Here is an 83040-nt window from a genome sequence, read left to right as displayed (position 1 = left end):
ATCACACGGCGTACCCGTCACCTTGCCCGAAGAAGCTCATTCGCGCATCCGGATTCGGTTGATCCTCCTGAATCACTTGAAGGTACTGGATGGATCGATTACGAGTCAATCGGGGCCACTCAAGTCGGGTCTCGAAGGATACAGGTCTACATCGCGAATCGGACTGATGACCCGATCATGATCACGGACATCGGGCTTCAAGTCGAGCATGCACCTACTTCGGCTCGTACCGTATTCGTAGATCCCGCCGGCGACAGTATAGCGCCGAGCGTGCTGAGCTTCGACCTCGATGAGGACCATCCAGTTGCGCGACAGTGTGAGACAAAAGATTCCTTCTTCGAAGCCTACAAGGTTGAGATCGCGCCGCGGACGGTTGAGGCCTTCGAGATTGGAATCGAGAGCGGATCCTGCTGGTGCGAGGTTCGATTGGATATCGAGTATTGGCACCAGGATCAGTGGGCCACCGAGACGTACCCTCCTGCGGACCGTGATCCTGTCTCGGTGGTTTCACGGGCTGCGATCACTGGGGTCGAACAGGTCCACTACGGCTACCAATTCTCGAATGATGGAACCACTTATCATTGTGATGGAATGAGTCTCATCAAATGTAGCAATTCATTCGGATTCGGATTCTGAATATAGGCAGGTGGGTGGCACTGCGCCAACGACTACAGGCTCGTCGGAGTCTGTACATCGGGTTCGGGCTGTGGGCTAGAGGTAGCCCCAGCAGATGGTGAAGGAGAGTTCGGGGAAGTCGGGGACCTCTTCGTAGGCCCAGCCCCAGCCGTTGCACCAGCTTTCGCCGTCGACCAGTTCGTTGGTGCGGCCGGTGACGTAGACGTTGCCGTCGCCGCAGTCGGACACGAACTCGAAGTAGGTGTAGTCGCCGTTCATCGACATGCAGTCGTCGATCTCGGCGTATCCGGCGTCGCCGCTGGCGTAGATCATCTGGAGGCAGAGCGTCACGTCGAGATACGACTCGGTCGTGGAGTAGCCGAGACCGTATATGTAGTAGGTCGAATCGGTGCACGCGCTGGTGCTGGATTCGCCTTCGAGGCGTTCGATGACCCTGAACGCGCCGTCCTGGCAGTCGATGACGTTCCACGGGCTGTCCGGGGTGGAGGATCCGTAGACGCATTCGTCGAGCTGGGCGTGATAGGCGTCGTCGCCCGCGATCGCGGTGTAGCTCAGGCACAGCACGCGGTCGGCCGCGGTCGAGGTGACCGCGGAGTTGACGGCGTCGACGTTGTCGCAGGACGACAAGTCGTTTGTGCCCTCGATGATGTCGATCGCCTCGAAGGTCCCGGCCCCGCAGCTGGTCGGTTCCAGGTCCGGGGTGGTCTCGTCGCCGTAGTCGTAGAAGCAGTCGCCGATCACGGCGTCCGCGATCGGGTCCTCCACGGCGGGCTCGGTCGGATCGGACGCGTCGGAACCGGAGGTGCCGCCCGAGTCCTCGGAGTCGTCGGAGCTGCTGCTCGTGGTGGCGGTGTCCGAGTCGCCGGAGCGGTCCGGGAGGATGACGAGAGCGGCCACCACGAGGCCGATCACCATCACCACGCCGAGACCGATCCCGATCCACGCGCCGACCGGCATCCCCGAGCGCTGCGGCATCACCGGCGGGTACTGCGGCGGCATCCCAGGGGCGCCGCCCGGGTAGGGGGCCTGACCGGGCGGGGGCGCGCCGGGCGGCGGGTACCCGATGTTGTGGGTCGTGTCCGGGCCCGGGGTGTATCCCGTGCCGGGAGTCGGATTCGGGCCGGGACCGGCGGGATACCCGGGGCTCTGGCCGGGCACGTAGCCCGGGCCGGGGTTCGGGGGTGTGCCGTTCGGGCCCGGGCCGTAATGCGGGGGGACGCCCGCGTTGGGATCGTGGGACGAATAGGGGTCCATGATGCGATTCTGGCAGGTCGGCGCAACCGCGTCTCTCAGAGCGGGATCGGGCTCGGTACAGACCGGCTGGGACGGATCCGGGAAGCGGGCGGGACGGATCGGGGACCGGGCTCCATACCTTTCGAGTCGACACGACGGCCCAGGAAGGGAACCCAGCAATGACACAGCCCCCGGTCGAAGACTCAAGGGAACAGGCCCGAAAACTGACCATCGGAGGCGCGCTCTGCCTCCTCGGCCCGATCGTGCTCGCCATGATCCTCTCGGCGGCCGAGGCCCCGATCGACCCCAAGTTCACCGCCCCGGTCTTCGGCGCGGTCATGATCGCCGGAGCCGGAATGCTCGGGAAGGCGAGGGTGGTCCGCAAGCAGGCCGAGCAGCCCCCGCAGTAGCCCGAAACCCGACCGCGTCGGCCCCGCCCACTTCGCCGAATCACGGGGGCGGGGATCTACGTTTTCGGAGACCAGGCGGCCCATCCGTCCGGCAGTCTCCGCAGCCGTCTCCTCGCGGCCTTGAAGCGCTCCGCCGAGACGGCTCGGGCCGAAGTCTCGCCGCGCTGGGAGCCGCTGCCGTCGACGGACTCGAGCGAGCTGCCGTATCGCGATCCGAAGCCCGGTCGGCACCATTCGGCGAAGCCGCCCGCGACCACGGTCAGGACCAGCCGCTCCAGCTCGTCCGCCGGCTCGCGCCAATCCTCGTCGCAGGCGTCGCATCCGCACGAGGGGAAGCCCTGCTCGTGCAGCAACCCGGCACGGATCGACACGCTGGGGAAGTCCGTGAACACGAACGTCAGCGGCGCCTGGTCCGGCCCGCTCGGTGTCAAGCGGATCGACCTGAGGGCGCCTTCGGGTGCGGGCACGTCCTCGCTCCGGGCGTCGTAGTCCGCGGTCAGATGCCGGACGAGCGCTTCGGCAATCTGATGGAGCGGGGCGAACCGCTCCGGGTGCGAGACGCGGGAATACGAGTCCTCGGGCGGATCGCCGTTCCGCCACCGACGGCCGTACGGGATGACCTGGCCGTCCGCGTCGCGGAACGCGGATGCCCCAATAGGCGGACGGATGTAGGCGGCCACCCGCCGAGCCTATGCGATCGACGCCGAAGTGGACACCGTTGACCGCTCCGAAGACGCACTCGGCGGTGCGGTCGACGTCCCGTTCGAAGAGCAGGCGGGTGACGTCGCGCAGCAGGCCGGAGAGGCCGTCGAAGGCGCGGGCGAGGTCGGTCAGAATGTCGAGGATCAGGCGCAGGGCGCCGTCGAGGACTTCAAGAACGACAACGGGCTCTGACCTCGAGCCCGATCACGCGAGGACCGATGCGGGCGGCCCGGATGGGCCCCCGCATCGGTCGCTGACCTGCCCGTGACCGCCGGTGCGCGGCCAAGCCGTCTCAGCCCTTCACGCAGACGACCTGGCGGAGCCGCGCGACGATCTCGACCAGGTCGGACTGGGCGGCCATGACCTGCTCGATGTCCTTGTAGGCGGCCGGGATCTCGTCGACCACGCCCGCGTCCTTGCGGCACTCGACCCCTTCGGTCTGGGCCGCCAGGTCCTTGGCGGAGAACTTCCGCTTGGCCGCCGAGCGGCTCATCCTCCGGCCGGCCCCGTGCGAGGCCGACTCGAACGCGGCCGCGTTGCCGAGCCCGCGGACGATGAAGCTCGAGGCGCCCATCGAACCGGGGATGATCCCCATGTCGCCCTCGCCGGCGCGGATCGCGCCCTTGCGGGTGACCAGGAGATCCTGGCCGTCATGGTGCTCCTCGGCCACGTAGTTGTGGTGGACCGAGATCTCGGGGTCGAACCGGATCTTCCGGAACCGCTTCTGGACGGCCTTGCGCAGCAACGCCATCATGACCGCCCGGTTGCGCCGGGCGTAGTCCTGGGCCCAGAACAGGTCCCGCCGGTACGCCTGCATCTGCGGGGTGTCGGCCACGAAGACCGCGAGGTTCGGGTCGGGCAGGTCAGCGTTGTGCGGCAGGTCCTTCGCGCGCTCGATGTGGTGCTGTGCCAGGGCGTTGCCGACGTACCGGGAACCGGAGTGCAGCATCAGCCAGACCTCGTCGTCATCCGATAGACAGATTTCGATGAAGTGGTTGCCCCCGCCGAGGGTGCCCAGCTGCTTCATGGCCTTGGCCTCGACCCGGCGCGCCACCGGCCCGGCCAGGTCGCCGAACCCGGACCAGAACTCGTGCCAGCCGTGCAGGCCGGTCTTCAGGCTCTTGACGTCGACCGAGCTCTTGTGCATGGCGTGCCCGACCGGGATGGCCGCCTCGATGTCCGAGCGGAGCCGCCCCAGATCGTCGGGCAGGTCCGAGGCGGTCAGCGAGGTCCGCTGCGCGGTCATCCCGCAGCCGATGTCGACGCCGACGGCGGCCGGGGAGACCGCACCGCGCATGGCGATGACCGATCCGACGGTGGCCCCGATCCCGTAATGGACGTCGGGCATGACGGCCACACCGTGGACCCACGGGAGCTTCGCGATGTTGTAAAGCTGCTGCCGCGTCTGCGGCTCGACCGAATCCGCATCGCCCCAGAGGCGGATCGGAGCGGCCTTGGAGTCGAGATGGGTGAATGGCATGACGGCACTCCTTCCGAGCGAAAACATTGGGGGACAACGGGCCTCGTCGCGACATCCATCATGCGGGACGCGCGCTCCGCGGGCAACGCATTAAACGAGGAGCGGAGGCGTCCACCGGCACGCCCCACGCCAAGACTCGGTGGCCGTGTCTCAGCCCTCTAGTCCGAGCTCTTGAACTTTCCGACCTTCACGTAGCGCGAGCCTCGGAGTGCGGGACCGCGCTTGGCGCGCAGGACCATCCCGTCTTCGCCCGCCGACCAGGAGGGCGGCGTCGGCCAGCGTCGCATGAGGGCGTTGCGGAGTTCGCGGCCGCGCGCGTTGGCGATGCCGCTGCCGAGCAGGGCGGCGGCGAACAGGCCCACCGAGGCGAACAGTGTGACCAGTGATTCGGTGCGGTAGACCGCGAAGAAGTCCTCTGAGCCCAACCCCTTGCCCTGGCCGACCAGGTACGCGGATATGCCGAACACCAGACCGCCACCGGACATCGCCGCGCCGACGAGCGCCAGCGGATGCATGTGCCGCCGCGCGTGATAGGCCAGCACCTTCTCGTGCGGGCGACCGGACCGCGGGTCGGCCAGCCTCTCGCGCAGGTCGGCGCGTTCGGACCGGCGTTGCCTCCAGTCGAGCAGCACACCGACGGCCGCGAGGAGCACGGCCAGGGGGAACAGGACCGCGAAGATCCAGAAACCCACGGCGAGAACGCTCTCGATGGGCGACGAGTAGGTGACGTCGTCGCACTCGTAGTGCCCTCTTCCCGGAACGCTCGCGCAGCGCATCGACAGCGACGCTTGCAGCGCGACGAAACTCAGGACGGCGGGAACGGACGCGCCGTACATGAACCGCTCGGCGATCGAGAGCCCGAACCGCTTCTTCTCGCGTCCCGTTCTTCGGTTCGCCGGCCGCCAGGCCTGGACTTCGTCGTTCGCGCTCCAATGCGCGGCGATCCGGGCCTGCCGCCGTTCATGGGCCGGAGTGAGCCATTTGGGGCCGGCCAGGGCGACCAGAGCCATGATCGCGGCGTAGCCGACGGCGATCAACATGAACGGCAGGGCCTCGGGCTCGCCCCCGAAGAGCGCTATGCCGAGCCCGAGCACCCCGAGCAGACCGACCACGGCGGCGTTCCCCAACCCGAAGTAGGTGAGCTGCTTCGCCGGTTCACGGGTGACGGACTCGACCTGCTCGGGTGAGGGCACGTCGTAGCGGGACGCGTCCCGCTCGGCGGCTTCGACGAGCGCCTTGGAGGTGGTCACCTCCCGCAGATGGCTCGCCACCGCGAACATGGCCCACACGGCCACCGCGAGCAGCATCAAGACGCCGATGCCCATACGGAAGAGGTCGTCGACGGCGTTCGTGAGACCCGGGTCGCCGAGCATGTCCTCTTCGACGAGGAGGCCCACGCACAGGATGAGCACGAAGGAGCACCCCAGGCCGATCAGGAACGCCAGCAGGGCGCGAACGCACGCGCGCGCCACCTCACCGCCCAGCCCGACCGGGTATTCATGCCAATGCCAGGGGTTCGACCTGCTCCTGTCGTCGCTCATCGAGGGGCTCCTTCAGTTGAAATGATCTTCGCTGGATCGTACGAACGCGCTGCCACCGACGTCGCCGCGGGCCTGGGGCGAGGCCGCGCCGCCCGCGGCGGGACAGGATGCGGAATCCATCTCGTGGGCAGCGATGAATCTGCCAGGCTCGGGGAGTCTCGACTTCGTGACCACCATGATCGGCAGTGAAAGGGAAACCGCATGAGCCAGCTTCTCAGGGTCCAGAACTTCGGCGTCTCGCGAGACGGCTTCGGAGCCGGCGAGGGGCAGTCGCTCGAGCGGCCGTTCGGCCACGCCGACCCCGGAAACATGTTCTCCTGGGCCGGCGCCACCGCAAGCTGGCCCAATCGCACGGATCCCGGCGGGAGCCGCGGCCTCGACGACTACTTCACCCGCGACTTCACCAACAACATCGGCGCGGAAATCATGGGCCGCAACAAGTTCAGTCCCCAACGCGGCCCCTGGGAGAACCACGACTGGCAGGGCTGGTGGGGCGACGAGCCGCCGTTCCACACCCCGGTGTTCGTCATGACCCACTACCCGCGGCCCTCGTTCACGCTCTCGGACACCACGTTCCACTTCACCGGCGGCGAACCCGCCGAAGTCCTCGCACAGGCCCGAGAGGCCGCCGAGGGCAAGGACGTCCGGCTCGGCGGTGGGGCCACCGTGATCCGGGAGTTCCTCGATGCCGACCTGGTCGACACCATGCACGTGGCCGTCTCGGAGGTCGAACTCGGCTCCGGGGCGCGGCTCTGGGAGTCGCCGGAAGAGCTGACCGACCGGTTCCACCTCGAAGTCGTTCCCAGCCCGAGCGGCGTGACGCACCACCTGTTCTGGCGGAAGTGACACCGGTCGAGGGCGCCGAACCCGCGGCCTTGTCGCCGGTGCGGCAATTACAGAGGGGACCTGCTGACCGTCCTCGGGGTCGCCACCGGCGGGTCGAAGCGTCCTCGCCGGGTCCCGCCCCCGCCGACGCGCACGGTTCCGGGGGCGAGATGCCTTGCTCGCGGCCCAGGCCGGCTTCCTCTCACACGTATGCCTCGAAGCGGTCGCGTGCTTGAGCGGCCAACGCCTCGACGAGGCCGACCGCTTCCGACGGTTCGAATGCGGCGGGTTTGGCATCCAGCGCGACGGTGACGCTCAAGCGGCCGGCCGCCGAGAACAGACTGAGGCTCTGCACCGACTCCCTCGAGAACACCTTGGTGAAGCCGGTGTGGTCGCCGTTGTCGAAGTCCTCGATCGTCGTTCCGGAGCCCGCCTCCGAGACTTCGCGGGCTCGCTCGAGTGAGTTCGCAGGTCCGTCGTCGTCTGCCGAGGCAATGACGGTGATGGTGAGAGCCAGGCCGGAGTCCGCGGTGTAGTCGCAGTTGAGTTGGCCCCTGTCGAGGTCGTCCCAGAGTCCCGCTCTCGAGGATTCGACCGAGATCGCGGAGGAATTCGCGATCTCGGCGAGGTCGAAGTCTTCGCAGGTGGCCTTCGCGAAGTCGGCCTCGGCGTTCGGGGAGTCGCCGCGGCTGAGTTGGAAGACCAGGTAGACGGCCGCCAGGGCGACCAGGCCCAGTCCGACGGCCAGGACGGCGAGGAACCGCCTCTGGGATCGGACCGCTGGTCGCGGCTGGGTCAAGGGGGGAGTCACGGTTTCTCTCCTGGGACTGGTTCTAGCGCGCCGGGTCGAGGTGCCGAGTTGTGACTAGAGGGATTCGACCAAGGACGACACTACCTGGCAAACGCTGTCCGTACAGGTCGATGGCGGCGGCATCACCCCTGCTCACGGCGATCCGTGCGAGATCCGTGCAGGAATCGTGTGGTCTTCGGCAATGATCGGAACCGCGATCCTCAAGATCGCGACCGAAGCATGGGCCGGGATCAAGACAATCTCCTTCACGGCCCAGTAGCCAGCCGGGAGCCCGCTCCTCCCAGCGGGCCGCTCCGGCCCGGATGGGTACGAACATCCGGGCCGGGGTCCCGTCCGCCGGAAGCGGCAGCGCCTCCGCGTCGGTCAGTGATTTCCATCCCCGCAGACCGCCAGCCCCGGCGACTGCGATCACCTGAGCACAAGGAGCTCCATGTCCACTCTCAAGTCCAACGCGCTGCGCGCCGCGGCCACGTTCGGCATCGCGGCCGGATTCCTGGCGGCCTCCGCCGGAACCGCCCAGGCGCAGCACATCGTCGCCAACGCGGACATCGGCATCCCGGAGAACATCGCGCCCGGCGCGAACACGATCCTGGTCAGTTTGACCCCCACCGGCGACGAGACCGTCCAGAACCCGTTCGTGTCCCTCACGCCGGACAACTACAACATCCTCGACTTCAACCCGGGCGAGGACGAACGCTGCACCGACGACGGCGGCTCGCAGGTGGTGTGCACCATCGACGGCCCGCTGCCGGCCGAAGGGGCGACCTTCGAGATCGAAGTCGCCGTCCCCGAAGACGCGAACGAGGAGACCGACCTCGGATTCTCCCTGGCCTTCTACGCCGACGACGTGGAGCCGGCCACCGCGCACACGGGTCTGATCCTCGGCTCGACGGCGCTCGACCCCGACAACGAGCCGCCCAGCTCCGGCGGCGGTGGCGGCGACGACCTCCCCATCGGGGAGGAGCCCACGGAAACGCCGGACGAGGAGTCCACCGACGAGGAGTCGGAGCCGGAGACCACCGATGACGCGCAGACCGACGACAACGCCGACGAGCAGCTCCCGACCACGGGTGCCGACAGCGGCATCCTGATCGGCGCCGCGGGCGCCGTCGCCGTCTTCGGCATCGGTGCGCTCCTACTGGCTCGCCGCAGGAGGACCGGGAACTCCTGGTCCTGACGGCCTCCCAAGGGGAAACGGCCCGCCTCGCCGACCGGCGAGGCGGGCCGTCGTCGTCGTGCCGGGTCAGGCGGCCTCGTCGATCTCCTCCATGGTGAAGTAATCGCTCTCGACCAGGACCTGCTCCCAGTTCGACCCGTCGACCTGCACCGGTTCGAGCAGGTAGGCCGGGACGAACTTGAAGCCGTTGTCGTATGAGCCGCGGTCGTTGATCTCCGGTTCCCGGCCCTCGGTGAGGTCGGTCAGCATGCGCATCGTGGCCTCGGCGAGCTCGCGGGTGTCCTTGAACACGGTCTGGGCCTGGCCGGTCCCGTCCCTGATGTCCTTGACCGACTCGACGTTGGCGTCCTGGCCGGTGACCACCGGGAACGAGTCCGAGCCCGGGTCGAAGCCGTGGTCCACCAGCACCTCCACGATCGCGCGGCTGAACAGGTCCGCGGGTGAGAGCACCGCGTCGAGATCATGTTCGGGGTAGAACTCGTCGAGCAGATCCTCCATGCGGTCCACCGAGTTCTCGAGCACCCAGCCGTCGATCGCGGTCGTGGACTGCTCGGTCTGGCCCGAGCGGATCCGCACCTTGCCGTCGTAGATGAAACGTTCAAGTGTGTCCACGCTGCCGAGGAAGAACAGTTCGGCATTGTTGTCCTCGGGATCGCCCGAGAACAGCTCGACATGGAACGGGCCCGTTTCGTTCGAGATGTCGAGACTCTCGATGATGTGCTCCGCCTGCAGCACTCCGACCTGGTAATTGTCGAACGAGAGATAGTAGTCCACATCGGGGGTGTCCCGGATCAGACGGTCGTAGGCGATGATCGTGACGCCCTGGTCCTTGGCGTCGGCCAGGACCGGTCCGAGCGAGGAGCTGTCGATAGCGGCGATGACGAGGAACTCGACCCCGTCGCGGATCATCGACTCGATCTGGGAGATCTGTGTATCGACGTCCTCCTCGCCGTATTCGAGCTTGGGCTCGGGCATGCCGGCGTCCTTTATCAACCGCTCGAGATGGTTGCCTTCGATTTCCCAGCGTCCCGTGATGCCGGGCAGGGCGATGCCGACGAACCCGGCGAGGTCTGCGGAATCCCCGTCCGCTGAGCATCCCGCGAGCGAGAGTGCGGCCGTGCCCGCTGAGCCCGCCAGCAGGCGGCGGCGACTGAGTTGCATTGGGGTGTGTACTCCTTCGTACCTAGAGGGGGCGACGAAGCTCCCGGAAAAATACGCGAACCATGCTAAGCAGCGACTGCAAACGCAGAAGAAATGAATAACTCAAAGCAATCGAAAGCACTTGATTCACCTGGATGAAACGTTACTCCCGCCCGGCGGGGATCCCGCCGCGGCGGCCCCGGTTCGACGCGTAATTGGGGCGGCCGACGCCGTCAGACGGTCGCAATGACCGCTCGTCGCCCCTTGACCGCGGCAGGCCGCCCCATCCCAGGGAGGCCCCTCGATTGTGCAGGGGCCCTTCACAAGTTCTGCACGGATCGCGCACGAGCACCCGCCTCGCGCCCCCCACCTCCACGGGGGCGGCCCCGGCCGCGGCCGACATGTCGGCGATCTCATTACGATGGACAGCGAGGAGCGGCAAGGGAGGGACCGATGACGGCAGAGGACGAGGTGCACGCGGTCTCGGCGGCGCTCGATGCGGCACTCGTCGGCAACGACGCCTCGACGATCAGCGGCTTCTTCGCCCACGACTGGATCCATGTCGGGCCCGACGGGATCACCCCGAAGGCGGCTCTCATCGGCTGGATCGCCTCGGGGCGGCTGGCGCACCACAGCATGGAGACCGCGGGGGTTCCTCATATGGTGAGCACCGGTGACACCGTGCTGGTCACGGCGCGCAGGATGAGCACGGGAACGTGGGACGGCGTCCCGTACTCGGCCGATGAATGGATCACCGACGTCTATGTCCGCGCCGAAGAAAACTGGCGGTGCGCCCTCAGCCAGAAGACGACCGCGGACGGAGACCGTCCTGCCCGGTCGTGAAGGCTCCCGGCGGCCCCGGCCGGGTCGAACACGGCCGGAGCCCGGTCGGTGCTCCGGCCGCGGCTGTTCCGGCTAAGCGTCCGAAGAGATCCATTCCGGGTTCTCGGCGGCCCATTCGTCGAGGGTGTCGTCCTGGACCGCCTGCCACAGGGACGCGGCGTCGGTCTCCTCTTCGGTGCCGGGGTGGATCATCTCTATGGCATTGCCGTCGGGGTCGTAGTCGGAGCTGGCCGGGACGCGGATCGAGGTGATCGAGCCGGGATCGATGTCGCGCAGGTTCACCACCAGGTCGGTCATCGACAGCCCGTCGGGCAGGTGGACGGTCACCTTGTCGCCGAAGCCCTCCAGGAGCTCGGTGATCTTCGTCGGGTCGGTCAAGAAGCCCTGGTCCTTCGCCTCGACCAGGAGCGACCTGATCGCCTGCTGCTGGAAGTTCTGGCGCGCGTAGTCGCCGTAGAGGCCCTTGTCGTAGTCGATCTGGTCGTAGAACTGGTAGCGCTGGCGGACCATGTCCAGGGCCGCGTCCTTGTCGTAGGAGTGGCAGCCCTCTTCGAAGACGCGGTCGGTGTGGTGGGACTCGAAGGTCTTCCACGAGCAGATCTCCACCTCGCCGACCACGTCGACCATGTCGATGAAGCCCTCGAAGTTCGCGGTCGCGCCCATGTGGAACTTGACGCCGGTCAGGTCGTAGATCGTCTCGACCACGTTGGAACGGGTCTCGTCCCAGTCGTCGCTGATCGAGGCGGCGTGGTTCAGCTTGGTGGTGCACGGATCGTCGCCCCAGCCGGGGCCGCAGTCGGGGATGTCCACGTACAGGTCGCGCGGCAGCGAGATCATCGACGCCTCGGTCAGGTCCTCGTTGATGTGGACCATGATCATCGTGTCCGAGCGCTTGGAGCCGCCCTGCTCGTCGACGCCGAGCACCAGGATGTCCAGCGGCCCGGTCAGGTTCTCGACGTCGTCGACCTCGGCCTGGTGCTCCTCGTCGATGATGTACTCGTTCTCGATCGCGTGGTCCGCGGTGTAGGACGCGTACTGGGCCGCCGCCGCGGCGCCGCCGGCGACGACCATGGTCAGTCCCCCGGCGTACAGCATCATGTGCGCCCACCAGGGCGCGTGGCCCTTAGTAGTCATCCGGAATACAACCTCTCAAATGGAGCGGGTCACGTCCTTCGAAGACGCCCCGCGGCACCGCTGAGGTTGCAACGACGGATCATTCGCCGGTGTCGTCGGCCGCCTCGGTCTCCTCGGCGCCGGTCCCGCCGCTCTCGCCGTCGGTCGCGGGCGTCGAGCAGTCGGGCTTGGTGTCGCCGCTGGTCCACTCGGGGTACTCGCAGATCCACTCCTCCAGCGTGTCGTCCTGGATCGCCTGGTAGAGCGCGTCGGCCGCGATCTGCTCCTCGCCTTCATGTGTCACCACGTACGAGGTCCCGTTGATGTCCTGGGCCGAGGACGGCACGCCGATCGAGATCATCTCGTTGGGGTCGATGTCGGCCATCTGTGTGATCATGTCGGTCAGCGAGTACTCGCCCAGGTCGAGCGTGAGCGACTGCCCGAAGCTGTTGAGCAGGTCGACCGCCTTGGTCGGGTCCTTGTGGTAGCCCTGGGCCTTGGCCTCGATCAACAGTTGCTTGATGGCATGCTGCTGCATCTTCTGGCGGCCGAAGTCGCCCCAGGTGCCGTTCTCGTAGTCCTCGTCCCAGTCCCACACGTACCGCTGGCGGACGATGTCGAGCGCCGCGTCCTTGTCGTATCGCGCGCACTCGCCCGGGTAGGTGATGTCGGTGTGGATCGAGGTGATCTCGTGCCACGGGCACAGCTCGATGGTGCCCAGCTCGTCGATCAGGTCGAGGAAGCCCTCGAAGTTCGCGATCGCGCCGCCGTCGAACTGGACGCCGGTCAGGTGCGTGACCGTCTCGGCGGTGTTCTGGAACGCCTCGCCCCAGTCCTCGTGCGAGGCGAACGCCTCGGTGAGCTTGGTCTCACAGGCCGGGTTGCAGCTGGGGATCTCGACCAGCAGGTCGCGCGGCAGCGAGATGAGGCTGACCTGGGTGAGATCCTCGTTGACGTGCACGATGATGTCGGCGTCGGTGCGGGCCACGCCCTCGGCGCCGACGCGCTCGTCGGTGCCCAGCACCAGGAAGTTCAGCGGGCCCTCGATCTTGTCGCCGTCCGAGTCGACGCGCTGGTCGCCCAGCAGGTTCTCCTGCTGGACGGAGTCGTTGACCAGGTTGACGCTCAACTGGGTGGCGACCGCGGCGCCTCCGGAGACGACCATCACCATCGCACCGCTGATCACCATGGCCTTCGCCCACCACGGGGACCTGGCCTTGGCCGCGTGTCTGACCGGATCGCTCACTATCACTTCTCCCGAAGTCGGCGCATGGCTCGCGAACGTCGCCATGGGGGTTATGGACGGGGTCTCACCCAAGTACACGCCTTCAAGCACAGGTGAGGTTGCATCACAGCACCCTAGAAGATACCCGCTGCCGCTCCGAGCGAACCCAGGCTCGTCCCCGAGCCGCTGTCGGAGTTCCTGTACATCAGGTACAGGACGCCCGCGGCCACGATGAGCCCGACCAGGACCGCGAACGCGATCTTCCACACGCTCCAGGGCCGCTCGCCGGTGACCCTGCCGGTCTGCCCGCTGACCAGGACCTGCCAGGGCTTGCCGGCGAACAGGTACACCACCAGCCAGACCGGCAGGAGCAGCAGCTTGTACTTGATGTTCGAGTACCGGGTGTCGATGGAGTGGATGCGCTGCTCGTCGCCGCCGATGTCGCGCTTGACATCGCGGCGGATGACCTTGTCCATCTTGAGTTTGGCCTGCGACAGCCCCACCTCGGGCTCGACGTCGTAGCGCTGGGTGCGGTGCCCGGCCAGGAACTCCGGCTGGTACGCCGCGGCCTTCTGGGTCGGCCAGTCCTCGGCCAGGTCCTCCAGGTGCTTGTTCGAGACGTGCGTGGTGGCCGGGACCACCACGTCGTCGAACGAGCGCGAGACCGCGCCCTTGGCCGGATGCCAGCGGGTGCGCCGCTGCCGGTTGCCGTTGGAGTCCTCCACGTAGTAGTGCTCGCCGCGCTGGCCGGTGTAGCGCGAGCGCGTGTCGGCGTCCCAGGTCCAGTGCGGCAGGTACGAGGAGGCCAGCTGCTCGGCCTCGGAGACCCGCTTGAACTTGTTGGGGGCGAACCAGCGGCTCTTGACCCAGGTGCGCAGCGCGCTCTTGGCGCCGGCGCGGTCGACCTGGAACGGCAGCACGCCCTCCGGCGGCACCAGGTCGGGGTTGAACTGGTCGACCACCACGGGCGCGCCGCAGAACTCGCAGTGCTCCGACCAGGAGTCGGACTCGGTGTGGGCCCCGCACTGGGTGCACACGAAGAGGTTCGGCGGGACCGCCTCGCGCGGGCGGCGCGGCTTGGCGGCCAGCGCCTCCCAGTCGCGGTCGACCACGCGCTTGGCCTCGAGCTGGATGTGCTGCTCGGTGCCGCAGTACGGGCAGGTCAGCGCCGTCGAACCGGGGGAGAACTCGAGCTGGGCGCCGCAGGTGTTGCAGGGGTAGGTCTGGTGGCCGGCTGAGGTCTGTTCGGACACAGGGGGACTCCTATTGCGGGGGCAGGGGCGGCGGCGTGGAGGCGAACACGCCCGCCAGTTCGGGGATCTGGCCGGCCGGCAGCCAGCCCTCCTGGCCGCTCTTCCAGGCCAGGGTCTCTCGGGTGAGCTCTCCGGAGGCGGCCTTGGCGCGCAGGGCGGCCTCGTCGAACGGCCCGGCCTGCTGGCCGCCCACGCCCAGGTACCACGCCGCGGCGTCGGGCAGCGGCGGCGGACCGGCCGGGGCCGCGCCCGGCTGCGCCTGCTGCCCGGACAGGTTCTGGGCCATCTGGTTGCCCATCGCCAGCCCGGCGCCCAGGCCGAGCCCGTCGGACGCGCCGCCGCCGTGCTTCGCCGACTCCTCCAGGGCGTTCGCCGCCTGGTACTGGGTGTAGGCGCCCAGGTCGCCGACCACGCCGATCGAAGTGCGCTTGTCGAGGGCCTCCTCGACCTCCTTGGGCATCGAGATGTTCGTCAGGGTGAACGAGGGCACGTCCAGGCCCAGCTCGGACAGCTGGCCCGCCACCGCGCTGCGCAGGCGCTCGCCGATCTGCTCCTGGTGGACGGCCATGTCCAGCACCGGTATCCCGGCCGAGGCGATGGCCGGCGCGAACGCGGCCACGACCTTCTCCCGCAGCCACGTGTCGATCTCGTCGGTCCGGAACTGCTGGTCGGTCCCGGCCGACTCGCGCAGCAGCTTGGCCGGGTCGATCACGCGCACGCTGTACATGCCGAACGCGCGGATCCGCACCGGGCCGAACTCGGGGTCGCGGACCATCACCGGGTTCTTCGTTCCCCATTTGAAGTCGGTGAACTGGCGGGTGTTGACGAAGTACACCTCGGCCTTGAACGGCGAGTCGAAGCCGTACTTCCAGCCCTTGAGGGTCGACAGGATCGGCATGTTCCGCGTCTCGAGGGTGTAGGTGCCGGGGCCGAACACGTCGGCCAGCTGCCCCTCGTTGACGAACACCGCCGACTGGGACTCGCGCACCACCAGCTGGGCGCCCATTTTGATCTCGTTGTCGTGGCGCGGGAACCGCCATACGATCGTGTCCCGCGAGTCATCGAGCCACTCGATGATGTCGACGAATTCGCCGCGCAGGCCGTCGAACAAGCCCATAAAGCCGATTCCCCTCTACCCGGATGCCTTTCCGATCACTGTAACGCTCCGGCGCACGCACCTGGGTCCTCGCCATAGCCGGACCGCAAACCGCTTCGGGCCCAACGCCCCACCGGAATCGGGGCCCACGTGAAAACGATAGCCACCACTGGATATCTCCCCGGCGGGGTGGCAGGATAGGGCTGTGACGCCACGGAGGGAGACCACACCTGCGCGTGATTATGCCGAGGAGTACCGGCGGCTCCGCGCCCTGGTGGGGTCGGGACGAGTCGCCGAGGCCGTCGACGTCGCCACCACCATCGCCTACAACGCCCCCACCGCGCAGCGGCGCGCCCAGGCATGGCTGTTCATCCTCCAGGGCCAGATCGACCAGCGCTCCATCGCCGACATCCCCACCACCCTCGACCAGGCCGACTCGGCCGTCCGCCGCTGCCGCGACTACCGCCTCACCGGCGAGTACCACGCCCTGGCCGCCTGGTACCACCACCACCACGTCAAGAGCCTCCACTTCACCGCCCAGCACCTGGTGCTCGCCTCGCGCGCCCTCAGATCCATGAACGAGGCCAGCCAGGCCGCCGTCGACGCCTGGTACGACCTGGCCGTGGTCATGAGCAACTGCGGCTACCAGCAGCAGGCCACTGAGGCCCTCGACCAGTGCCACATGCTCGCCGACCGCATCGGCGTCCCCCGATCATCGGTCGAGGGCGTCGAGATCCGGGTCCGCGAGGCGCTCCTGGCCTACTACACCGGCGACCCACACGCCTGCATCGGCATGCTCCAACGCGAGGTCAGACGCGTCAAACCCCACCTGCACGACCTCGACACCCGCGAGATGGAGTGGATCCACTACGCGCTCGGGCGCCTCAGCCTGCTCGGTTTCGGCGAACGCTGGTCCGTCGAGCACTACCTGCCCTCGGTGACCTCCTCGGCCGAGGCGCTCGACCTGCGCGCCCTCGCCCGCGCCTCGCGCCTGATCGCCCAGGGCCGGGGGCCGGAGGCGATGCGGACCCTCGAGGAGCGCGAGATCGGCGACGAGACCATCGGCGTCATGGAGCCCGAGCACCTGCGGTCGCTGGCGCTGGTGGCGACCGGCGACCACGCCGAGTCGATCCTGGCCGCCCATCAGACCACCTATGCGCTCTACAAGCAGATCAACGAGTTCCACACGATCTACCTCGACTCGGCCGCGGCCCTGGTCGACCACGACCAGCTGCGCCGCGCCGCCGCCGGCTGGGCCGACCGGGCCAACACCGACGACCTGACCGGCCTGCCGAACCGGCGCAAGCTCGACGCGTTCCTGGCCGAGGTCGGCGGCGAGGGCATGATCGCCGTGCTCGACCTCGACGGCTTCAAGGCCGTCAACGACACCCACGGCCACCAGGCCGGCGACGCGATCCTCCAGCGCGTGGCCGCGCTGCTGTCGAGCGTGACCCGCTCGGGGGACCTGCTCGCCCGCACCGGCGGCGACGAGTTCATCATCGTCCTGCCCGGGGCCAGCGAGTTCGACGCCGACGCCGTGTCCGAGCGCATCCGGGTGGCCGTGGCCTCGGAGAACTGGGAGTACTCGGTGCCGGGCACACCCGTCGACGTGTCGATCGGGTGGGCCCGGCTGGTGCCCGGCGGCAACCCCGCGCAGACGCTGTGGGCCGCCGACCAGGCGATGTATCAGATGAAACGGTCTCGCAAGTCCTACTTAACGGCCGTCTCCTCGGTGCCTTCGGCGGGCTCGTCGCGGTAGTTCCCGATCCACTCGCGCTCGGGCCTGCGGCCGAGGTTGCCGAAGACGATCGCGGCGAGCAGGGCCAGACCGAAGCCCGGCAGCATCGAGTACACGTCGCCCCATGAGGCGATCGACTCGTTCCCGATGCCCGCCCAGTCGATGTTCTCCCACACCAGCACGACGGTCGCGCCGGTGACCATGCCGGCCAGGGCGCCCGCCCAGGTCATGCGCGACCAGTACAGCGACAGGATCACGATCGGGCCGAACGCCGAACCGAAGCCGGCCCAGGCGTAGGCGACGATGTCGAGCACCGATCCGCCGCGCAGCGCCAGGTAGTAGGCGATGATCGCGACCAGGACGACGGCGATGCGGCCGACCCAGACCAGTTCCTTGTCGGAGGCCTGCCGCTTGAAGTAGCGGCGGTAGAAGTCCTCGGTGACGGCGGTCGAGGCGACCAGGAGCTGGGAGTCGGCGGTCGACATGACCGCGGCGAGCACCGCGGCCAGGATGAGGCCGGCGACCCACGGGTTGAACAGGTCCTGGACCAGGACCAGGAACACCGTCTCGGAGTTGGCCAGCGGCTCGTCGAGGTAGGCGACCCCGGCCAGGCCGATGAACACCGCGGCGGCGAGGGTGACCAGCACCCAGCCGGTGCCGATGCGTCGGGCGGTGGCCACGTGCGCGGCCGAGCGGATGCCCATGAAGCGGGCGAGGATGTGCGGCTGGCCGAAGTAGCCCAGGCCCCAGGCGAGGAGCCCGGCGATGGCCACGAAGCTCAGCGAGGAGCCGGTGGCCCAGCCCTCTCCGGCGGTGAAGGCGGCCTCGTCGATCCAGTTGAGCAGGTTCGGGCTGGTGGCCTCGACGCCGTCGAACAGCGGGGTGAAGCCGCCGATGGAGAGGACGACCGCGATCGGGACGACCACCATGGCCAGGAACATCAGGGTGCCCTGGATGAAGTCGGTGAACGACACTGCCAGGAAGCCGCCGAGGAAGGTGTAGACGACGATGACGATCACGGCCACGGTGATCGCGATGTCGGGCTCGACGCCGAAGATGGTCTCGAACAGCAGGCCGCCGGCGACCAGGCCGGAGGCGACGTAAAGGGTGAAGAACACGCCGATGATGAGCGCCGAGACGATCCGCAGCAGGTTGGTGCGGTCCTCGAAGCGGGACTCGAAATAGGCCGAGAGGCTGATCGAGTTGTGGGCGCGCTCGGTGTAGGTGCGCAGGCGCGGGGCGACGAAGAGCCAGTTCAGGTAGGTGCCGGCGGCCAGGCCGATGGCGATCCACGCCTCGCCGATGCCGGCGGCGTAGACCGCGCCGGGCAGGCCCATGAGCAGCCAGCCGGACATGTCCGAGGCCTGGGCCGAGAGGGCGGCGGTGGGGGCGTTGAGGGAGCGTCCGCCGAGCGCGAAGTCCGAGAGCGTCTTGGTGCGCCGGTAGACCCAGACACCGATCAGGACCATGACGAGGAGATAGGCAATGAATGTGGAGATGATCGGACCAGATAGATCGACCATGTCTGAACCTCACAATCGAAGGTTTATGGGCAATGACGCGAATCATACAGTGGCTTGGATTGCATTTGAACCCCTGTTTATACGTCTCGTCTGGTCCTAGCCGCCGATCGATGTCCATTCGTTGCGGGTTCGTGGCCGATTCGGTGCGCCGAGTGCGGGCGGTGCGGACCCCTCCGACACTTTGATGCTAGAGCAATATCCCCTGCTGGGGAAGGGTTCCGAGGTGGCGGGCGTGCTACGATTGGTCAATCGTCCAAGGCGATCGACCAAGGAGTGTGCATGGCCGGACAGACCTCCGCCGACCGGGGCCGCGAAGCGAGAGCGAAGCTGCTCGCGGCCGCCAGGGAACTGATCGGGGAACTCGGCTGGGGAGCGGTGAGCACCCGCGTCCTCGCCGAGCGCGCGGGCGTGCGGCCCGGACTGGTCCACTACCACTTCGAATCGCTCCAGGCCCTGCTGCGCCGGGCCGTGGTAGACCAGATGGCGGAGGTGCTCGGCCCTGCCACCGCGGCCCTGGAGGCGGCGGACGACCCGGGCTCGGCCGTCGAGGCGATGCTGGCCGAGCTCGACCGCTACTCCGGAACCGACCCGGCCTCCCTGCTGTTCATCGAGGCATACCTGGCCGGGACCAGAGACCCCGAACTGCACGACCAGATCGCGGCCGTCCTGCGCGGCTTCCGCGCCGCCTTCGCCGAGGTGCTGCGGCGGTCCGGCCACCGCGACCCGGACGGCGCCGCGGCCCTCGTCGCCGCGGCCTTCGACGGGATCGTGCTGCACAAGGGCCTCGACCCCGACCTGAGCGCCGCCCGGCTCGCGCCGCTGGTCCGCGCCATCGCCGAACCGAACCACGAAACGAAGGGAACACGCGAATGAAGGCCGTTGTCTGCGGAGCGGGAATCACCGGACTCGCCCTGTCCGGGCGCCTGCGCCATCACGACTGGGAGGTCACCGTCGTCGACCACGCGCCGGGGCCGCGCACCCAGGGCTACATGATCGACTTCTTCGGCCCCGGCTACGAGGCCGCGGCCGCGATGGGGCTCGATGAGAAGCTGCGCGAGTTCGCCAGCCCCACAGAGAAGTTCAGCTACGTCGACGAACGCGGCCGCGAGCGGGTGAGCGTCGGCTACGACCTGTTCTCCGAGGCCCTCGACGGCGAGATGGTCAGCATCATGCGCCCCGACCTGGAACGGCTGCTTCGCGAACGGGTCGCCGACAGGGTCGAGCTGCGCTACGGGACCACCGTGGAGAGCATCGACGAATCCGGGGAGGGCCACGGAGGCAAGGCGGTCCTGTCCGACGGCAGCGTGGTCGAGGCCGACCTGATCGTCGGCGCCGACGGCATCCACTCCCGCATCCGCGAGCTGGCCTTCGGGCCCGAGCGCGACTGCCTGCGCTTCCTGGGGATGCACACCGCCGCCTACGTCTTCGAGGACGCCGAGGTCTTCGAGCGGGTGAAGGGACGGTTCGTGCTCACCGAGACGCTCGACCGGCAGATGGGCTTCTACGGGCTCGGAGAGGGCAGAGTCGCGGTCTTCGCCGTGCACCGGGTCGCCGACCCGGCGCTGCCGGACGATCCGCGCCAGACGCTGTGCCGCGACTACGCCGGAATGGGGGACCTCGCCGAGAGGGCGCTGGAGAAGTGCCCGCCGGACTCGGAGATCTACTACGACCAGGTCGCGCAGATCGTGACGCCGGAATGGACGCGAGGACCGGTCGCGCTGGTCGGGGACGCGGCCTACGCGGTGTCACTGGTCGCCGGGCAAGGGGCCTCGCTGGGCATGGCCGGCGCGTACCTGCTGGCCGAACGCCTCGCCGCAGGCGAGCCCGGATCCGCCGACCCCGGTGCGGCGGTGCCCGCGGCGCTGGCCGACTGGGAGGCGCGGATGCGCCCGATCGCCGAGCACCGCCAAGAGGCCGCGCGCGACCGCGTGACCGAGTGGTTCCTGCCGAGGACGAAGACGCGGCTGGTGCTGCGCCGGTGGGGTTTCAGGGCGATGAACCTCCCGGGCCTCAAGCGGATCATGGTCGGCCCGCTGTTCCCGAAGGACCACGACAAGGTCACCGACCTGGCGGTGCGCTGACCGGACCGGGAGGTCCCAGGACCAACCGACCGGGCGCGCTAGTCGGGCGCCTCGCCGATCGCCTCGGACACCGCCTCGGCGGCCAGCGCCCGCACCACGTCCGCCGACGCCTCCACCGCGCCGGTCGCCGCGGCCACGAACGCGTCGCCGTCCATGCGCGTGTGCACCGGGCTGACCGCCCTGGCCAGGCCGTCGTGCGCCCCCTGCGCCACCAGGCAGCACTCGACCTTCGTCAGCCGCGCGTTCGTCGCCACCACGCCGATCGTGGTGTTCCGCCCGAACGCCACCGGGAAGCCCTCCGGCCGCAGCAGGTCGCGGTCGAGCCGACCCGGCTCCCCGAAGGCGTTCACCGCCGCGACCGCGCTCACCGTCAAGTCGCCGGACCGCAGCGTCGCCGACCGCAGCCCCGAGGGCAGCGAGACGCCCCTCCACTGCCCGACCGTCGCCCCGCGCCCGGCGCCGACCGGCCCGGTGGCCTCGGTCACCCCGTCCGAACGGGCCGACTCGCAGGCCGCGTAGCCCTCCTCGGGGCCCGGCACGACCCCGCTCCCGTCCAGGTCGTACAGGCCCAGCGTCGGCACGATCGGCACCACCCCGCCGGGCGTGGCCACGCCCTGTCCGCGCTCGGCCAGCCATCGCATCACCCCGTCGGCGGCGGCCAGACCGAACGCCGAACCGCCGGTCAGCAGCACCGCGTCGATGCCCGCGTTGCTGCGCAGCGGGTCCAGCAGCTCGATCTCGCGGCTGGCCGGGGCGCCCCCGCGCACCTCCCCGGACGCCGGCGTGGGCCCGTCGAACAGCAGCGCCGTGCACCCGGTCCGCTCGCCGGTCCAGTGGCCGACCCGGATCCCCAAGTCCCTCATGCCGACACACTACCGCCACCTGCGCGTAACGAGCCGGTATAGATAGATAACCGAACGGTAACTTAGATCTCTATGGACAGTGGTGCGGGATACATGTGACGCACGCAAAAACCCTGGATTTTACGCTTGCCCACCCCATAGCATTGATGACGAAGCCGGGAGCTGAGCGAAGAAGCGGCAATCCCGTTCGAACCCCGCTCCCGGTCCGATGCTCAGGCATCGGCCCGCCGCCGTCGACAAAGGCGTCATCGACGAGCGGTTCATCCCCGAGAAAATCCACTATCCGGCACACCCGCCGGGAAGGAACGATCATGCACGAATTCATGGGTGCTTACCTCGCAGTCGACGCCGCCAACACCGCCGCCACCTCGGCGCTCCCGAACGCTCCGGTCGTCGACGACGGCCGCGCGAACAAGCCTTACGTCGTCGGCGCCACCGCCAGCGACAAGGTCCGGTTCTCGACCGCCGGCGTCCTCCGCCGCGTGGCCAACCGGGTCGAGCGCCGCGCCCTGACCCGCGCCGCCTAACGGGGGCGACGGTGCCAGGGCACCCAGAAGGTGTCAGGCCAAAGACTGCAAACTCAAAACACACACGGACGCGCTGAGCCGCACGGCCAGTGCGTTTCGTCTTGCCCGACCGGAGGACCCGCACGGACGCGTCGGCGCCGCAACGCGATGACACGCTGGTACATCGAATACCGGATTCCGCTGCGCTGACACTTAGCTTGGGAGACATGGTCACCCATCAGCATGAGATCCCGATCCGCCTCTTCCAGAAGCGGCCGGAACTGGCGGCGGAGCTGCTCGTCAAGACAGTCGGTGCGGCCCTGCCCGCGTATTCGAGTGTCGAATCCGAGTCGGAGGCGCTGACGGACAACGATCCGATCGAGCTCAACTGCGACAACGTGGCGTTGTTCCGTGACCAGTTCGGCAAGGCGGTCTTCTCGATTATCACCGAGATCCAGCGCGGCCGCGACGACGACAAGCTCTGAGGAATACATGAGCCTGACGTATGAGCAGTATCTTGAGAGCCCGGCAGGCCAACTCGAACTCAAAGGTGAGCGTCGCGGAGAGATCAAGTCACTGCTGAAGCTGCTCGACCTGCGGGGAATCGAGGTCTCGGACAGTGCAAGGGAGCAGATCGAGGGATGCACCGATGAGGATACGGTCGACCGCTGGTTCTCGCGGGCCGTGAATGCCTCCAGCGTCGAAGAGATCTTCGACTGACAGACGTACGCAGGGAGGGGACCGGCGAAGCCGGTCCCCTCCCTGCGTCTCGAATCAGATCAGGCGTGCCAGCCTGGGATCGGGTAGGACTTGCAGAATTCTCGGATCTCGGCGGCGATGGTGTCGAGTTCCGATTCCTTCTCGGCCTTGGCCGCGGCGATGACGCGGTCGATCCAGGCCGCGATGCGGTCCATGTCGGGCTCGGTCATGCCGCGGGTGGTCACCGCGGCGGTGCCGATGCGCAGGCCCGACGGGTCGAACGGCTTGCGGGTGTCGTAGGGGACGGCGTTGAAGTTCAGCTCGATCCCGGCCGCGTCCAGGGCCTTGGCCGCGGGCTTGCCGCCGATCTCCTTCCGGGTCAGGTCGGCGAGGATCAGGTGGTTGTCGGTGCCGCCGCTGACCAGGTCGAAGCCGCGCTCGGACAGGGCCTCGGCCAGGGCCTTCGCGTTCTTGACGATCTGGGCCGCATAGCCGGAGAACGACTCCTGCGCGGCCTCGCGGAGGGCGACCGCGATCGCCGCGGTGGTGTGGTTGTGCGGGCCCCCCTGGAGTCCGGGGAAGACGGCCTTGTCGATGGCCTTGGCGTGCGCGGCGTCGCACATGACCATCGCGCCCCTCGGGCCGCGCAGCGTCTTGTGCGTGGTGGTCGAGACGACGTCGGCGTGCCCGACCGGGGTCGGGTGCGCGCCGCCGGCGACCAGGCCGGCGATGTGGGCGATGTCGGCCAGCAGGACCGCGTCGACCTCGCGGGCGATGGCCGCGAAGCCCTCGAAGTCGATCGTGCGGGGGATGGCGGTGCCGCCGCAGATCATCATCTTCGGGCGCTCGGCGCGGGCGAGCTCGGCGACCTCGTCGAGGTCGACCCGGCCGGTGTCCTTGCGGACCCGGTAGGGCACCGAGTTGAACCACTTGCCGGTGGCCGAGACGGTGTGCCCGTGGGTCAGGTGGCCGCCCATGTCCAGGGCCATGCCCATGACGGTGTCGCCGGGCTTGAGGAAGGCCATGTAGACGGCCAGGTTCGCGGGCGAGCCCGAGTAGGGCTGCACGTTGGCGTGGTCGGCGCCGAACAGCTCCTTGGCGCGGGCGATCGCCAGCTCCTCGACCTGGTCGATGTACTGCTGGCCCTCGTAGTAGCGCCTGCCGGCGTACCCCTCGGAGTACTTGTTGGTCAGGATGGACCCGGTCGCCTCCATGACCGCTTCGGAGACGTAGTTCTCGGAGGCGATGAGGCGGATCTTCTCCGACTCCCGCCGTCCCTCCTCCTCGATGAGCCGCTCGATCTCGGGGTCGGCGGCGGCGAGGTCAGCGGTCAATGCCTCATAGGCGTCGGTCATGCGAATGCTCCTTGTCGAACGGCATGATCAGCACGGCGACCGGGCAGGTGGCCTGATGGACTGAGCATAACCGCCCGGCCGGGCCCGAATCGACCGCGTTTGGGCCCGCTGAGAGCTGCGCCAAGTCGCGGCTCGGCGGGCCCGCGCGTGCCGTATGTGACTGGATCAGGCACGCGAGACTCCATTGCGTACACGAAGTACGGTGCGATGTATGTCACCTAGAACCGCTGCCAAGGTCATGGGCGTCGGCTTCGCGGTAGCCGCGACCGCCGCGCTCGCCCAGCTCGGCCTGGCCTACGGATTCGGCCTGCTGTCCTGGGCCGACGCAGCCCCCGACTCCGCCTCTTCCGTCATCGACTACCGCGAGCACGCCAACCAGGCGTGGGTCGCCTGGTTCTCCGCGGCCTCCTGCGTGGTCGGCGGCCTCGCCTCCGGCGTCTTCGGCTCGCGCAGCGAGGCCGCCGAGTCCCCGCTCGTCCGCCTCGGCGCGGTCCTGGCCTCGGCCGTCGGCGGTTTCGCCGCGGGGCCGCTGGTCGCCGTGTCCGCCGAGCAGGGCGCCGCCTTCGCGTCCTTCCCGTCCGACCCGCTGCTGGCCTCCGGCGTCGGCGCGGCCGTCGGACTGGTCCTGACCCTCATCGGCCTGGCCTCGCGTGCGGTCGCGGTCAACGTCGGCGCCTCGGTCGCACTGATCTGGGTCCTGGCGATCCTGGCCGTGTTCGTCGAGGTCGGCGAGCCGACCACCCCGGTCGTGCAACTGGCCGTCTGGGGCTCATGGGCCGGTCCCGATTCGGCGCTGGGGCAGCGCGGGCTCTCGATAGCCGTGCCGTACCTGATCGGCTCGGCCCTCATCGGCGCGATCGTCGCCGCCATGGCCCGCCGCGTCCCCATCTCCAACTCCGGTTACCGGATCGCCGCCGCCTCCGGCATCGCCGGGCCCCTCATCGTCACCGTCGCCCACCTGGTCGCCGGGCCCAGCCGCGTCGACAACCCCGAGTCGATGGCCGTCGTCCAGCTCGGCCCCTACGCCGCGATCGCCGGAATCCTCGGCTCCCTGATCGTGGCCGCCGTCCCCCGCTCCGGCGGGCAGATCGACGACTCGGCCGCTCCGGCGTCCCCCGAACCGGAGACCGAGCGGAAGGACTCGACCGGGATCGAGACCGCGCCGGGCTGGACCGTCCCGGCCGCCCCCGAATCGGCCTTCTCCGACTCCCGCTCGGGCGAGACTGAGCAAATTCACGGCTCCGCAGGCGTCGCCGAGACCAAGTCGATGCCCGGCGGGCCCGACGAGGCCGCCCCCGCCGAGTCCGACCCCGACGTGGACTGGGTCCAGGACCTCAAACCGGTCGGCGGCGGCACGCTCACCGCCGACCCCGAGGCCGACCGAGGGACCGAGGACAAGACCGCCGAGGCCAAACCCAAGCGGCGCACCAAGAAGACGACCAAGCGCGCCCGCCGCAGGAAGCTCGAGACCCCCGCCGAGGAGACCCCCGAGCAGGAGGACTAACGGTTCAGACCTCCCACTCGTGGACCGGTCTGCCGTCGGCCGCCTGCGCCGCGTAGTCGAGGGCCATCGCCCGCAGTGCGTCGGACCGCTCCATGCGATGGCGGTGCTCGGCCACCCGCACCCTGGCCACCTGCCAGGACGAGCCGTTGACCCCGCGGCGGCACCGCTGCTCGACCACGCCGAGGAACCGGTCGGCGTCGCGGCCGCCCACGCCCATCGACGAGAGCCCTTCGGACGCCAGCGGCAGCAGCTCCTCGAGCACCAGCCGTCGGGCCGGAATCCGGCCCAGGCCCGGCCAGAACTGGTCGGCGTGGATGCCGTGCCGGGCCGCGTTCTCGAAGTTCGCCGTCGCCTGCGCGAAGTCCAGCCCGGCCGTCAGCTCCTCGGCCCGTTCGGCGAAGTAGCTGACCAGCCCGTAGAACAGCGCCATGTTCGCGCAGATGTCGACCGCGGTCGGCCCTGCCGGCAGGACCCGGTTCTCCACCCGCAGGTGCGGGCGGCCCGAGCGGATGTCGTAGACCGGCCGGTTCCACCGGTAGATGCTGCCGTTGTGGAATCGCAGCTCCCGCAGGTTCGGCACGCCGCCGTCGGCGACGACCTGGAGCGGGTCCTCGGGGTCGCAAAGCGGTAATAGCGGCGCGAAGTGCTTGTAGTTCTCGTTGAACAGGTCAAGGACGCTGTCGATCCAGCGCGCGCCGAACCAGGCCCGCGGCAGCGCCCCGGCGGCCCGCTCGGCCGCCGCGCGCGTGTCGGTGCCCTGCTCGAACAGCACGATCCGGGTCTCGGCCCACAGCTGCCGCCCGAACAGGTAGGGCGAGTTCGCGCCCACCGCCAGTTGGACGCCGGCGATGGCCTGCGCGGCGTTCCAGTAGCGGGCGAAGGACTCCGGAGCGAGCTGGAGGTGGAACTGGACGGAGGTGTTGGCCGACTCCGGGGCGATGTTGGCGCACGAGTAGCGGACCGACTCGGCGCCGCTGATGTCGATGAGGAGGTCCTCGCCGCGGGCGGCCATGATCCCGTCGTTGAGCACCCGGTAGCGCTCGGCGCGCGAGAGCATCTCGATGTCGATGTGTTCGGTGAAGAGGGTGGGAATGGTGCCGATGGGGCAGACGTAGGTCCCGGCCTTCTCGGCGGCCTCCCGGACTTCCTCTAGCGCCGCGGCCAGGTCGGACTCGTACCAGGAGAGCCCGGCCCCGTCGAGCAGCCGGGGCGGCAGGTTCAGCTCGAGATTGTGCGCGCCCAGCTCGTGCTGGGCACTGTAGAGGGCCTCCTCGTCCCCAGTGGTGTGCAGGTACTGCAGGACGGCCTCGCTGGCGAAGGCCGGATCCCCGTTGTGCTCCAACAGGTCCAGCTCCAATTCGATGCCGGTGAGGGGACGCTCGCCGTCCAGCCTCCGATCGGCCAGCAGCTGCGCGAGGGCATCGCGTCCGGCTTGGAGCTTGGCTCGGTAGGCGGTCTGATCCCAGTGGCGCAGAGCGGAACCGCTGACCTCGTCGCCCATATTCTCCTCCCCAGGAATCGATGGGTCACCCAGGAATCGATTTGGTTCATCAACCTTAAGACGCTAGGTAGCCTCACAGCTACCCGAGGAGACGGGTAAACGTCCCAGATCGAGTGGTTCACACGCATATTAGGGATCAGTCACCGACAGTGGTGTCGGAAGGTTGACACAACCCGGTCCGCCGCCGCGACGGTGAGTGCACTTCCAGGCAATGAGTAGTATCGGCGCGTGACCGAACAGCGCGCCCCCATAACCGGCCCGGCGGATTTCCTCGCCGTCAAACGCGGTGGCGGCATGATCACCATGCTGAGCCAGCGCGGAGCATCCTACTTCTCCTACCTCGCATGGCGCGCGGGTCTCAAGCCCAGCCACCTGACCCTGATCGACCTGCTCCTCGGCGTGGCCGCCTCGGCCGCGGTGATCGCCTACATCCCGGTCGCCCGCGACGGCGCACCCTGGTGGCCGGTGGCTTCGGCCGTCCTCGTCGCCTGGCACGTCGCCTACATGCTCGACTGCTCCGACGGGCAGCTCGCACGTGCGACAGGGCAGGGATCGGAAGCCGGCGCGAGGACCGACATCCTCTCCGACGTGGCCATCCAGTCCTCGGTGGTCGCCGTCGTCGTCGCCGTGACCGACGCCTACACCCCGGCCGTCCCCGCCTGGGCCGGCGCGGTCTTCGCGGGCCTGTGGATGACCAACCTCGTGACCTCCGTGATGGCCAAAGAGGACGACGGAGTATCCCTGGTGAAATCCGACAACATCGTCATCCGGCTGGTCAAGCTCGTCCGCGACTACGGATTCGTCATCACCGTCATCGGCCTGGCCCTGCTCTGGCCCGAGGCGATGGTCGTCGTCATGCTCGGATTCGGAGCGGTCAACGCGCTCTTCCTCTCGGCCTCCATAGCCGCCAACGCCCGCCGCTCACTCGGCTAGGACCTCTTCGTAGATGTCGATCAGCCGCCGCAGGACCACTTCGGGGGAGAAGACCTTCTCGTACCGCTCGCGCGCGTAGTCCGCGTAGCGCTCGACCAGGTCGTGGACCTCCCCGAACGCCGCGGCGAGCGCCCGCGGCTCGGGTGCGGCGCCGTGGCCTGCCGGCCTGGCGGTGTCCAGGCCCGCGATGAACGGCCCGCCGCCGATATCGGTGACGACCAGCGCGCGCCCCGCCGCGAGCGCCTCGATGCCCGAGGTCGGCAGGATGTCCCGCCAGATCGAGGGGATCACCACCGCCGCCGACGCCGCCAGGGCCGCGTCCCGCGCCGCCGGGTCGAGCTGTCCCAGGTACTCGACGCCGTCCGCTTCGGCGGCCCGCTCCACCAGCGGCCGCAGCGGACCGTCGCCGGCGATGCGCAGCGGCACGTTCACCTTCGCCTCGCGCCACGCCTCCAGCAGCAGCTCCACGCCCTTCTCCGGCACCAGGCGGGCCGCGAACAGGAAGCCCTCGCCGAGCGGCATCGGCCCCGGGTCCGCCACCGCGTTCGGCTTGACCCTGATGCGGTCGGCCTCGATCCCGATGCCCCGCAGGTAGTCGGCCATCGCGTCGGTCAGCGCGACGAAGCGGTCCACGGTCCGCCACGTTCCCTGGTGGACCCCCAGCGTGAGTGCCATCACCGCGCTCTGCGCGCGCGAGCCCCGGTAGCAGGAGTGCAGCACCCCCGGCGCGTTCCACCGCTTCCCGTGGCAGTCGGTGCAGTCGTGGCCGTCCCTGAAGTAGAGCCCGTTGACGCAGTCGTGCCGGTAATTGTGGATGGTCTGCACCACCTTCACCCCGTGCCGGTGCGCGGTCCGCACCACCGACGGCGACAGCAGCGGGTACGGGTTGTGCAGATGCAGCAGGTCCGGGCGCTCGCGCTCGATCAGCGCGGCCAGGTCCCGCTGCGCGGCGGCCGCGTGGATCGGCGAGACGGCCAGCGCCGCCTTGCGGTGGGCCGGAAGGGAGGCGATCTCGTCCGAGGACCGCAGGAAGGGCACCACCTCGACCCCTGCCTCGCGCAGCGCCCCGATCTCGTAGTCCACGATCGTGTTCTCGCCCGAAGGCTGCGCCGAGGAGTACCGGTTGTGTGCGATGACGATCTTCACAGGATTTCCCTCACACAGTCTCCGGGTGGCGCGCACGGCTTTCAGTTCGGCCGAAGATACCTCAATCAGGGAATAGGTGTAGGTTGTCGGGTACTGTGTCGGCGGGCCCCCCGGTAGAGGTCCCGAAGCCTGATCTCCCCCGCGGACACCTACCTCCACCATAAGCTGACGACCGCAGGGATTTGCAGTGGCGACAAGCCTGGAACGTCCAGCAAATGATCTCCACGGAAGTGGGGGTGCTCCGATCGAACGGACGGGGACTCGTGTGACCGGTGCCGGTGCCAGCAGGAAAGGCGATCCGAAGCTCGTCACCAACGGGGTCACCCGTTCGGCTTGGCGACGCCTCGCCCGGGTCTCGCGCTGGCACCGCGCCTACCGGGCCGCGCTCGTCGGCGTCGACTTCATCGCCGCGTTCATCGCCTCGGTGATCGCGGTCAACCTCACCCCTCACGCGAACGCCGGGTTCGACCACGGCACCGAGATGGTCCTCTACCGCTACATCGTCTGGCTGCTGCTGCCGCTGGCCTGGGTCGCGGTGCTGTGGGCCAACGGCGGCTACGACCGCCGCTACTTCGGGACCGGCAACGACGAGTTCAAGCGCGTCGTCCGCGCCTCGATGTTCATGCTCGCGCTCGTCTCGTTCCTGGCCCTGACGTTCAAGGCCGACGTCTCGCGTGCGGCCGTGGCGGTCATCCTGCTGTCGGCGGCCCTGCTCATCGCCGGCAGCCGCTACGCCGCCCGCCTGGCCCTGCACAAGGCCCGCTCCTTCGGCCGCGCCGTCCAGCGGGTCATGCTCATCGGCTCCTACCCCGAGACGATGGACGTCTACCGCACTGTCCGCCGCAACAGCGCCGCCGGGCTGGTGCCGGTCGGCATCTACGTCACCGAGGGCGCCTCCTCGGTCCGCGACCTCGACACGCCCGTGCCGGTCTTCGCCGGGACCGACGTGGTCACCTGCGCCGAGCAGATCAAGGCCGACACGCTCGCCGTCTGCGGCACCGCCTCGACCGAGAAGGCCGACCTGCGCCGCCTGGCCTGGCAGCTCGAGGGCACCGGCCGCGACCTCATCGTCGCCCCGCAGCTGACCGACATCGCCGGCCCCCGCGTGCACATCCGGCCGGTCGAGGGATTGCCGCTGCTGTTCGTCGAGGAGCCCAAGATCTCCGGCATCGGCTGGCTGATCAAGAACATCCTCGACTCCACCTGCTCGGTGATCGGCCTGATCCTCCTGTCGCCGGTGTTCGCGGCCATCGCCATCGCCATCAAGCTCGACAGCCCCGGCCCGGTGTTCTTCCGCCAGGCCCGCGTCGGCCGCGACGGCGAGACCTTCCGCTGCTGGAAGTTCCGCACCATGTACATCGACGCCGAGGAGCGCCAGGCCGCGCTCATGATGCACAACGAGTCCGACGGCCTGCTGTTCAAGATGAAGGACGACCCGCGCATCACCCGCGTGGGCCGGTTCCTGAGAAGGACGTCACTCGACGAGTTCGCCCAGCTCATCAACGTGGTCCGGGGTGAGATGAGCCTCGTGGGGCCGCGCCCGCTCCCGGCCGAGAACGGCGACTTCCTCGGCGACGTCCGCCGCCGCCTGCTCGTCCGGCCCGGCATCACCGGCCTCTGGCAGGTCTCGGGCCGCTCCGACCTGTCGTGGGACGACGCGGTCCGCCTCGATCTCTACTACGTCGACAACTGGTCTCTGACCACCGACCTGCAAATTCTTTTCCGCACGGTCGCTGTAGTGTTGCGGCGAAAAGGCGCTTACTGAGGCATTACGTCCCGGTGAACGAGCGCTGAACGCTGATAGTCTGGGGAGTTGATGACTACTTACGGAACAGGCAGTCGAATCCTCGTCACGGGTGGCGCGGGCCTGGTGGGCTCCCACCTGGTCGACGCGCTCCTCGAACGCGGCTGCGCCGTGACGGCCGTCGACAACTTCTCCACCGGCTCGGCGGCGAACCTGGCCGCCCACCCCCGCCTGACCGTCGTCGAGGCCGACGTGACCGAGGGCCTCCCGGTCGGCGACGAGCCGTTCGACGCCGTCCTGCACTTCGCGTGCCCGGCCAGCCCCGTGGACTTCGCCACCCTCCCGGTCGAGATCCTCCGGGTCGACTCGGTCGGCACCCTGCACGCCCTGGACCGCGCCCTGGCCGACGGCGCCCGGTTCCTGATGGCCTCCACCTCCGAGGTCTACGGCGACCCGCAGGTCCACCCCCAGCCCGAGACCTACTGGGGCAACGTCAACCCCATCGGCATCCGCTCCTGCTACGACGAGGCCAAGCGCTTCTCCGAGGCCGCCGTCGCCGCCTACCACCGGCACAAGGGCCTGGACGCGGCCATCGTCCGGATCTTCAACACCTACGGGCCCCGCATGCGGCCCGACGACGGGCGCTTCGTCCCCACCTTCATCAGCCAGGCCCTGGCCGGGGAGCCCCTGACCGTCCACGGCGACGGCTCCCAGACCAGGTCCCTGTGCTACATCGACGACCTGGTGCGGGGCCTGGTCCTGATGCTGGAGTCGGGCGAGTACGGCCCGGTCAACCTCGGCACCGAGTACGAGCTGACCGTCCGCGAGACCGCCGAGCTGGTCATCCGCCTCACCGGCTCGTCCTCGGCCATCGAGTACACCGACCGGCCCGACGACGACCCCGAGCGCCGCCGCCCCGACCTGAGCGCCGCCCGCGAGCTGCTCGGCTACGAGCCCCAGGTCCACTACGAGGCCGGCCTCAAGGCCACCATCGACTACTTCGTCGCGGGGCCCCAGGGCTCCGACGCCACCGCCGGTCGTGGACGGCCGCGCGGTGCGGTCGTCGCTTAAGCTAGCGACATGACCTATTCCGGTTCCAACTACCGGGGCGCGGCCTCGGTGCCCCCCTCCGGCGGCCCGCAGGACGCCCGCGTGGCGGAGGCGGCCTCGGGCCCGACCCGCCGTGGCCTGATCGGCTCGGCCGTCGGCCTGGTCGCCTCGCTTGCCGCGGCCGGCGGGGGCGTGGCGTTGTGGACGACCACCCGGAACGCCAACGAGAACCTCGACCGTCCCTTCGACCTCGAGGGCATCCCCGAGGACGGGCGCCCCGACAAGCTCAACGGGGCGATGAACCTCCTCATCATCGGCTCGGACGCTCGCTCCGACGACCAGGAGAACGCCCGGTCGGACACCTCGATCCTCATGCACGTCAACGAGGACGGCACCGAGGCCTACGGCATCTCGATCCCGCGCGACCTGTACGTGTACATCCCCGAGTTCTCCGACGCCGAGTTCTACCCCGAATACACCGGCGCGAAGGACAAGTTCAACTCGGCCTACGCCTGGGGCGGGACCCCGCTGACGGTGATGACCGTCGAGGAGCTCAGCGGCACGCGCGTCGACCACGTCGTGGAGATCGACTTCCCGGGCCTGGTCAAGGTCGTCGACGCCCTCGGCGGGGTCGAGATGGACATCGAGTGGGCCGACGCGCCCGACTACTACGACGAGTCGGGCGTGACCTCCATCCACGAGCCCTACCGCTTCTTCCCGGCCGGGCCCAACACGCTCACCGGCGAGGAGGCCCTCGACTACGTCCGCCAGCGGTACCAGTGGGTCCGCGGCGACTTCGCCCGCATGCAGCACCAGCAGGAGCTCATCAAGGCCATCATGGACTCGGCCACCAGCTCCGGGGTGCTCACCTCGCAGTCGACGCTGCGGGCGTTCATCGAGTCGGTCTCCGGCGCGGTCAAGGTCGACACCGAGTTCAACGTGGTCGAGACCGGCATCGGGCTGATCGGCCTGCGCAGCGACGACATCGAGTTCGTGACCACGCCGAACCTCGGCGCCGGCTCCTCGCCGGTCGGGTCGGCGGTCTTCTACTACGAGGACGAGGACAACAACGTCCCCAATGCCGAGGCGGCGGCCCTGTGGGAGGCCGTGCGCGAGGACCGCGTGGGCCGGTGGATGGACGACCAGGCCGAGGAAGAGGACTCCGAAGAGGGGGAGTAGCTGCCGTCCACAGGAGTATGAAAATCACTCGTGTGGTTGGTGTGCTTGATGATTCGCCGCGCACCGCGTGTGACTGAAGGGGCCTTCGGTGCCGATCCCGCACTCGGGCAGCGCGATCACCGGTCGTACCATGGTCGGAACGAACCTTCGACGAAGAGGTGGTCCGATGAGCGAAGAATCCTCCGTCTTGTCCGGTGAAGACCCGGCGTACAAGCCCGAATTCGACATCTCCAAACCCACCATCGCCCGCATCTACGACGCGATCCTCGGCGGCAAGGACAACTTCGCCGCCGACCGAGAGGGCGCCGACGCCTACATGAAGTACGTGCCCAGCTCGCGCGAGGTCGCCCTCGACAACCGCGCGGGCCTGTCCAAGGGCGTGCGGTATATGGCGGAACAGGGCATTGACCAGTTCCTCGACGTCGGCGCGGGGCTGCCGACGATGGAGAACACCCACGAGGTGGCCCAGGCGGTGAATCCGAACGCGAAGGTCGTCTACGTCGACAACGACCCGATCGTCCTCGCGCACGGACGCGCCCTGCTGGCGACGAAGGAGTCGACCACCATCGTCACGGCCGACCTGCGCGAACCCGAGTCCATCCTGAACGACGCCGAAGTCAAGCGCATGATCGACTTCTCCCGTCCTGTCGGGTTGATGGTCGTGGGACTGTTCATGCACTTCCACGACGACGAGCGCCCCGGCGACTGGGTCAAGACCCTGCTGGACGCCTGCCCCAGCGGGTCCTATCTGTTCATGACCGACTTCGCCGACACCGGCGAGCCCCAGCAGGCGGCGATCGAGAAGGCCGGCCTCGAGAGCCTCGGCAACGGGTGGGTCCGCAAGCCCGAGAAGATCAAGGAGCACTTCCACGGTCTACCGTTGGTCGAGCCCGGCCTCGACTGGGTCTCGCGCTGGTTCCCCGGCGAGCCGGACCGCGAGGTCCCGGCGGCCGAGGACCTCGAACCGCACCTGCGGATCATGATGGCCGGCATCGGCTACAAAGAGTAAGCCCCGGAATCGGACACGGCGCGCGGCCCGGGCCGCGCGCCTTCTTCGTGCCCGCTCAGTAGCGCTGGTCGATGATCTCGCGCAGGATGCCGGGCGTCTCGTCGGGCCGGGCGGCCTGGATGCACAGGTGCTCCATGGCGCCCTGGTAGGAGTCGAGCTCGTCCTCGCGGTCGAGGTACAGGCCGCTGGTGAGGTGCTCGAGGTAGATGATGTCGCTGATCTCGTCGTCGGCGAACCGCAGCCAGGTGAACGCGCCGCCCGCACCCGAGTGCTCCCCGGAGGAGAAGGGCATGATCTGGATCTTCACGTTCGGCAGCTGCGAGAACTCGATCAGCGCCTCCAACTGGGCGCGCATCACCTTCCGCCCGCCGAAGGGCCGGTGCAGGGCGGCCTCGTCGATGACCGCCCACAGGCTGACCGGGTTCTCCTTGGTCAGCAGCTTCTGCCGGGAGATGCGCACGTTCACCCGGTCGTCGATCTCCTGGAGCGGGATCCGGCCGTAGCCGATCATGAAGACCGCCCTGGCGTACTCCGGGGTCTGGAGCAGACCGGGGATGAACTGGACCTCGTAGGTGCGGATCAGCGAGGCCGCGTCCTCGAGGTCCAGATAGGCGCTGAACCAGTTCGGCAGGGCCTCGCCGTAGCGGTGCCACCATCCGGGCTTGTTGGCGTCCTTGCACAGGTTCAGCAGCCGCTCGATCTCGGCGTCGTCCTCGATGCCGTACATCCGCAGCAGGTCTTCGACGTCGCGGAGCTTGAACCGGACCTTGCCCAGCTCCATGCGGCTGATCTTGGACTCCGAGCCGCGAATCGCGAAGCCCGCGTCGAAGCGGCTGATGTCGTTCGCCTCCCGCAGGCGCCGGAGGTAGCCGCCCAGGATCATGCGCAGCGCGGTGGGGCCACCGGTGGCGTTGCCGGCGGGCGGCTCCATCGTGGTCACCTCTCCATCACCTCCTCGCGCGCGGGGCCGGGGCCCGGAAACGAAAAGCTCACCTTGACAGGGTAGCCGGAAGGGCTCCCTCGCCAAGGTGAGCGTGCGGCACGGCGGCCGAGGCCACCGGTCGCGACCGCCTCTAGGCGAGCAGGTTGTCGAAGTCGCCGTCCTTGGCGCCCCCGACGAGGGCCTCGATCTCGGCGACGGTGTAGACCAGCGCCGGACCCTCGGGGTCGCGGGAGTTGCGGACCGCGATCTCCTCGCCGCCCGGCAGGGCCGCCATCTCGACGCAGTTGCCGTTCGGGTTCGAGCGGCGGCTCTTCTGCCAAACGATCGATGACGGCAGGTCCCCCGCGGGGATTCCATTGCGCGCGTTGTCCATAGAGATTCCTTCCACCAATGGCCGGCAGGTCCGGCCGGATTCCCTTGTTCCCTTTCGACCGGCTCGGGGGCGCGGCGCGAGCCCGGAACACGCCCCCACCTTTCGTGCGTGCACCGGGCCTCACCCGCGGTTCCTTCGCCGGTATTGATCAGTGTTTCACATCACGCTGCGTACGCGCACGGGAGGGTGCGCGTTCCGATGCGCGCCCAAATGCACGTGCATCTGCCCGGTGTCGATGCATGCTACGATGGATGTGATAATGCACATAGACACGGGCGCGCTCCATGTGCGATCGTGATTCCAGACTCGTTGCGCTAACCGGCGTTCGGGACTGCGACCGGCGAGAGTCCCTGCGGCAACCGCCATCGCGACCGAGCGTCCTAAATCTCCATAACCGGATCAGTCGTACTAGTAGTGTCGGCCGGGCCCACCCGGCAGGACTTGATCGCCCGGAGAGGGGTTGGGTGCCATGGTGGATGGCCTACAGACTCGGCAGGCCGCGCCACGGGCGGCCGCGGCGGGAAAGCTGCGGAGCTCAATGTGCCAGCAGGTCATGGCGATCGAGTACGACAGAGGCGGCAGGGCGGTCTACCGCTGCGCCCTTTCGTGCGGAAAGCACTTCGCCGACGCCGAACACGTCAGGGCCGGGCTGCTGTGGCATTACCGCAGCCGCGGGATGGGGCAGCACTACGGGATGCCGGACGACGAGCTCGCGGAGGCGATGTTCGACTCGCTCCAGCTCGCGTGGGTCCGCGACGGCGACATTTACACGGCCCGCTTCCGATAGCGGGCGAGAAGCAGACTTTGCTCCGTTTGGTGGGAAGACTCGGGGAGGCCGGTGGGGGCCTCCCCGAGCTCCGCATGGGCTGAGCCCTGCGTTGGCTGCATTGATTCCGGCGACTGGTCGACCACCGGATGCTGCGACTTGACCGGTAATCATACCAGCCGCCGCCGGAATCCGGTATGGCCGTGCCGGCATGGGCGTGCAATAGTTAGGTAGACCTAACTGAGGAGCGGTATGGCTGAAGAGCGGAAGGGGCGGCGGAGCCCCCGTACCTGGCTCGGCGAGGTGCTGCGGATCGAGCGGCTCAGCCCGCACATGGTCCGGCTGGTGCTCGGCGGGACCGGGCTGGACGGATTCGAGGCCGGGGAGTTCTCCGACCACTACCTCAAGCTGCTGTTCGGCGTCGAGGGCGTCGACTACGGCGAGCCGTTCGACCTGGGGCGCATACGCGAAGAGTTCCCGCGAGAGCAGTGGCCGCGCATGCGGACCTACACCGTCAGGCGCTGGGACGCGGCCGCCCGCGAGCTGTGGGTGGACTTCGTCGTCCACGGCGACCGGGGCCTGGCCGCGCCCTGGGCCGAGCGGGCCCGGCCCGGCGACGTGCTGCGATTCTCCGGACCCGGCGGCGGCTACGCGCCCGACCCGGACCTGGACTGGCACTTCCTGGCCGGCGACGAGAGCGCCCTTCCGGCGATCGCCGCGAGCCTGGAGCGCCTGGCCCCGGGCGCGCGCGCCCACGCGTTCGTCGAGATCCCCGGGCCCGAAGACGAGCTGCCGGTCAAGACCGACGGCCAGGTCCGCCTCGAGTGGATCCACCGCGGGGACACACCGCCCGGGCGGGCGCTGGTCGAGGCCGTGAGCGGATTCGCCTTCCCCGCCGGGGACTGCGACGCGTTCGTGCACGGCGAGGCCGGTGCGGTGCGCGAGATCCGGCGCCTGGTGCGCTTCGAGCGCGGCGTCCCGCGCGAGCGGCTCTCGGTCTCCGGTTACTGGAGACTGGGCCACGACGAGGACGGCTGGCAGGCGGGCAAGCGCGAGTGGAACCGCCAGGACGAAGAGGACGAGGCCGCCCGAACCTAGGCGGAGCGGGCCTCCGGCCCCGAGGTGCTGGGGGCGGAGGCCCGGCCGGTTCCTTCCGGGCGGGGCGACCGGAGGCGTCTGCGCCCGCTCGAGTAAAGCAATCGATTGCATCGAAGTTCGACTATATTATAGATACAAGACAATACCGCAAAATTTCGGGCCTGTCAGGACCGTCCTCGGCCGCCGACGCAGATGCCCGCACGCATCGCTTGGGTCCCGGCACTTGACCGCCCTACAATCGTTTGCGTACTTTGATGGACGATCATCGATCGCAGCGAGTGGACAGGGGACCCCTCCCGTGGCAGTGACAATCAAGGACGTCGCCCGCGAGGCGCAAGTCCACATCTCCACCGTCTCGCGGGCCCTGTCCATGCCCCACCGGGTCCGGCCCGAGACCCGCGCGCGCATCCTCGAGGCCGCCCGCCGCCTCGGCTACCAGCCCAGCCGCGTCGCCCGCGCCCTGACCACCGGCCGCACCTACAACATCGGCCTGGTCGTGGCCGACATCGCCAATCCGTTCTTCCCGCCGATGATCAAGGCCGCCGAGCACACCGCCCGCGCCCGCGACTACCACCTGTTCGTCGCCGACGCCTCCGAGGACCCGGCCATCGAGGCCGAGCTGGTCGACGCGCTCGCCAAGCAGGTCGACGGAGTGGTCCTGTGCGCCCCGCGCATCTCCAACGCCAACATCGACCGCCTCGCCCAGAACATCCCACTGGCCCTGGTCAACCGCAAGATCGACGGCATCCCCTCGGTCACCATGGACCTGGCCGAGGGCGCCCGCCTGGCCGTCACGCACCTGCTCGACCTCGGGCACCGCCGCCTGGCCTACGTGGCCGGCCCCCGCCAGTCCTGGACCAACACCCAGATCCGCCGCTCGGCGGCGGGCACCGTGGGCGACGAGGCCGAGATCGAGGTCATCGGCCCCAACACCCCCAACGAGAAGGCCGGCACCGAGGTGGCCAAGCGCATCGCCGAATCCGGCGTCACCGCCGTCCTGGCCTACAACGACCTGCTCGCCATCGGCCTCATCCAGGGCCTGACCGACCTCGGGGTGGACGTGCCCGGCGACGTCAGCGTCATCGGCATCGACGACACGGTCCTGGCCAGGCTCGCCAAGCCCAGCCTGACCACGATCATCGTCCCCACCGCCGACGCCGGGACCGCCGCGATCGACCTGCTGCTCCAGTACGCCGGGGGCGACTCCGACCTCGGCTCCCGCCCGGCCGCGCACGTCTCGCTGCCGACCAAGCTCGCCGTCCGCGACTCGACCGCGCCCCCGCCGTAGCGTTCGGTAGCTCCATCGGCCGTTTCTGTTGACACCTCGTGTTTCACATGCTGGGATAAAGGTATGTTCGAGGAAGGCCAATACTTCGCACCGGTCACCACCGGAGAAGACGGGTCCGTCGAAGTCGAGCTGGGCCAATCGCACCCCGGCTTCGCCGACCCCGAGTACCGCGAACGCCGCAACACCCTCGCGGCGCTCGCCATGGAGTGGCAGCCCGGGAAGCAGATCCCGACGGCCCACTACACCGACACCGAGAACGAGGTCTGGCGGAAGGTCAGCGCCGAACTGGCCGTCAAGCACCGCGCCCTCGCGGTCCGCGAATTCCTCGAGGCCGCCGAGGAGCTCGCGCTGCCCAAGGACCGCGTCCCGCAGCTGTCCGAGGTCTCGGAGGCGCTGGAACCGCTGACCGGGTACCGCTACCGTCCGGCCGCGGGCCTGGTCCCGCTCAGGCAGTTCTACAGCGTGCTCGCCGACGACCTCTTCTACGCCACCCAGTACATCCGGCACCACTCGATGCCGTTCTACACGCCCGAACCCGACGTGATCCACGAGGTCATCGGGCACGGGAACTCCCTGGCGGCCCCCAGGTTCGCCGACCTCTACCGCCTCGCCGGGCAGGCCACGAAGCGGGTCCGGACCGAGCGGGCGCTCGACTTCGTCTCGCGGGTCTTCTGGTTCACCCTCGAGTTCGGCGTCATGCGCGAGAGCGACGGCCTCAAGGCCTACGGCGCGGGCATCCTCTCCTCCTACGGGGAGATCGACGAGTTCCGCGGCATGACGATCCGCCCGCTCGACCTGCTCGAGATGGGCACGATCGAATACGACATCACCAAGTACCAGGACGTGCTGTTCGAGGCCGAGTCGATGGGCCACCTCGAGGACGTGGTCGGCCAGTTCTGGGCCACCTGCGACGACGATTCCATCGCCGCACTGCTCGCCAAGGCATAAGCGGGGAAGTGTGCCTTTCTCCATTCGCGCTCGGCCAGGATTGCTCAATCCCCCCTAGAGTGGTTTACTCTATACCCGCTAGAGTTGCCGCGATGATGGCGAAACCGATGAAACGCCGGGAGGTCATACGTGCACTTCAACGTGCCGGATGCGCCCCTCGGGGCACGGCCAAGCGTGGAGGTCATGACATCTGGCGCTGCGGATGCGGTGAGCACACTACAGCCGTCCCACGTCACAACATGATCACGCCAGGCACGATCAACAGCATCGCAAGGCAACTGCCGTGTCTTGAGGAAGGGTGGCTGAATTGACCCAGACCGTGAAAGCCGGCCGCTACGTCGTGACTGCGACCCGTTCGTTCGGGATGTGGGAACTCGACGTGCCCGGCGTAGGTGTCACTCAGGCCGAACGTGCCTCAGAGGCCGAGGACATGGTCCGCGACCTCATCGACATCCTCGCCGAGGACGATGCCGATAAGACCGAAATCCACATCGAATGGCACCTTGGAGGCGGCCTCGACGAAGAAGTCGCCGAAGCCGCCCGAGCCCGCCAGGAAGCCCAGGCAAAGAGCGAAGCCGCCGCGAAGGCTGCTCGCAACGCCGCCGCTCATATGAAATCCGCAGGACTGACCGGCCGCGACATCGCCGCCGTCCTCGGTGTCTCCGAGCAGCGGGTCTCACAGCTTCTCAACGCAAAGTCGAGTGGCGACCGGGCCAGACCAAAGACTGCTTGACGTCTCTGTGAGACTGCGATCTTCGATTGCCGTGATAACGGCACTCGAAGGAGTATGGATGGTGCCCCAGGCAGGAATCGAACCTGCGACCTGCGGTTTAGGAAACCGATGCTCTATCCCCTGAGCTACTGGGGCAACGCCAGAAGAGTCTAGCCGATCGGGCCGTGCCGGTCACGACGCGGCCGCCGGGCCCAGCGGGGCCAGGCGGCGGATCTCGGCGGCCGCCAGGCGGGCGGCCTCGGCCGCGTCGTCGTCCGGCTGCTGCTGGGAGCGGCGTTCGGCCTCGACGCGCCGCAGGTAGACCTCGACCTCGCGGGCCCGGCGCGGCTCCTCCCAGCCCAGGACCTCCCCGGCCAGGGCCGCGGCGTCCATCGCCGCCCGGGTGCCCCGGTCGAAGGACTCGATCGAGACCCGCAGCCGCCGGGTCAGGACGTCGTCGAGATGGAGCGCGCCCTCGGCGCGGGCGGCGTAGACGACCTCGGCCCGCAGGTAGTCGGCGGTGCCAGGCAGCGGACGCCCCAGCTGCGGCTGCTCGGCCACCAGACGCAGCAGCCGCGGCGCGAGGTTCCCGTAGCGGCGCAGGAGGCGCTCGACCGTAGCCACCGGCACCCGGAACCGGCGCGCCAGGGCCGACCGGTTCGCCCAGTACGTCGCGAAGCCGTCCGCGCCCAGCAGCGGCAGCAGGTGCGTGAGGCTCGGCGGCACCTCCCGGCCCAGGCGCTCGGCCGCGCGGTCCACCGCGTCGCGCGCCATCACCCGGTAGGTAGTCAATTTGCCGCCGGCCACGAAGAACAGGCCCGGATCGGGCTCGACCACCGTGTGCGTGCGGCTCAGCTTCGAGGTCTCCTCGCTCTCCCCGTAGAGGAGGGGCCGCAGCCCGGCGTACACGCCCTCGACCTGGCTCACGTCGAGGCGCTTGCGCAGGACCGCGCCGGCCTGATCCAGCAGGTAGGCCACGTCGCTGGCGCTGGCCGCCGGGTGGGCCGGGTCCAGCTTCCAGTCGGTGTCGGTCGTGCCGACGATCCAGTGCCCGTCCCAGGGGATGATGAACAGGACACTCCACTTCGTCCTGGTGATGATCCCGGCGTTGCCGTCGATGGCCTCGGCCGGAAGGACCAGGTGGACGCCCTTGGAGGCGCGCACGGCCATCCCCGAGCGCTCGGGCACCAGCCCCGACAGGTCGTCGCTCCAGACCCCGGTCGCGCACACGACCGTCCGCGCCCGCACCCGGAAGCGCTCGCCCGACTCCACATCGACCAACTCGGCCCCGGCTGCTCGGCCGTCCGCGCGGACGAAGTCGACCGCCTCGACCGAGGGGACGACGGCGGCTCCCAGCGAGGCCGCCGTGCGCGCGAGCGTCACCACCAGGCGGGCGTCGTCCACCCGGCCGTCGAAGTAGCGGATCGCCCCCCGGACGTCCCCGGCCAGGTCGGGGAACGCCAGGTGCGCGGCCGCCCTGCCCAGGTGCCGGTGCCAGGGCATTCCCCGACCGGAGCCGAGGGCGGTGGCCAGCACGTCGTAGGCGGCCACCCCGGCCCCGTAGTAGAGCCGCTCCCAGACGTCCTTGAGCGGCAACAGGAACGGCACCGGCCGCACCAGGTGCGGCGCCAGGTGCTCGCTCAGCAGGCCCCGCTCGGTCAGGGCCTCGCGCACCAGGCCCACCTCCAGCTGCTCCAGGTACCGCAGCCCGCCGTGCACCAGCTTGCTCGACCGCGACGATGTGCCCGAGGCGAAGTCCCGCGCCTCGACCAGCGCCGTCCGCAGTCCCCGGCTCGCCGCGTCCACCGCCGCCCCCGCGCCGGTCGCGCCGCCCCCGATCACCAGCACGTCGAAGTGATCGCTCCGCAGCCTGTCCAGATCGGAGCGCCGCCGCTCCGGCGAGAGCCGGCCGGACTGCGAACGGGGCCAAGCGGTGAGCGTGCTCATGCCTTCACGATACTGAAATCAGCGTGACCTGGGGTTGCATCAGGTTCACAGGACTTAGGTACCGTATAGACGTGGTCTCTTCCCCCCGATGGAGCCCGCGACGGATCACCGAGCTCGCCCAGCGCATCGAAAGACGACTGACCCTTCCGGTGGTGGTGGCCGTGCTCGCCTCCATCCCCGCGGTGTTCCTCACGATCTGGTCCGACGGCGAGTACGCCCTGGCCGGGCAGGTCATCGGCTGGGCCTCCGGCGCCGTGCTGTGGGCGGAGATGGTGGTCCTCCTGCTCGCGGCCGAGCACAAGCGCCAGTGGCTGCTGCGCCACAGATGGCTGCTCGCCGTCTGCGGCCTCACGCTGATCAGCCTCGTCCTGGCGGCCGGCGGCGCCCAGCTGCTGCGGCTGCTGCGCCTCATCGGCTCGATCCGCCTGCTGCGCGCCAAGCGCATCATCACCGCCGCCCAGGTCCTCGACCGCCGCTTCAGCTTCGGCCTCTGGTGGCGGTCGGCCGTGTTCGCCGTCTTCGGGATCATCGCCGCCGTGTTCGTCGCCGTCGTCCTGACCGACCCCACCGCCGAGTACCTCAACCTGCTGTCCTGGCTCGACCACAACCTCGAACTGATCCCCATCGTCTTGGCCGGGGTCATCCTCGCCGGAGCGACCTGGCTGGTCATCCGCACCCGCTCCGAAGACGAGGAGAACGAACCCGAATGACGTAAGCTCGTGCCGTGGATACCGACGTCATCACCTTGTCAGGGCTGAAGGTTCACGGCCGCCACGGCGTGTTCGAACACGAGCGGGAGACCGGGCAGGACTTCATCGTCGACGTCGCACTCACCACCTCCACGGCCGCGGCCGCCGCCACCGACGAGCTGGCCGCGACCGTCGACTACGGCACCCTGGCCGACACGCTCGCCGGCATCGTCCGCGGCGAACCGTGCAACCTCATCGAGACCCTCGCCGAGCGGCTCGCGTCCGCCTGCCTGGCCGACGAGCGCGTCCGGCGCGTCCGGGTCACCGTCCACAAGCCCCACGCGCCCATCGAGCAGCAGTTCGCCGACGTCGCCGTCACCATCGAGCGCGCGCGGGCCGGGGAGGGGGACCGGTGAGCCGCGTCGTACTCAGCCTCGGCTCCAATCTCGGCGACCGCGAGGCCCACCTCGCCGCCGCCCTCGGCGCGATCGCCCCCGAACTGGTCTCCGAGGTCTACGAGACCCCGCCGTGGGGCGGCGACGACGACCAGCCGGCCTACTACAATGTCACCGCCGTGGCCGCCGACCCCGGTCGCGGCGCCGACGACTGGCTCGAACTGGCCCAGGAACTCGAGATCGCCGCCGGCCGCGTCCGCGACCCCGAGCGCCCCTACGGGCCCCGCACCCTCGACGTCGACCTCATCGCCGTCTGGGACGCCGACGGGAGCCCCGTCCGGCGCGCCGAACCGCGCCTCGAACTGCCCCACCCGCGCGCCCACCTCCGCGCGTTCGTGCTCGTGCCCTGGCAGGCGGTCGACCGCGACGCCGAGCTTCCCGGAAGAGGCAGGGTGCGCGAATTGCTGCGGGAGCCGGGCCTTGCGGCGGACGCGCGCGCACTGCGCAGGCTGCACCCGATATGGTCGGAGCATCATGAGTGACGACAAGCACGGTCCCCAGCCGAGCCTGAGGCCGACAGCACCGTCGACCCTCGCCGTCAGCGCCCTGGTGGGCGGCGCGCTGACGCTCCTGGTCGTCACCCGCTACTACCAGCAAGTACCCGACCTCGCCTGGTACAACTCGGCGGCCATCATCGCGCTGGCGGTGCTGCTGGCCTGGCTGGCGCTGAACACGAAACGAACGCTGAACCCGAATTCGCGACGCTCGCAGGCGGCGGTGTCGGAACGGTCCGAGGCCCCCGCGCCCAGTACCGTCCGCGGCCCCGAGCACGCGCTCCAGATCGCCCGCCTCGCGGTGCTCGGGAAGGCCGCCTCGATCGCTGGGGCCGCCTTCACCGGTGCCTACCTGGGCTTCGCGATCTGGCTGGCCGTACAGAGCGACAGGCTGACCGCGGCCTCGGACGACCTGCCCACGGCCGTCCTCGGGACCGTCTCCTGCGTCGCGCTGACCGCCGCCGCGCTCTGGCTCGAGCGGTCCTGCAGGATTCCCCCCTCGCAGGACGACTCGGAGGACCGGCCACCCGAATAGCCGCACAGATCCCGGTTTCATCCCATCCGGCACAATTCGCATATTTTGCGCGTAATGAGGTGCGCCATATGAAATTCGACACCCCAAATCGAGACGGCGAACAAGACAAGACCTCATCTCAGGACGTCCTGTCCGAGACGCCGACCGACCGCATGGCAGTGCACGTGGTCTGGGAGATCGGACTGCTGCTGCTGGGCGGCGGCGTGCTGTTCGCGCTCACCCAGTCGTCGGGCGGGCCCTTCGCCGAGTCCTCCTGGAGCGGCTTCATGGCCGCTCTCGTGCCGCTGCTGCTGCTGGCCTCGGCCGTGTCCACGTCCCTGCGCGTCGGCGCGATCAACCTCGCCGCGGGGCCCATAGCGCTCCTGTCGGCCTGGATCTTCGTGGACGCCTCCAGCTCGGGGTCGGCCATGGCCCTGGGCATGGGCCTGGGGGCGGCCCTGTTCATCGGGATCGTCCTGGCCACGCTGTGCGCGTGGCTGCGGGTGCCCGGATGGGCCGCCAGCGGCGCCGTCGGCGGCGCCATCGGACTGTGGGCGGGCGCGGCCGGAGAGCCGGGCCAGTTCATGCTCGCCGAGCTGCCGTCCACCGGCGTGCTCGCGGCCCTGGCCGCCGCGGCGGGCCTGTCTATCTTCCTGGGCCTGGTCGGCGCCTTCGCCGGCGTCCGCGAGCGGCTCGCGCCGATCCGCGACACCCCGGTCGGGGAGCGCCACGGGCGCGGCGGCCTGGTGTTCTTCGGGACGCTCTTGTCGGTGGGCATGGCCGGGGCGGCCGGCGTGCTGGCGGCCTGGACCGCGGTCCCCGAACAGGGCGCGGCCGCGCTGCCCGACCCGATCCTGCTGTCGGTCCTGGCGCTCGGGGCGGCCCTGCTGGGCGGCACCAGCCTGCTGGGCCGGCGCGGGGGCGTGGCCGGGACCGCTTTCGCCGCGGCGCTGCTGCTGGCGATGACGTGGCTGTCCGAGGCCCGCGACTGGAACTTCGAGCCCGGCTGGATCGCGCTCAGCGCGATCGTCATCGGCTTCCTGGTGACGCACCTGGTGGAGGCCATGAACACCCCCGACGACTCGGAGCTCGAGTCGACCAGCCGCGCCGGGGAGGTCGGCGACCTGCGCGAGACCGACCCGGTCGACGCCGAGCAGGGCCAGTTCACGGCTCGCGAGCATCGCCAAGGGGGCGACGAGCCGTTCGCGGAGTACGACGAGGACCTGGCGGCGGTCGGCAACGGCCGCGACCCGTGGGCGACGACCACCGGCGGCTTCCCGCGGGCCGGGGCCGACCCGTTCGGCGCCTCGGGTGTCTTCGACAACCTGCGGGAACCGAACTCGCGGAGCGATTACGGCTACGAGCCGCAGGGCGGGCCCGGCTACGATGACGCCGACCGGCGATTCGGACGCTAGATCCCGATTCGGCCAGAACCATCCCCCTCCACGCAAGAGGAAACTCCATTGACGTACATACCCCCTGAACGAGGCGACGACTCAGGCGGCGGCGACCGGCTCGACCAGACGCAGAAGCTGACCGGCGCCCCGGCCCTGCCGAGCGTCGGCAACGGCGTGGACGAGGGCGGGCAGGCGAGCCCGTTCGACCCGGCCCCGGCCGCCCCGTTCGCCGCCGACCGCGGCGGGCCCGAGTTCCCGGCGCCGCCCGCCGAGGAGTCGAGGCCGCCGCGCGACCGGATCGTCTTCCAGCTGGTCTGGGAGGCGATCCTGGTGCTGCTGACGGCGAACGCGCTGTTCCTGGTCTACCAGCAGCGGGACGAGATCTTCGGGGGCGCCTCCCCGATGGACGCGGCGAGCTCGGAGCTGCGGAGCCTGGCCCCGCTGCTGCTGCTCGTGACGGCCCTGGGGCTCTCGCTGCGCCTCGGGGCGGTGAACCTGTCGATTCCGGCCGTGGCCTACCTGGTGCTGGCGGTGCCGTCCCTGTTCGTCGGGGACGACCCGTGGATCGGCCTGGGGATGACCGCGGCCGCCGCCGCGGCGGTCACGGTCCTGTTCGTGCTGCTGGTGCTCGTGCTGCGCCTGCCGGCGTGGATGGCGGGCCTGGCCTGCCTGTTCACCGTCGGAGCCTCGGTCCAGGTCCTCCAGTGGCTCTCGGCCGAACTCGGCTTCGACTCCGTCTCCGGCTGGAGCGCCCCCGACGGGCTGTGGTTGCTCGGCGGCACGGCCGCCGTCTCGGTCGCCGGAGGGCTGCTCGGCCTGCTCCCGGGGGTGCGGGACCGCTTCAGCCGGGTCAAGGGCGCCGTGGAGGGCACCGAGAGGCGCGACGCGGCCTCGGTCTTCGCCCTCATCGGCGGCACGTTCCTGTCGGTCCTGCTGGCCGGGATCGCAGGATTCCTCCCGGCGGCGTTCGGGTCCGCCGAGGCGAGCTCCCAGAGCGTCCTGGTCGGTATGTTCACCTTCTCCACCTCGTCGATGGTGGCGCTGACCCCGTTCGTGCTCATCGCGGTGCTGCTGGGCGGCACGAGCCTGTGGGGCCGCCGCGGCGGCATCGCCGGATCGGCGCTGGCCACGGTCACGCTGTGGGCGGTCATCCAGGTCTGGGGAAACCTCGTCCCGCCGGCCTCGGACCCCGACCTGTTCTCCCGGTGGACCGGGGCCCTGTACGCCGCGATGCTGCTGGCGGGCCTGGTCGTCTCCTTCGGGCTCGACCGGCTGGGACGGCCGAAGGAGAAGCCGACCGAACCCGAGACCACGACCGAGATGCCCGGCGAGCCGGTCCCGTTCAGGCCGGAGACGAGCGGACTGTTCGCGCCCGACGGCGGGCCCGACCAGAACGGCGCGCCGCACCCGGCCCAGCGACTGTGACCGGGCAAGTCAGACGACGACGACCCTGATCCCGGCCTCCTCGAAGGCCCTGAGCTGCTCCGGCGGCGCGTTGCCGTCGGTGACCAGGGTGTGGATCCGGTCGGTCGCGCAGATCCTCGCGAAGGCGTGGCCGCCGATCTTGGAGCCGTCGGCGATCACCACCACCTTGCGGGCGCGGGCGGCCATCAGCGCGTTGATGGCCGCCTCGCCCTCGTGGTGGCTGGTCGCGCCCAGCTTGATGTCGACCGCGTCCACCCCCAGGAAGGCCATGTCCAGGGTGATCTCGCGCAGGATCGGCGCGGCCAGCGGCCCGATCAGCTCGTAGGACTGCGGGCGCACCACCCCGCCGACCACCACGACCTTCAGGTGCGGGCGCACGATCAGCTCGTTGGCGATGTTCAGCGCGTTGGTCACTATCGTCAGCCCGGTCGAACCGGGCGTGGCCACCAGGTCGGTGCGGGTGGCCAGGGACCGGGCCACCTCGGTGATCGTCGTCCCGCCGTTGAGCGCGATCACCTGACCGGGTCCCACCAGCCCGGCGGCGGCCCGGCCGATCCGGTGCTTCTCCTCGACGTGGCGGGCGGTCTTGTAGCGCAGCGGCAGGTCGTAGGAGATCCCGCCGGCGACCGCCCCGCCGCGGGTGCGGGTGATCATCTGCTGCTGGGAGAGCTGATCGAAGTCGCGGCGGATCGTCGCCTGCGACACTTCCAGTCGTTCGGCGGCGTCCTCCACGGTGATCCGTCCGGTTTCGGCGAGGATCTCCAGCAGGGTGTTCCACCGGGCATAGCGGTCCACGGCTCTCCTCGGGTCGGTATCGCGGCGGGCGGCCGCGGCCTGCAAGATATTGTTCGAAACTAGGTCGACATTGCGCGAGCCGTGACTGTTGCGGGCTCGCACGCTCATCATTCTGCCGCACCGGCGTGAGCTGTCACACGGCGGACCGAAACGAAGGAGTGCCAGTGGAAGGCGTCTTGCTGCCGGACGTGGGCCGGATCGTCACCCCCGACGGGGTGGTGAACGGGGCCCTCGTCGTCGAGGGCGACCGCGTCGCGGCCATCGAGGAGCGGCCCGGAGAGCCCACCGGGTGGGTCCTGCCCGGCTTCGTCGACATCCACTGCCACGGCGGGGGAGGGCATTCCCTGGCAGGCGGCGATCCCGCCGCGGCGCGGGCCGCGGCCGCCTTCCACGCCTCCAGGGGGACGACCTCCCTGGCCGCCTCCATGGTGTCCTCGACCCACGAGTTCCTGCTCGACGCGACCCGGGCGCTGCGGCCCCTGGTCGAGGACGGCACCCTGATCGGGCTGCACTACGAGGGCCCCTACATCTCCGCGGCCAAGTGCGGCGCGCACGCCGTGTCGGTCCTGCGCGCGCCCGACCTCGGCGAGATCGCCGAGCTGATCGAGGCCGGCGGCGGGGCGGTCAAGATGGTCACCATCGCGCCCGAGCTTCCGGGGGCGGTCGAGGCCATCGAGTTCCTCGACGGGCGCGGCGTGGTCGCCTCCATCGGGCACACCGACGCCAGCTACGAGCAGACCGCGGCCGGGATCGACGCGGGCGCGCGCTCGGCCACGCACCTGTTCAACGCCATGCGGGCCTTCGACCACCGCGACCCGGGGCCCATCCCCGCGCTCATCGCCGACGAGCGGATCTTCTCCGAGGTCATCGCCGACCCGGTGCACCTGCACCCGGGCACGATGCGCTACGCGTTCGACGTCTCCCTGCCGGGCTGGACCATGCTCGTCTCCGACGCCATGGACGCCGCCGGGCTCGACGACGGCTCCTACACGCTGGGCCGCCACACCGTCGAGGTCTCCGGCGGTGTCGCCACCGTCGCCGGGACCGACACGATCGCCGGGTCGACGATCACCCTGCTGGACGCGGTGCGCAACGCCGTGACCCTGGCCGGGCAGTCCATGACCGCCGCGGTGCAGATGGCCGCGGCCACCCCGGCCGAGCTGCTGGGGCTGACCGACGTCGGCGCCCTCGAACCGGGCAAGCTGGCCGACGCGGTCGTCCTCGACGACGACCTGCGCCTGATCTCGGTCATGCGCCGCGGCGTCTGGCTCGAGATCTAATCGTAGTAGAAACCGCCGGAGGCGCCGATCAGCACGTAGATCAGGCAGAAGGTGAAGAACGAGACGATGCCCAGCACCAGGCCGGCGATCGCGACGTTCTTGTTCGTCGCTTGTGACCGATTGGCGCGGCTCCAGCCGACCGCGCCGAACACGATCGCCAGGACCCCGAGCGGCCAGGTGAAGACGTTGAGCCCGGGCACGAGCGACAGCGCCACCGCGATGACCCCGCACACCAGTCCGGCGGTCCCGAGTCCGTTGCGGGGCCGCTGGTCGTAGAGCGGTCCGTCCCCGTTGTACGGCGGCGGGGGAGGAGGCGGCGGCGGAACCGGTCCGCCCCCGCCGCCCGGCCGGCCCTCCTCGGGCCGCTCGGGCTCGGGCGGCCCGGGCATCGGCGGGTCCTGCGTGGTCATGGCGTCCTCCTCGGATCCGACATGTCCCGCAACGTAGCCGACCGAGCGGCGCCGCGCGGCGATTCGGATGATCTGGACGCCCCTGGACGGATCGGAATCGGCTTCGGATTTTTTCCCGGTTGCCCTTTACTACCCGTCAGTATGCGAGTAGAAATGAGTTACGGATCCTGAAGGACTCACCGGGGACATGGTCTCCGCAGACCGGAGGGATTCGTGCGCAGCCGCCGAGCACCCACGTGCGACACGAGCCGTCGGGAGGCACAGCGGGTCCGGCGCCTAGGAGCAGGACACCGCAGTCTAAGACTTCACGCTTGGTAACTCGGTTCGGAAGCGACAGCAAGTTGAGCGGCCCGGTCGACGTCTAACCGACCGGGCCGCTTCGCTGCTCACGGGCGTTCTCAGCGTCCTGTGAGAATACTGCTTCCTTGAGCGTTGTTGCTCGGGTTGGATGGTTCGCTCTCCGCCCGCTCGGGCTGGAGTCCTGGACCGGCAGTCTGGTCCGGAGGCGATCGGCCCGTTCCTGGAGGATCTGTCTGACCCGCGTGTACGGGGTCCACAGGGAGATGTCGGGGTCTCCATACCGTTCCAGGACGTTGATCGCAGCCGCATGGTCTGCCTGCCACTCCTCCCCGCACCGGGTGCAGTGAAGCCGTTCCCCCGCACGTTCGCCGAGAATCCGGCAGCAGGGGGCGACTTGTGAGGTGTAGGCCGCGTTGACCAGCGTGAGCGCAGAACCTCTGCGCTCCGACACGCTGTGCAGTGCTTCGGCCGTCACGCCCTTGGTCCAGGCGGCGAGACGGCGGTTGGTGTTCCTCCCCAACTTCTTCCGAGAGGTGAAAGTCCGGGTGAGGTCTTCGGCGATGACATGGTTCGCCTTGTCGATGAGGGAGTGAACGGCGGTGAAGGTGAGAGTCCGCACGCGCGGTTCGAAGCGGGCTTGGCGACGGCGGCGCTTGACGCCGCCCAGGTTGTTCTTCTTGATACGGTCGGCTTTAGCTTCGTCACCGATCTCGCGGGCCTTGTCGGCAATGGAGCGGATCTTCGCTCTGCGGGCGTTCTTGACCATCAGGTAGTCGGATTCGCCGCGCAGTATGGTTCCCAGGTCGTCACCGTGGTGGACGCCGTCGGAGTCGGTGAGTACTTCGGTGTAGCCCTTGTCTATGCCGATGGCGATGGTACCGCAGGGCCGGGTCTCTCTCAGGTCGGTCGCCTCGATGGCATAGTGCACCTCGACGCGGCCTTGGCGGAGGATGAGTCGTAGTGTCCCGGTGGGTGCGACAGTGGTGTTCAGTGGGATCGCGATCTTCTGCCTGCGCTGGAGGCCGGGGACGTCGATCCACACGTTGCCGTCCGCCATGGTCCAGGTGCGGTACTGGTCAGAGCGGACCACGATCTGGTTCGCCACACGGGAGACTCCGTGCTTGACATGCTTGCGCATCATGCGGGCCAGGAAGGCGTCGTTCTGCCAGCGGCCGTATTTGAGTTTGATATATGCCTGCTTGCGTTCGGATTCATCCCTCTAGCGGCGCCGTACCGCCTGGCGCACTTTGGTCTTGCCCGCTTCGCGGTGCGCGGTGATGCCGGCTACCGCATCGCGAACCGTCTCCTTCCAGGAGTTGGCGAGTACACCGAAGGTGTTGGCGGTGCCGTCAGCCATCCATCTGTCCCGGATGGTGCGGTCCCGCACTCCGTCCCGCACGGGGGACCCGTACCGTTTCCACACCAGCGCGCGGACTCGGCCGAGGCGGCGTGCTTGTTCGGTGAGCTGGGCGTACTTCCCAGCGTTGAGTCGATGGCTGTAGGCGACGCGGGTGACCTTCACCGGGCGCCACCGGAGGTGAGGTCGTGCTTAAGGGCCTTCGTATAGCGGCGCAAGCCCGATAGGCGGCTTGAGAAAGTGTGCACGATAGCCAGCAAGTCCTGGACCATCTCCTCGGGCGGGGACAGCGATTCTTGGTTCGCGACGACGATCTCGCAGCCGTGCTTGTCCGCCACATGCTCCAGGTACTCGAAGCCGAATCTGGCGAGCCGGTCCTGGTGGGCGACGACCACGGTGGCGAGCTCCCCCCGCTCGATCGCATCCATCAGCGCAAGGAACTGCTTCCGCTTGAGATCCATTCCCCCGCCCACCTCGCGCACCCACTCATCCACAGCCAGGCCGCGGCCCCGGCAGAACTCCTCCATCGCCTGCACCTGGGAAGCGAGAGCGTCCATCTGCCCCCGCGAGGACACCCGGCAGTACACGACAACCCTGCGTGACGAGTCGTCGAATCCAGGATGGAGGACACGCCGCACATCGGAATCGGTGAAGTACCGCTGCCCTGACGCTGTCCGCCGCACGGTGATACGACCCTCCCTCTCCCACCGGCGAACAGTCGAAGTGGAACGGCCGACACGCTTCGCGAACTCCCCGATCCGATACATGTTATCTATTCTACACAGCTCTGAGTAAGTTTGAACAAGAACCAGTGACTAGTTGGTATCTCCCTGGGACCGGTCGGAAACAGCTGCAAGAATGGGCGTCGATGACCAAGATCGAACCCGGCTGGTACCCGGACCCCGCCGACCACGCCGTGCAGCGCTACTGGAACGGCTCGGCCTGGGTCGGCAAGCCGGTCCCCGCCGACGCCGAGCCGCCGGCCGAGCCGGAGCCGGTCGACCCCGCGCCCGAACCCGACTCCCCGGAGTCGGCCAAAGTGGAGGGCGCGACCGTCGCGGGCATGAGCGACTTCCCCGACGGGCCGCCCCAGATCATCCAGCGCCGCCCCGGGATGACCCAGCCGCCCGACACGGTACCCATCCGCAGCCTCGGCATCACCGTCGGATGGCTCGCCAACAAGGACGTCGACCGCATCCTCGCCGGACGCGTCCTCGCCCACCCCGGCACGCGCCTCGTCGCCCGCCTCGTCGACTTCCTGTGCCTGCTCGGGCTCAACGCCGTGGTCAACGGCTACTTCCTGTGGCAGTTCATGGAGTCCCTGTGGCCCGCGATCCAGCAGACCGCCCAGGGCGCCGCCGCCGACGAGGTGCGGATCCCCGACTCGGTCTCCGACAACTACTGGATCGCGATCCTCATCGGCCTGGGCCTGTGGTTCGCCTACGAGGTGCCGGCGACGCTCAACTCCGGCCAGACCATCGGCAAGCGGCTCATGGGCATCCGCGTCGAACCGATCGGCCCGGTCGCCTTCGGCTGGGGCCGGATGCTGCTGCGCTGGTCCTACATGGGGTTCCTGATGATCTGCTTCCCGTTCGGGCTGATCTTCTGGGTCCTGGACGGGATATGGTGCATCCGGGACCGGCCGTTCCACCAGTGCCTCCACGACAAGTCCCCCGGTACCGTCGTGGTCGAGGTGCCACGAGAGAAGGAGCCAGACCGATGACCGAGCCCCTGCGAGCCGACCTGGAGTCGATCCCGACCTACGTGCCGGGCGCCGCCCGGCCCGACGCGCTGAAGCTCTCCAGCAACGAGGTGCCCTACGGGCCGCTGCCCGGCGTCCCCGAGGCCATCGCCGAGGCCGCGACCCGCACCCACCGCTACCCCGACCTGGCCGTCGCCGAACTGCGCGAGACCCTCGCCGGGCGCCTCGGCGTCGAGTCGGCCCGGATCGCCACCGGCACCGGCTCGGTCGCCCTCATCGGGCACCTGATGGCGGCCATCGGCTCGCCCGGGTCCGAGGTGGTCTACTCCTGGCGGTCCTTCGAGGCCTACCCGATCGCCGCGACCGTCGCCGGGGTCCGCAGCGTCCAGGTCCCCAACACGCCCGACCACCGGCACGACATCGCCGCGATGGCCAAGGCCGTCGGGCCCGACACCCGCGCGGTCGTCGTGTGCAGCCCCAACAACCCGACCGGGCCGGTCGTCACCGCCGACGAGCTCGACGAGCTCTACGACGCGGTCGACGACTCGGTGCTGATCGTCATCGACGAGGCGTACCGGGAGTTCGTGACCGACCCCGACTCCCCGGACGCGATCGAACGCTACGGCGACCGCCCCAACACGGTGGTCTTCAGGACCTTCTCCAAGGCGTGGGGGCTGGCCGGGCTGCGCGTCGGCTACATGGTCGCCGCGCCCGAGGTCGCCGAGGCGGTGCGCAAGTGCACGATCCCCTTCGCGGTCAACGTCGTCGCGCAGTACGCGGCGCTGGCCGCGCTCAGGGCCGAAAGGGAGATGCGCCGCCGGGTCGGCCTGGTCGTGGCCGAACGCGAGCGCGTTCTGGAGGCGGCGCGCCGGATCGTGCCGGACGTGCCCGATTCGCAGGCCAACTTCATCTGGCTGCCGTTCGGGGCGGACTCGCGGCCGTTCGCCGAGCACTGCGAGGGGCGGGGGATCCTGGTGCGCCCCTTCGCCGACGGCGTGCGGGTGACCCTCGGAAAACCCGAGGATAACGACGCGATGCTGTCCTCGCTGCGCTCGTTCTCGCGGACGAACGAATCGTAGATCTCAGTCAGGGTCTGCTTCTGCTTGGCCGTCAACTCGGGGTCGGTCACGATCGCCAGCGGCGTCGCCGAGCCCTCGTCGGGGCCGAAGCCCGCGCGCAGGTACATGATGGGGGTGGTCATCCGCAGGGCTGCCGCCACCTGGCGCAGCACTGCCGAACTGGGGCGGCGCACGCCGCGCTCCCCCTGCAGGTACGGGTTGGCGACCCCGGACTGCTCCGACAGCTGGCGGAATCCGACGTGCGCGCGTTTGCGCACGTCGCGGATGAATGAACCAATGTCGCGATCTGTCACCCGCGTCACCATACGCGCCCCAGGTCGGAGCCGCAAGCCGGGTCTTCCCGGCGCCCGCCTGGGCCATGAATCAGTTGATCCCGAGGCCGAGCCGATCGGTCCCGCGGGACGGTGCCGCATCACCCGAACAGTGGATGCGAGCGCGACTCGCGGTGCTGTCACGTCTCAACCGCTCGCCGTGGCGGGAAACCGCCCGATACCATCAGAGGTCGACGCATTGAATAACACAGGGACCGCGTCACCGCTCTGGTGGGCGTCAAACGAGGAGGATAGCCGGTGAGCGTTCTGCAACGCTTGGAAAAACAACTGGAGGGCCTGTTCGAGGGCACCTTCAACAAGATGTTCAAGGGCGTTGTGCACCCGGTCGAGATCGCCAGCGCCATGCAGCGCGAGGCGGAGACCCACAAGGCCGTGCTGGCCGGTGGCCGGGTCCTGGTCCCCAACCGCTACGTCATCGACCTCTCGCCGCCGGACCACGACCGGCTGGCCCCGTACGCGGCGGCACTGGCCCAGGAGCTGGCCCAGTCCCAGGCCGAGTTCATCGGCGAGAACGGTTGGACCGTCTACGGCGACGTGATCGTCGAGATCGAGCGCGGCGAGGGCCTGGACACCGGGATGTTCCGGGTGACGGCCGAGGTCGCGGCCCTCAACGAGGGCGCCGACTCCTCGCAGCCGGTCTCCGGCGGTGGCGGCGGCTACGGGCCCTCGCACCAGCCGGCCCCCTCGGGCCCGGTGCTGGTGGCCGCCGACGGCCGCCAGTTCACCGTCGCGCACGGGGCGACCGTCATCGGCCGCGGCGAGCAGGCGCAGATCCGGCTGCCCGACGTGGGCATCTCGCGGCGGCACGTGCGGGTCGACTTCGACGGCCGGCAGGTCTCGGTCACCGACCTGGGCTCGACGAACGGGACCTTGGTCAACGGCCAGCGGGTCACCACCGTCTCGATGCAGCCGGGCGACGTGATCCAGATCGGGACCACGTCGCTGACGCTCCAGGCCGGCTAGGGGGACGCGCCGGGCCCGCGAGCGGTGCGCCGGGTTCGCGGCTCTCCCTCCGCTCCGGCTCGCGCCTGTGGGCTACCGTGTTCGGGACCAGTCCATTGTTCGCAGGGAGCGCAGCATGCCCGACATAGTCCAGGCCGTAGCCCGCTTCGGGTTCCTCCTGCTGCTGTGGCTGTTCGTGTTCGCGGCGGCCCGCACGGTCACCAAGGACCTGCTGGCGCAGCGCCGCCCGGCTCCCGCCGGCGGCCCCGGCCCGACCGGACCGGTCTCGGCCCCGCCGGCCCCGGCCCGCCCCGGCAAGGGCGCGCAGACGGCGCAGTGGCTGGTGGTGACCAGCGGCGAGCTGGCCGGAAGGCGCTTCGTGCTGTCGGGGCAGCCGATCTCGATCGGCCGCGCCCCCGACTCGACGATCGTCATCCGCGACGACTTCGCATCCAACCGGCACGCGCGCGTCGCGCCCCGCGAAGGGCAGTGGATGGTCGAGGACCTGGGTTCGACGAACGGCACCTACCTGGGCCGCGCTAGAGTCACACAACCGACCCCAGTGCCCTTGGGGGTCCCGATCCGGATCGGGCGTTCATCATTCGAGCTGCGGGCCTAGTGCCTCCCTACGGCGGTTGATTACATGAGTTTGCACCTGCGATACGCGGCGGTCTCGGACCGCGGCGTGGTGAGGCAAGGCAACCAGGACTCCTTGTACGCCGGCCCCCACTTCATCGCGGTGGCCGACGGCATGGGAGGCATGGCGGCCGGGGACCTGGCCTCGGCGATCGTGATCAACACGATCGCGAGGCTGGACGAGCCGCCGCCGGCCGATTCGGTCGCCGACGAGCTGGCCGACACCATCGCCGAGGCCAACCGGGCCATCCGCCGCGTCGTCGCCGACGACCCGCAGAAGGAGGGCATGGGGACCACCCTGACGGCCATGTGGTTCGACGGCGAGTGGTTCAACATGGTGCACATCGGCGACTCCCGCGCCTACCGGATGCGCGACGGCGGCTTCGAGCAGATCACCGTCGACGACACCTACGTGCAGATGCTGGTCGATGAGGGCCGCATCACCGCCGAAGAGGCCGAACGGCACCCCCAGCGCTCCCTCCTGCTGCGCGCCCTGGGCGCCAGCGAGGTCGAGCCGGCCTTCCAGACCCTCAAGGGCGTGCCCGGTGACCGCGTCCTGCTGTGCTCGGACGGGCTGACCGGCCCGGTCTCCGACGCCGACATCGCCCTGACCCTCCAGGGCGCCGAAAGCCCCGACGAGGCGGTCGAGTCGCTGGTCTCCCAGGCCCTGGAAGCCGGGGCCCCGGACAACGTGACCGTCCTGATCGCCGACGTCGTCGAGGACGACCCGGGCGAGCAGGCCGCGATCATCGGCGGGGCCGCCGCCGACGCGCGCCTGGCCGAGTCCGACACCGCCGTGCTCCCCACGATCAAGCGCGGCGAGCAGGACGATGACGACCCGGCCGAGGACGGCGAGGCCGACCCGGCCGAGGAGGAGACCCGCACCGAGCGCGGCCGGGCCGGACGCGTGTGGCGCACCGTGCTCGGCGCCACCGTGATCGCCGCGATCGCCGTCGCCGGGGGCCTGTGGTGGCTGCGCGCGCAGTACTTCATAGGCGTCTCCGAGGCCGGCAACATCAGCGTCTTCCGCGGCGTCCCGGTGGAGGTCGCCGGCGTGCAGGCGGCCTGGCTGGAGGTCGAGTCCGAACGCCCGGCCGCCGACGCGGTCGAGGAGGTGCGGGCCGAGCTCGACGAGGGCATCGGCGCCGACGGACTCGACGGCGCCCAGTCCGACCTGGCCGAACTGACCGACGCCTCCGCTGCCAACGACAACCTGCTGCCCCTGTGCTCCTCGGGGGACGGCCAAGGCGACTCGGTCCCCGCGGCCTCACCGGACTGCCGGGAGGACTGAGCGGCCCCAATGTAGGCTCGCAGCGTCGAATCCGAAGTCGTGAGGGGAGCATGATGGCGCAGCCGATGTCGGCCACGGCCAAGCCGATCGCCCCGTCGGAGCCGCCGCTGACCCCCCTGTCGGGCATGCCGCGGCGCATCGGCAGGCAGCTGGCGCTCATCCTGCTCGGCGGCGTCGCGGTCTTCGCCTTCCAGATCGCCGCCGACATGGGCTTCAACGACAAACAGACCAGCGTCGCCACCTTCGCGCTGCCGGCCGTGATCACCCTGGTGTCGTTGGCGGCCTGGGGCGCCACCGCCGCCCTGGCGCCCTACTCCGACCCGCTGCTGGTGGGCATCGCCACGCTCGTGTCCGGGTTCGGCATCGTCCTGATCCGCCGGATCTCCTACACCTACAGCGAGAACGCCATCGAACCCGACGCCGGGCTGTTCGCCGGCCTCGGCGGCAGGCAGCTGATCTACTACATCGGCGGCGTGATCGTCTTCGGGATCTTCCTGGCGGTCGTCCGCGACCACCGCGTCCTGCGCGGCTACGCCTACATCCTGCTGTTCGCCGGCATCGCCTTCGCAGCGCTGCCCGGTTTCCTGCCTGCCTCGATCTCCGAGGCCGGCGGCTCGAAGAACTGGATCCGGCTCGGCCCGATCTCGGTCCAGCCCAGCGAGTTCGCCAAGCTCATGCTGCTGGTCTTCTTCGCGGTCTACCTGATACGCAAGCGGGACGTCCTCCAAGTGGCCGGCAACAAGTTCCTCGGCCTCCAGTTCCCGCGCCTGAAGGACCTGGGGCCCATCGTGGTCGTATGGGCGGCCTGTCTGGGTCTGCTGGTCCTCGAGCGCGACCTGGGCACCTCGCTGCTGCTGTTCAGCATCTTCCTGTCGATGCTCTACATGGCGACCCGCCGGGTCTCGTGGATCCTCATCGGCCTCGGGCTGTTCTTCGGCGGCTGCGTGGCGATCTACCCGTTCTTCTCCCACCTGCAACTGCGCGTGCGGATCTGGCTCGACCCGTTCAACGAGCAGTTCCGCGACGGCGACTCCTACCAGCTGGTGCAGGGCCTGATCGGCATGAACGACGGCGGCCTGCTGGGCACCGGCCCCGGCCAGGGCCGCCCCGACCTCGTCCCGGCCGCCGAATCCGACTTCATCCTCGCGATCGTCGGCGAGGAGGTCGGGCTCATCGGCCTGACCGCGCTGCTGGTGCTGTACGCGGTCTTCGTCGAGCGCGCCATGAAGACCGCGGTGATGTCGCGCGACCAGTTCGGCAAGCTCGTGGCCGGAGGGCTGGCCTTCCAGGTGGCGTTCCAGCTGTTCATCGTGTGCGGCGGCGTCACCGGCCTGATCCCCATGACCGGCCAGACCACCACGTTCCTCGCCGCGGGCGGGTCGTCCCTGCTGGGCTCGTGGATCATGCTGGCGCTGCTGGTGCGCGTCTCCGACGACGCCCGTAAACCCTGGCAGGTCTCCTACGGCCTCCAGAAGACCGAGGCGCCCCCCGAGTTCCTGGCCGAGCAGGCCGCCAAGCGCGCCGCCGAGGAGGCCGAGAAGGCCCAGGCGGCCGGGGTCGGCCAGTCCGAGGGACCCGTACCGGGCGGCGACCAGCCGACCCAGATGATCATCTCCGGACCCGCCCGCGAAGGTCCCACCGGCGCCCCGACCTCCTCGCCGCCGGGAACGCCGATGAGCCCGCCCCCGGGCCCGCCGACCAGGCCCGCGCCGAACGGGGTCCCCCAGCGGCCGCAGAACGGCCCGCCGCCCCCGACCGGTCCCGACAGGAAGGAAAGCGAACGGTGAACCCCGCGCTCCGCCGCGCCGGCATGGTCGCACTCATCCTCCTGGGCGCGCTCCTCGCCCAGGTGACATGGGTGCAGTTCTTCAACCACGCCGAATACGACGCGGTCAACAACCGGACCCTCTTCGAGGAGTACGAGGTGCCGCGCGGTCAGATCCTGGCCGGGGACACCGTGATCGCCCAGTCCCTGGAGACCCCCGAGGGCGCCGCCTACGACTACTACCGCGACTACCCCGAGGGCGACTACTTCGGCAACATCACCGGCTTCAAGTCGATGTTCCGGGGCGCCAGCGCGATCGAGGAGTACGAGAACGACGTCCTCAACGGCTCCAGCTCGCTCTTCCTGCTCGACGAGATCGGCTCCACCTTCACCGGCGAGGAGCAGATCGGCGGCAACGTGGTCCTCACCCTCGACGCCGACCTCCAGCGGACCGCCTACGACGCGATCGCGGAGACCGGGGTGATCGGCGGAGCGGTCGTGATCGACCCGCGGACCGGCCGGATCCTCGCCGAGGCCTCATATCCGGGCTGGAACCCGACCGACATCGCCTCCAACGACCCCGACGTCGCCAACGCCGCCTGGGCCGAGCTGCTGGAGACCGAGGGCAACCCCGGCGAGGACAAGACCCGCTCCAACTTCTACCCGCCCGGATCGACGTTCAAGACCATCGTCGCCTCGGCCTACATCGAGAACGGCGGCTCGGCCGACGACATGGTCCCGGCCGGCAACGGCTACACCGCCCCCGACACCGAGCACGAGATCACCAACTCCAGCGACCAGTGCCCGCAGGAGGAGCTGACCCTCCGCGAGGCGTTCAAGCGCTCCTGCAACACCACCTTCGCGCGGATGTGCGTCGAGGAGCTGAGCGAGGACGACATCACCGAGACGGCCGCCGCCTACGGCTTCGGCGAAGCCTGGGAGACCCCGCTCGACACCGAGCCCTCCAAGACCGGCGACATCTCCGAGGACGCCTTCCGGGCGCAGGCGTGCATCGGCCAGCAGGAGGCGCGCGAGACCGTCCTCCAGAACGCCATCATCGCCGCGGCCATCGCCAACGGCGGCGAGATCATGGCGCCGCAGGTGGTCTCCGAGATCACCGACCCCGACGGCGAGACCCTCGAACGCCGCGGCGAGGAGTCGGCCGGGCGGGCCGTCTCCGGCTCCACCGCCGAGCAGATGCAGGAACTCATGGAGGCCGTCACCGAAGAGGGCGGCACCGGGTCGTCGGCGAACTTCTCCGGGGCCACCGTCGGCGGCAAGACCGGCACCTCCGAGCACAGCACGGGGGCCGAGGGCTCCGAGGCCGAACACGGCTGGTTCCACGGCTGGGCGATGTCCGAAGACGGCGACGAATCCGTCGCCGTGTGCGTGTTCCTCAACTCCTACGGCCCGGGCGCCTCGGCCAAGGCCGCCGAGATCAGCGGCGACCTCATGGAGCAGGCGCTGAGCGGGGACTGACTACACTGGGGCGGACCCCCGGAGACAACTAAGGAGCACGCCGTGTTGAGCCCCGATATGCGCCTCGGGCAGCGCTACCGCCTCGCCTCGCGCATCGCGGTCGGCGGCATGGGCGAGGTCTGGAGGGCCGAAGACACCGTCCTGGAGCGGGAAGTGGCCGTCAAGGCCCTGCTGCCGTCCCTGCTGAACGAGCCGGGCTTCGCCAAGCGGTTCGCCGCCGAGGCCAAGACCGTCGCCGCGCTCTCGCACCCGAACGTGGTGAACGTCCACGACTACGGGGAAGCCGAGCTGCCCAGCGGCGACACCACCGCCTACCTGGTCATGGAGTACGTCGACGGGACGTCGCTGCACGACATGATCTCCCAGCGGGGCCGGATCGACCCCGCCCAGATGATGCCGATCGTCGCCGCGGTCGCCGACGCGCTCCAGCACGCCCACGACCACGGCGTGATCCACCGCGACATCAAGCCCGGGAACATCCTCATCCGCTCCTCGGACGGCCGGGCGGTCCTGACCGACTTCGGCATCGCCCGCTCGGGAGCGTCGGGCGACCTGACCCAGACCGGCGCGGTCATGGGCACCGCCTCCTACATCGCCCCCGAGCAGGCCGAGGGCACCGGCGTGCTGCCGGCCTCGGACATGTACTCGCTCGGCGTGGTCGCCTTCCACGGGCTGACCGGCAAGCGCCCGTTCGACGCCGAGAACCCGATCGAACTGGCCCTGCACCACGTGCGCACTCCCGCCCCGCCGCTGCCGCCGGACCTGCCGCCGGGCGTGAGGGCGTTCGTGGAGCGGGCCATGAGCAAGAACCCCGCCCACCGGTTCTCCACCGGCACCGACATGGCCTCGGCCGCCCGGGCCGCGCTGACCGCGCGCCCGCCGACCTCGGTGATGCCGAACATGCAGCAGCTCCCGCAGGGCGCGGGCGTGGTCGGCATGGGCGGACCCACCGCCGCGGTGGCCGAACCGCAGCCCGGCCCGCAGCCGCCTCCCGGCCCCCAACCGGGCCGGATCGACCTCGGCTCGCCCCCGCCCGCCCCGAGCGGCGGCGGCGTCAACAAGTCCCTCGTGGCAGCGCTTGTGGGCATCGTGGCACTGGTCCTGGTGGGCGGTATGGTGTGGCTGGTACTGCAGAACAGCGGCGACGAGGACCCCGAGGGCGGTTCCTCGGATAACACCGAGACGTCCGAAGTGACGGACGAGACCACAGAGGATGCAACCGAACCGTCCCCTCAACCGTCTGAGAACCAGACCGCGGATGACCGGGAGTCGCCTGGACACGGTTGCCTCGATCCGGCAGCGTGCCGCCGATAGAGGCTGTTCGGGGAAGCGGCTACGACTAGAATCAATCCGCGATGAAACGGAACACGAGGACGTAGAACGTGACGACAGAGCCCCGCCTGCTCGGCGGCAGATACGAGATCGGCGAGGTCATCGGCTACGGGGGGATGGCAGAAGTCCACCGTGGTCGTGACCTGCGTCTCGGCCGCGATGTGGCGGTGAAGCTCCTGCGCTCCGATCTGTCCCGCGACGAGTCCTTCCTCACCCGGTTCCGCCGCGAGGCGACCAACTCGGCCTCGCTCAACCACCCCAACATCGTCGCCGTCTTCGACACCGGCGAAGAGCACGGCGTCCCCTACATGGTCATGGAGTTCGTCGGCGGCCGGACCCTCAAGGAGGTCCTGCTCGCCGAGGGCCGCTTCGACTACGTCACCGCCTGCGAGATCGTCGCCGACATGTGCTCGGCGCTGGACTTCAGCCACAAGCACCACATCATCCACCGCGACGTCAAACCCGGCAACGTGATGCTGTCGGAGACCAACCAGGTCAAGGTCATGGACTTCGGCATCGCGCGGGCGCTCGCCTCCGGCCAGGCCACCATGACCCAGACCAGCGCCGTGATCGGCACCGCCCAGTACCTCTCGCCCGAGCAGGCCAGGGGCGAGGCCGTCGACGCCCGGTCCGACGTCTACGCCGCCGGGTGCCTGCTCTACGAGCTGCTGGTGGGCCACCCGCCGTTCACCGGCGACAACCCGGTCTCGGTCGCCTACCAGCACGTGCGGGAGGACGCCCGGCCCCCCTCGGAGCTGAACCCGAACGTCCCGGCCTCGGTCGACGCCGTGGTCATGAGGGCCCTGGCGAAGAACCCCGACAACCGGTACCGGTCGGCCGGGGACATGCGCGAGGACCTGCTGCGGGCCGCCCGCGGCGAGGCGGTCGAGGCCCCCATGGTCATGGGCGCCGACGCTCGCACCCAGATCATCGGCGGCGGCCCCGACTCGACCGAGCCGATCACCCCGATCGAGCCGAGGCGCTCGCGCAAGCGGCCGTGGCTGATCGCCCTCGGCATCATCGCCGCACTAGCACTGGTCGGCCTCGGCACCTTCGGCATCATGCGGGCGATCACGGCGCCGACAATGGTGGCCGTCCCGGACGTGGTCGGAGACCCGATCGAGGCCGCACAGGAGGACGTCGAAGCGGCCGGGTTCGAAGTCGAAATCGAAGAGGAGACCGCGGACTCCTCCGAAGCCGAGGGCCTCGACAGCGTCACCGACCAGGACCCGCCCGGGGGCCAGGAGGAGGAACAGGGCTCCACGGTCACCCTGACGGTCCTGCGGGCCCCCGAACAGGTCTCCGTCCCCAACGTCGTCGGGGACCAGGAGGACGAGGCGACCGAGACGCTGGAGGGACTCAATCTCGAGGTCGAGGTCGAGCCGCAGCAGAGCTCGGCCCCCGAGGGCCAGGTCCTCGGCCAGGATCCTGTGGACGGCGAAGAAGTCGACCCCGGGACGACGGTGACGCTGACGGTCTCCGGCGGCGGCGAGTCGCAGGTGCCAGACGTGAGGGACACCCTTGTCGACTCGGCCGTGAACCAACTGCAAGAAGCGGGATTCGAAGTCGAGGTCCAGTACGACGACGGCGGCAGCACCGTGGGGGTCGTCTACGAGCAGAACCCCGGCGCCGGATCGACCGAGCCCGACGGCACCACGGTCACCATCACTGCCAGGGGCATCACCGTGGAATGGGGAGCCGAGACCACTGTCGGCGAGCTCCAGTCGACCCTCGAAGGCGAGGGTCTGACCGTCAACGTCGAGGGCGACGACCCCGAAGCGCTGGTCGAGTCGGTCTCGAACGATGACGGTGCGATCACCAGCGGCAATGTAGTGGCCCCGGGGAGCACGGTGACCATCACCGCCGCTGAGGACGACGGCGGTGGCGGCGGAGGCGACGACGAGACCCCCACTGACGATGAAACCCCCTGCACCCCGCCGCTCTGCGAAGACGACGGCTGATGACGAAAACCCCGCCGGGGATCAATCCCGTGGCGGTCGGACCGGACGGTCGAGCGCGTAGGGACTGCCGCTGACGGTGGTACCCGGTTTGCGGCTGAGGAGCGCGGTGGCTCTGCTGTCGAATTCTCGGCCGAGGATGCCGAAGTCGGCGGCGCCGTCGTAGCGTTCGGCGGTCTCGATGACGATCCGGTGCGCGAGCGTGTCGGCCTCGCGGTAGGTGAGGCCGAGGGGGAGGGTGATCTTGAGGGTGTACGCCTCGTGCTCGAAGAGTTCGCCCAGGGTCTCCTCGCCGTAGGCGAGGTCGCGCTCGTAGAAGTCCCCGGTCGGTTCGCTCGTGTCCATCGCAGGCTCCCCTGTTCGTCATGCGTAGAATCTGAGTCGTGTGACATGTACTATAGCAATTAATATAGAACTTACAAGTTATGAACTACGTGTTGTCTTGATGGGAGTGGCTATGGCCGCACCAAGCGGGCCGACTGCCCTTCGGCGCATCATCGGTGCCGAGATGAAGCGACTCCGGCGCGAATCCGGCAAGACTCAGCAGGACGTCGCGGATGCCCTTGGGGTATTTCCAAACGCGCTGTCTCGCTACGAGGGCGGGGTCTCCTCGATGTCGAACCCGTTGGCGGAGAAGCTGCTCGAAATCTACAGCGTGGAAGACGACCGCCGGGCCGAGCTGCTAGACCTGGCGAAGCGCTCGCGCCGACGCCGCCCAAAGGGCGAGGCTCGAGCAGAGGTCTGGCAGCCGGTAGAGGACCTGATCGCCTTGGAACGCGACGCATCGACCATCCAAGCGGTTTCGCTCCAGCCGGTACCAGGGATGCTTCAAACCGAGAGGTACGCGCGGGCGATGCTCGGACGAGGCAAATTGGGCGCCGATGTCGTAGAGGACCATGTTCAGGCTCGGCTTGCGCGGGCAGAACTGCTTTCGAAGGAAGAGCCTGTCGAGTACTGGGCTGTACTGCACGAAGCAGTGCTGCGGTGCGCTGTCGGCGGCCCCGGGACCATGCGCGAACAGCTGGCTCACATTGCCAATCTGGCGAAGCAACCTAACATCACGATCCAGGTGCTGCCTGACAGCGCTGGAGAGCATCCGGCCATCTCAGGGCCGTTCTACATCCTTCGATTTCCCATAGCCCCCGAGTATGGCGTCGTCTACCACGACTACCTCACGGGCGCGCTTTACCTGGATGAACCTGAAGAGGTTACGCAGTATGATGACGCCTACCTACACCTCATCAAGATGGCCCTGTCTGAGCAGGCCAGCTTGAGGTTCATCAAGAAGCTGTCGCAGGAGCTGTATTCATGACTGTCGTGGAGTTCGGGGACCGGTTCACCTGGAGGAAGGCCACTCGCTCAGCCGACCAGGGCGGCGAATGCGTGTGCGTGGCCGCCGACAGCGATGCTGACCGGGTGGGCATCCGCGACTCCAAGGAGGGCGCTTCCGGTCCGGCCCTGTGGATCAACACCACCGACTGGAACGCCCTGGCGAATCACCTCAACGGCTGAGGATCGGGAGCTGATCGAGTCCGCTGTTTCACGCGGCTAGTTGATCGCTGGAAGGTCGCCTGCAACGGGCTGGTCCCATCGCGGCGGCAGCATCGAAGGCTCCCATTCGGGCTCTGGCTTGAAGTCGGTCAGTGATCCGTCGAAGGGAAACACCCCGGCCTCTATCCGAGCGATGGCCCGTTCACCCTCTGCCCTGATCGCGGCCGCTTCCGCTTCGGTCCAGAAGTCCGGGTGCCCCGTACGCTCGGCGAACTCGTCTTCGTCCTTCCACACCCAAGACCGATCCGGTTTGATCCAGATGTCGAGCGCCAAGTCCCACCGGTCAAGACCGCCGCTCCATCGCTGTGCCGGTGTCTCAAGGTTCACGTACCAACCGAAGAATTCGCCGTCGGTGTCGAAGAACCAAAGGATGGAATGGGAAGTGTCTGGCGGGATGAAAGCCAGGACGTTGGTATCGGTCCATTGATGAGGGGTGAGCATCGTCGGCACCACGGCCAGTTCGTCCACCGGCAGCTTGCGGGTTCGCTTCCCATCGAACGTGGTCTGCCACATGACCTGTGACCCTTCCGCGATCCAGGTCGATATGCCGTTGGCGTCGTCGGCGAGGACCCTTGCCGCGCCCGCCGAGAGAATGCGCCCATCGCGGTGGACGTCCCGGTGAACGATCGTCTGGCCAACTTGAAAGCTCATCACACGCAGCGTAACCCGATCGCCCGACCGCCGCACGACACGGATTTCCCCTGCCCAGCGGCGCGGCGTCCTCGCCAAGCACTCCACAACCGAGAGAAGCCAACCACGAAGTCGGACGGGTCGAAGTCAGGGAAGTCGGAGACGGTGAGCTGGGCGGTGTGTCGGGGACCTGGGTCTTTGCTCCGGTGTTGGCTGCCTCGGTGGCTGCGCCGCTCTCCGGGGGCGGGCTCGGTGAGGGGCATCAGCGACACCGTCCCTCCGCGATGTTATTGGATCGTTATGTTTTGGACGGATGTCGGCCTTGATGGTGTTTGATCCCCAGGGTGGATGTCGACATTGCAGCGTCACCGGCCAGCGCTTTCAATAGAACGCGGACATTGTGGAGTGAGTACTCTGGATGATGTAGATCGGCTACTGTCAATGTGTCTTCGATGCGCGAGTGTCTGTTTTGGTAATATTGTGAAGATCGGCTGACCGTTGACGGCGGTTCGGGGTCGCTGCTAGGTTTCCTGACCGAGCCTGGTCGGTGACTGGGTGCCTGGTAAAGACAACTGAAAGTGACCCCCTTGTGAGCCCTCTTCTGCCCCTGTTTTCGGGCGGCGTTCATCGCGATCCTGATGGTGGTAGCGCTGCCAGATCCATGTCTTCTCGGCCTCGCCTCGTGCGCATCGGTGTGCGTTCGCTGGTGACTGTGGTGCTTGCCGCCATTGGGCTGGTCGGAGCGTCGGTACCGGCGGCGGCGCAGTCGTGCGAGGGTGGGGCGGAGTCGGACTTCGACGGCGATGGGCAGGCCGATTTGATGATCGCCGACCCGGACGCGACCGTGGGGTCGGCGGCTCGTTCGGGAATGGTCCACATCGCCTATGGCGATGGTGCGACGCAGACAATCACGCAGGCCGATGTCCCTGACAACGATGCCGCGGCCGGGGACCGGTTCGGGTACGCGGTGGACTCGACCGATTGGAACGGCGATGGCTGCGCGGATCTGTTCATCGGTGTGCCCTTCGAGGACTGGAGTCACAATACGCTCGCTGACGCCGGTCTCGTGATCTTCATTCCAGGTTCTCCGGGCGGGCTGGACACGACAGCAGCCAAGAACTGGTCGCAGAACTCGTTCGGGACCGGGTCCGGTGCCGAGCCTGGTGACCGATTCGGTTGGAGCCTGGCGGCTGGAACCCAATCGGGTGGCACACCCTTCCTGGTGGTAGGGGCACCCGGAGAGGGCATTGGGGGAGGAGGGTCGCCTGCCGATGGGTCGGGTCTGGTCATATACGCCACCCCGGACGATGCGGTCCACTTCCATCAGGAATCGGATGGCGTCGTCGGGATTGTCGAACCCGGAGACCTGTACGGGTATTCGGTGACCGGATCGGAGTCCGGGTTCGCCGTCGGCGCTCCGGGGGAGGCGATCGGGTCGGTCGACTATGCGGGGACGGTGCATCTGTTCTCCCACAGTGACGGCTCGAGCCTGCCCGATCAGATCGAGGCGTGGGATCAGTCGACACCTGGGATCTCCGGGGTGGTGGAGACCGGCGACATGTACGGGGCCAGTGTGGAGATGGTCGATTACATCTCCACGACCGGTGGCGATCCGCGGATGATGCTGGCGATCGGGACACCGGGCGAGGCGATCGGGTCGGATATGACCGCGGGGCTGTCGTCAGTGGTGTGGTCATCGGGTTCAGGTATCACCGAGTACCGGAACATCACGCAGAACGGCGATGGGAACGCCGACGATACGTCTGAGCCGGGGGACGCGTTCGGCGCGGCGGTGGCGATGGTCAACCGCACCCCCGACCAGAACACCAGCACCGACACCTTGCTGTTGGCGGTCGGATCTCCCGGTGAAGACGCCGACGGCGTACATGATGTCGGCGAGGTCGGACTGTTCTCGATGACAGAGGAAGTCAGCGAGGGCGGCGACGCGGTCCGCCCGGTCCTTGAAGGCGCGGGACTGAACCCGGTCGAGGGGGGCCGGATCGGGTCGGTCGTGCATGCGACGACCACGCACCTGTTCGTCACAGTCGCCGACGAGGCTTCGCCGGCCGTCTACGGGGTCCCGTGGGACAACATCGTCGCCGACGGTACCGATCCGGTCCTGACCTACACCCCGGCCGACTTCGGTCTGGATGTCGCCGACGTGGCCTCGTTCGGGGCGGTTCTGGCATGAGGCCCGCACCGAATCCCAGCCCTGACCCCGAGATGCCCGATACTGCGCGGAAGACGAGGACCCTCATGCGACGTGACCGAGGTGGCCGAAACGCACGCCTGGCAGGTGTGGCGGTACTGGCGGCGGTGTTGACGGCCGGTTTGGCCACCTGGCCGTGGTCGAACGCGGACGGCGACGCCCCCACGGCGTCGGCGCAAGAGACCGACGGCGTCGCACCCTCGGAAGCTGAAGCCGCTGCGGAGGCGGCCGCCTCCGGTGAACCGGTCGAGGTGCTCGCGTTGCGTTCTGAGCAGCGGGATGTGTGGGCGCAGCCGGACGGGTCGTTCGTGGCCCACGAGTACGCTTCGCCGGTGCGGACCTGGATCGACGGGGCCTGGGTCGACATCGACACCACCCTGGAGACGGCCGAGGACGGCTCGATCGGGCCGGTCGCGGCCACGGTGCGGATGCGGTTCTCGACCGGCGGCGACGAGCCGCTGGTCACGGTCGCCAAGAACGGGCATGAGATGACCCTGGACTGGGCCGGGACGCTGCCGGCCCCGTCCCTGGAGGGGGACACGGCCGTCTACGCCGAGGTGCTGCCTGGGGTGGATCTGCGAGTGCGGGCACTGCCGACCGGGTTCACCCACACCCTGGTGGTGGGGACCGCCGAGGCCGCGCAGCAGCCTGAGCTGGAAACGATCGAGTGGCCGGTGACGTTGGACGGTTCCGCGGTGGAGACCACACCCGAGGGCGGCCTGGACGTGGTCGATGCGGGCACCTTCGACGCTTGGTTGTCGGCCGAGGCGCCGGTGATGTGGGATTCGTCGGGTGTGGACGAGGCGACCGAGGCGGTCCCGTCGGTCGGGGCGCGGGATCTGTCCGATTCGGCGGTGGCTCAGGCCACGGCCCGCGAGTTCGGGTCAGTGTCCGGGGTCGGTGTGTCCGGGGACGGCACGTCGATCGTGCTCACCCCGGATCAGGAGCTGTTGACCGGCCCGGACACGGTCTATCCGGTCTACATCGACCCTGAGTACGTCGACTCGCTGCGCACGGCCTGGGCCTACGTCGACGAGGCTTACCCGAGCGAGTCGTACTGGAAGTGGGACGACCACGAAGGGGTTGGCACTTGGACCGACAACGGGCCGATCAAGCGGCAGTTCTTCCGGATGCCGACCTCGGCCTACCGGGGCAAGGACATCATGTCGGCCGAGTTCGCCGTGACCGTGGCTTACAACTGGTACTCCGATGACCGTGAGACCGGGTTCAACATCGATCTGGACCGGATCTCGGGGTTCTCCTCGTCGACGACGTGGAACAATCAGCCGGGCGGGTCCGAGATCGCCACGGCCGACGCACCGGCCCCGGCCGGCAATGATGCCTGCGCGACGCCGTCGAAGTCCTCGGATCACGCGATGGAGTGGGACATCACCTCGACCATCCAGGACCGGGCCGATGCGGGCAAGTCCACGATCTCGGTCCGGCTGCGGAACTGGGATGAGACCGAGGGTCGGCGGTGGATCCGGATCTGCAACAACGCGCACCTGCGTGTCCACTACAACACCCCGCCCGATCAGCCGGACACGGACGACATGTACTCCACCCCGGGCCCGGCCTGTGCATATGCCATCAGCGCCGATTCGTATGTGAACGAGTGGCCGGTGCTGCACGCGACCGGGACCGACCCGGATGACGATCAGGTGCGGATGCGGTTCCGGCTGGTGTGGGGTGCGAACAGCGCCAACCAGTGGTACTCGCCGTGGTCGTCGTATAAGGCGTCCGGTTCGGAGTTCACCCTCGATCTGGCTACGGCTTCAGGGGTCCCGGACCTGCCTGAGGGCGAACCGATCGGGTGGATCGCCCAGACCAGCGACGGGGAGGCGGTCTCGTCGTGGTCCTGGGCCGGTGCGCCGGCCCGGTGTCGGTTCACCTATGACGGGACCGTGCCTGACCCGCCGAGCGTGTCTAGCAACGACTTCCCCATCGGTTCGGACGGGGAGCCGGATCCGATCGTGCCGATGGTCGGCCAGCTCGGACAGTTGACGCTGTCGACGGCCGATGACGACATCGCCGCCTACAAGGTCGACTTCAACAAGGACGACGAAGGGCCTCGGACGATCACGTTGGACTCGCTGGGCGCCGATGCGGTCGTGGAGTTCCTGCCGACCGTGCCGGGGCGCCAGGTCGCCACTGTGGTCGCAGTCGATGCCGCGGGCAACTCGGCGTCGAACTCGTACTCCTTCCGCGTCTCGGCGTCCGACCCGGCAGGGGTGTGGGCCCTCGGTGACGACGAAGGCTCAGATGAGGCCGCTGACCTGGACGGGTCGAACCCTGGCACACCCGGGGGCGGGGTGATCTTCGGTGCCGACGGGCCGGGCACGATGACCGCCGCGTCCTTCGACGGCACCGCCGATGCCTACATCGACACCGGTGTCTACGACGTGGCCCCGACCGGTCAGGGTGCTGCGATCGCGGCGTGGGCGCGTGTCGACGACCTCTCCCGCGACGGCGTGATCGCCTCGATCGACGGCGGCCTCGGCGAGGCCGGACTCATCTTGGGTTACCGGTCGACCTCGGCCACCTCGGGCGAGTGGGTGCTGTCGATGCCGGACATGCCGGTGGGCGCCTTCACCTCCTGGGAGGCGACCGGCGGCCAGGTCACGACCAGTAATCAGGACCAGTGGGTGCACCTGGTCGGGGTGTGGGACGACTACACCGGCCAGATGACCCTGTACCTGAACGGCGCCGAGGTCGCCTCGGCGGCGCGTGAGACGACCTGGTCGGGCGATGGGACCGTGCAGATCGGCCGGGCGAACATCGGCGGATTCTGGGACGACCAGTTCGCCGGCCGGATCGCCGACGTCCGGGTCTTCGACCGGGTCGTCCCGGCCGCCGAGGCTGAGGAGCTGGGCTGGCAGACCGCCATCCGGCAGGGCCTGTGGCAGTTCAACACGGTCGGCGACACCGGCTCGCCCGAATTCGACGGCGGGCCCGAGGCGGTCCTGTCCGGCGGCGCGGACATCTATACCCAGGCCGACCCTGATTTCGACGATCCTGCGCTGGTCGGCGACGGGCACCTGCAGTTGGACGGGGTCGACGGTGCGGCCGCGGTGGACGATCCGGTGGCCGGTACGGCCCGGTCGTTCTCGATCTCGGCTCGTGTCCGGATCGATACCGATGCGGCCTCGGGGCCGATGACGGTCCTGTCGATCCCGGGTTCGAACGTCCCGGCGATGGAGGTGGTGTATGCGCCGGACTGCGACGGCGAGGGCAACGCGTGCTGGCGGCTGCGAGCCGCTGTCGCCGACGAGGCCGATGCCGACCTGATCACCGTTGACGGTGCCCTGGCACCGAGCGATGCCGCCGACGGCCAGGAGCTGACGGTGGTCTTCGACGCGACCACGGGCCAACTGCGGCTGTACGTGGACGGGGCCGCGGCCGTCGCCGAAGACGACGACCTGCTGCTGACTTCATGGACCGCTACCAGCGGTCTCCAGGTAGGACACAGCGACACCGGCGGGTACTTCGCCGGCGCGGTCGATGACGTCCGCGTCTATTCGGGTGTGCTCCACCCGACCGTGATCGCGAGCCTGGCCATCGCCCCGCAGGGTGACCGACCCGAGATCTAGCCCCCTGACCGCTCCCCGACCCCTGATTTGGGAAGGAAACCCCGAGATGTCTGCGCCCCGACTGGAACCGTTGGACGCCCGGGCCCGTCTGGCCGCGGCTCGACGCCGGTTCACCGTGACCGCCGCGACCGTGGCCCTGCTGGGCGGGTTCGCCGTCGGTGGCCTCGACCTGCCCTACCTGGCCGAGGTCCCCACCGCACCGGGCGCCGATGACCCGGCCGAGGGGATCGAGGCTGAAGTCGAGGCCCGTGACGGCAACGGCCTGGCCGCCGAGGGCCCGGTCGAGGCGGCCTGGCCCGAGGCCGAGTTGGCGGTCTTCGATCTGACTGAGGGTGCGGCAACGGGCGAGCTCGGGGGCCTGCCGGTCACCGTCGCGCCAGTCGACCAGCACAGCCCCGATCGTGCCGAAGTCGGGATCCTTCCCGCCTCGGAAGCCGAGGAAGCCGGGGTCTCGGGGCTCCTGCTGGCCGTGGCCGCCGACGGCGGCGAGATCGAAGTCAGCGTGGACTACACCTCCATGGCCGCGTATTACGGCGGCTCCTACGGTGCACGCTTGGCCGCCTGGGACCTGCCCGAATGCGTCGACGACCTCGCTGACCGGTGCGCGTCCGGGGCGCAGCCGCTGGAGGCGGTCAACGACGCCGAAGCGCAGACCCTGACCTACACCGTCGATTCCAGTGGCGGCCACCGTGGTGGGAACTTCCTGGGTGGCGCCGACGGTCACGGCACGATCGGCGGCGCGGTCGGGCACGCCCAATCCACCGCAACCACGTCGACGACGGTGACCGCTCTGGCCGCTGGTGAGGAATCCGATCAGGGTGATTACACCGCGACCGAGATCGCGCCGTCTTCGGAATGGTCGCACGGCGGTGCCTCAGGAGCGTTCCAGTGGTCGTACGGCATCGAGACCCCGCCAGTCATCGGTGGCCTCGCTCCGGACATCACGCTGTCGTATTCGTCGCAGACCTCTGACGGCCGGACGGCGGCGACGAACAACCAGGGCTCGTGGATCGGCGAGGGCTTCACCTACGAGCCGGGCTACATCACCCGGTCCTACCAGTCCTGCGCCGACGACGGCCATGAGGACGAGCCGGGCGCCGGTGACCAGTGCTGGGCCACCGACAACGCCTCCATCGTCCTGGGCGGGTCCTCCGGCGACCTGGTCAAGGACGGCGACACGTGGCGGATCTCCAGTGACGACGGCTCGCGGGTCGAACGGCTCACCGGCGCCGGCAACGGCGATGACAACGGCGAGTACTGGAAGGTGACCACGGTCGACGGCACTCAGTACTACTTCGGACGCCACAAGCTCCCCGGGCACACCTCCGGTGACGATGTCACCGACTCAACGTGGACGGTTCCGGTCTTCGGCGACGATTCCGGCGAACCTTGCTATGACTCGACTTTCGAGGACGCCTACTGCGATCAGGCGTGGCGGTGGAACCTGGACTACGTGGTCGACCCGACCGGTGCGGCCATGGCCTTCTACTACAACACCGAGACCAACGCCTATGCCCGCCACGGCGACACCGAGGTCGACGGCGACACCTATGACCGCGGCGGCTACCTCGACCACATCGACTACGGCCTCCGTGCCGACGACGCTTACGCGACCGCCCCGGCCCGTGTCGACTTCACCGTGGCCGAACGCTGCCTGGACTCGGCCGCCGATTCGGACTGCTCGCCCGGCGCCCTTGACGACGACACTGCCGCCGACTGGCCCGACGTGCCCTGGGATCGACACTGCGAGCCCGGTACCGAATGCGAAGCCACCCAAGCGTCCCCGACGTTCTGGACCCGCAAACGCCTGACCGGGATCACCACACAGGTGCACACCGAGTCCGGTTACCAGAACGTCGACTCGTGGGCCCTCGAGCACTCCTGGGTGTCCAACGGCGATTTGACCCGGACCCTGTGGCTGGAGGCGATCACCCGCACCGGTCACGCCGGCACCGGAGGCGACATCACGCTGCCGCCGACCACGCTGCTGCCGGTGCAGAAGGAGAACCGGGTCGACGAGACCGGCGACAACATCTCCCCGCTCATCAGGCCCCGCCTGGCCACGGTCTACACCGACACCGGCGGCCAGATCGACATCATCTACTCAGGGCACGACTGCGCCACGACCGACACCCCGACCCCGGAGACGAACGGCAGGCGCTGCTTCCCGGTGATCTGGGAACCCTCCTCCAAGGACGAGGACATCACCGACTGGTTCCACAAGTACACCGTCACCGAGGTGACTGTCTCGGACCGGACCGGCGCCAGCCCCGACCAGGTCACCCGCTATGAGTACGCCGACCCGGCCTGGCGGCACACCCAGTACAAGGGCATCGGCGACGAGGACACCTTCACCTGGGCAGAGTGGCGCGGCTATGGCGAAGTGACCACGATCGGCGCCCCGAATACGACCCTGGAGACCGAGCAGGTCACCCGCTACTACCAGGGCATGCACGGCGACGACAACGGCGACGGGGGCACCCGCACCGTCACCCTCACTGATGCACTCGGTCATGCCCACACCGACTACGACCAGCTCTCCGGGCGCGTGCTCGATCAGCTGACCTTCAACGACGGCCAGCTAGTCGCCCGGACCTCCAGCGACTACTGGCGGCACGTGACCGCCACCGACACCCACGACTGGGGCGAGCTGACCGCCGCGTTCGTCCGAGCCAACACCACCCGCAGCGAAGCGCTGGAGGCCGATGGCACCTGGCGGCGCACCACCACCGACTCCGATTGGGACGCCACCTACGGCCTGGTCACCACAGTCGACGACTTCGGTGACAGCTCCACCAGCGCCGACAACCGCTGCACCCGCTACGAATACGCTCGCAACAGCGACGACTGGATGATCGACTACACCAAGCGGGTCGAGACCGTCGCCGTCGCCTGCGGATCTATCCCCGACCGCGCCACCGATGTCATCTCGGACGTGCGCACCAGCTTCGACGGCGGCGATTACGGGACCGCCCCGACCAAGGGCCTGGTCACCAGCGTCGCCGAGCTCGAATCCCACGACGGGACTAACGCCGACTATGTGACCACCGCCGAGATTACCTATGACAGCTTCGGTCGGGCGTTGACGGTCGCCGACGCGGCCGGGAACACTACGACCACGGCCTACACCGACACCGCCGGACGCAACACGAGCAACACGGTCACCAACCCACTCGGACACGAAACGACCACCGTGTTCGACCCGATCCGCCACCTGCCGACCGCGGTCACCGACCCCAACGACCAGACCACAGAACAGGTCTACGACACCCTCGGGCGAGTCACCGAGGCGTGGATGCCCTCCCCGTCCCAGGTACCGCACTACCGGTTCGCCTACCAGATCTCCGACACCGCACCGACCACCGTGACCACCGAACGGATCGTCGGCAACGGACCGGACACCATCGAGAGCATCGAACTGTTCGACGGGCTCCTGCGCTCCCGCCAGACCCAGACCACCGGCCCCGACGGCGGGCGGCTGATCACCGACACCCTCTACGACGCCCTCGGCCGCACCGCCGAGACCCGGCAGCCCTACTACGCGACCGGCGCTCCGGAGGGGACGGTGCTGCTGGTCGACTCCGGCGAAGTCGACCTTCAGACCATCACCGAGTACGACGATCTGGGCCGGACGACCGATGCGATCACCGCCGAGGCCGGACAGGAATTGTGGCGCACCAGCACCGAGTACTGGGCCGGGCAGACGACCGTCACCGCCCCCGACGGCGGGACGGCCACGACCACCTACACCGACGCCCGCGACCAAACCACCGAACTGCGCCGATACCTCGGCCACGAGCCGGTCGGCGACTTCCAGGCCACGACCTACGACTACACCCCGGACGGGAACCTCGAGACCGTCACCGACTTCGACGACAACACCTGGTCGTTCGAATACGACCAACGCGGCCGCAAAACCGAAGCGGTCGACCCCGACACCGGCACCACCGACTACGCCTACGATGTGCTCGGCAACTTGACGGCCACCACCGACGCCCGCGGCCAGACCCTCTCGACCGTCTACGACGAGCTCAACCGCGTGGTCGAGACGTGGGAGGGCCAGCCCGAGACCGGCACCCAGCTGACCCGGCGGGTCTGGGACACCGCCTACATCGGCTACGAGACCGGCTCGGTCGCCTACGAAGACGACCTGAAGATCACCAGCGTCACCAACATCCGCAACTGGGACTACCAACCCATCCGCCAGCACGTCTCCATCGACGGCGAAGCCGCCGGAGACCTGGCCGGGACCTACGGGACCAGCACCGACTACTACCTCGACGGCACCACCAGCGGCCGCACCTGGGGAGCCGTCGGCGGCCTCGACAGCGAACTGGTCGTCTACGACCGAGACGACCTCGGCCGCATCACCGCCGTCCACGGCAACGACGGCACCTACGCCGACAACCTCACCTACCGGCCCGACGGCCTGCCCACCAGTGCCCAATACCCGACCAGCGCGACCACCCTCGAACAGACCTGGGTCTACGGCGAGGCCAACCGACTCACCCAGACCTGGACCGAAGCGTTCGACCGAGCCGGGAGCCTGTCCGAAGTCTCCTACGACTACGACGACGCCGGCAACGTCCTCTCGATCATCGACGGCCCGACCGCCGAGAACCTTGAGCGCCAAGCTGAATGCTACGCCTACGACGGCCTGCGGCGCCTGACCGAAGCCTGGACCACCGCCGGGCCCGGCGCCGACTCGGCCGCCTGCACCGGCGGGCCCGAAACCACCGGCACCGACGGGGCCGCACCATACTGGCAGTCGTTCACCTTCGACGCCGCCGGCAACCGCACCAGCCTCACCGTCCACGACACCACCGGCACCGGGGACGACCACACCTGGGACTACACCTTCGGCAACCAGACCGCCCACACCCTGGAGACGGTGACCGACACCGACACCGGCGAGTCGACCAGCTATGACTACGACCCGACCGGCAATACCACCGCCGTCACCTCCACCACCGGGTTCAGCCAGGAAATGACCTGGAACGCCAGCGGCAAGATCGACTCGATCACCACCGAAGGCGCCGCCACCTCCAGCACCGGCGCCGTCGGCGGCGATGCCGAGAACGGCACCATCGAGTTCTCCTACGACGCCGACGGCAACCGCGTTATGCGTTCCAGCGAGGAGTCCGCCACGCTGTATGTTGCGGGTGTGGAACTCACCCTCGACAAGACCACCGGGGCCCTGGACTCGACCCGCACGGTCGACCTGCCCGGCGGCGCCACCAGGGTCGAATCCAGCGGTGACCAAGCCCAAATCCAACTGACCGACCACCACGGCACCGGCACTCTCGCCTTTGACTGCCAGACCGGCGACGTGACCCGCCGTTACTCCGACCCCTACGGCAACAACCTCCACACGGCCACGACCGCAGCCGACGGCGACCCCCTCTGGCTGTCCCAAGTCGGCTACGTCGGCGGCACCATCGACCCCACCGGCTACACCCACATCGGCGCCAGAGACTACAACCCCGCCACCGGCCGATTCCTCTCCGTCGACCCCATCGCCGACTTGACCGACGCCCAACAACTCAACGGCTACGCCTACTCCAACAACTCACCGGTCACCTTCACCGACCCCACCGGCCTCAAATGGAACATCTCCGACAGTCCCGGTGGAGGCGGCGATTGGGCGATTAAGGACCCGACGCCACCATCAAAGGGCGGGCCAAAGAATGCGCCAGGAAATGGCGGGAGCGGCGGTGCCAATGAAGAAGACTATCCTGGTCTACAGGACGTCATGGATTGCCAGAATCTCCACGAGGGGAGTTCTTGCTCGACGATGACGGATACCGACATGATCGTTCCGGGAGGAAAGGGCACGATCATGATCGACATGTGGATTTCCGCTGACACTCCAGGTTTGCATGGCAACGAACGTGGGCTGAGTACTGATCCGACTGAAGAAACTAAAGTCAAGATATTCTGGAACACTGAAACCGGTCAAGTCACGATTATTTCAGACCACACCTGCGCAGATTGGGGGGATTGCTACGACGCCCGTGACTCATGCTTCGATTGCGGTGAAGACGACAATAGTGTTGAAGTCGGAAGTATTGAAACTGATCAGAGATGCTATTTTAGGGTCGGGTGCTCCGAAATTGGTCCTGAAGGCGGCGTTGACCAATGGAGTGGATTCTCGTTCGAGGTCAACGCGTCGGAATCCTTTTCTGTCGAACACCCAGGCTTTGGGCCGTTTATTCCGGATATCAATCGTACTGTGAGTATCGGGTTTAGCAAGAGCGGTGATGGAGGGATCTTTGTCGCCAACTCTGGAGATAGATATCCGTCGATGGCGATTGTTCAGTATCAGTCTGGACAGGATCCGAATGTGATTGCAAATGTTGATGAGGAAGCGGGCATATTGGAGATTCCTAGGGGATTGTTCCCGACCAGCAACCAAAACTATCAAGTAGTGCGCGCATGGTAAACCGAAAGCAAGCCGTGGTCGGCGAATCTAAAACGCCAAATCGGTCAAGGCAATTCGAGATTTCGAACGTAGTGAAGTTTTTCCTATTGTGGCCCGTTCTGAGGATAGGGATTGCAGCGATGCCATTGATTATCCTTCCTGCCTTGGCGACTGTAGGCGCCAATATTGCTGATCTGTTTCTTGTATGCACAGATCGTTGCAAGGCGGTGAGATAATGGTGATTCGCAAGAGTAGACTTTTCGGCGGACATGTCAGCTTTGTCACGCTTCGGAAGTTCTTTTCCGGCTCGATTTTCAAGAACCTATGGACTTGGACACTCGTGGAATTCGCAATCGTTCCACTGCCTCTAATTGCCATTGGATTGATTCCGCCAAAGGAGAGTGGAGAGGCGTTTTCGAACGAATTCTGGCCGATTCTGTATCTTGCCGGTGGGGCGCTTATGGTCGGTATTGTGACCGTGATTCTGCCATGTGCTATTGTCTCTGAACGGCGATTCAAGATGAATTCTCCGAAAAGAATGCATTTCATCCCTTATCTAGGCCTGGGTGTGTATGCCGTCATTATGATCCGAACGATGGGAATGCTTTTTGGACTGCTGCTGGTTCCTCAGTTTGTCGTGGTCTTTATTCTCCATCTCCTAATGGCGCGACAATATAGGAACCGAATGGGCTCTATCCGGGGCCACGGCGTACCCAGGGTCGACCCGGGTTGATGTTCTTCAACAGGGTGAGGCGCGACTGGAGCAACGGTTCCCTCGTTGATGAGGTTGGAGCACCATTCATATTAGGGCGGCAGCGTGTGTGGCTTTTTCCAGACGGCGGTCATTGCATGACCGAACAGTATGACGATATGATTGTTCCTGGTGATTATGATTATGATTATGATTATGATTATGATTATGGGGTTATTTCCATAGACTATTTTATCGCCTCGGAAACCATTGGCATCTGCAGTGATTGGGCCTCGGACTGGATGTGTGGATATGGAGACGGAAGAGGGCATACTAGTGAGCTAGGTGTTACAACCAAAGCCAGAATATTCTGGGATACCAAGACTGGACAGATTACCGTTATTGTCGGTCAAAGTTGTACCAAGGAACAGTGTCATAATGCCCGTGATCTGGAGCTCGGATGCTGTTTCGAGAGCAACAGTGTTTCTCCGACTTCAAATGACATGATGCACTCGGACGAGTACTTCTTTCAGGGGGCGTTCGCGATTGATGCAAAGCAATCGGTTCGTGATGATTTCCCACCAGCTATTAATCGAAGTACTTCGATACGGTTCGCTGATGATCACCTTTGGATTGGCTCCGCTGGAGATCCGTATCCATCAATGACTGTGACGCAGTACGATCGTCTCGGCAATGCCAGCACCCTGGTTGAGCTCGATGAGTCAGGTCCTTCAGGTTGGGGCTTGTCTCCATTGACTCATCATTCAGAACACTGGGTGGTGGAGATTTGAGGACCGGATCCATCTTTTCGCTGATGTGGACCAGCGTGAGATTCTTTCTGCTTTGGCCGATTGTATTCACGATCGAGTTTGGCGCAGTTCTTCTAGTCCTAGAACTATCCACAGAGGGGCACTTGCTGAGTAGAAGTGAGATTCTTGAGGCGGTAGGATACGCAACGATTATTTTCGTTCCGGTAGTGGTTTTGAGTGTCCTGTTGCCTCTCCTAGCGATTCGAATTGCTGCACCGAAAGTTCCTAATTTTGCCTTGGGTATACAGCTTGCTCCTTATTTCCTAATGGGAGTATTCTCGATTGTTTTTGCAATGACGCGAGAAATTGACCTTGGAGAAATTTGGGAGACTCCGTTTCTGCTTATCGTGTTTATTGTGTATGCCGGAACCATTCATGGATTTGAGTTTCGCCATAGGCAATTGATGGAAACAGGATGCTCGGTCTTTCGGTGCTACCTGCCTTGCTCGGCCTGATGGTGGCTTGTTTCACTTCGGCCGGGCATCCTGAAGAGATCGAAGATCCAGTCCTTAATGGTAATTTGATCGGGCTTTGGATAAACGGCGATGATGAGCGAATTGGAAGGTCGGGGTCGGTTCCTAATACGGCGGCGGAAGTTCGTGATGTCGTGACGTTTGGTTGCCGCCTTGCTTCTTTTGGTGAGGGATGCCGTGGCGGCGATCCTCGACGATCAACTGACGACCAGGCCCGCGGGAACTGCCTTGACCGTGCAGTTGTCGTCATCGATAGTGTCCGTATGGATGCGCTGGCCAGGGCTGCGGAGGATTTCCTCTACGATTTCGAACCGAGGGCAGATGTGCCCTTGGCTGCTGCCGAGGCGCTCGCGGAGGGCATGCTGTCACCGGCGCTGATCGACCTGGCGTGTCTGCGGCGAGACGACCGCTCAGAGATCCACACCCTCATTCCGCAGCTGTTCAACGAACTCGGCCGACCGCTGCCATCAAGGCCCGCTGCGGCTTTCGCCAGGGCCCAAGAGGCGGCGCGGGAGACGCTCGACGGCGCCCGCTCGTATGACGAAGGGCTCCTACGGCTGATCAGGTTCCTCATGCAGGAGGATTCCTGCGGCGACAGCTACTGCCATGGCTACGGGGACATCCTCAGATTCGAGGAGACCTACCACGCCCAGGGCAGCCTCCTCGAAGGTCAGCCCGGCGAGCATGCCCCCGACTGGTTTCCCGACAACGATGCCCTCGAGCAGTTCACCGAGTTCCTCGGATGGCTCGTGGACAGCGACCATGCATGCGCAGGTCCAGTCGCAACATCGCCATAGCGTGTATGTGGGGGTGTCACTTGCGTGACATTCGACGACAGTTTGGGGTCGTGTCCAACCGGTTGGGACGCAAGGGATTCAGCGGATATGGGCGCGGCTGCCGGTTCACCATTCAGGTTGTGACACAAGAAAACAGAACAGCGGCAGCCGCTGCGGTGAGCATAGTCCGTGAGGTGACCGCCGAACTGCTGGGCTCATGCGCGGGCCTGTTCGGTCGGATCGAGTCCCGCCGCCTGGCCGCTGACGCCGTGGCCGGGATGCAGGCCGACCTGTCCCGGAAGAACTGCTGGTCGATCGCGAAGAACGCCGGACATGCCGACCCGTGGCGGCTCCAGCACTTCTTCAACGACGGCGCCTGGAACGAGGACGCCGTCCGCGACAGGGCCGCCCAAGCCGCATGGGATCAGATCGCCTGCGCCCCCGAGCGGGTGCTCGTCTTCGACGAGACCGGCGACCTCAAGAAAGGCGAGCACACCGTCGGCGTCCAGCGCCAGTACACCGGGACCGCGGGCCGGATCGAGAACGCGACCGTGACTGTCTTCGCCGCCTGGGCCACCCCCGAGAGACGCTTCCTGATCGACTACGAGCTCTACCTGCCCGAGTCCTGGACGAGCGACCCGGAGCGGATGGCCGAGGCCGGGGTCCCGGACTCGATCGGTTTCGCCACCAAACTCGTCCAAGCCGAGCAGATCCTGGCCCGCCGCGTCGCCGCCGGCGAGGTCCCGACTGCCCTGGCCGGTGACGCGGTATACGGGCGCAGCGAGCCGCTCCGGCGCACCGCCGAGACCACAGGCATCGCCTACGTGCTCGAAGTCGGCAAAGACCACCAGGCGCAAGTCGATCCGGCGATCGAGGCCGAGCGCGTCGACTACCTCGCCGAAGAGATTCCGACCCGGAACTGGTCGACTCGCAGCGCCGGGGCCGGCTCGCGCGGACAACGCTGGTACGCCTGGGGCTACCTCACCCTTGACTCGAGCGGCGCCGAAGGCGAGCGGGGACTCCTGGTCCGCTGGAACCGCCGCAAAGACGAGTACGCCTACTACCTGACCTACCTGCCCGAGCGCGCGACCGGCGGCCTGGCCCGGCTGATCCGCGTCGCCGGGCTCCGCTGGCCGATTGAGACCACATTCCAGGACGCCAAGGGCTGCTTCGGGCTCGATGAGCACCAGATGCGCAAGTGGACCTCCGTCCGCCGCTGGATCACCCTCGCCCTGTTCGCCGCCTGCGCGACCGCCATTGCTCACCGCAGCGCTGCGACGCTCGGCAGCCGTCTCACCCTGACCGGCCTCGCCCGCCTCTACGGCGAGATCACCAGGGCCGTCCACCCCGACGAGTTCCATAACCACTGGTCAGAATGGATATGCGACCACAACGAACAAGCCCGACGATCCCACTACCAGCGACGAGGCGACCACCAGCCGTCATGACATCACGAACTTCCGCCGCCGTACTAACCGGCGGTTCAGGGCTCGTGTTCGGTGCCGGGGACACGGGGAAGGGTCCGCCGGGTGTTCCCGGTCGGGCTGCGATGGTCTATCGCCTCTCCGCCGCGGGCTTCTCCCGCGACGGGCGGAGTAAGAACGGGATCGGTTCGAGACTGCTGGCAGTGCGGGGGGATACGGAATCGGGCTCCGGTTCGCCTCCGGGGTCGGGTGTCGGTTCCGGTGCTTGGATCCCGGTGGTCGCATGAGCGGTTGCTCTGCTGTTGGTGGTCTCGGTGGTGAAGCGTGCTCGTGCTTTGTCTCGGGCGGCGCGTGCGGCGGCCCGGGCGCGGTCGGTTTCGGCTTGTTCGGCGGCGCGGTTCAAGTCTGCTTTGAGTGTTTCGGCCCATTCGGTGGGGTAGAGG

Annotated in this window: 75 protein-coding genes and 1 tRNA gene; 50 read left to right on the top strand and 26 right to left on the bottom strand. The window is 68.2% G+C overall.

Annotation, left to right across the window (positions count from 1 at the left end; all coding sequences use genetic code 11):
- The coding region (locus JFB92_RS12460) for a hypothetical protein (RefSeq protein WP_233163040.1) at positions 1-636 on the top strand (636 nt) is incomplete at its 5' end.
- Positions 637-711: 75 nt separating this feature from the next.
- Here the strand turns inward: JFB92_RS12460 and JFB92_RS12455 are convergent.
- Positions 712-1890: an LppU/SCO3897 family protein gene (locus JFB92_RS12455; protein WP_199038779.1), complete on the bottom strand. Its 1179-nt coding sequence runs from the start codon at positions 1888-1890 to the stop codon at positions 712-714.
- A 158-nt stretch (positions 1891-2048) separates the two neighbouring features.
- On the opposite strand from JFB92_RS12455, the gene JFB92_RS12450 reads away from it, so the two are divergent.
- Positions 2049-2279, top strand: a complete 231-nt coding sequence (locus JFB92_RS12450) for a hypothetical protein (protein WP_199038776.1) — start codon at positions 2049-2051, stop codon at positions 2277-2279.
- 56 nt (positions 2280-2335) lie between these two features.
- Here JFB92_RS12450 and JFB92_RS12445 read toward each other — a convergent pair whose 3' ends face one another.
- The gene (locus JFB92_RS12445) at positions 2336-2959 is read right to left on the bottom strand and encodes a DUF6226 family protein (RefSeq protein ID WP_199038773.1); all 624 of its coding nucleotides are present in this window, start codon (positions 2957-2959) and stop codon (positions 2336-2338) included.
- 28 nt (positions 2960-2987) lie between these two features.
- Between JFB92_RS12445 and JFB92_RS12440 the strand changes: the two genes are divergently transcribed.
- Positions 2988-3173 carry a hypothetical protein gene (locus tag JFB92_RS12440; RefSeq protein ID WP_199038770.1) on the top strand — a complete coding sequence of 62 codons (186 nt, stop codon included), beginning with the start codon at positions 2988-2990 and terminating at the stop codon, positions 3171-3173.
- Positions 3174-3273: 100 nt separating this feature from the next.
- On the opposite strand, the gene JFB92_RS12435 is transcribed toward JFB92_RS12440, so the two are convergent.
- Together JFB92_RS12435 and JFB92_RS12430 are read right to left on the bottom strand one after the other, a co-directional pair.
- Positions 3274-4461, bottom strand: a complete 1188-nt coding sequence (locus JFB92_RS12435; RefSeq protein WP_199038767.1) for an RtcB family protein — start codon at positions 4459-4461, stop codon at positions 3274-3276.
- 158 nt (positions 4462-4619) lie between these two features.
- Positions 4620-6002 carry a hypothetical protein gene (locus tag JFB92_RS12430; protein WP_199038764.1) on the bottom strand — a complete coding sequence of 461 codons (1383 nt, stop codon included), beginning with the start codon at positions 6000-6002 and terminating at the stop codon, positions 4620-4622.
- Between the two features lie 201 nt (positions 6003-6203).
- Here JFB92_RS12430 and JFB92_RS12425 point away from each other — a divergent pair, with 201 nt between their 5' ends.
- Positions 6204-6848: a dihydrofolate reductase family protein gene (locus tag JFB92_RS12425; RefSeq protein ID WP_199038761.1), complete on the top strand. Its 645-nt coding sequence runs from the start codon at positions 6204-6206 to the stop codon at positions 6846-6848.
- A 181-nt stretch (positions 6849-7029) separates the two neighbouring features.
- Here JFB92_RS12425 and JFB92_RS12420 read toward each other — a convergent pair whose 3' ends face one another.
- Positions 7030-7638: a hypothetical protein gene (locus tag JFB92_RS12420; RefSeq protein WP_199038758.1), complete on the bottom strand. Its 609-nt coding sequence runs from the start codon at positions 7636-7638 to the stop codon at positions 7030-7032.
- Positions 7639-8068: 430 nt separating this feature from the next.
- Between JFB92_RS12420 and JFB92_RS12415 the strand changes: the two genes are divergently transcribed.
- Positions 8069-8815, top strand: a complete 747-nt coding sequence (locus JFB92_RS12415; protein WP_199038755.1) for an LPXTG cell wall anchor domain-containing protein — start codon at positions 8069-8071, stop codon at positions 8813-8815.
- 66 nt (positions 8816-8881) lie between these two features.
- Here the strand turns inward: JFB92_RS12415 and JFB92_RS12410 are convergent, their stop codons facing one another.
- Positions 8882-9976, bottom strand: a complete 1095-nt coding sequence (locus JFB92_RS12410) for a substrate-binding domain-containing protein (protein ID WP_199038752.1) — start codon at positions 9974-9976, stop codon at positions 8882-8884.
- Positions 9977-10408: 432 nt separating this feature from the next.
- On the opposite strand from JFB92_RS12410, the gene JFB92_RS12405 reads away from it, so the two are divergent.
- Entirely contained in the window at positions 10409-10798 is a 390-nt protein-coding gene (locus JFB92_RS12405) for a nuclear transport factor 2 family protein (RefSeq protein WP_199038748.1), read from the top strand.
- Between the two features lie 72 nt (positions 10799-10870).
- On the opposite strand, the gene JFB92_RS12400 is transcribed toward JFB92_RS12405, so the two are convergent.
- The 4 genes from JFB92_RS12400 to JFB92_RS12385 all read right to left on the bottom strand — a co-directional run bounded on the left by JFB92_RS12400 (position 10871) and on the right by JFB92_RS12385 (position 15506).
- Positions 10871-11932, bottom strand: coding sequence for an LCP family protein (locus JFB92_RS12400; protein ID WP_199038745.1), 1062 nt, complete (start codon positions 11930-11932; stop codon positions 10871-10873).
- A gap of 79 nt (positions 11933-12011) precedes the next feature.
- Entirely contained in the window at positions 12012-13157 is a 1146-nt protein-coding gene (locus tag JFB92_RS12395; protein ID WP_199038743.1) for an LCP family protein, read from the bottom strand.
- Positions 13158-13270: 113 nt separating this feature from the next.
- Positions 13271-14389, bottom strand: coding sequence for a TFIIB-type zinc ribbon-containing protein (locus JFB92_RS12390; RefSeq protein WP_199038740.1), 1119 nt, complete (start codon positions 14387-14389; stop codon positions 13271-13273).
- A gap of 10 nt (positions 14390-14399) precedes the next feature.
- Positions 14400-15506 (bottom strand): SPFH domain-containing protein, encoded by a 1107-nt coding sequence (locus JFB92_RS12385; RefSeq protein WP_199038737.1) that lies wholly within the window; start codon positions 15504-15506, stop codon positions 14400-14402.
- 184 nt (positions 15507-15690) lie between these two features.
- Here JFB92_RS12385 and JFB92_RS26600 point away from each other — a divergent pair, with 184 nt between their 5' ends.
- On the top strand, positions 15691-17244 hold the full coding sequence (locus JFB92_RS26600; protein WP_199038734.1) for a GGDEF domain-containing protein: 1554 nt from the start codon (positions 15691-15693) through the stop codon (positions 17242-17244).
- On the opposite strand, the gene putP is transcribed toward JFB92_RS26600, so the two are convergent.
- Positions 17196-18746 (bottom strand): sodium/proline symporter PutP, encoded by a 1551-nt coding sequence (gene putP / locus JFB92_RS12375; RefSeq protein ID WP_199038732.1) that lies wholly within the window; start codon positions 18744-18746, stop codon positions 17196-17198. The genes JFB92_RS26600 and putP overlap by 49 nt on opposite strands.
- 279 nt (positions 18747-19025) lie before the next feature.
- Between putP and JFB92_RS12370 the strand changes: the two genes are divergently transcribed.
- Together JFB92_RS12370 and JFB92_RS12365 are read left to right on the top strand one after the other, a co-directional pair.
- On the top strand, positions 19026-19619 hold the full coding sequence (locus tag JFB92_RS12370) for a TetR/AcrR family transcriptional regulator (RefSeq protein WP_199038729.1): 594 nt from the start codon (positions 19026-19028) through the stop codon (positions 19617-19619).
- Positions 19616-20827, top strand: a complete 1212-nt coding sequence (locus JFB92_RS12365) for an FAD-dependent monooxygenase (RefSeq protein ID WP_199038726.1) — start codon at positions 19616-19618, stop codon at positions 20825-20827. The genes JFB92_RS12370 and JFB92_RS12365 overlap by 4 nt, the downstream gene beginning before the upstream one ends.
- A gap of 38 nt (positions 20828-20865) precedes the next feature.
- Here JFB92_RS12365 and JFB92_RS12360 read toward each other — a convergent pair whose 3' ends face one another.
- Positions 20866-21690: a P1 family peptidase gene (locus tag JFB92_RS12360; RefSeq protein WP_199038723.1), complete on the bottom strand. Its 825-nt coding sequence runs from the start codon at positions 21688-21690 to the stop codon at positions 20866-20868.
- Between the two features lie 311 nt (positions 21691-22001).
- Here JFB92_RS12360 and JFB92_RS12355 point away from each other — a divergent pair, with 311 nt between their 5' ends.
- From JFB92_RS12355 to JFB92_RS12345, 3 genes are all read left to right on the top strand, one after another.
- Positions 22002-22217: a hypothetical protein gene (locus tag JFB92_RS12355; RefSeq protein ID WP_199038719.1), complete on the top strand. Its 216-nt coding sequence runs from the start codon at positions 22002-22004 to the stop codon at positions 22215-22217.
- Positions 22218-22423: 206 nt separating this feature from the next.
- Positions 22424-22681: a hypothetical protein gene (locus JFB92_RS12350; RefSeq protein WP_199038716.1), complete on the top strand. Its 258-nt coding sequence runs from the start codon at positions 22424-22426 to the stop codon at positions 22679-22681.
- A 7-nt stretch (positions 22682-22688) separates the two neighbouring features.
- Positions 22689-22916 carry a hypothetical protein gene (locus JFB92_RS12345; RefSeq protein ID WP_199038713.1) on the top strand — a complete coding sequence of 76 codons (228 nt, stop codon included), beginning with the start codon at positions 22689-22691 and terminating at the stop codon, positions 22914-22916.
- Positions 22917-22975: 59 nt separating this feature from the next.
- Here the strand turns inward: JFB92_RS12345 and glyA are convergent, their stop codons facing one another.
- Positions 22976-24250, bottom strand: coding sequence for a serine hydroxymethyltransferase (gene glyA, locus JFB92_RS12340; protein ID WP_199038710.1), 1275 nt, complete (start codon positions 24248-24250; stop codon positions 22976-22978).
- A 211-nt stretch (positions 24251-24461) separates the two neighbouring features.
- Between glyA and JFB92_RS12335 the strand changes: the two genes are divergently transcribed.
- Positions 24462-25754 (top strand): hypothetical protein, encoded by a 1293-nt coding sequence (locus tag JFB92_RS12335; RefSeq protein ID WP_199038707.1) that lies wholly within the window; start codon positions 24462-24464, stop codon positions 25752-25754.
- A 4-nt stretch (positions 25755-25758) separates the two neighbouring features.
- Here the strand turns inward: JFB92_RS12335 and JFB92_RS12330 are convergent, their stop codons facing one another.
- Positions 25759-27255: a glutamate-cysteine ligase family protein gene (locus JFB92_RS12330; RefSeq protein ID WP_199038704.1), complete on the bottom strand. Its 1497-nt coding sequence runs from the start codon at positions 27253-27255 to the stop codon at positions 25759-25761.
- Positions 27256-27549: 294 nt separating this feature from the next.
- Here JFB92_RS12330 and JFB92_RS12325 point away from each other — a divergent pair, with 294 nt between their 5' ends.
- Entirely contained in the window at positions 27550-28188 is a 639-nt protein-coding gene (locus JFB92_RS12325) for a CDP-alcohol phosphatidyltransferase family protein (protein ID WP_199038801.1), read from the top strand.
- Here JFB92_RS12325 and JFB92_RS12320 read toward each other — a convergent pair.
- On the bottom strand, positions 28177-29334 hold the full coding sequence (locus tag JFB92_RS12320) for a glycosyltransferase family 4 protein (protein WP_199038701.1): 1158 nt from the start codon (positions 29332-29334) through the stop codon (positions 28177-28179). The genes JFB92_RS12325 and JFB92_RS12320 overlap by 12 nt on opposite strands.
- A 265-nt stretch (positions 29335-29599) precedes the next feature.
- On the opposite strand from JFB92_RS12320, the gene JFB92_RS12315 reads away from it, so the two are divergent.
- The 4 genes from JFB92_RS12315 to JFB92_RS12300 all read left to right on the top strand — a co-directional run bounded on the left by JFB92_RS12315 (position 29600) and on the right by JFB92_RS12300 (position 34316).
- Positions 29600-31099, top strand: coding sequence for a sugar transferase (locus JFB92_RS12315; RefSeq protein WP_307789127.1), 1500 nt, complete (start codon positions 29600-29602; stop codon positions 31097-31099).
- Between the two features lie 51 nt (positions 31100-31150).
- Positions 31151-32149, top strand: a complete 999-nt coding sequence (locus tag JFB92_RS12310; RefSeq protein WP_199038699.1) for a UDP-glucuronic acid decarboxylase family protein — start codon at positions 31151-31153, stop codon at positions 32147-32149.
- 9 nt (positions 32150-32158) lie between these two features.
- On the top strand, positions 32159-33307 hold the full coding sequence (locus JFB92_RS12305) for an LCP family protein (protein ID WP_199038698.1): 1149 nt from the start codon (positions 32159-32161) through the stop codon (positions 33305-33307).
- A gap of 166 nt (positions 33308-33473) precedes the next feature.
- Positions 33474-34316: an SAM-dependent methyltransferase gene (locus JFB92_RS12300; protein ID WP_199038696.1), complete on the top strand. Its 843-nt coding sequence runs from the start codon at positions 33474-33476 to the stop codon at positions 34314-34316.
- A 55-nt stretch (positions 34317-34371) separates the two neighbouring features.
- On the opposite strand, the gene JFB92_RS12295 is transcribed toward JFB92_RS12300, so the two are convergent.
- Both JFB92_RS12295 and JFB92_RS12290 read right to left on the bottom strand, forming a co-directional pair.
- Entirely contained in the window at positions 34372-35247 is an 876-nt protein-coding gene (locus tag JFB92_RS12295; protein WP_233163056.1) for a Sco1979 family transcriptional regulator, read from the bottom strand.
- A gap of 142 nt (positions 35248-35389) precedes the next feature.
- Positions 35390-35632: a DUF397 domain-containing protein gene (locus JFB92_RS12290; protein WP_199038694.1), complete on the bottom strand. Its 243-nt coding sequence runs from the start codon at positions 35630-35632 to the stop codon at positions 35390-35392.
- Positions 35633-36170: 538 nt separating this feature from the next.
- Here JFB92_RS12290 and JFB92_RS12285 point away from each other — a divergent pair.
- From JFB92_RS12285 to JFB92_RS12260, 6 genes are all read left to right on the top strand, one after another.
- Entirely contained in the window at positions 36171-36419 is a 249-nt protein-coding gene (locus tag JFB92_RS12285; protein WP_199038692.1) for a hypothetical protein, read from the top strand.
- 231 nt (positions 36420-36650) lie between these two features.
- The gene (locus tag JFB92_RS12280) at positions 36651-37496 is read left to right on the top strand and encodes a siderophore-interacting protein (RefSeq protein ID WP_199038690.1); all 846 of its coding nucleotides are present in this window, start codon (positions 36651-36653) and stop codon (positions 37494-37496) included.
- 298 nt (positions 37497-37794) lie between these two features.
- Positions 37795-38784: a LacI family DNA-binding transcriptional regulator gene (locus tag JFB92_RS12275; RefSeq protein ID WP_199038687.1), complete on the top strand. Its 990-nt coding sequence runs from the start codon at positions 37795-37797 to the stop codon at positions 38782-38784.
- A 63-nt stretch (positions 38785-38847) separates the two neighbouring features.
- On the top strand, positions 38848-39732 hold the full coding sequence (locus JFB92_RS12270; RefSeq protein ID WP_199038684.1) for a phenylalanine 4-monooxygenase: 885 nt from the start codon (positions 38848-38850) through the stop codon (positions 39730-39732).
- Between the two features lie 92 nt (positions 39733-39824).
- On the top strand, positions 39825-40043 hold the full coding sequence (locus JFB92_RS26950) for a type II toxin-antitoxin system HicA family toxin (protein ID WP_199038681.1): 219 nt from the start codon (positions 39825-39827) through the stop codon (positions 40041-40043).
- The gene (locus tag JFB92_RS12260; protein WP_199038678.1) at positions 40031-40465 is read left to right on the top strand and encodes a sigma-70 family RNA polymerase sigma factor; all 435 of its coding nucleotides are present in this window, start codon (positions 40031-40033) and stop codon (positions 40463-40465) included. Before JFB92_RS26950 ends, JFB92_RS12260 begins: the two co-directional genes overlap by 13 nt.
- 59 nt (positions 40466-40524) lie before the next feature.
- On the opposite strand, the gene JFB92_RS12255 is transcribed toward JFB92_RS12260, so the two are convergent.
- Positions 40525-40600: transfer RNA gene (locus tag JFB92_RS12255), tRNA-Arg, on the bottom strand.
- 36 nt (positions 40601-40636) lie between these two features.
- Complete coding sequence (locus JFB92_RS12250) at positions 40637-42391, bottom strand: glycerol-3-phosphate dehydrogenase/oxidase (RefSeq protein ID WP_199038675.1); 1755 nt, start codon at positions 42389-42391, stop codon at positions 40637-40639.
- Positions 42392-42462: 71 nt separating this feature from the next.
- On the opposite strand from JFB92_RS12250, the gene JFB92_RS12245 reads away from it, so the two are divergent.
- The 6 genes from JFB92_RS12245 (at position 42463) to JFB92_RS12220 (ending at position 47365) form a co-directional block, all read left to right on the top strand.
- Positions 42463-43101, top strand: coding sequence for a hypothetical protein (locus JFB92_RS12245; RefSeq protein WP_199038672.1), 639 nt, complete (start codon positions 42463-42465; stop codon positions 43099-43101).
- 14 nt (positions 43102-43115) lie between these two features.
- Entirely contained in the window at positions 43116-43496 is a 381-nt protein-coding gene (folB, locus tag JFB92_RS12240; RefSeq protein WP_199038669.1) for a dihydroneopterin aldolase, read from the top strand.
- Entirely contained in the window at positions 43493-44017 is a 525-nt protein-coding gene (folK, locus tag JFB92_RS12235) for a 2-amino-4-hydroxy-6-hydroxymethyldihydropteridine diphosphokinase (RefSeq protein ID WP_199038666.1), read from the top strand. Before folB ends, folK begins: the two co-directional genes overlap by 4 nt.
- On the top strand, positions 44010-44564 hold the full coding sequence (locus JFB92_RS12230) for a DUF3180 domain-containing protein (RefSeq protein ID WP_199038663.1): 555 nt from the start codon (positions 44010-44012) through the stop codon (positions 44562-44564). The genes folK and JFB92_RS12230 overlap by 8 nt, the downstream gene beginning before the upstream one ends.
- Positions 44565-44632: 68 nt before the next feature.
- On the top strand, positions 44633-45958 hold the full coding sequence (locus JFB92_RS12225) for a hypothetical protein (protein WP_199038660.1): 1326 nt from the start codon (positions 44633-44635) through the stop codon (positions 45956-45958).
- A 48-nt stretch (positions 45959-46006) separates the two neighbouring features.
- A complete protein-coding gene (locus tag JFB92_RS12220) occupies positions 46007-47365 on the top strand; it encodes a hypothetical protein (RefSeq protein ID WP_199038658.1) in 1359 nt (452 codons plus the stop codon).
- A gap of 9 nt (positions 47366-47374) precedes the next feature.
- On the opposite strand, the gene JFB92_RS12215 is transcribed toward JFB92_RS12220, so the two are convergent.
- Positions 47375-48160 (bottom strand): DeoR/GlpR family DNA-binding transcription regulator, encoded by a 786-nt coding sequence (locus tag JFB92_RS12215; RefSeq protein ID WP_199038656.1) that lies wholly within the window; start codon positions 48158-48160, stop codon positions 47375-47377.
- A 164-nt stretch (positions 48161-48324) separates the two neighbouring features.
- On the opposite strand from JFB92_RS12215, the gene nagA reads away from it, so the two are divergent.
- Positions 48325-49440 carry an N-acetylglucosamine-6-phosphate deacetylase gene (gene nagA / locus JFB92_RS12210; protein ID WP_307789126.1) on the top strand — a complete coding sequence of 372 codons (1116 nt, stop codon included), beginning with the start codon at positions 48325-48327 and terminating at the stop codon, positions 49438-49440.
- On the opposite strand, the gene JFB92_RS12205 is transcribed toward nagA, so the two are convergent.
- From JFB92_RS12205 to JFB92_RS12190, 4 genes are all read right to left on the bottom strand, one after another.
- Positions 49437-49850: a DUF4190 domain-containing protein gene (locus JFB92_RS12205; protein WP_199038654.1), complete on the bottom strand. Its 414-nt coding sequence runs from the start codon at positions 49848-49850 to the stop codon at positions 49437-49439. The two genes, nagA and JFB92_RS12205, sit on opposite strands and share 4 nt — an antisense overlap.
- A 361-nt stretch (positions 49851-50211) precedes the next feature.
- Positions 50212-51207, bottom strand: coding sequence for a zinc ribbon domain-containing protein (locus tag JFB92_RS12200; RefSeq protein ID WP_199038652.1), 996 nt, complete (start codon positions 51205-51207; stop codon positions 50212-50214).
- Positions 51208-51369: 162 nt separating this feature from the next.
- Positions 51370-51507: a hypothetical protein gene (locus JFB92_RS12195; protein ID WP_199038649.1), complete on the bottom strand. Its 138-nt coding sequence runs from the start codon at positions 51505-51507 to the stop codon at positions 51370-51372.
- Positions 51508-51668: 161 nt separating this feature from the next.
- Positions 51669-52283 (bottom strand): IS607 family transposase, encoded by a 615-nt coding sequence (locus JFB92_RS12190; protein WP_199038788.1) that lies wholly within the window; start codon positions 52281-52283, stop codon positions 51669-51671.
- A gap of 92 nt (positions 52284-52375) precedes the next feature.
- On the opposite strand from JFB92_RS12190, the gene JFB92_RS12185 reads away from it, so the two are divergent.
- The 9 genes from JFB92_RS12185 (at position 52376) to pknB (ending at position 64026) form a co-directional block, all read left to right on the top strand.
- Positions 52376-53230 (top strand): RDD family protein, encoded by an 855-nt coding sequence (locus JFB92_RS12185; protein ID WP_199038785.1) that lies wholly within the window; start codon positions 52376-52378, stop codon positions 53228-53230.
- Positions 53227-54288 carry a histidinol-phosphate transaminase gene (hisC, locus tag JFB92_RS12180; protein ID WP_199038646.1) on the top strand — a complete coding sequence of 354 codons (1062 nt, stop codon included), beginning with the start codon at positions 53227-53229 and terminating at the stop codon, positions 54286-54288. Before JFB92_RS12185 ends, hisC begins: the two co-directional genes overlap by 4 nt.
- Before the next feature lie 569 nt (positions 54289-54857).
- On the top strand, positions 54858-55583 hold the full coding sequence (locus JFB92_RS12175; RefSeq protein WP_199038643.1) for an FHA domain-containing protein: 726 nt from the start codon (positions 54858-54860) through the stop codon (positions 55581-55583).
- A gap of 115 nt (positions 55584-55698) precedes the next feature.
- Positions 55699-56181 carry an FHA domain-containing protein FhaB/FipA gene (locus JFB92_RS12170; protein ID WP_199038640.1) on the top strand — a complete coding sequence of 161 codons (483 nt, stop codon included), beginning with the start codon at positions 55699-55701 and terminating at the stop codon, positions 56179-56181.
- 24 nt (positions 56182-56205) lie between these two features.
- A complete protein-coding gene (locus JFB92_RS12165) occupies positions 56206-57489 on the top strand; it encodes a PP2C family protein-serine/threonine phosphatase (protein WP_199038637.1) in 1284 nt (427 codons plus the stop codon).
- Positions 57490-57542: 53 nt separating this feature from the next.
- The gene (locus tag JFB92_RS12160) at positions 57543-59276 is read left to right on the top strand and encodes an FtsW/RodA/SpoVE family cell cycle protein (RefSeq protein WP_199038634.1); all 1734 of its coding nucleotides are present in this window, start codon (positions 57543-57545) and stop codon (positions 59274-59276) included.
- The gene (locus JFB92_RS12155; protein ID WP_199038631.1) at positions 59273-60733 is read left to right on the top strand and encodes a penicillin-binding transpeptidase domain-containing protein; all 1461 of its coding nucleotides are present in this window, start codon (positions 59273-59275) and stop codon (positions 60731-60733) included. Before JFB92_RS12160 ends, JFB92_RS12155 begins: the two co-directional genes overlap by 4 nt.
- Positions 60734-60775: 42 nt before the next feature.
- On the top strand, positions 60776-62047 hold the full coding sequence (locus JFB92_RS12150; protein ID WP_199038628.1) for a serine/threonine-protein kinase: 1272 nt from the start codon (positions 60776-60778) through the stop codon (positions 62045-62047).
- A gap of 68 nt (positions 62048-62115) precedes the next feature.
- On the top strand, positions 62116-64026 hold the full coding sequence (gene pknB / locus JFB92_RS12145; RefSeq protein ID WP_199038625.1) for a Stk1 family PASTA domain-containing Ser/Thr kinase: 1911 nt from the start codon (positions 62116-62118) through the stop codon (positions 64024-64026).
- A 21-nt stretch (positions 64027-64047) separates the two neighbouring features.
- Here the strand turns inward: pknB and JFB92_RS12140 are convergent, their stop codons facing one another.
- Positions 64048-64368, bottom strand: a complete 321-nt coding sequence (locus JFB92_RS12140; protein ID WP_199038622.1) for a hypothetical protein — start codon at positions 64366-64368, stop codon at positions 64048-64050.
- A gap of 112 nt (positions 64369-64480) precedes the next feature.
- Here JFB92_RS12140 and JFB92_RS12135 point away from each other — a divergent pair, with 112 nt between their 5' ends.
- Entirely contained in the window at positions 64481-65335 is an 855-nt protein-coding gene (locus tag JFB92_RS12135; protein ID WP_199038619.1) for a helix-turn-helix domain-containing protein, read from the top strand.
- Entirely contained in the window at positions 65332-65535 is a 204-nt protein-coding gene (locus JFB92_RS12130) for a DUF397 domain-containing protein (RefSeq protein ID WP_199038615.1), read from the top strand. Before JFB92_RS12135 ends, JFB92_RS12130 begins: the two co-directional genes overlap by 4 nt.
- A gap of 36 nt (positions 65536-65571) precedes the next feature.
- Here JFB92_RS12130 and JFB92_RS12125 read toward each other — a convergent pair whose 3' ends face one another.
- Positions 65572-66225 (bottom strand): ribonuclease FAU-1 family protein, encoded by a 654-nt coding sequence (locus tag JFB92_RS12125; RefSeq protein WP_199038612.1) that lies wholly within the window; start codon positions 66223-66225, stop codon positions 65572-65574.
- A 661-nt stretch (positions 66226-66886) separates the two neighbouring features.
- On the opposite strand from JFB92_RS12125, the gene JFB92_RS12120 reads away from it, so the two are divergent.
- The 8 genes from JFB92_RS12120 (at position 66887) to JFB92_RS12085 (ending at position 82621) form a co-directional block, all read left to right on the top strand.
- A complete protein-coding gene (locus tag JFB92_RS12120) occupies positions 66887-68395 on the top strand; it encodes an FG-GAP repeat domain-containing protein (protein ID WP_199038609.1) in 1509 nt (502 codons plus the stop codon).
- A gap of 65 nt (positions 68396-68460) precedes the next feature.
- A complete protein-coding gene (locus JFB92_RS12115; RefSeq protein ID WP_199038606.1) occupies positions 68461-72003 on the top strand; it encodes a LamG-like jellyroll fold domain-containing protein in 3543 nt (1180 codons plus the stop codon).
- Between the two features lie 46 nt (positions 72004-72049).
- Positions 72050-78445, top strand: a complete 6396-nt coding sequence (locus tag JFB92_RS12110; RefSeq protein ID WP_199038603.1) for an RHS repeat domain-containing protein — start codon at positions 72050-72052, stop codon at positions 78443-78445.
- A 214-nt stretch (positions 78446-78659) separates the two neighbouring features.
- Positions 78660-79157: a hypothetical protein gene (locus JFB92_RS12105; RefSeq protein ID WP_199038602.1), complete on the top strand. Its 498-nt coding sequence runs from the start codon at positions 78660-78662 to the stop codon at positions 79155-79157.
- A 116-nt stretch (positions 79158-79273) separates the two neighbouring features.
- Complete coding sequence (locus JFB92_RS12100; RefSeq protein WP_199038600.1) at positions 79274-79906, top strand: hypothetical protein; 633 nt, start codon at positions 79274-79276, stop codon at positions 79904-79906.
- Positions 79907-79929: 23 nt separating this feature from the next.
- Complete coding sequence (locus JFB92_RS12095; protein WP_199038598.1) at positions 79930-80379, top strand: hypothetical protein; 450 nt, start codon at positions 79930-79932, stop codon at positions 80377-80379.
- Positions 80340-81194 carry a hypothetical protein gene (locus tag JFB92_RS12090; protein WP_199038596.1) on the top strand — a complete coding sequence of 285 codons (855 nt, stop codon included), beginning with the start codon at positions 80340-80342 and terminating at the stop codon, positions 81192-81194. Before JFB92_RS12095 ends, JFB92_RS12090 begins: the two co-directional genes overlap by 40 nt.
- A gap of 173 nt (positions 81195-81367) precedes the next feature.
- Positions 81368-82621 (top strand): IS701 family transposase, encoded by a 1254-nt coding sequence (locus JFB92_RS12085; RefSeq protein WP_199038593.1) that lies wholly within the window; start codon positions 81368-81370, stop codon positions 82619-82621.
- Positions 82622-83040 lie beyond the last annotated feature (419 nt).

It is taken from the genome of Glycomyces salinus (assembly GCF_016428645.1).
GTDB classification, from domain to species: Bacteria; Actinomycetota; Actinomycetes; order Mycobacteriales; family Micromonosporaceae; genus Glycomyces; species Glycomyces salinus.
The sequence above is the reverse complement of the archived record's forward strand: the minus strand, read 5'-3'. Positions and strand labels throughout refer to the sequence as shown.

What these genes read in the sequence shown, in the direction of transcription:
- JFB92_RS12455 (WP_199038779.1), bottom strand. Translation starts at nt 1,890, where the DNA reads ATGGACCCCTATTCGTCCCACGATCCCAACGCGGGCGTCCCCCCGCAT.
- JFB92_RS12450 (WP_199038776.1), top strand. Translation starts at nt 2,049, where the DNA reads ATGACACAGCCCCCGGTCGAAGACTCAAGGGAACAGGCCCGAAAACTG.
- JFB92_RS12435 (WP_199038767.1), bottom strand. Translation starts at nt 4,461, where the DNA reads ATGCCATTCACCCATCTCGACTCCAAGGCCGCTCCGATCCGCCTCTGG.
- JFB92_RS12430 (WP_199038764.1), bottom strand. Translation starts at nt 6,002, where the DNA reads ATGAGCGACGACAGGAGCAGGTCGAACCCCTGGCATTGGCATGAATAC.
- JFB92_RS12425 (WP_199038761.1), top strand. Translation starts at nt 6,204, where the DNA reads ATGAGCCAGCTTCTCAGGGTCCAGAACTTCGGCGTCTCGCGAGACGGC.
- JFB92_RS12415 (WP_199038755.1), top strand. Translation starts at nt 8,069, where the DNA reads ATGTCCACTCTCAAGTCCAACGCGCTGCGCGCCGCGGCCACGTTCGGC.
- JFB92_RS12410 (WP_199038752.1), bottom strand. Translation starts at nt 9,976, where the DNA reads ATGCAACTCAGTCGCCGCCGCCTGCTGGCGGGCTCAGCGGGCACGGCC.
- JFB92_RS12405 (WP_199038748.1), top strand. Translation starts at nt 10,409, where the DNA reads ATGACGGCAGAGGACGAGGTGCACGCGGTCTCGGCGGCGCTCGATGCG.
- JFB92_RS12400 (WP_199038745.1), bottom strand. Translation starts at nt 11,932, where the DNA reads ATGACTACTAAGGGCCACGCGCCCTGGTGGGCGCACATGATGCTGTAC.
- JFB92_RS12385 (WP_199038737.1), bottom strand. Translation starts at nt 15,506, where the DNA reads ATGGGCTTGTTCGACGGCCTGCGCGGCGAATTCGTCGACATCATCGAG.
- putP (WP_199038732.1), bottom strand. Translation starts at nt 18,746, where the DNA reads ATGGTCGATCTATCTGGTCCGATCATCTCCACATTCATTGCCTATCTC.
- JFB92_RS12370 (WP_199038729.1), top strand. Translation starts at nt 19,026, where the DNA reads ATGGCCGGACAGACCTCCGCCGACCGGGGCCGCGAAGCGAGAGCGAAG.
- JFB92_RS12365 (WP_199038726.1), top strand. Translation starts at nt 19,616, where the DNA reads ATGAAGGCCGTTGTCTGCGGAGCGGGAATCACCGGACTCGCCCTGTCC.
- JFB92_RS12360 (WP_199038723.1), bottom strand. Translation starts at nt 21,690, where the DNA reads ATGAGGGACTTGGGGATCCGGGTCGGCCACTGGACCGGCGAGCGGACC.
- JFB92_RS12355 (WP_199038719.1), top strand. Translation starts at nt 22,002, where the DNA reads ATGCACGAATTCATGGGTGCTTACCTCGCAGTCGACGCCGCCAACACC.
- JFB92_RS12350 (WP_199038716.1), top strand. Translation starts at nt 22,424, where the DNA reads ATGGTCACCCATCAGCATGAGATCCCGATCCGCCTCTTCCAGAAGCGG.
- JFB92_RS12345 (WP_199038713.1), top strand. Translation starts at nt 22,689, where the DNA reads ATGAGCCTGACGTATGAGCAGTATCTTGAGAGCCCGGCAGGCCAACTC.
- glyA (WP_199038710.1), bottom strand. Translation starts at nt 24,250, where the DNA reads ATGACCGACGCCTATGAGGCATTGACCGCTGACCTCGCCGCCGCCGAC.
- JFB92_RS12335 (WP_199038707.1), top strand. Translation starts at nt 24,462, where the DNA reads ATGTCACCTAGAACCGCTGCCAAGGTCATGGGCGTCGGCTTCGCGGTA.
- JFB92_RS12330 (WP_199038704.1), bottom strand. Translation starts at nt 27,255, where the DNA reads ATGGGCGACGAGGTCAGCGGTTCCGCTCTGCGCCACTGGGATCAGACC.
- JFB92_RS12325 (WP_199038801.1), top strand. Translation starts at nt 27,550, where the DNA reads ATGATCACCATGCTGAGCCAGCGCGGAGCATCCTACTTCTCCTACCTC.
- JFB92_RS12310 (WP_199038699.1), top strand. Translation starts at nt 31,151, where the DNA reads ATGACTACTTACGGAACAGGCAGTCGAATCCTCGTCACGGGTGGCGCG.
- JFB92_RS12305 (WP_199038698.1), top strand. Translation starts at nt 32,159, where the DNA reads ATGACCTATTCCGGTTCCAACTACCGGGGCGCGGCCTCGGTGCCCCCC.
- JFB92_RS12300 (WP_199038696.1), top strand. Translation starts at nt 33,474, where the DNA reads ATGAGCGAAGAATCCTCCGTCTTGTCCGGTGAAGACCCGGCGTACAAG.
- JFB92_RS12295 (WP_233163056.1), bottom strand. Translation starts at nt 35,247, where the DNA reads ATGGAGCCGCCCGCCGGCAACGCCACCGGTGGCCCCACCGCGCTGCGC.
- JFB92_RS12290 (WP_199038694.1), bottom strand. Translation starts at nt 35,632, where the DNA reads ATGGACAACGCGCGCAATGGAATCCCCGCGGGGGACCTGCCGTCATCG.
- JFB92_RS12285 (WP_199038692.1), top strand. Translation starts at nt 36,171, where the DNA reads ATGTGCCAGCAGGTCATGGCGATCGAGTACGACAGAGGCGGCAGGGCG.
- JFB92_RS12280 (WP_199038690.1), top strand. Translation starts at nt 36,651, where the DNA reads ATGGCTGAAGAGCGGAAGGGGCGGCGGAGCCCCCGTACCTGGCTCGGC.
- JFB92_RS12270 (WP_199038684.1), top strand. Translation starts at nt 38,848, where the DNA reads ATGTTCGAGGAAGGCCAATACTTCGCACCGGTCACCACCGGAGAAGAC.
- JFB92_RS26950 (WP_199038681.1), top strand. Translation starts at nt 39,825, where the DNA reads ATGATGGCGAAACCGATGAAACGCCGGGAGGTCATACGTGCACTTCAA.
- JFB92_RS12250 (WP_199038675.1), bottom strand. Translation starts at nt 42,391, where the DNA reads ATGAGCACGCTCACCGCTTGGCCCCGTTCGCAGTCCGGCCGGCTCTCG.
- JFB92_RS12230 (WP_199038663.1), top strand. Translation starts at nt 44,010, where the DNA reads ATGAGTGACGACAAGCACGGTCCCCAGCCGAGCCTGAGGCCGACAGCA.
- JFB92_RS12225 (WP_199038660.1), top strand. Translation starts at nt 44,633, where the DNA reads ATGAAATTCGACACCCCAAATCGAGACGGCGAACAAGACAAGACCTCA.
- JFB92_RS12205 (WP_199038654.1), bottom strand. Translation starts at nt 49,850, where the DNA reads ATGACCACGCAGGACCCGCCGATGCCCGGGCCGCCCGAGCCCGAGCGG.
- JFB92_RS12200 (WP_199038652.1), bottom strand. Translation starts at nt 51,207, where the DNA reads ATGGCGGACGGCAACGTGTGGATCGACGTCCCCGGCCTCCAGCGCAGG.
- JFB92_RS12195 (WP_199038649.1), bottom strand. Translation starts at nt 51,507, where the DNA reads ATGGCTGACGGCACCGCCAACACCTTCGGTGTACTCGCCAACTCCTGG.
- JFB92_RS12185 (WP_199038785.1), top strand. Translation starts at nt 52,376, where the DNA reads ATGACCAAGATCGAACCCGGCTGGTACCCGGACCCCGCCGACCACGCC.
- hisC (WP_199038646.1), top strand. Translation starts at nt 53,227, where the DNA reads ATGACCGAGCCCCTGCGAGCCGACCTGGAGTCGATCCCGACCTACGTG.
- JFB92_RS12170 (WP_199038640.1), top strand. Translation starts at nt 55,699, where the DNA reads ATGCCCGACATAGTCCAGGCCGTAGCCCGCTTCGGGTTCCTCCTGCTG.
- JFB92_RS12165 (WP_199038637.1), top strand. Translation starts at nt 56,206, where the DNA reads ATGAGTTTGCACCTGCGATACGCGGCGGTCTCGGACCGCGGCGTGGTG.
- JFB92_RS12160 (WP_199038634.1), top strand. Translation starts at nt 57,543, where the DNA reads ATGGCGCAGCCGATGTCGGCCACGGCCAAGCCGATCGCCCCGTCGGAG.
- JFB92_RS12140 (WP_199038622.1), bottom strand. Translation starts at nt 64,368, where the DNA reads ATGGACACGAGCGAACCGACCGGGGACTTCTACGAGCGCGACCTCGCC.
- JFB92_RS12135 (WP_199038619.1), top strand. Translation starts at nt 64,481, where the DNA reads ATGGCCGCACCAAGCGGGCCGACTGCCCTTCGGCGCATCATCGGTGCC.
- JFB92_RS12130 (WP_199038615.1), top strand. Translation starts at nt 65,332, where the DNA reads ATGACTGTCGTGGAGTTCGGGGACCGGTTCACCTGGAGGAAGGCCACT.
- JFB92_RS12125 (WP_199038612.1), bottom strand. Translation starts at nt 66,225, where the DNA reads ATGAGCTTTCAAGTTGGCCAGACGATCGTTCACCGGGACGTCCACCGC.
- JFB92_RS12115 (WP_199038606.1), top strand. Translation starts at nt 68,461, where the DNA reads ATGCGACGTGACCGAGGTGGCCGAAACGCACGCCTGGCAGGTGTGGCG.
- JFB92_RS12110 (WP_199038603.1), top strand. Translation starts at nt 72,050, where the DNA reads ATGTCTGCGCCCCGACTGGAACCGTTGGACGCCCGGGCCCGTCTGGCC.
- JFB92_RS12105 (WP_199038602.1), top strand. Translation starts at nt 78,660, where the DNA reads ATGGTGATTCGCAAGAGTAGACTTTTCGGCGGACATGTCAGCTTTGTC.
- JFB92_RS12100 (WP_199038600.1), top strand. Translation starts at nt 79,274, where the DNA reads ATGACCGAACAGTATGACGATATGATTGTTCCTGGTGATTATGATTAT.
- JFB92_RS12095 (WP_199038598.1), top strand. Translation starts at nt 79,930, where the DNA reads ATGTGGACCAGCGTGAGATTCTTTCTGCTTTGGCCGATTGTATTCACG.
- JFB92_RS12090 (WP_199038596.1), top strand. Translation starts at nt 80,340, where the DNA reads ATGCTCGGTCTTTCGGTGCTACCTGCCTTGCTCGGCCTGATGGTGGCT.